The organism is Polymorphobacter sp. PAMC 29334, assembly GCF_019431245.1.
GTDB classification, from domain to species: domain Bacteria; phylum Pseudomonadota; class Alphaproteobacteria; order Sphingomonadales; family Sphingomonadaceae; genus Polymorphobacter_B; species Polymorphobacter_B megasporae.
Map to the genome: position 1 here is coordinate 1 of NZ_CP080245.1, position 115,343 is coordinate 115,343.

The 115,343-nt window shown below is 62.7% G+C and carries 102 protein-coding genes and 11 pseudogenes (1 of these 113 running past the window's edge); 58 read left to right on the plus strand and 55 right to left on the minus strand.

What is annotated here, in order from left to right:
- Positions 1–27: 27 nt before the first annotated feature.
- Both KZX46_RS21180 and KZX46_RS21185 read left to right on the plus strand, forming a co-directional pair.
- The gene (locus KZX46_RS21180; RefSeq protein ID WP_226896335.1) at positions 28–633 is read left to right on the plus strand and encodes an RNA polymerase sigma factor; all 606 of its coding nucleotides are present in this window, start codon (positions 28–30) and stop codon (positions 631–633) included.
- A gap of 254 nt (positions 634–887) precedes the next feature.
- Positions 888–1,379: pseudogene (locus KZX46_RS21185) on the plus strand (transposase); the annotation flags it as partial.
- An 18-nt stretch (positions 1,380–1,397) separates the two neighbouring features.
- Here the strand turns inward: KZX46_RS21185 and KZX46_RS21190 are convergent.
- Positions 1,398–2,343, minus strand: a pseudogene (locus tag KZX46_RS21190) (IS630 family transposase).
- A gap of 159 nt (positions 2,344–2,502) precedes the next feature.
- Here KZX46_RS21190 and KZX46_RS21195 point away from each other — a divergent pair.
- Positions 2,503–2,866: pseudogene (locus KZX46_RS21195) on the plus strand (transposase); the annotation flags it as partial.
- Between the two features lie 247 nt (positions 2,867–3,113).
- Here KZX46_RS21195 and ltrA read toward each other — a convergent pair.
- The 3 genes from ltrA to KZX46_RS21210 form a co-directional block, all read right to left on the minus strand.
- Complete coding sequence (ltrA, locus tag KZX46_RS21200; protein ID WP_219777265.1) at positions 3,114–4,436, minus strand: group II intron reverse transcriptase/maturase; 1,323 nt, start codon at positions 4,434–4,436, stop codon at positions 3,114–3,116.
- A gap of 184 nt (positions 4,437–4,620) precedes the next feature.
- Positions 4,621–4,764 carry a hypothetical protein gene (locus KZX46_RS21205; protein ID WP_219777264.1) on the minus strand — a complete coding sequence of 48 codons (144 nt, stop codon included), beginning with the start codon at positions 4,762–4,764 and terminating at the stop codon, positions 4,621–4,623.
- Positions 4,765–5,065: 301 nt separating this feature from the next.
- The gene (locus KZX46_RS21210; protein WP_219777288.1) at positions 5,066–6,214 is read right to left on the minus strand and encodes a GGDEF domain-containing protein; all 1,149 of its coding nucleotides are present in this window, start codon (positions 6,212–6,214) and stop codon (positions 5,066–5,068) included.
- 282 nt (positions 6,215–6,496) lie between these two features.
- Here KZX46_RS21210 and KZX46_RS21215 point away from each other — a divergent pair, with 282 nt between their 5' ends.
- Positions 6,497–6,808, plus strand: coding sequence for an SWIB/MDM2 domain-containing protein (locus KZX46_RS21215; protein WP_219777402.1), 312 nt, complete (start codon positions 6,497–6,499; stop codon positions 6,806–6,808).
- A gap of 191 nt (positions 6,809–6,999) precedes the next feature.
- Positions 7,000–7,404 (plus strand): annotated as a pseudogene (locus KZX46_RS21220) (MucR family transcriptional regulator); the annotation flags it as partial.
- A 467-nt stretch (positions 7,405–7,871) separates the two neighbouring features.
- Here KZX46_RS21220 and KZX46_RS23090 read toward each other — a convergent pair.
- Positions 7,872–8,042 carry a hypothetical protein gene (locus KZX46_RS23090; RefSeq protein ID WP_226896351.1) on the minus strand — a complete coding sequence of 57 codons (171 nt, stop codon included), beginning with the start codon at positions 8,040–8,042 and terminating at the stop codon, positions 7,872–7,874.
- Here KZX46_RS23090 and KZX46_RS21225 point away from each other — a divergent pair.
- Positions 7,962–9,684: pseudogene (locus tag KZX46_RS21225) on the plus strand (ATP-dependent RecD-like DNA helicase); the annotation flags it as partial. The gene KZX46_RS23090 and the pseudogene KZX46_RS21225 overlap by 81 nt on opposite strands.
- A gap of 553 nt (positions 9,685–10,237) precedes the next feature.
- Here the strand turns inward: KZX46_RS21225 and KZX46_RS21230 are convergent.
- Complete coding sequence (locus tag KZX46_RS21230; protein WP_219777290.1) at positions 10,238–10,822, minus strand: PEPxxWA-CTERM sorting domain-containing protein; 585 nt, start codon at positions 10,820–10,822, stop codon at positions 10,238–10,240.
- A 743-nt stretch (positions 10,823–11,565) separates the two neighbouring features.
- Here KZX46_RS21230 and KZX46_RS21235 point away from each other — a divergent pair.
- On the plus strand, positions 11,566–11,907 hold the full coding sequence (locus KZX46_RS21235) for a hypothetical protein (RefSeq protein WP_226896336.1): 342 nt from the start codon (positions 11,566–11,568) through the stop codon (positions 11,905–11,907).
- On the opposite strand, the gene KZX46_RS21240 is transcribed toward KZX46_RS21235, so the two are convergent.
- Together KZX46_RS21240 and KZX46_RS23540 are read right to left on the minus strand one after the other, a co-directional pair.
- Positions 11,902–12,384 carry a type II toxin-antitoxin system VapC family toxin gene (locus KZX46_RS21240; RefSeq protein ID WP_219777291.1) on the minus strand — a complete coding sequence of 161 codons (483 nt, stop codon included), beginning with the start codon at positions 12,382–12,384 and terminating at the stop codon, positions 11,902–11,904. The genes KZX46_RS21235 and KZX46_RS21240 overlap by 6 nt on opposite strands.
- Positions 12,384–12,647, minus strand: coding sequence for a type II toxin-antitoxin system VapB family antitoxin (locus KZX46_RS23540; protein WP_219777292.1), 264 nt, complete (start codon positions 12,645–12,647; stop codon positions 12,384–12,386). Before KZX46_RS23540 ends, KZX46_RS21240 begins: the two co-directional genes overlap by 1 nt.
- A 408-nt stretch (positions 12,648–13,055) precedes the next feature.
- Here KZX46_RS23540 and KZX46_RS21250 point away from each other — a divergent pair, with 408 nt between their 5' ends.
- Positions 13,056–13,361, plus strand: a complete 306-nt coding sequence (locus tag KZX46_RS21250) for an SWIB/MDM2 domain-containing protein (RefSeq protein WP_219777293.1) — start codon at positions 13,056–13,058, stop codon at positions 13,359–13,361.
- 42 nt (positions 13,362–13,403) lie between these two features.
- Here KZX46_RS21250 and KZX46_RS21255 read toward each other — a convergent pair whose 3' ends face one another.
- Together KZX46_RS21255 and KZX46_RS21260 are read right to left on the minus strand one after the other, a co-directional pair.
- Complete coding sequence (locus KZX46_RS21255) at positions 13,404–13,709, minus strand: hypothetical protein (RefSeq protein ID WP_219777294.1); 306 nt, start codon at positions 13,707–13,709, stop codon at positions 13,404–13,406.
- 3 nt (positions 13,710–13,712) lie between these two features.
- Positions 13,713–14,039, minus strand: a complete 327-nt coding sequence (locus tag KZX46_RS21260; RefSeq protein WP_219777404.1) for an autoinducer binding domain-containing protein — start codon at positions 14,037–14,039, stop codon at positions 13,713–13,715.
- A 571-nt stretch (positions 14,040–14,610) separates the two neighbouring features.
- Here KZX46_RS21260 and KZX46_RS21265 point away from each other — a divergent pair.
- Positions 14,611–15,123 carry a hypothetical protein gene (locus KZX46_RS21265; RefSeq protein WP_219777295.1) on the plus strand — a complete coding sequence of 171 codons (513 nt, stop codon included), beginning with the start codon at positions 14,611–14,613 and terminating at the stop codon, positions 15,121–15,123.
- Between the two features lie 341 nt (positions 15,124–15,464).
- Here the strand turns inward: KZX46_RS21265 and KZX46_RS21270 are convergent, their stop codons facing one another.
- Complete coding sequence (locus KZX46_RS21270; RefSeq protein ID WP_219777296.1) at positions 15,465–15,695, minus strand: hypothetical protein; 231 nt, start codon at positions 15,693–15,695, stop codon at positions 15,465–15,467.
- Positions 15,696–16,245: 550 nt separating this feature from the next.
- Here KZX46_RS21270 and KZX46_RS21275 point away from each other — a divergent pair.
- From KZX46_RS21275 to KZX46_RS21285, 3 genes are all read left to right on the plus strand, one after another.
- Positions 16,246–16,863, plus strand: coding sequence for a GntR family transcriptional regulator (locus KZX46_RS21275; RefSeq protein ID WP_219777297.1), 618 nt, complete (start codon positions 16,246–16,248; stop codon positions 16,861–16,863).
- A 299-nt stretch (positions 16,864–17,162) separates the two neighbouring features.
- Positions 17,163–17,867 (plus strand): lasso peptide biosynthesis B2 protein, encoded by a 705-nt coding sequence (locus KZX46_RS21280; RefSeq protein ID WP_219777298.1) that lies wholly within the window; start codon positions 17,163–17,165, stop codon positions 17,865–17,867.
- A complete protein-coding gene (locus tag KZX46_RS21285) occupies positions 17,867–19,618 on the plus strand; it encodes an asparagine synthase C-terminal domain-containing protein (protein WP_219777299.1) in 1,752 nt (583 codons plus the stop codon). Before KZX46_RS21280 ends, KZX46_RS21285 begins: the two co-directional genes overlap by 1 nt.
- Here the strand turns inward: KZX46_RS21285 and KZX46_RS21290 are convergent.
- The 6 genes from KZX46_RS21290 to KZX46_RS21310 all read right to left on the minus strand — a co-directional run bounded on the left by KZX46_RS21290 (position 19,581) and on the right by KZX46_RS21310 (position 28,090).
- On the minus strand, positions 19,581–22,103 hold the full coding sequence (locus KZX46_RS21290) for a prolyl oligopeptidase family serine peptidase (RefSeq protein ID WP_219777300.1): 2,523 nt from the start codon (positions 22,101–22,103) through the stop codon (positions 19,581–19,583). The two genes, KZX46_RS21285 and KZX46_RS21290, sit on opposite strands and share 38 nt — an antisense overlap.
- Entirely contained in the window at positions 22,097–23,650 is a 1,554-nt protein-coding gene (locus KZX46_RS21295; RefSeq protein WP_226896347.1) for a TonB-dependent receptor domain-containing protein, read from the minus strand. The genes KZX46_RS21290 and KZX46_RS21295 overlap by 7 nt, the downstream gene beginning before the upstream one ends.
- 386 nt (positions 23,651–24,036) lie before the next feature.
- Positions 24,037–25,071, minus strand: a complete 1,035-nt coding sequence (locus KZX46_RS23095) for a TonB-dependent receptor (RefSeq protein WP_226896337.1) — start codon at positions 25,069–25,071, stop codon at positions 24,037–24,039.
- A 144-nt stretch (positions 25,072–25,215) separates the two neighbouring features.
- Positions 25,216–26,193 carry a FecR domain-containing protein gene (locus KZX46_RS21300; protein WP_219777302.1) on the minus strand — a complete coding sequence of 326 codons (978 nt, stop codon included), beginning with the start codon at positions 26,191–26,193 and terminating at the stop codon, positions 25,216–25,218.
- A gap of 12 nt (positions 26,194–26,205) precedes the next feature.
- A complete protein-coding gene (locus KZX46_RS21305; protein WP_219777303.1) occupies positions 26,206–26,766 on the minus strand; it encodes an RNA polymerase sigma factor in 561 nt (186 codons plus the stop codon).
- 373 nt (positions 26,767–27,139) lie between these two features.
- Positions 27,140–28,090, minus strand: a complete 951-nt coding sequence (locus KZX46_RS21310) for a HEPN domain-containing protein (protein ID WP_219777304.1) — start codon at positions 28,088–28,090, stop codon at positions 27,140–27,142.
- Between the two features lie 584 nt (positions 28,091–28,674).
- Between KZX46_RS21310 and KZX46_RS21315 the strand changes: the two genes are divergently transcribed.
- The 26 genes from KZX46_RS21315 to KZX46_RS21440 all read left to right on the plus strand — a co-directional run bounded on the left by KZX46_RS21315 (position 28,675) and on the right by KZX46_RS21440 (position 50,864).
- A complete protein-coding gene (locus tag KZX46_RS21315; RefSeq protein ID WP_219777305.1) occupies positions 28,675–28,992 on the plus strand; it encodes a hypothetical protein in 318 nt (105 codons plus the stop codon).
- Positions 28,993–29,026: 34 nt separating this feature from the next.
- Positions 29,027–29,314: a type IV conjugative transfer system protein TraL gene (gene traL / locus KZX46_RS21320; RefSeq protein ID WP_219777306.1), complete on the plus strand. Its 288-nt coding sequence runs from the start codon at positions 29,027–29,029 to the stop codon at positions 29,312–29,314.
- Between the two features lie 6 nt (positions 29,315–29,320).
- Positions 29,321–29,890 carry a type IV conjugative transfer system protein TraE gene (locus KZX46_RS21325; protein WP_219777307.1) on the plus strand — a complete coding sequence of 190 codons (570 nt, stop codon included), beginning with the start codon at positions 29,321–29,323 and terminating at the stop codon, positions 29,888–29,890.
- Positions 29,887–30,696 (plus strand): type-F conjugative transfer system secretin TraK, encoded by an 810-nt coding sequence (locus KZX46_RS21330; protein WP_219777308.1) that lies wholly within the window; start codon positions 29,887–29,889, stop codon positions 30,694–30,696. Before KZX46_RS21325 ends, KZX46_RS21330 begins: the two co-directional genes overlap by 4 nt.
- A gap of 3 nt (positions 30,697–30,699) precedes the next feature.
- Positions 30,700–32,166, plus strand: a complete 1,467-nt coding sequence (locus tag KZX46_RS21335) for a TraB/VirB10 family protein (protein WP_226896338.1) — start codon at positions 30,700–30,702, stop codon at positions 32,164–32,166.
- Positions 32,163–32,996 (plus strand): DsbC family protein, encoded by an 834-nt coding sequence (locus KZX46_RS21340; protein WP_226896339.1) that lies wholly within the window; start codon positions 32,163–32,165, stop codon positions 32,994–32,996. The genes KZX46_RS21335 and KZX46_RS21340 overlap by 4 nt, the downstream gene beginning before the upstream one ends.
- Before the next feature lie 112 nt (positions 32,997–33,108).
- On the plus strand, positions 33,109–34,311 hold the full coding sequence (locus KZX46_RS21345) for a hypothetical protein (RefSeq protein ID WP_219777309.1): 1,203 nt from the start codon (positions 33,109–33,111) through the stop codon (positions 34,309–34,311).
- Between the two features lie 184 nt (positions 34,312–34,495).
- Positions 34,496–37,051: a type IV secretion system protein TraC gene (gene traC, locus KZX46_RS21350; RefSeq protein WP_219777310.1), complete on the plus strand. Its 2,556-nt coding sequence runs from the start codon at positions 34,496–34,498 to the stop codon at positions 37,049–37,051.
- Positions 37,032–37,400 carry a hypothetical protein gene (locus tag KZX46_RS21355; RefSeq protein ID WP_219777311.1) on the plus strand — a complete coding sequence of 123 codons (369 nt, stop codon included), beginning with the start codon at positions 37,032–37,034 and terminating at the stop codon, positions 37,398–37,400. Before traC ends, KZX46_RS21355 begins: the two co-directional genes overlap by 20 nt.
- The gene (locus tag KZX46_RS21360) at positions 37,397–37,885 is read left to right on the plus strand and encodes a TrbI F-type domain-containing protein (protein ID WP_219777312.1); all 489 of its coding nucleotides are present in this window, start codon (positions 37,397–37,399) and stop codon (positions 37,883–37,885) included. Before KZX46_RS21355 ends, KZX46_RS21360 begins: the two co-directional genes overlap by 4 nt.
- Positions 37,886–37,887: 2 nt before the next feature.
- Positions 37,888–38,094 (plus strand): hypothetical protein, encoded by a 207-nt coding sequence (locus KZX46_RS21365; protein ID WP_219777313.1) that lies wholly within the window; start codon positions 37,888–37,890, stop codon positions 38,092–38,094.
- Positions 38,084–38,644, plus strand: coding sequence for a S26 family signal peptidase (locus KZX46_RS21370; RefSeq protein WP_219777314.1), 561 nt, complete (start codon positions 38,084–38,086; stop codon positions 38,642–38,644). The genes KZX46_RS21365 and KZX46_RS21370 overlap by 11 nt, the downstream gene beginning before the upstream one ends.
- A complete protein-coding gene (locus KZX46_RS21375) occupies positions 38,641–38,835 on the plus strand; it encodes a hypothetical protein (protein WP_219777427.1) in 195 nt (64 codons plus the stop codon). The genes KZX46_RS21370 and KZX46_RS21375 overlap by 4 nt, the downstream gene beginning before the upstream one ends.
- Positions 38,820–39,506 (plus strand): type-F conjugative transfer system protein TraW, encoded by a 687-nt coding sequence (gene traW, locus KZX46_RS21380; protein WP_226896340.1) that lies wholly within the window; start codon positions 38,820–38,822, stop codon positions 39,504–39,506. The genes KZX46_RS21375 and traW overlap by 16 nt, the downstream gene beginning before the upstream one ends.
- The gene (locus KZX46_RS21385) at positions 39,503–39,754 is read left to right on the plus strand and encodes a hypothetical protein (RefSeq protein ID WP_219777315.1); all 252 of its coding nucleotides are present in this window, start codon (positions 39,503–39,505) and stop codon (positions 39,752–39,754) included. The genes traW and KZX46_RS21385 overlap by 4 nt, the downstream gene beginning before the upstream one ends.
- Entirely contained in the window at positions 39,751–40,176 is a 426-nt protein-coding gene (locus tag KZX46_RS21390; protein WP_219777316.1) for a hypothetical protein, read from the plus strand. The genes KZX46_RS21385 and KZX46_RS21390 overlap by 4 nt, the downstream gene beginning before the upstream one ends.
- On the plus strand, positions 40,173–41,207 hold the full coding sequence (gene traU / locus KZX46_RS21395; protein WP_219777317.1) for a conjugal transfer pilus assembly protein TraU: 1,035 nt from the start codon (positions 40,173–40,175) through the stop codon (positions 41,205–41,207). The genes KZX46_RS21390 and traU overlap by 4 nt, the downstream gene beginning before the upstream one ends.
- Entirely contained in the window at positions 41,207–41,995 is a 789-nt protein-coding gene (trbC, locus tag KZX46_RS21400; protein WP_219777318.1) for a type-F conjugative transfer system pilin assembly protein TrbC, read from the plus strand. Before traU ends, trbC begins: the two co-directional genes overlap by 1 nt.
- Before the next feature lie 89 nt (positions 41,996–42,084).
- Positions 42,085–42,501, plus strand: coding sequence for a hypothetical protein (locus KZX46_RS21405; RefSeq protein WP_219777319.1), 417 nt, complete (start codon positions 42,085–42,087; stop codon positions 42,499–42,501).
- Positions 42,498–43,055: a DUF2726 domain-containing protein gene (locus KZX46_RS21410; RefSeq protein ID WP_219777320.1), complete on the plus strand. Its 558-nt coding sequence runs from the start codon at positions 42,498–42,500 to the stop codon at positions 43,053–43,055. Before KZX46_RS21405 ends, KZX46_RS21410 begins: the two co-directional genes overlap by 4 nt.
- Positions 43,055–44,743, plus strand: coding sequence for a conjugal transfer protein TraN (locus KZX46_RS21415; RefSeq protein WP_219777321.1), 1,689 nt, complete (start codon positions 43,055–43,057; stop codon positions 44,741–44,743). The genes KZX46_RS21410 and KZX46_RS21415 overlap by 1 nt, the downstream gene beginning before the upstream one ends.
- Positions 44,744–44,759: 16 nt before the next feature.
- Complete coding sequence (locus KZX46_RS21420) at positions 44,760–45,125, plus strand: hypothetical protein (protein ID WP_219777322.1); 366 nt, start codon at positions 44,760–44,762, stop codon at positions 45,123–45,125.
- Positions 45,118–45,993, plus strand: coding sequence for a conjugal transfer protein TraF (gene traF, locus KZX46_RS21425; protein ID WP_226896341.1), 876 nt, complete (start codon positions 45,118–45,120; stop codon positions 45,991–45,993). Before KZX46_RS21420 ends, traF begins: the two co-directional genes overlap by 8 nt.
- A gap of 76 nt (positions 45,994–46,069) precedes the next feature.
- A complete protein-coding gene (locus KZX46_RS21430) occupies positions 46,070–46,318 on the plus strand; it encodes a hypothetical protein (protein WP_219777323.1) in 249 nt (82 codons plus the stop codon).
- Positions 46,319–46,494: 176 nt separating this feature from the next.
- Positions 46,495–47,931, plus strand: a complete 1,437-nt coding sequence (locus tag KZX46_RS21435) for a conjugal transfer protein TraH (RefSeq protein ID WP_219777409.1) — start codon at positions 46,495–46,497, stop codon at positions 47,929–47,931.
- 44 nt (positions 47,932–47,975) lie between these two features.
- Positions 47,976–50,864 (plus strand): conjugal transfer protein TraG N-terminal domain-containing protein, encoded by a 2,889-nt coding sequence (locus KZX46_RS21440; protein WP_219777324.1) that lies wholly within the window; start codon positions 47,976–47,978, stop codon positions 50,862–50,864.
- Here KZX46_RS21440 and KZX46_RS21445 read toward each other — a convergent pair.
- Positions 50,853–51,116, minus strand: coding sequence for a hypothetical protein (locus tag KZX46_RS21445; protein ID WP_219777325.1), 264 nt, complete (start codon positions 51,114–51,116; stop codon positions 50,853–50,855). The genes KZX46_RS21440 and KZX46_RS21445 overlap by 12 nt on opposite strands.
- 46 nt (positions 51,117–51,162) lie before the next feature.
- Here KZX46_RS21445 and KZX46_RS21450 point away from each other — a divergent pair, with 46 nt between their 5' ends.
- From KZX46_RS21450 to KZX46_RS21460, 3 genes and pseudogenes are all read left to right on the plus strand, one after another.
- Complete coding sequence (locus KZX46_RS21450) at positions 51,163–51,495, plus strand: WGR domain-containing protein (RefSeq protein WP_219777326.1); 333 nt, start codon at positions 51,163–51,165, stop codon at positions 51,493–51,495.
- Between the two features lie 20 nt (positions 51,496–51,515).
- Positions 51,516–52,333: pseudogene (locus tag KZX46_RS21455) on the plus strand (S1/P1 nuclease).
- 127 nt (positions 52,334–52,460) lie between these two features.
- A complete protein-coding gene (locus KZX46_RS21460; protein ID WP_219777328.1) occupies positions 52,461–52,937 on the plus strand; it encodes a hypothetical protein in 477 nt (158 codons plus the stop codon).
- Positions 52,938–53,307: 370 nt separating this feature from the next.
- Here the strand turns inward: KZX46_RS21460 and KZX46_RS21465 are convergent, their stop codons facing one another.
- On the minus strand, positions 53,308–54,732 hold the full coding sequence (locus KZX46_RS21465; protein ID WP_219777329.1) for a UvrD-helicase domain-containing protein: 1,425 nt from the start codon (positions 54,730–54,732) through the stop codon (positions 53,308–53,310).
- A gap of 422 nt (positions 54,733–55,154) precedes the next feature.
- On the minus strand, positions 55,155–55,466 hold the full coding sequence (locus KZX46_RS21470) for a hypothetical protein (RefSeq protein WP_219777330.1): 312 nt from the start codon (positions 55,464–55,466) through the stop codon (positions 55,155–55,157).
- Positions 55,467–56,146: 680 nt separating this feature from the next.
- Between KZX46_RS21470 and KZX46_RS21475 the strand changes: the two genes are divergently transcribed.
- Together KZX46_RS21475 and KZX46_RS21480 are read left to right on the plus strand one after the other, a co-directional pair.
- Positions 56,147–59,239: an efflux RND transporter permease subunit gene (locus KZX46_RS21475; RefSeq protein ID WP_219777331.1), complete on the plus strand. Its 3,093-nt coding sequence runs from the start codon at positions 56,147–56,149 to the stop codon at positions 59,237–59,239.
- Positions 59,240–59,555: 316 nt separating this feature from the next.
- Positions 59,556–62,060: a prolyl oligopeptidase family serine peptidase gene (locus KZX46_RS21480; protein WP_219777332.1), complete on the plus strand. Its 2,505-nt coding sequence runs from the start codon at positions 59,556–59,558 to the stop codon at positions 62,058–62,060.
- Between the two features lie 1,088 nt (positions 62,061–63,148).
- Here the strand turns inward: KZX46_RS21480 and KZX46_RS21485 are convergent.
- The 3 genes from KZX46_RS21485 to KZX46_RS21495 are packed head-to-tail and all read right to left on the minus strand — an operon-like array spanning position 63,149 to position 65,770.
- Positions 63,149–64,546 (minus strand): acyl-CoA thioesterase/bile acid-CoA:amino acid N-acyltransferase family protein, encoded by a 1,398-nt coding sequence (locus KZX46_RS21485; protein WP_219777333.1) that lies wholly within the window; start codon positions 64,544–64,546, stop codon positions 63,149–63,151.
- A gap of 40 nt (positions 64,547–64,586) precedes the next feature.
- On the minus strand, positions 64,587–65,156 hold the full coding sequence (locus KZX46_RS21490; protein ID WP_219777334.1) for a Uma2 family endonuclease: 570 nt from the start codon (positions 65,154–65,156) through the stop codon (positions 64,587–64,589).
- Positions 65,153–65,770 carry a recombinase family protein gene (locus tag KZX46_RS21495; RefSeq protein WP_219777335.1) on the minus strand — a complete coding sequence of 206 codons (618 nt, stop codon included), beginning with the start codon at positions 65,768–65,770 and terminating at the stop codon, positions 65,153–65,155. Before KZX46_RS21495 ends, KZX46_RS21490 begins: the two co-directional genes overlap by 4 nt.
- A 275-nt stretch (positions 65,771–66,045) precedes the next feature.
- On the opposite strand from KZX46_RS21495, the gene KZX46_RS21500 reads away from it, so the two are divergent.
- Positions 66,046–66,912 (plus strand): HEPN domain-containing protein, encoded by an 867-nt coding sequence (locus KZX46_RS21500; protein WP_219777336.1) that lies wholly within the window; start codon positions 66,046–66,048, stop codon positions 66,910–66,912.
- Between the two features lie 55 nt (positions 66,913–66,967).
- Here the strand turns inward: KZX46_RS21500 and KZX46_RS21505 are convergent, their stop codons facing one another.
- Together KZX46_RS21505 and KZX46_RS21510 are read right to left on the minus strand one after the other, a co-directional pair.
- Positions 66,968–68,392: a UvrD-helicase domain-containing protein gene (locus KZX46_RS21505; RefSeq protein ID WP_219777337.1), complete on the minus strand. Its 1,425-nt coding sequence runs from the start codon at positions 68,390–68,392 to the stop codon at positions 66,968–66,970.
- A gap of 64 nt (positions 68,393–68,456) precedes the next feature.
- Positions 68,457–69,674 (minus strand): DUF1173 family protein, encoded by a 1,218-nt coding sequence (locus KZX46_RS21510; protein ID WP_219777410.1) that lies wholly within the window; start codon positions 69,672–69,674, stop codon positions 68,457–68,459.
- 253 nt (positions 69,675–69,927) lie between these two features.
- Between KZX46_RS21510 and KZX46_RS23100 the strand changes: the two genes are divergently transcribed.
- Positions 69,928–70,101 (plus strand): hypothetical protein, encoded by a 174-nt coding sequence (locus KZX46_RS23100; RefSeq protein WP_226896352.1) that lies wholly within the window; start codon positions 69,928–69,930, stop codon positions 70,099–70,101.
- A gap of 45 nt (positions 70,102–70,146) precedes the next feature.
- On the opposite strand, the pseudogene KZX46_RS23545 reads toward KZX46_RS23100, so the two are convergent.
- The 9 genes and pseudogenes from KZX46_RS23545 to KZX46_RS21555 all read right to left on the minus strand — a co-directional run.
- Positions 70,147–70,302: pseudogene (locus tag KZX46_RS23545) on the minus strand (helix-turn-helix domain-containing protein); the annotation flags it as partial.
- On the minus strand, positions 70,299–70,805 hold the full coding sequence (locus KZX46_RS21520) for a DNA-binding transcriptional regulator (protein WP_219777339.1): 507 nt from the start codon (positions 70,803–70,805) through the stop codon (positions 70,299–70,301). The gene KZX46_RS21520 and the pseudogene KZX46_RS23545, both read right to left, overlap by 4 nt.
- Positions 70,802–71,614, minus strand: a complete 813-nt coding sequence (locus tag KZX46_RS21525) for a CsgG/HfaB family protein (RefSeq protein ID WP_219777340.1) — start codon at positions 71,612–71,614, stop codon at positions 70,802–70,804. Before KZX46_RS21525 ends, KZX46_RS21520 begins: the two co-directional genes overlap by 4 nt.
- A 16-nt stretch (positions 71,615–71,630) precedes the next feature.
- On the minus strand, positions 71,631–71,810 hold the full coding sequence (locus tag KZX46_RS21530; RefSeq protein WP_219777341.1) for a hypothetical protein: 180 nt from the start codon (positions 71,808–71,810) through the stop codon (positions 71,631–71,633).
- A 48-nt stretch (positions 71,811–71,858) separates the two neighbouring features.
- Positions 71,859–72,200, minus strand: a complete 342-nt coding sequence (locus tag KZX46_RS21535; RefSeq protein ID WP_219777342.1) for a hypothetical protein — start codon at positions 72,198–72,200, stop codon at positions 71,859–71,861.
- Positions 72,133–73,647: an AAA family ATPase gene (locus KZX46_RS21540; protein WP_226896349.1), complete on the minus strand. Its 1,515-nt coding sequence runs from the start codon at positions 73,645–73,647 to the stop codon at positions 72,133–72,135. Before KZX46_RS21540 ends, KZX46_RS21535 begins: the two co-directional genes overlap by 68 nt.
- Positions 73,648–74,118: 471 nt before the next feature.
- Positions 74,119–74,901: pseudogene (mobF, locus tag KZX46_RS21545) on the minus strand (MobF family relaxase); the annotation flags it as partial.
- Positions 74,898–77,747, minus strand: coding sequence for a type IV secretion system DNA-binding domain-containing protein (locus tag KZX46_RS21550; RefSeq protein WP_219777345.1), 2,850 nt, complete (start codon positions 77,745–77,747; stop codon positions 74,898–74,900). The gene KZX46_RS21550 and the pseudogene mobF, both read right to left, overlap by 4 nt.
- Positions 77,737–78,051, minus strand: a complete 315-nt coding sequence (locus tag KZX46_RS21555; protein ID WP_219777346.1) for a hypothetical protein — start codon at positions 78,049–78,051, stop codon at positions 77,737–77,739. Before KZX46_RS21555 ends, KZX46_RS21550 begins: the two co-directional genes overlap by 11 nt.
- Positions 78,052–78,654: 603 nt before the next feature.
- Between KZX46_RS21555 and KZX46_RS21560 the strand changes: the two genes are divergently transcribed.
- From KZX46_RS21560 to KZX46_RS21570, 3 genes are all read left to right on the plus strand, one after another.
- Positions 78,655–78,966 carry a DUF393 domain-containing protein gene (locus KZX46_RS21560; protein ID WP_226896343.1) on the plus strand — a complete coding sequence of 104 codons (312 nt, stop codon included), beginning with the start codon at positions 78,655–78,657 and terminating at the stop codon, positions 78,964–78,966.
- Between the two features lie 62 nt (positions 78,967–79,028).
- Positions 79,029–79,271 carry a DUF427 domain-containing protein gene (locus tag KZX46_RS23550; RefSeq protein WP_370647572.1) on the plus strand — a complete coding sequence of 81 codons (243 nt, stop codon included), beginning with the start codon at positions 79,029–79,031 and terminating at the stop codon, positions 79,269–79,271.
- A gap of 357 nt (positions 79,272–79,628) precedes the next feature.
- Positions 79,629–79,883, plus strand: coding sequence for a hypothetical protein (locus KZX46_RS21570; protein ID WP_219777348.1), 255 nt, complete (start codon positions 79,629–79,631; stop codon positions 79,881–79,883).
- Positions 79,884–79,919: 36 nt separating this feature from the next.
- Here the strand turns inward: KZX46_RS21570 and KZX46_RS21575 are convergent, their stop codons facing one another.
- Genes KZX46_RS21575 through KZX46_RS21585 form a run of 3 tightly spaced genes read right to left on the minus strand, consistent with a single transcriptional unit; the run spans position 79,920 to position 83,127 of the window.
- On the minus strand, positions 79,920–80,843 hold the full coding sequence (locus tag KZX46_RS21575; protein WP_219777349.1) for a hypothetical protein: 924 nt from the start codon (positions 80,841–80,843) through the stop codon (positions 79,920–79,922).
- Positions 80,844–80,887: 44 nt separating this feature from the next.
- On the minus strand, positions 80,888–82,021 hold the full coding sequence (locus tag KZX46_RS21580) for a DUF3696 domain-containing protein (RefSeq protein ID WP_219777350.1): 1,134 nt from the start codon (positions 82,019–82,021) through the stop codon (positions 80,888–80,890).
- Positions 82,018–83,127 carry a DUF262 domain-containing protein gene (locus KZX46_RS21585; protein WP_219777351.1) on the minus strand — a complete coding sequence of 370 codons (1,110 nt, stop codon included), beginning with the start codon at positions 83,125–83,127 and terminating at the stop codon, positions 82,018–82,020. Before KZX46_RS21585 ends, KZX46_RS21580 begins: the two co-directional genes overlap by 4 nt.
- 39 nt (positions 83,128–83,166) lie before the next feature.
- On the opposite strand from KZX46_RS21585, the pseudogene KZX46_RS21590 reads away from it, so the two are divergent.
- Positions 83,167–83,727, plus strand: a pseudogene (locus tag KZX46_RS21590) (IS630 family transposase); the annotation flags it as partial.
- Positions 83,728–84,001: 274 nt separating this feature from the next.
- On the opposite strand, the gene KZX46_RS21595 reads toward KZX46_RS21590, so the two are convergent.
- From KZX46_RS21595 to KZX46_RS21605, 3 genes are read right to left on the minus strand one after another with little or no spacing between them, the layout of a single operon-like run.
- Positions 84,002–85,453 (minus strand): class I SAM-dependent DNA methyltransferase, encoded by a 1,452-nt coding sequence (locus tag KZX46_RS21595; protein ID WP_219777352.1) that lies wholly within the window; start codon positions 85,451–85,453, stop codon positions 84,002–84,004.
- Positions 85,450–86,835 (minus strand): restriction endonuclease subunit S, encoded by a 1,386-nt coding sequence (locus tag KZX46_RS21600; protein WP_219777353.1) that lies wholly within the window; start codon positions 86,833–86,835, stop codon positions 85,450–85,452. Before KZX46_RS21600 ends, KZX46_RS21595 begins: the two co-directional genes overlap by 4 nt.
- Positions 86,836–86,862: 27 nt before the next feature.
- Positions 86,863–89,595, minus strand: a complete 2,733-nt coding sequence (locus KZX46_RS21605; RefSeq protein WP_219777354.1) for a DEAD/DEAH box helicase family protein — start codon at positions 89,593–89,595, stop codon at positions 86,863–86,865.
- Between the two features lie 565 nt (positions 89,596–90,160).
- On the opposite strand from KZX46_RS21605, the gene KZX46_RS21610 reads away from it, so the two are divergent.
- Genes KZX46_RS21610 through KZX46_RS21620 form a run of 3 tightly spaced genes read left to right on the plus strand, consistent with a single transcriptional unit; the run spans position 90,161 to position 93,301 of the window.
- Positions 90,161–90,928, plus strand: a complete 768-nt coding sequence (locus KZX46_RS21610; RefSeq protein WP_219777355.1) for an HD family hydrolase — start codon at positions 90,161–90,163, stop codon at positions 90,926–90,928.
- Positions 90,925–91,443, plus strand: coding sequence for an AAA family ATPase (locus KZX46_RS21615; RefSeq protein ID WP_219777356.1), 519 nt, complete (start codon positions 90,925–90,927; stop codon positions 91,441–91,443). Before KZX46_RS21610 ends, KZX46_RS21615 begins: the two co-directional genes overlap by 4 nt.
- Positions 91,436–93,301 carry a hypothetical protein gene (locus KZX46_RS21620; protein ID WP_219777357.1) on the plus strand — a complete coding sequence of 622 codons (1,866 nt, stop codon included), beginning with the start codon at positions 91,436–91,438 and terminating at the stop codon, positions 93,299–93,301. The genes KZX46_RS21615 and KZX46_RS21620 overlap by 8 nt, the downstream gene beginning before the upstream one ends.
- Here KZX46_RS21620 and KZX46_RS23110 read toward each other — a convergent pair.
- The 12 genes and pseudogenes from KZX46_RS23110 to nikR form a co-directional block, all read right to left on the minus strand.
- Positions 93,298–93,738 (minus strand): hypothetical protein, encoded by a 441-nt coding sequence (locus KZX46_RS23110; RefSeq protein ID WP_226896353.1) that lies wholly within the window; start codon positions 93,736–93,738, stop codon positions 93,298–93,300. The two genes, KZX46_RS21620 and KZX46_RS23110, sit on opposite strands and share 4 nt — an antisense overlap.
- A 318-nt stretch (positions 93,739–94,056) precedes the next feature.
- Positions 94,057–94,224, minus strand: a pseudogene (locus KZX46_RS23555) (hypothetical protein); the annotation flags it as partial.
- 578 nt (positions 94,225–94,802) lie between these two features.
- The gene (locus KZX46_RS21630; protein WP_219777359.1) at positions 94,803–96,011 is read right to left on the minus strand and encodes a type II toxin-antitoxin system HipA family toxin; all 1,209 of its coding nucleotides are present in this window, start codon (positions 96,009–96,011) and stop codon (positions 94,803–94,805) included.
- Positions 96,008–96,298: a helix-turn-helix domain-containing protein gene (locus tag KZX46_RS21635; RefSeq protein ID WP_219777360.1), complete on the minus strand. Its 291-nt coding sequence runs from the start codon at positions 96,296–96,298 to the stop codon at positions 96,008–96,010. The genes KZX46_RS21630 and KZX46_RS21635 overlap by 4 nt, the downstream gene beginning before the upstream one ends.
- 16 nt (positions 96,299–96,314) lie before the next feature.
- Positions 96,315–97,574, minus strand: coding sequence for a tyrosine-type recombinase/integrase (locus KZX46_RS21640; RefSeq protein WP_219777361.1), 1,260 nt, complete (start codon positions 97,572–97,574; stop codon positions 96,315–96,317).
- Complete coding sequence (locus tag KZX46_RS21645) at positions 97,571–98,950, minus strand: site-specific integrase (RefSeq protein ID WP_219777362.1); 1,380 nt, start codon at positions 98,948–98,950, stop codon at positions 97,571–97,573. The genes KZX46_RS21640 and KZX46_RS21645 overlap by 4 nt, the downstream gene beginning before the upstream one ends.
- Before the next feature lie 1,030 nt (positions 98,951–99,980).
- Complete coding sequence (locus KZX46_RS21650; protein ID WP_219777363.1) at positions 99,981–100,373, minus strand: hypothetical protein; 393 nt, start codon at positions 100,371–100,373, stop codon at positions 99,981–99,983.
- A gap of 228 nt (positions 100,374–100,601) precedes the next feature.
- A complete protein-coding gene (locus KZX46_RS21655) occupies positions 100,602–100,841 on the minus strand; it encodes a hypothetical protein (RefSeq protein WP_219777364.1) in 240 nt (79 codons plus the stop codon).
- A complete protein-coding gene (locus KZX46_RS21660; RefSeq protein ID WP_219777365.1) occupies positions 100,838–101,227 on the minus strand; it encodes a type II toxin-antitoxin system VapC family toxin in 390 nt (129 codons plus the stop codon). The genes KZX46_RS21655 and KZX46_RS21660 overlap by 4 nt, the downstream gene beginning before the upstream one ends.
- Positions 101,227–101,484 carry a type II toxin-antitoxin system VapB family antitoxin gene (locus KZX46_RS21665; protein WP_219777366.1) on the minus strand — a complete coding sequence of 86 codons (258 nt, stop codon included), beginning with the start codon at positions 101,482–101,484 and terminating at the stop codon, positions 101,227–101,229. The genes KZX46_RS21660 and KZX46_RS21665 overlap by 1 nt, the downstream gene beginning before the upstream one ends.
- A 378-nt stretch (positions 101,485–101,862) precedes the next feature.
- On the minus strand, positions 101,863–102,522 hold the full coding sequence (locus KZX46_RS21670; protein ID WP_219777367.1) for a neutral zinc metallopeptidase: 660 nt from the start codon (positions 102,520–102,522) through the stop codon (positions 101,863–101,865).
- Between the two features lie 236 nt (positions 102,523–102,758).
- Positions 102,759–103,205 (minus strand): nickel-responsive transcriptional regulator NikR, encoded by a 447-nt coding sequence (gene nikR, locus KZX46_RS21675; RefSeq protein ID WP_219777368.1) that lies wholly within the window; start codon positions 103,203–103,205, stop codon positions 102,759–102,761.
- A gap of 161 nt (positions 103,206–103,366) precedes the next feature.
- Here nikR and KZX46_RS23560 point away from each other — a divergent pair.
- The 4 genes and pseudogenes from KZX46_RS23560 to KZX46_RS21690 all read left to right on the plus strand — a co-directional run.
- Positions 103,367–103,777 (plus strand): annotated as a pseudogene (locus KZX46_RS23560) (TonB-dependent receptor plug domain-containing protein); the annotation flags it as partial.
- Positions 103,778–104,116: 339 nt separating this feature from the next.
- Positions 104,117–105,415, plus strand: coding sequence for a TonB-dependent receptor (locus KZX46_RS23290; protein WP_255615654.1), 1,299 nt, complete (start codon positions 104,117–104,119; stop codon positions 105,413–105,415).
- Between the two features lie 581 nt (positions 105,416–105,996).
- On the plus strand, positions 105,997–107,127 hold the full coding sequence (locus tag KZX46_RS21685) for a hypothetical protein (RefSeq protein ID WP_219777370.1): 1,131 nt from the start codon (positions 105,997–105,999) through the stop codon (positions 107,125–107,127).
- A 3-nt stretch (positions 107,128–107,130) separates the two neighbouring features.
- Complete coding sequence (locus KZX46_RS21690) at positions 107,131–109,383, plus strand: hypothetical protein (protein ID WP_219777371.1); 2,253 nt, start codon at positions 107,131–107,133, stop codon at positions 109,381–109,383.
- Positions 109,384–110,025: 642 nt separating this feature from the next.
- Here KZX46_RS21690 and KZX46_RS21695 read toward each other — a convergent pair.
- The 3 genes from KZX46_RS21695 to KZX46_RS21705 form a co-directional block, all read right to left on the minus strand.
- A complete protein-coding gene (locus tag KZX46_RS21695) occupies positions 110,026–111,591 on the minus strand; it encodes an IS66 family transposase (protein WP_219777372.1) in 1,566 nt (521 codons plus the stop codon).
- An 84-nt stretch (positions 111,592–111,675) separates the two neighbouring features.
- Positions 111,676–112,023 carry an IS66 family insertion sequence element accessory protein TnpB gene (tnpB, locus tag KZX46_RS21700; protein ID WP_219777373.1) on the minus strand — a complete coding sequence of 116 codons (348 nt, stop codon included), beginning with the start codon at positions 112,021–112,023 and terminating at the stop codon, positions 111,676–111,678.
- Complete coding sequence (locus tag KZX46_RS21705) at positions 112,020–112,457, minus strand: transposase (protein ID WP_219777374.1); 438 nt, start codon at positions 112,455–112,457, stop codon at positions 112,020–112,022. The genes tnpB and KZX46_RS21705 overlap by 4 nt, the downstream gene beginning before the upstream one ends.
- A gap of 474 nt (positions 112,458–112,931) precedes the next feature.
- Here KZX46_RS21705 and KZX46_RS21710 point away from each other — a divergent pair, with 474 nt between their 5' ends.
- Entirely contained in the window at positions 112,932–114,950 is a 2,019-nt protein-coding gene (locus KZX46_RS21710; protein ID WP_226896344.1) for an ATP-dependent endonuclease, read from the plus strand.
- Positions 114,947–115,343, plus strand: partial view of an ATP-dependent helicase gene (locus KZX46_RS21715; protein WP_219777376.1) — the beginning only. Its footprint extends 1,511 nt past the window's final position; 397 of the gene's 1,908 nt are visible here — the first part of the coding sequence; its start codon is at positions 114,947–114,949; the stop codon falls past the right edge of the window. The genes KZX46_RS21710 and KZX46_RS21715 overlap by 4 nt, the downstream gene beginning before the upstream one ends.

The window sequence follows — 115,343 nt, forward strand, 5'->3', positions numbered from 1 at the left end:
CGCCAGGGACGTTCAGGAGCGGAACCAATGCGACATATACTCGCCTCGATGAACGATCTTTGCCAAGTATCGTTCGATGACGATTTCGGCGTGGCGCTTGCGAAACAGGTGTCATCGCTCAGCAACTATGCCCGGCGGCTGACGGGGGGCGGCGCGGACGCCGACGACCTGTTGCAGGATACGATGCTGCGTTGCTGGTCCGCGCGGCACAGTTTTCGCCCGGACAGTAATCTTGGCGCATGGGCGCGGACAGTGATGCGCAACAGTTTTTTGTCCGGTCGGCGGCGCGCGCGCTTTCAGGTCGAACTTCCCGAGGAGGCATTTGACCGCCTGCTGAGCGTCGCGGAGAATCAAAGTAATGTGGTGGCGTTGCGCGATGCAGAGTGGGCTTTGAACAAGCTGACCATCGGGCAGCGAGAGGCGGTATTGCTGGCGAGCCAAGGCGTGAAAATCGAAGACGCAGCCGCGCAATTGGCTATTACTTCAGGCACGTTCAAAAGCCGGGTGTGGCGCGGACGGCTTCGGTTGCGACAGCTTACTGAGGAAGAAGTTACGCCTCACTTCCTTGCCGAACGAAAGCGAGAGAAGCCACCCCGCCAGCAACGGAACTGGAAGGGCGTGATAATCGGCTGATACCGAGAATCTCCATCGATCCCGATGTGCTGATTCCGGTGCTTCATTTAGCAGTGTCCTTCCCCGATCTTTCAAGATCAGGGCACCTTTCCGCTGAGTCGGGAAGCAGGCCTCCACGTCGGTCGTGACTAGCCCGGATTAAACATCAGGCGAGCGGCTTTGGTTTGGCGAGCGTGGTTTAACCTGCTGATTTGGTGTAGAGAATGGTTGTCTAGACGACCCTCTGACCCCGGACAGAAAGTGCCACGCCCGCCATGGCTGAAGATAGCGTTGCCGGTTTTGGATTCCCAGCCATTTGTCGCAAGAAAGTGACGGTGGCGTTCGATGGCGGGCGGCTGACATCGGATGGCGGCGTCCTGCTGCTGGCGCGGGCGGAGCGCGCGATGGGCATCGCCGGGCGCCTGGCCGGCTGCATCGCCGACCCCCGCGACCAAAGCCGTGTTGTCCATAGCCCTGTCGACATCCTGCGGGCGCGGATACTGGCGATCGCCTGTGGCTATGAGGATGCCGACGATCTCGATGATCTGCGCCACGATCCCGGCTTCAAGCTGGCGGCGGGCAAGTTGCCCCGCGGCGCCATCGTCCTGGCCAGCCAGCCGACGATGAGCCGCTGGGAGAACGCCCCGACAACCCGCGAGCTGGTGCGGATGATGGACGTCATGGTCGATATCTACTGTGCCAGCTATCCCGCTCCGCCGGCGACGGTGACGCTCGACATCGACGAGACGGTCGATGTCGTCCACGGCGGCTAGAGCGGTTTCCGATCAGTTTGCATCGTAGCCGGAGTTTGTGAAGTAATTGGCGCATTCCTGTGGCGGGTAGAGGTCGAGGATTCGACCGATGGCGTCCCAGAGTCCGTGGATGGTTCGTTCAGCGGCTTTGCGCAGGTGGGCCTTGAGCTTCGAGAACGCCTGCTCGATCGGGTTGAAGTCGGGGCTATACGGCGGGAGGAACAGCATTGTCGCGCCGGCGGCTTCGATCGCCTCGCGGGCGGCCGGCACTTTGTGGCTCGATAGATTGTCCATGATGACGATGTCGCCCGGCAAGAGGTTGGGCACGAGTACCTGGCGGACATAGGCGACGAAGGCATCGCGATTGATCGGGCCGTCGAGCACCATGGGCGCAACCATGCCGGAGCGGCGCAGGCCAGCAATGAACGTCGTGGTTTTCCAATGCCCGTGCGGCACGCTCGAGCGCAGGCGCTGACCCCGTTGGCAGCGCCCATGGCGACGCGCCATGTTGGTTGACGCCCAAGTCTCGTCGATAAAGACCAGTCGCTCAGGATCGAGGTCGAGCTGCCCTTCGAACCACTCCTCGCGACGCTTCAGGACGTCGGGACGTTCCTGTTCGGTGGCGTGCGCGGTCTTTTTTTACGCGTGATCCTGTGACGATCGAAGAACCGCCACAGCGTGCCGATGCCAACCGGCGTGCCGCGCTCGGCCAGGTGCGCCTGCAACTCGACCAGCGTGATGTCGTCCTTCGTCTCGATCGCGCCCAGGATGAAGTCGGCATGCGCCTCGATCCTCGCCGACCGCCGATCGCCACCCTGCACCTTGGCCGCCGGCGTACCATGGCAGCGCGACAACTGGCGCCACCGGATCGCGCTCGCTGCGCTCACGCCGAACCGGACCGCCGCACCCGGCACGACATCCCGCCGTCAATGGCGGCAACAACCCGATCACGAAGATCCTGTGAAAGTCCTCGACCCATCCATGCCGACCTCCTTCATCAGCATGAAGCCTGAATCAGAAAACCGAGCCCTTGGGAATCCCTCCCGATTCACGTCGGCTGGAAACCGCTCTAGCAGCTGTCGTTCTGGAACGGCCATTATGGCGAACGCTGCTTCCTGCCGCTCCATGTATACGACACTCGAGCAGCGCCCAGCATATCTACGACACGCTCTATTGCGCCCGTGGCCAGGCCGAGACCCTGATCAAGCTGCATAAGACCCAGCTGGAGAGCGACCGCACCTCGTGCCGGTCGGCCAATGCCAACCAGATGCGGCTGATCCTTCACACCGCCGCCTACTGGCTGATGTGGCGCCTACGCCTGGCGCTGCCGAAAACCTCAGCCCTGAGGTCCGCCGAGTTCGCCACCCTCCGCCTACGGCTCATCAAGGTCGCCGCGCGGATATCGAGACTGCCAGCCGCATCCGCGTCGCGCTGGCCAGCGCGACGCGGATGCCAAGCTGTTCCGCCACGTCGCCCTCAGCTTACGTGCCGCCAGCCCATAGCCGATGCGGCCGTGCCGCCGATCGAACCCAGCCCCGCAAACCTGCCAGCATACCGAAATCGCGCCGCTCCCGCGCCGCCGGAAACTGCGTCCCGCGTCCGTCGCGAAACCGCCAAGCCGAGGCAGAAAAGCCATGGCGTGAAGGCTCAGTAGAGTCGAGGACGGGCGCGGTGGCGTGAGCCCCGTCTCCCGTCCCCGCTCATCAAACCGGACGTGCCGATTTCCGGCATCCGGCTTTCCGACTGGCTTCACCGCACAGCTTTCGGTGGTGGCCCGATGTGAGCATTCCGAAGCCGCATTACCCCGCCATCCCCATAGACATAGTCATAGGAGAAGAGACGGTTGCCGCGCCCCGGCACATTGTGCCGCCGCACAAGGAAGTGTCGAACACTCTCGTAGACGTGGTGATCGACCGCCCGATACGCCTGCAAGCGGGTGCCATAGCCGAAGTAAGCCGACCAGCCGCGCAGAAGGCGGTTGAGCCGGTCTCGGACATCAGGCCATGTGCCCATATCGCCGGGTACCAGAAGATCGCCCACTTTGTCCTTCAATCGCTGGACACTCTTCCGAGACGGGCTTGCGCCCAGATACCAGTGGCCATCCTTACGGAAGTACTCGGGACCAAAGGTATATCCAAGGAAGTCGAAGTGGTCCTGACGGGCATCCCGCACCGAGGTTTTGGCCTCATTGAGGGTGAGCCCGAGCTTGGTCATCACCACCTTCGTCCACGCCAGTGCCTCATCCGCGAAGCCGCGACTGAGGATGACGAAATCGTCGGCATAGGCAACGACACGTGCTTTGAACACCTCGCCGCGCGCGGTCTGACGCCAATGCTTCAGGAAGCGGTTCATGTAGATATTGGCCAGTAGCGGACTTGCGACACCACCCTGAGGCGTGCCGCACGTTGCCTTTTGCCCTCCACTGATGCGCCGCTTGCCGCCGCTGTCCCGCTCTTCGACAGGCGATTTGAGCCACATCTTGATAAGACGCAGCACATGCCGGTCGACAACCCTGCGAGCCACGGACCTCAGGAGGTCCGTGTGCGGAATCGAGTCAAAATAGCCCGATAAATCGGCGTCTACCACGTCGGTGTAGCCCCGGCAGATAAGCCGGTGCACTTCCTTGACCGCCTGTCCACCACCCCGGTTGGGGCGATAGCCATAGGCGCTGTCCTCGAAATCCGCCTCGAAGATCGGTTCAAGCACCAGCTTGGCGGCAGTCTGAACAACGCGGTCCCGAATAGTCGGAATACCGAGCGGTCGTTGACCACCCCCAGGCTTGGGAAGCATGACCCGACGCACCGGCTGTGGCCGGTACGTCTCCGAGACGAGTTCCTCGCGCAATCCCGCCAGCCACTCCTGCGCGCCCGCCGCCTCGATCCGTGCGAAGGTCACCCCGTCCACACCTGGTGAACCCGCATTGCTGCGGGCAAGCCGATAAGCGTGGTGCAGAATATCGTCGCGACAGATCTTGTCGTAGAGCGCGTAGAAGCGAAAGCCAGGTTCCGCCTTCGCTTTACGATACAGCTTTCTCTGAAGAGTCCGGATATTATCAGGCGTTTGCAGGCTCATCGCCAATCACCTCCACCTCGTCATCGTCAAAAGCACACCAGAAGTCAGGGTCCTTCCTTCCGCCGGCATTACCCGGCCTCAGCAGTACTATGACCCTGTCCGACTCCCGCTCCGAACCGCCGCGCCAAGCACGACGTTGAGGCCGCTACCCTCGCCCGGGACGGGTCTCCCCCGATTACCCGCATCACCATTCCAGCGTGCCGTGCCCATTACCCCGGCGGATCGAGCGGGTGCGCTCGTCGATTTCTTCCCCGCTCATTCTGCCTTCCCCGTTATTCAGGCGGGTCGGCATCCGCATCATCACTTTCGAGGCCTGCTCAGGCTTCACACGTTACGGCCCGCTGGATCGCTCAACCGCCCAAGGCGGCCTTTGTCACGAGGCTTCAGCCCGACCGGTTACCCGGCAAAGCCGCTCGTCAGCTACCAGACCTATCGACAACTATCTGGGTGGAACCTCCCTCCACTGGTGTTACGCGCCTTCGGGGCGCACTGAATAAGACGGGCTAGTTCAGCCGGCCGCTTCTCGCAGCGGCATGAAACGCGCGGACGCTCCACTTCGCAATCGCACCGAGCGGTTCAGATGAACGAGCCACCTCTGACCGCTGCTGTGCTCGCCATCATAGAAACGATTAAGCTGCTAGGCTGATCAATGGATCGCATTTGGAGCCGTCGCTCGTGCCGTCATAGCGCCGAATGCCGCCGCCTGCACGCTTGACCGCACATAATGCTTCATCCGCACGTGCAACCAGATTGTCGATATCGGTCCCATATTCCGAAGACAAGACATAGCCGATGCTCGTTCCGATGCAGATATTAAACTCGCTAATTGGAAATGGGGCCGCAATCGCACAAATTAATAGCTCCGCGAGGGCATCGACCTCGTCGGCATGTCTGGCCTGAGTCTGCACGATCACAAATTCGTCGCCGCCGGTTCGAGCTGCGAAATCACTTTCCTGCAGGACTGCTTCGATGCGGACGGCAACGGCTTTCAAGAGTGCGTCGCCAACCGGGTGACCGTAGCGGTCATTGACCGGTTTGAAGCGGTCGAGGTCAAGACAATGCACGGCGATTATGTCGACCCCGCCTGCCGCCTGGGCAAACGCATCGAAGCGCTCACGCAATGACAGGCGATTGAGTAACCCGGTAAGGTGATCATGCCGGGCCAGCCGAGAGAACGATCGGCGCATCGCGATGTCGGCAGCAGTCGTTTGATGGCGTGCGAAAATCGAACGGACACCGCCGGCGAGAAATACGGCTAGTAGCCATCCGGCGGCCATTCGGGTTAGGTCAGTTGTCGACCAGGCGACCAATATAGTCGGGATTGTCGCAATGAGGATACTTGAGACGCCGATCCAGGGCCGGAGTGAAACTCCGGCAGCGACTCCAGCGCCATAGCCGAACAACAAGCCAATGATGACGGTGCGCGTGTCGGCGGGAGTGACTGCAAACGCCACCGCGCAGAACAATCCGAATGTCACCGCAAAAGTACAATAAGCAGCGGCGAAATACGTTTCGAGACGTTGGGCGGCCTGGATATCCAAAAACGGATCACCGGCTCGCTTCCGGTAGCGCAGCACTACCCCGATACGAACGAGTGCACATCCACTCCCCAGAAATGTCAGGATACTGAGGACGATGCTATGCGTACCGCTCAAGACCAATATGCCGACGCACGTGAAAGATACCGCCATTACCACCGTATTTAGCAGCGTGGTAAAAAGACTACGGACCAATTCAATCGTCGTATCGTTAGATATAGTAGTCTGCTGAACAGCCATAAGCGTACCTTTTTCTCGCTATCCACGTTTATGCCATTCGTATTAATATTTTGGGATGCCTGCGGGATGGTGGATCTGTCGATGCGCGCGTCGATCGCCTGCGCACGATCGTCCCGACGGAAACGACGCTTGCGGCAGGCCCAAGTCGATCTGACCGGGTGGCAACTTCCTGGACCAACGGATCATCGCAAGCTCGACGCACCTTAATGCCAGACGTCTATTGCTTGACCGCTACAGGGGATCGTCGGAGAGAGGTTTTTGAAGCAATTGAGGGTGATTGAGATGGCGGACGGCACGACGAAGACTTCGGCGAAAAAGGCGAAGTCTCCGGCAGGTGCGAGCAATGCTCCAAAGACCGGCGGCTTCAACACGCCGGTGACCCCGTCGCCGCAGCTCGCAGCCATCGTCGGCGACAAGCCGCTTCCGCGAAGCGAGATTGTCAGCCTGATGTGGGTCTACATCAAGGAGCACAAGCTCCAGGACGCCAAGGATGGTCGCCAGATCAATGCCGACGCCAAGCTCGAAGCGATCTTCGGCAAGAAGCAGGCCAGTATGTTCGAGTTGAGCAAATATATAGCCGCGCATGTGAAATAGAAACCACGCTGGCACGATTGATCGCGTCGCCTAACTCGGCAATCTGCTACCTCAGACTTGAATAGGATATGCGCATGGGCTTGCGCGCATTCGAAGCGGCCTTGAACAACGGCCAAGGCACGCTCTTTGCACGTAAAGCGGATCGATAAACCTGCATGATACGTTGAGGGGACCAGATAATCCGCCTCCAGATGGAAAACATGATGCCCGACGAAACGACGGAGCTTCTTACCTTGACCGCTGATATCGTCAGTGCACATGTGGCTAATAATTCAGTCGCATTTCCCGACGTGCCCGGCCTCATAAGGGGCGTCTATGCTGCGCTCTCAGGCCTTGGCAACGTGTCCGTTCCGGAAGTCGCGAAACAGGAACCTGCGGTGTCGGTCCGGGCTTCAGTCAAGCCGGAATATCTCGTCTGCCTTGAGGATGGGAACAAATTGAAGATGCTCAAGCGGCATCTGATGACGAGCTACGGCCTGACTCCGGATGCTTATCGCGCCAAGTGGAGCTTGCCTAACGACTACCCGATGGTTGCGCCAAACTACGCCGCGCAACGTCGTTCTTTGGCGTTAAAGAGCGGGCTGGGCGCAAAGCGGGATACCGCCCAGCCCGAAGCGTCGTCTGTTTCGGTACCTGTCGAGGCATCGGCGAAGCCGAAAGGTGGTCGTCTCAGCAAGGATGCGGAGGAGCCAACCACAGCCGTAGTTGCAGCTCAGCCCAAGCCCGCAAGGAGTCGCAAGCTCGGTATTGCCGCCGCAGAGTCCGTGGACGCAGAACCCGACGCCTGAGCGGACTGTCGATCGACAAAACGGATATTCACGTCATCGTGTCAGTCGGTGGCGGACGCGCGAAATCCGCGTCAGCTGCGAGGTCGGTTGGCAGCCGCTTTGCGCAACCGATCCGTTGATCGCACGGAGCAGTTGTGAGCAGACGTCCAAAGGCTCGACTCCGATGACCTCGCGCCTCTGCTCTGGTGAGCGCCTCAAACAACACGCATAGTCGGTCGATGCCAATCGGTGCCGCCGTCTCATCCCACCCGGTCAAGCGCACTGGCGCCGAACAGCTATCGGGTCCGGTTGAGCGTATTACCTTCCACAGCGCCGATAGCGGCTACTGCGTTCTGCGGGTCAAGGTTCGTGGACAGCGCGACCTCGTGACTGTAGTTGGGCATGTCCCTGCGATCGGCGCCGGTGAGCATGTCGAGGCGACTGGCATCTGGATCAACGACCGCCAACACGGGCTCCAATTCAAGGCGGAGACAATCCGCACAACCGTCCCGACGACGCTGGAGGGGCTCGAGAAGTACCTCGGCTCGGGAATGATCAAAGGCATCGGCCCGGTCTACGCCAAGAAGCTGGTGACGGCGTTCGGCCAGGACGTGTTCGACATCATAGAGCGCGAGCCAAATCGGCTGCGAGAGGTGATCGGCATTGGCCCCGGGCGCGAGGCGAAAATCATCCGGGGTGGAGCGATCAGCGGTCGATCCGCGAGATCATCGTCTGGCTTTATGGTCACGGCGTCAGCTCGGCGCGCGCGGTGCGGATCCACAAGACCACGGCGAAGCGGCGATCACAACGATCAAGGCAGATCCGTATCGCCTCGCACGCGACATCGTCGGCATCGGCTTCAAGACCGCCGACGCCATCGCCGCCAGCCTCGGTTATGGCAAGGACGATCCCCGCCGCGTCCGTGCCGGTGTCGCGCACGCGCTAACGACCGCAATGGACGATGGGCATTGCGGACTGCCGCGTAACGACCTGATCCGTTTGGGTGCCGAACTACTCGAGGTTGCCATCCCGCTGCTCGAAGCCGCGGTCGCGGCAGAGCTCATCGCCGGCGAGGTTATCGCCGGGGTAACCGACGAACGCGAGGTGATTTTCCTCGCCGGCCTATACCGCGCCGAGCAGGGCATCGCCGAACGCCTGCGGCGGTTGCGCGAGGGGACGTTGCCCTTGGTGGCGATCGATACCAGCAAGGCAATCCCGTGGGTCGAGCAGAAGACCGGGGTGACCCTGTCGGCTAGCCAGGCGAAAGCGCTGATCCTCGCTCTTATATCGAAGGTCTGCGTCATCACCGGCGGCCCAGGGGTCGGCAAGACGACGCTGGTCAACGCGGTACTCAAGGTGCTCGCGGCGCGCAAGCTCGACATCGCGCTTGCCGCCCCGACCGGACGCGCTGCCAAGCGGCTATCGGAGTCGACGGGGATGGACGGTATGACGCTTCATCGCCTGCTCGAGACCGATCCGAAGGAAGGCAGCTTCAAACGCAAGGAGGACAATCCGCTCGAATGCCAACTCCTTGTCGTTGACGAAACCAGCATGGTTGACGTGCCGCAGATGAACGCGATGCTGAAGGCACTGCCGCCCGAGAGCGCCCTGCTGCTCGTCGGCGATGTCGACCAGCTGCCCTCGGTCGGGCCCGGGCAGGTGCTCAAGGACGTTATCGCCAGCGGCGCCGTACCGGTCGTGCGGCTGACCGAGGTGTTCCGCCAGGCGGCGACCAGCCGGATCATCGTCAGCGCACACCGGATTAACGAGGGGCTGATGCCCGACCTCTCGGCGCGAGATGAAGGTGATTTCTTCTACGTCGGCGCCGACGATCCGGGCGAGGTCGCCGACAAAGTGGTGGATCTTGTCTCCCGCCACATCCCCCAGCGGTTCGGGTTCGACCCGGCACGTGATATCCAGGTGTTGAGCCCGATGCAGCGCGGCGGTGCCGGTGCCAGAGCGCTGAACACCTTGCTATAGCAGCAGCTAAACCCGCCGACCGAGCAGGCGAGCGAGAAGTTCGGCCACCGCTACGGTCCCGGAGACAAGGTTATGCACGTGGTCAACGACCGCGAACGCGATCTTTATAACGGGGAGCTCGGGGTCGTGTAGCGTTGAGCATCGCCGGGCAAAGCAACCAGAGCAGGCTGAAGCGTGAAGGGTGGCCACGATCTCAGCGGCATCATCAAATACGCCACGCGCGACGAGTGGAACCTGAACTAACCGCCGCGGTCGGCGATGACTTGCCAGCGGTCGCTGCCATCGACCTCGAGCGCAAAGCCGTGCCGGTCTGCGAACAGCAACACGGTTAGGCCGTGCTCGCTACCCACTGGCTTTAACGACAAATCTCCCCGTCACGTCGTTTGCTCCGTTCGCCGATAGGTGCAAGTATCGCCCGCTAGGCGCGATGGCTCTACAACGGCGGCTCGCCAACGCTCAGGCTGACACTGGCGAAGCCGCCATACACTGTCTTCTTTTGTAAGTTCGTCAAAAAGACGCGTCGATCAAAACGGCGATTGTCACCCGCTTTTGAAATGCGCGGATCTGGGGTGGTTCGCGCTAGTCTAAAAGAAGCAATTCGGATCAAAATGCAGCGAAGCCGCCCCGAGATTACTGAGGCGGCTTCGGTCGGCGGTGCCACGCGAGCGCGGCTGTAAACGATTCAGGCTGCTACGATCGTCCCAGCAGTGCGACGGCGACGCGCGGCAAAGCCGGTCAGCGAAAAACCGAAAATTAGCATCGCCCACGTCGCCGGCTCCGGAACGGCGGTAACATCGAGCGATATTCCGCCGCGGTTGTCGGGAAGATAGTCGTCGAAAATTGAGAAATTCACGGCCGATGCTTTCGACAAAGTGAAGGACGACTTTGTTGCGCCGTAAGCAAAGGCTTTGGCTGCGGTATCGTAATACCCATTGCCCGGGCTGATCGGCCCAATGCCCCCGTTGGCATTCCCGTCGCCATAGCCGGTTGAGACGCCATCGATGGTGATGACGTAGCTATGCTCATAGCCTTGCGAACAATTGAAGCCACCCTCATCGCAGCCCGATGTCGAGGCGAACCGCGAGAACGCAGTGTAAGTGCCAATAATCGGGTTTACTCGGTAAGTTCCAGCTGCGAACATCTCTGGTACGCCGCTCGTAGCCGGGGTCGTATTCGTCAGTGCGTTGATGTCGACGACCACGGCACCGGCGGCAGCCGACACGGCAAGCGCGACGACAGCAGCAGCTCGGTAAAACAAAATCTTCATGGATAAATCCCCAAAACCAGCAATGTCTGTAATTTATTACGCACGAAACGTGCCAAGTGCCTAACAGCTTGATAATTATGATCTGACTTCATAATTGAGTGATTGGATTGTAAAGGATTCCGTCACTTTTGTTATCGAGATTTAAGTCTGAGTGACCCGCCGCCTTACACCGCACGGCTCTGGCAATGGATGCGGTATCGCTGCGATGTCGCTTTCGGCACTGCGGCGGTGATCATGGCCATCGACTTCACGATGAAGTTCGCGCCGCTCTATCCGTCGCTGCGCCAACGGTTTTTCAATGTCGTGATGCCGAACTCAGCAATCGTCGTCAGCCCGACTTACTGATCGGCGTCGAGAAGCTCCGTATCTGACGGATCTTGGAGACTGCACGACAAGTATGTCGCGAACCTGCGTGTCGCCAGTGACACTTTACCAAAGGGCTCGGGTAAAGTGTCACTGGCGACAGATTGGACTCGGTTGGACGTAGATACGACTCGCTCCGACTCAAGCGGGATTCACATCCTGGCCTGTGTCGTCTTCGCTGCTGATTGGCAGCAAGGCGGGGCATCGACCATGATGACATCGGCATTTCACAACCGCTCGATCTTGGCACCATTCTTCGCCGGCTCGCTCACGTGTCGGCACGTCCGCGATACGCTTTCCTGGTGCTCAACCTCATTTCCGATGCCGCGGATGAGGCCAGTCGCGCCGGTCCCATAATTGTCGACGGAAACCGGACCTTTTTGCTCCGAGATTGGATCAGCGACGCGCTGTCGCCGCTCGCACGGGGCCGACGACGGGAGTCGCTAAAGCAGCGCATCGCCACCAGCCTCGCGGGCGAACTGCCCGCCGACCCCGACCTCGCCGAAGCCATCGTGAAGGCGGCCGTCGATGAGCGGGTCCGCGCGTCGAGCAAGACCAACGTCAGCCGCGCCGTTGGTGATCTCCTCCGTGCAGGCCTCGTGCGGCGCCATTATGCTGGCTGGCGGACCAACCATCAGCATCGCGGCGGCCAGCGCTCGGCTGTCTACACCGTTGAGCCAGACGCATTCGCAGCGTTGCGTCGGCGCTCGATGCTCCTATGAGCGATCACCTGCGTCACGAGCATGTTCCCAAGCCACCGCGGCCTTTGGATTATCCACACGAAGGCCCGGGAATAAGTCGCGCAGGTGACCGACATTCCACGTCACGATGCTGCCCAATCCATTCTGCACGGCAACCTGACCGATCAAGCGGTCGTAGAGCCGCGGACCGATGCCACCGGCAGCGGCATAACTGCGGATCGTGTCGAATGTTTGCGCCGGGGAAAGGCCGACGAGTGTGGTCGCCGCGGCAACGCTCTCGAGGGTCGCCCATGCCTCCTCTGCAGACCAGCGAAACAGCGCGTTCGCATGCCGACGCGTCAGCGTCGCATACGCCTCCGCATAACTATGTGCCGCCACCGCCAAGCGCCGGTCGGGTCCGTCGGCGAGCAATGCAGCCGAAGCGGCGTGATGTTCGTGTTCCTCGGCGACCATCGCGATCACCACATTGCTGTCGAGCAGCGCTGCGACCCTCGTCATTACCGCTGTTCGCTTCGAGTTTCGTCGAGTGCCGCGTTCGCGTCGTCGAGACTGATTTCGCGACCACGTCGCGGACGCACCAGAAGGGCTCCCTTGCGGACAAGCTTGCTGTGCGGTGTACCCCGAGACGGCGGCAGATAGGCCCGCAGCGCATCCTCGACGACCTGCGTCGTCGTCAGGCCCGTACTGCGGGCCAATTCGCTGGCACGCTCGCGAGCGAAACTCGATCGAATATTAAGCTGGGGAGCATCTGGACGAGACATGATGTCGACTGTCTAGCAGACGACCGGCAAACGGGCTAGCAGGATTTCGCAATTGCTAGCCCGGTCCACGAAATGCACCGTGTCCGCATAGCTAGCGGCCGATCGTGTGCCTATCGCCGAGCGCTTACGGCACGCGCCAACGCTCATGCGAATGGAAGCGCCACCTAACTAAAGCTGCGATGACGCCATTTGCCCTCCAGTTTCCAATTGCCCTCACAAGTGTTGCGCTGCGCAACTACCGTGCCGAAAGGCAATTCTCCCCAAGAATTTATCTCAGGCCGGTGGTCCCCCACCGGCCCTTTCCATCGCAGCACATAATGCGCGCCTATTCGCGCCCGCAGTTCGAAGCTTGACCGGTATGCGTGATCGGCGGACATACGGTGAGCGCGGCGACGACGAGGGACGGACATGGCGGACGATAAGACAAAGACTGCAACGAAGACGGCGAAGGCGGGCGCAGGTGACGCGCCAAAGACCGGGGGCCTGAGCAAGCCGGTAATGCCGTCGCCGCAATTGGCGGCAATCGTCGGCGACAAGCCGCTTGCGCGCAGTGAGATCGTCAGCTTGATGTGGGTCTACATCAAAGAACATAAGTTGCAGGATGCCGTCGACGGTCGCCAGATCAACGCCGACGCTACGCTCGAGCCGATTTTCGGCAAGAAGAGCGTCAGCATGTTCGAGTTGAGCAAGGTCATCGCCGCGCACGTGAAATAATCACACACCTGCTCCTGCACACCCGGAGCAGCCGCCAGCCGCTTACCCGACCAGGACCTCATTGAAATTGATCAGACCGAGCTGGAGGCCACGGACCGCGGCCAGGGTCCGGTTGCCGTAGCCGAGCTTGCGCAATAGTCCTTGCGTCAACTCGGCACATGCCGCGTTGGTCAGCCCCAGCCGGCGCGCGATAACATAGTTGCTCACGCCCTGCGCGAGCCCCGTCAAAACGCGAACCTCAAGTTCTAACAGTTTGATCTGCGGACTCTTGGCCGCCCGCGTCGAACGGACGATCATGACCGCGCGGTGATAGGCGGCCGTGGCCATATAGACGGTGAGCTGGAGCACTACCTAGTCGACCGCCGCCTTATCTACGGTGCCGAAAAAGATGGCCCCGGTCGGCTCGCCGGGCGCCTTGACCGGAACGGCGTAGCCGCGCGAGAATCCGAAGGTGCGCGCAGCGTCGAGATACTCGCGCTGGATTGGTGTCGGCTCGCGGTAGGCTCGAACCTCTTCCCAGAGGAATGGCGCTACAGCATCAGCGAGCGAGTCGATGATCGGATCCTGGCCGAACAGCAACCGCGAATAGACCGTCGGGCGCCATGCCTCGGGGTAATCGGTGATGATAAATTGGTGCCCGCGTAGTCGATGCTGGGCAGCTGGCCGAGGACGTAACAGGCAAAACCGAGCTCGGCCGTCATTTCGGTCATCGCTTGAGCGAGCGCGTCGAGATCATCGATGCGGCGGAGTCGTGCGGTAAACCGCTGTAAACGGGGGGTCCCAATAGGCGCCGATCGGGACCCAATCCACGAGAGGAAAGTAGCACAACTACAATTAGTAGGACCAAATAGTGCGGAGTCCCGCTTCAACGCCTATTTACAGCGCGGGGTCGGGAAGCACTTAAACAGCGAAGTCGCGTCGCCGTTTTCAAGCCGGTGAGGTGCGACGAGCGGTCGCTCATGTCGCTGGGGGCCCGAGCATCGAATATTGTCCAAGGCCGATTGGCAAGCGTCGCAACGCATCCACGTTCGCGGTTCCAAATGGTTCGCGGTTCCAAAATGTCAGCGAGAGCCTACCCCGATCGAAGATGTCACTGGTGACACTTTACCTCGAAACTCAGGTAAAGTGTCGCCAGTGACACAAGGGATTCGGCTGGCCGTAAATCCGACTCGCTCCGACTCAAGCGGGATTCACATCGACGCTCGACGCGCTTCTTCTTGCCGAGCAGCAAGAAGGCGGGACATGGCACATGAACGACATCAGCACGGCTCATCGTCTCGACGTCGGCGCCATCATGCGGAGGCTTGCCGGCGCCTCGGCGCGACCGCGCTACGCATTCCTCGTTCTCAACCTGCTCTCCGAGGCGGCGGACGCCGCCGGTCATGCCGGTCCGATGGTCGTCGATGGTCACCGGACTTTGCTGCTTCGGGACTGGCTCAGCGACGCGCTGTCGCCGTTAGCGCGAGGCCAGCGACGAATCTCGTTGCGGCACCGCGTCGCTGCCAGCCTCGCGGACAAATTACCGGACGACCCGACCCTCGCCGAAGCAATCTTGACCGCGGCCGTCGATGAGCGGATACGCGCGTCGGGCAAGACCAACGTCAGCCGCGCCGTCGGTGATCTACTCAGAGCCGGCCTTGTCCGCCGCCATTATGCGGGTTGGCGAACCGATCACAAAAATCGCGGTGGGCAGCGGTCGGCCGTCTACACTGTCGAGGCCGATGCCCTCGCGGCGCTTCGTCGGCGCTCGCTGCTCATCTAATCTACTACGGCCCTATTCGCGTCTTTCGATCGCCGCATGACTCACCGCAAGCAACGCCATCGGCCATTCGCCGCATCTGATCATGGCATCATCCCGGGTAGCGCCGACATCTCGCCGTGCCGTGCCGTGCCGTGCCGTGCCGGCGGCGCCGGCAGGGGATCGATGTCGGGTCAACGGATACCAGTTCGTTCGCCTAATGCCCGACATCACGCCGCCTGCGACTAAATTGCGCCGTTAGGACCCCGCGATAGGACAAGGGGCTTTCCAAAAGCTCGACTATGTTATCGAATGCGACCTCGCATCGGCGGCCTTTTTGAACGGTTGGCGATCTTCGCGCGGGGCTAACCGGCCTGCCGTCGCCGCAAGAGAGTCGACAGAGGAACCGATCCTGCCAGCCGTTCCGACCGCTGATTCAACCACGTCTCGGCGAAGATATCGCGCTTGCGAAAATGTTCGATCAGTTCGCGTGTTGCCCGGGTCAAGCTGGCAATCAGGACTCCGGATTCGAGAAATCCGATGTCGGCGCCCAGCTCATCAGCGAGTTCTTCGACGACCATTATCATGATCGTCATCAATTTATTGTCGGCGCACCAAATTGCGAACTCGGGCCGTCCGAGCGGCAAAACGGCAAGGAGGGCGACCGGGTCTGAATTCGTTGCCTTGGCGAAGCTTGCGATCCGTTCGAACGTAAGGGGCCCGTGTCCGGCCTCGAAGCGCTCGTAGGTCCGGAGCGGGAGCGCCATCGCCCGGGCCACCTCGCTCGCCCGCATCCGCCGACTAACGCGGATGGCGCGCATCGCCGCCGACAGAAGGATGGTGTGGTCGCGGTTGCTCGAGGATAAGTTCATCGGTTATCAATCTCTTTGGTGAGACCCCTATCGATATAGACGACATGATCGCGGCCGCTGCGCAAGCCAAAGTACGCGGCTCCGCCGCGCAGGGGATCCCACCCGTTGCAGGATGGCGGACGGCGCGTCATTTCGCGAGATGATCTGCGCACCCCGTGTCGCGGACGCGTCAGAATGTGGCGGGAGCGGCGTAGACGCGGAATATAGCTGGCGGATCATTGCCGCATGTCGCTCCCGTTGCCTGATGTGGCGATATTGGTCGAAGGAGGGTAACATGGCCAAATTCGAGGCTGAGGCGACGCCGCGGTCCCGGGCTTTTACCTTTCTCGCGCAAGCACTCGCAGAAGGGGTTTATCGTCCCGGGGATATCATCCGCATCGCCGACATCGCACGCGACCTTGGTTTAAGCAGCACCCCGGTTCGCGAAGCGCTGTGTCGGCTGGCCGGCACCCGGCTGGTCGAGGACCGCCAACGCGAAGGCTTTCGGCTCGCGCGGCTCACCAGCGACGAGGTCGCGGCGGCCTATGGTCTCGAGGTGCATGTCTACAACCGCATCGTCGACGGGCTCGACGGTGACCGGCTGTCCGGCGGCGGCACCACGACCCCAAGGGGCCGGACCTTCGTGGTGGTGGGGACGCCGGTCGCCTTCGGCATGCTGCAGCAGATGACGGCCAACGCTCTTTTGCGAACGCTGGCAATCGATCTTGGAGACAGCCTTGCCCCGTATAGACGGCATGAAGCCGAAGTCATCGCCGATGCCGCCGCCGATGCGGCCCGTCTCGATGTCGCCGTTGCGAGCTGCGACTGGCCACGGGTCCGGATCGCGCTAGCGCTTTACGTCGACCGGCGCTCCGCAGTGGCGCATCGGCTCCACGTCGCGGGATCGCGCTAAGATCCGGTATCCCTGTTCGAAATGATCGTAGGATATAGTTTGGATATAGGCTGGGACGGTTGCTTGCTGACCAGGCCGCGATGAGGCGGTTCAACGATAAGGATATCGCATATGACCAAAAAGGCAAAAGTCCGGCTGACCCGGATCGGCTCACTCAAGCGCGACACGCGAGCGAGCTTCGTCGGCGACCTCGCCGAGGGCGTGATCCGCTATCAGCAAGCGTGACGCGCCGGTGCCGGTCGCGCGCGGCCGGCACCGTTTTTCGCCATTTGCCACATACCATCCCGGAACAATCGAGCATGGCCTTGACCACCGCTGCTGGAACTTTCGCGGTCCGTATCGGCGACGATGTCGTCTTTCTCGACGTTGCGACCGATGCTTATTCATGCGTTCTCAGTGAGGTGGATGCCGGCAGCGGGAGCGGCCGATTCGAATCTCTCACGGCCGATCAGATCGCCGGGCTCCTCGCCGAAGGTGTGCTCACCGACGCTGTCGCTGTCGCCGAGCAGCCGTATCCGGCCGTCCCCGGCGCGTCAGACCCTCGGCGATGGCGCGACCTGCCCGAGCCCGCCGGGCGACGGCCCCTTCGCATCGGCGACTGGCTTGCCTTTGGACGTGCGCATCGCTCAACCGCGCGGCTTTTGCGCGGTGACAGCCTGGCACCCGCGCTTGCCGCTGCCACTCGGCTGGCGGGGGCGCCCTCCCGCGAACGAGGAATGCGCGGCGACACGAGCATTTCGACCATCAAAATCGCGTGCGCGGTCGCACGGTTCGACGAGATGGCAATCTGGTTGCCACGGCGTCGCGAATGTCTCGCGCATGCCCTCGCACTGATGCACTTCCTCTGGCTCTCGGGCATCGCGACCGAGTGGGTCTTCGGCGTCCACCTGTATCCTTTTCGAGCGCATTGCTGGCTGGCATCGGGCGAGCATATCGTCGGCGACGCGAGCCACCGGGTGCTCGCCTTCGCGACGATCATGACCGTCCCCGCCGGACGCGCGTGATGGACTTTGCGGCGGCATATTGGCCGGTGGATGACGCCGGTGGCGCGGCGGTCGGCGCGCGCTTGCGGAACGCGCGACCGCCAGCGTGGCGTACGGTCGTCGATCTCCCTGGTGCCTTTGTTGCGGTTCATGGCGAACCGGCGCGCGGCAGCATCGCCGTACCCCTCGACGACGGCCGGGGCGTGATCATCGGCCAATTGTTTAACCGTGCGGCCACCGAGGCTGGCACGGTCGCCACAGTCGATCCGCGCGCGTGGCGGGGCACCGACGCGGCCGCAATCGGGCAAAATCTCTTGGATCAGGCGTGGGGCGCCTATGTCGTAACCGTTCCCGGTCGCGGCCTCGCAGCGCTCGACATCATTCGCGACCCGCTTGGCGCGCAGGACTGCCTGACATGGCGGGCGGGGTGCGTCCGGCTCGTCGCCTCGGGAGCGGAGTACCCCGCCAGCATCGTGCCTCCGTCGCCGCTGGCGATCGACTGGGCGATCGTCGCGCTCCAGCTCGCGGTGCCGGTGCGCGTCAGCGAAGCGCTCGCGGTCACCGGAATGACTGCCGTCGAACCAGGCACGCTCTGTCGGGTCGTCGGCGACCAGATCGTGCAGCGGCCACTCTGGCACCCGGCGGACTATTGTCCGCCGCACCGGTCGCCCCGGTTTCCGTCGCCCGCTGCGCTCAAACGGATGATCGACGCCTGCGTCGCCGCGTGGGCGAGCTGCTATGCGTCGCCGGTCGCCGAGCTTTCGGGCGGGCTCGATTCGTCGATCGTCGCCAGTTCGCTCCAACAATGCCCGATAAAGCCGCGCCATTGGTTCACTTATTTTGGCGAGACGCCCGAGGCCGACGAACGGAGCTTCGCCCGGGCGACGGCGGCACGGCTCGGGCTCGCGCTGACCGAAGTCCCACGGGCATCGCGCGCCCTCGTTTCGTCCGACTTCGCTGCTTTGGCCGCGGGCTTCCGGCCCGGGATGACGGGAATGGATGTCCACCACGACCGCGACCTCGCCGAACGCGCGGACGATTGCGGCGCCGATGCAATCTTTACCGGGCAGGGCGGCGATGCCGTGTTTTTCCAGATGCCGACCGCAGCCGTCGCCGCCGATGCGCTTGCCGGCGGTGCCGCGCCAATTGCCTTTGCCCGCGCGGCGATCCGTGCCGCACATTGGACGCGGTCGACCGTGTGGTCAGTCGCGTCGCTGGCGCTCGCGCGACGCTCCAAAGCACCGCCGCCACGATTGGCGTCGTTCGTTCAGTCGACGCCGATCGACCACCATCGGTGGCTCGACGGCTGCGAGCGCGTGCTCCCGGCGAAACAACTGCAGATCTTCGGCCTAGCCAATAGCCGTGTGTATTTCGGCGAGAGCTTGCGCTCGCGGCGGTGCGATATGGTGCATCCATTGCTTTCGCAGCCGCTGGTCGAACTCGTCCTCGCGACCCCGGTCGCGCACCTGACCGGCGGCAACCGCGACCGCCGGCTTGCTCGCGAGGCGTTCGCCGGGCGGCTACCTGCGAGCGTCACCGGTCGGCACGGCAAGGGTGATCTCACCGCTTATTACGGCCGGCTGGTCGCGCGCAGTCATCGGTTCCTGCGAGAATTTTTGTGCGACGGGCGACTGGCCGCGGCGGGACTGATCGACCGCAGCCGGCTCGCGTCGACACTCGAGCCCGACAATCTCGCGGTCTGCGATGCCTATACCGAGATTTTGACCGCCGCGCTTATCGAATCGTGGCTTCGCCGCCATGGTCCTGACTAAACATGCCGGCGCGCCGCTCGGTACCGAGCGTGGCGTCGAACCAGGCAAAGACTCGCGTGTAGAGATCGCGCAGATTAGCAGGGCTGGCGACGACGTGGCCTTCACCCCAATAACTGGCCAGCACCGCGTCCTTGTTCTGCCGGAATAACGCCGAGAATAATTCTTCTGCCTGACCGAGCGCGGCGATATCCTGATCGCCCTGAAGCAAGAGGACCGGTGCATCTATCGTTTTGGCCGCGAATATCGGGCTGTTGGCGACATAGATCGAGGGATCGACCCACGGTGCCGCGCCGAGGTGCGCCTGGCCCGTTTCCGACCAGCCTGCCATCGTCGTTATCGAGAGGCCGTCTTCGGGATGAACCCGCCGTGACGGGAGGAAGGTGCCAAAGGCACTGATAAAGTCGTATAGGCCTCCTGACGCGACCACCGACCCAAACCGATCGGTCTGCGAGGCGATCACCACCGCCGCGGAAGCGCCGAAACTGTGACCCCACAGCGCGAGGCGCGACTGGTCGATATCCTCGCGCCTGTCGACCTGGTTGACGAGCGCGAGGACGGTCCGCGTCAAAGCCGCGGCCGCAAGCCCGCTGCCCTGACCACGGGGAAGGCTCGGTAACAGGACAGCATAGCCCCCGCCAGCCAGGACCTGGGCACTGATGCTGTCAAGCGGCGCGCCGGGAGCCTGATCGCGCGGCGGCAGCGGGCCGAATTCGCGCCCCGGATAAGGCACGACGACAAGCGGGTACCGTTGCCCGGGTCGTTGTTTGGCCGGCAGGACGAGCCAGCTGGTCAGCATTCGTCCGTCGGCACCGGCGCGGACGATCGGCACCATCCTCGCGCTCTCGACCGACGCGAGATGCGCATTGATCATGGCGAGCAATACGGGCGGATGGTCGCCGCGCGCGAGAAGGAGATGCGACGTTCCATGCGAGTCGATTTGTTCGACGATCACCATGGCACGATGCGGCACGGGACCGACCACCGAAGCTCCCTCGAGACCGGACACGAGGACCGCCGACAATCGCCCCGGAAAACGCATATTCAGGCCGTTCGGCGTTGTCCACCATCCGGCGATCGCCTCCACCGGCAGAGGATTGGCGCGTCCCCGCTCGCCGACCTCGCTTGCCGGCCAGGCGGCGACGCGAACGCCGGGGCGCGACCACAGGATGGTCGTGCGCCCGTTTCGTCCGATCCGGAGCAGCTGGTCGCCGTCACGCACAATGATCCCGCCGGGGTCCACTGCGGCGAGCGTTGGCGATACGCTGGCGAGCCCGGCGGTAAGCGGCGTCGCACGCCCGTGGTCGAGGGCGAACCAGTCTGCGCGCGGCTCGCTCCGAGCGGTCGTGGGACGAGCGTAGACGACCACCGTCTCGCCGCTCCAGCCGGCATGGACCAGCGGCGCGAAGTCGGGGGGACCAGCAACGACCGGGGCAACCATCAAACCCCCAACCCGAACCAATCTCCCCGTCGTTGCATCGATCGAGACCAGCGCACCCGTGTCCCATGCCGCCCCGTCGTGCCGCGAAAACGCAAGGAGCTGGCGGTCCGACGGCGACCAGCTCAGGAGCGACCCGGCAAAATCGCAGGAAGCGCACACCGGCACGACGTGCGACCCGTCGGCATCGACAAGGACCAGGCGCCGCCGCTGTGTCGCCGTGCCGACGCCGAGCGGCGCCGCGGTAGGTTCGATGTCACTGCCGGCAAGTATCACCGCGATCCGACCCGTGCTCGCGGCCTCGAAATCGACGATTGCACCTTCGACGATCGTCCGGGTGGTGCCGCGGTCGAGGTCGATCGCGACGAGGCGCACCGCCGGCGGACGGGGCGTGACCCCGCGAAAGCGACCGCTTCCGACGGTGGTGGCCGTGACCGCGCTGCCGGTCGCAGCCTGCTCCCAGAGCAACGGCAGATCATGCTTCGTTTGCCACCCGGCGCGAAGGTAGACCGGCAAATCTCCAGGCAGGTAAGCGCGCACTGTGAGACGCGACTCCGACAACCATTGTACCGCGCGGCCGTCGCCGGGCAGGCCCGGCGTCACCCCCAGCCACCGGGTTGTCGTCGTCGCCAAATCGACCACGCCGAGTTCCCAGGCACGTCCGCTGAGCCGAGCGACCGCGAGGTGGCGACCGCGCGGCGAAAAGGCGAGCGCGACATAGCCCGTCGCCGCGTCAGCGGTCAGCAGTGGCCGCGCTGCCGCGGGCGCATTGAGATCGACGACGAGAAGTGAGCCGAGGGTCAGTCCCTTGTGCGTCTCAAGGTCGAACCGGGGTGCGGTCCCGGCGGCCCGGCGGCGCTCAATCACAAGCCAGCGCCCGGCCGGATCCGGCAGAATTTGGGAAAACTGCTCGACGCGGAGCAGATCGTCGACCGCGAAGGGTCTCGCCGGGGCGGCTGAGGCCGAGAAAATCGTGATGAGCCCCCATGCCCAAACGGCATCGAGATGACGCCAGCCGCGCGCGGCCCGGCCCGTCGACGCGCTTACCATTTCTTGGTGATCTGGAACGATACGAACCGACCGAGCGCATCGGCGTTGGCGGCGTCATAGCCGACCCCTGCAGCGGTGTTGACGAAGGGCGGGTTCTGATCGGTAAGGTTCTGCACGTTGAATGCGACGGCGATACCGTGCAACGCACCCGTCGCGCGCTGCGGCGCGTAGCGCAACTGCAGGTCAAGCGTTGCCCAGGCAGCTACCGGGTGACCGCCAAGGTCGTGATAGGCGTTGGCGAAGTTGACGCCGAGGCCCGCACCAACATCCCCTCGCGTCCAGTCGCTGTTGACCCGACCGCGAAGTGCCAGTGGTTTGCCGGCGAGGTTGACGTCGTTGCGACGTGGCGCGGTCGGCGTCAGCTGCTCGCGATAATCAAACAGGTTCGTGCCGGTTGCCGCGAGATCGAACTGGCTCAGTCCGGACGAGACGGTGTACGCGATCGTCCAGTCGATGCCGTCGACGAGTGTGCTGGCGGTATTGACATAGCGGGCATCGACGATGGCGCCGATCGTCGCTGGGACATAACTGCCGTGGATGATCGACGCGGGATCGTTGACGAGTGCGGTAACGCGCGTGAGATCGACCGCGCTCGTGGCGGGTGACACGACTGTGACGAATGGTGCCAGCGCCGGATTGGTCAGCGCGTCGGCAAGGTCGTCGAGTGCGGGCCGACCGATGCGCGCGCGGAAGCTGGTCCGGAACCACGTCGCACTTATCCGGACGCCGGGCAACGTGGGCGGCGTCAAGTCGACCCCGGCGGTCCATGAATCGGCTTGTTCCGGTTTGAGCTGCGGATTGCCACCGGCGAGGAGGACGACCGCTGCCTGCCCCGTCGCGGTCGTCAGCACCGTCGCGCTGATTCGCTCGGCAGTCGTCGTCTGGCGAAGATTTGGTGCCCGAAACGAGGTACCGAAACTCGCGCGGACCCGCGCCCCCGGTGCGGGCGTCCAGTTAATCCCGATTTTCGGGTTCGCCGTCGAACCGAAGTCACTATAATTCTCAATGCGTCCGGCGAGCGTCAGGTCGAGCCGGGTCAGTCCCGGGAGAGCCATGCTCGGGCCGACCAACGGAACCTCGAGCTCGGCGAACGCGGCTTCGACTGTGCGTGCCGACCGGTTCGGCAGGGTAATCGACGGGCTATCGGTGAAAAGCAAAACCGCGCCACTGGTGGTAAAGGCTTCGCGTCGAACATTGACCCCGAGCGCGAGCTTGACGGTGCCACCCGGCAGGTCGACGAGCGGGCCGTCGGCATCGGCGTTGTAGGTCGTCACCTGGCTCAGACTGTCGAACTTCTGATAGCCGCTGCCCACGAACGAAAGAATGGCGGGGCTGTTGACTGCGCCGTCACCGAACGGATTGAAGAACCCGTCACTTGTGGTGCTGTACGACGCGCCGGCCGGAACGGGTGCCGAACCAAGCGCTTCGGCGAGCGACTGGGTGTTGATGATATTGGCGACTTGATTGCGCTCGAGCTGCTGGGCGAAGGCAACATAAGGGCGCAGCTTCCAGCGATGACCCAAGCTGACGTCGGCACCGCCGGTCAAGCCGATGGTCGCCGCGCTGCCCGTCGTCCGCGACGCGCCGAGTTCGCGGGCAAAGGAGTATGCGATGAGGTCGTACGGCTGGCCATTGGGCGAAACGAAGAAGGGAGTGGCGGGCGTGGCGACGATGACCGCGGGCGACCCTGTCCCGCGAACCGCGAAGCTGCGATACGAATAACGGCCATCGAGCGACAGGGTGACGGAATCGCCTATTATCTGAACGACGCGGGCGTAAAGGCTGTGGCGGTCCTGGCTCGGCAGGAGGTCGGTATTGAGCCGCTGGTTCTCGAGGTTGACAGTGCCGGCAACAAACGATCCCGGAGCGAGCCTCGTCCCGTTCTGGCCGGAGGGAATGGCATAGGCCGGCCCAAAGCTGCGTGTGCCCGGGTCTAAGGCGAGGATATTGCCCGGCTGGCTGTAGAACTGCCGATGATCGGTTCCACCGAGCGGGCGCAGATCTGCACTCTGCGCATGGTCGCGGGCCGACGAGGCGAGCGCGTCGCGATGATAATATTCATAGGCGACGAGCGCCGAGCCCGTGGCCCATGTCGTTCCCAACGTCTGGCCTGCCTGAACCTCACGGCTGCCGCCGTGCGTGACCATCCCGGCCTCGAGGCGGGTTTCGGCACCCTGTAGCGATCCTTGAGAATGATGTTGACGACGCCACCGACCGCATCGGACCCATAGATCGCCGATGCCCCGTCGAGCAGGATTTCGACCCGGTCGACCACCGACGACGGTATGCTGGAGATGTCGCCGAATTCGCCGAGCGTTCCAGAGCCCGCGAGGCGGCGGCCGTTGACGAGCACAAGCGTCGCGCCGGCGCCCAGGCCCCTGAGATTAACGCCAGTCGCGAGGCTCGCGTTGGTTCCCGAACCGTCCGCGAGCGTCAGCGCGCTCTGTTCACTTGCGGCCCCGGTGAAATTCGCGGGCAACGTGGCGAACGCCTCGGCGAGGGTCGCCCGGCCGAGCCGGTCGAGGTCGGTCCGCGTAATTACTGTGACCGGCATTCCACCGGCATCGCGGCCACGAATATGCGAGCCCGTGACAATGATGTCGGCGGCGGTCGGATTGCCGGGCGGCGGCACCTGGATCCGGTCTGGCGCTTGTTTCGGCGGCGCCACCGAGGGCGAGTGGTGGGGTTCCAGGGGCGGAGCGCGATCGAGGACGACGACATTACCGCGCGTACTGTGAAATACGATCGCGGTGCCTGCGAGCAAGCGCCGCAGCGCATCATCGGGAGTGAAGGTTCCGCTCAGGGCATTGACGCTTTCGCCCGCGACGAGAGTGCTGCGGTAGAGTAACTGGCGGTGCGTCTGCCGGGCGTAATCCTGCAGCGCGCGGTCGAGGGACCCGGCGGCGATGCGCACCGCTTTCGGCGCGGCAGGCTCCGCGGCGTTGGCGGTGCATGCCGCCGCCGTCATCAAGACAGCACAAAGACTGGCGCCGATTGATCCTGTTATGCCCACGTTGTTCCCCCGGCGTCTGTCGCGGGCACTTTTTGTGCTGGCGATAGTCAGGAAACGCATCAGCCCCCGGCCAACCCTAAGTCGTCGTGAACGGTTGCGTCAGGTGGGGGAAGTCAAGGTGATGCCACCGTCTGTGTCCTTCACGGCGCGCAGCGGAAAAAGCGCGGTCACGGCACCAAGAAATCCATCGACATCGCCGATCTCGAAGCGACCGTCGACCTCGGCATCCCTGAGTCCTGACACATCAAGCCGGATTTTGCGATTGGTGTACCGGTTCATCTCGGCGACGGCGACGGCAAGCGGTGTCTGGTGGAATACGAGGTGTCCGCTGAGCCAACTCATTGACACCTCGGTGTCGACCGGCCGCGGCCTGTCGTGCGGCGTCTGGCCGAGATTGATCGCTTCGCCAGGGCGCAGAAAGACTGCAGGCCGAGCCTCGGCGTCCGGGCCATCATAGATACGAACTCGGCCATCGGTAAGGGTGACACGTGTTTCATTGTCCCGGCGATCGACGTCGAACCGGGTCCCTGTGGCGACAATGCGGCCGCGGTTGGTCTCGACGATAAAGGGAAGCGACGGATCATGTGCGACCTCGAAATAAGCCTCACCGCGCTCGAGCTCGAGCTCGCGACGTTTCGTATCGACCCGCGCGCTTAAGCTGCTGTCGGAGTTGATGTGGACCCGCGATCCGTCGGCCAGCCGGATAAGTTTCTGCTCACCGACTGCGGTCACGTATGTTGTTGGGCGGCCGAGGAAGATGAGGACCGCGGCGACCGCTAGCGACGCGACGAGCGCGCCGGCCAAGGCATGGATCCTCACTGTATCGGTAATGCCACGCTTGCCGCCCCGTGCTAGCACCGCACGGGTCGCCTCCGCAATATCCCGGTCGGCACCGATGGTCGCCGCCCGGCTCCACGCCGACTCGACTTGGTGATATGCTTGAGCATTTTGCGGGTCGCGCCGCCAACGGGCGAACGTCTCGATGGTTTCGGTGTCTATCGCGCGGCCGTTGAGCCGCACGACCCAGTCGGCGGCTTCGCGCGCGATGCGCTCTGGATCATCCGGGCGGTCAGTCATGGCGACAGTCGCCTAGTCCTTGAGGTGCTGGGCGCAAAGAGCCAATGCCTTGCTCAGACGCCATTCTACAGTTTTTACCGATATCGCGAAATGGGCGGCGATCTCGTCGTTACTCATCCGGGTGAAGCGGCTGAGCATGAAGACGTCGCGATAGGCCTGGGGCAGGGCGAGCACGATCCTCTTCAGTTGCAAATCCGCCTCTTGTGTCGCGGCGGTCGCGAGCCGAACGTCGACGTCATCCCCATCGCTATCGAGCGGCGCCAACCAACCGCGCACCACAGTACGACGCATGTGATCACGGGCAAGGTTCACAGCAATCTGACGCAGCAGGGCGCGCGGATGGCGGGCGACGTCGTCGGGAGTATAGCGACCGATGCGGACATAAGTATCCTGAACCAAGTCCTCGGCATCCGCAGCCAAGGTGCCGAGTGTCCGGCGCAGCACGCCGGTCAACCACACGGCGTGACGTCGGTACAGTGTATCGAGCGACCTGCTGGCCAGATCGGGGGCCGATTCCAGGCTAAGCGTTGTATCGGCGTGGGGCATTCTTGGCAGATTTGGTGCGATTGGCATCTTGTCTCCCTCGGGCGACGCAGCTGGGCTCCACCGTTTGGGCGGATATGCTAATGTCAGGGGATGCGCGGCCATCGAACGGCAACCGCTCAAAAGGCGGGCACTTCGGTAGTGCGCGGCCACCCGGCCAGAAGGACGGATGCGTGTGACGCCTGGCTTCGGGATCGCTCCCTGCAGAAAACCCGGTAGGGCTGGCTGGTCGTTGGATTCTGCGGCGACACTGGCAAGTTGGCAAGAGACAAATAGCCTGTTCGTACGCGGGGGACGGACTAGCGTGGGTGGAATCATCCAAAATTAGAGCTTAAGCCTCGTCTGCAATCCACAAAGGGTTTGCAGCCAAACCAAGCCTAAAGCTCTGTGTGTTGAGTTTTCGTCAGGCAGCGTCTCGGGTGGTGCCTTTCGACGGCGACGAGACTGCGGCTTCAAGCGCCGCGATGCGGTCGGAACAGACGGCATGAACCGCCTGGCCGAGCGTTTCGACGCACTGGCCGAGCCAGGTCAGTTCGGCAGCATCGATCTGGTAGTGCTTCGAGTAACGCGCCTTGACGTAGGCGTCCTTGAGTTTTTCAAACATGGACCGATGCTCGCGGCTGTCGCGCGGCCATGCGTCTATCAGGCGAGCGTCGAGCCGCTCGGCCTGCGAGCGGAGGAAAGCGATGTTGTGGACGTGCGGCGTGTAGAAGGTCAGCACCAGCAAAACGCAGTGGTAGAGGCGCTCGGTGGATTGGTGAAGCTGGAAAGCTGCGTTGTTGTACCGATGCTGTTCCAGATTGAAGCGGTAGTTATCAAAAAATTCACTCCCGCTCGGCAGCCACTCCTCGAGATACTCCTTAGCCATGCACAGCGCCTGCTCGGGCGTCTTGGGCTTGGGCGTATGCAGCTCGCTGTCGTCGGACTGGTAAAGGGCGATGCCATCCTTCGCTACATCCATGAAGAAGTAGCGGCCGTGCGCCAGCCCGTCGTTCACCTCCTGCAAGGTGTGGACGATGAAATTGACCGGGGTCCTGAGCGTCCGGGTGATCGACAGCTCGCGGATCAACCGCTCCTCGGCATCGGCCCAGTAAGCGACCCGGTCGGTTAGCTCGCCCTGGTTGACGATGATCAGCAGGTCGTAGTCTGACTGATAGCCCTTGGCCGTATGCGGCTCGTCGACCCAGCCGCCGCGGGCATAGCTGCCGTAGAGCACCACCTTGAGAATCTTTCCCGCGGCCCGCTTGCCGGTCGCATGTTGGGCAGCCGCCTCAAATTCCTCGAACAGGATCGCGACAACGCGTTCGAGCTCGCGCTGCTTCGCTGCCGGCAGATGATCCAGGCTGGTCTTCATCGCCTTCACGATATCAGCGGGGCAGGGAAGCTTGGCAAGGATGATCGCGGTGCCGTCGTACTTTCACCGTGACAGGAAGAGGCACTCCGGATGCTTCTTGGCGCACCCTGGTACGTCTGCTGGCAAGACAAACGACTTCGAGCTTTGCCCCGATGCCAGCGACGGGGTGTCCAGCTGCTCTCGATGAGCAACCTACGGACGCGCGCGCGCATTTGCCAGAGCGTTGGCAAGATGCCAGATCAAGCGGCGGCGTGTGCCACCGTGCAAAGGGTGCAGACACGACCGTCGGCAGATTTTGCCAGACCCCCGCACTATCGACAGTTCCAAATTCGACGCAGACCGCTCTCGAATCGTCATCACGACGAATCGTAGTTCATCTTCCGACAGAATAAGGCGGACCGCCGGTCAAGCGGTGGCACCAATCATTCGCAGCAGATCCAGATCGAATAATAATCTGATCAATTTTTTAATAGATCGCCCGACTATTACTGCGATACGCGCAGTTTGCTTGAACACTTCGCTCGTTCCAGCCGATCTTCTCCATGCAGCCAACGTGGCTGCGTTGACGGGAAAGGAATGCGAGAATGAATTTGAAATCGTTCGCTCTACCGACGAGAGGCCGGCTTGCCGATCTCGCCGTCGGCGTGGCGGTATGTGCGGTCGCTGCCGTCGCTGCTCATGCAGGTGCCGATACCACGTTCGCACCTGCGCTGACCAAGTTCACCGACTTCCTCGAGGGCTCGGGCGGTAAGATCATCACCGTCATGAGCCTTGCGGGCGGTGTCATCGGCATGGCTTCGGGGCGTTTCAGCCTCGGCCAGATCGCTGTCCCGGTCGGTGTCGGTGTCGGCGTCGGTACCGGCGTGCCGATCGTCACCGCCGCCGTCACCGCGCTGATCTAGCCGGGTTTTGCAACTCTGAGGGCGGGGTCAGCGCGTGACAGACAAATATCAGGTGCCCCAGCGGCTCGACGATCCGGAGCTCATCGGTCTGTGGACCGTCGATGAGTTCTTGGCGATGGTTGTGCCGTTTGGCTGGGGCATTCTTTCCCGGCATATCTTCATCGGTCTCTTAATTGCAGGGGTGGCGTGGTTCGGCCTGAGGAAAGCAAAAGCCGGCCGAGCTTCATCGTGGCTGTTGCACGCCGCATATTGGTATCTGCCGGGATCGTTCGTCCGTCTCAAGCTGACTCCGCCCTCTCATTGCCGCCTGTTGGCGGGGTAGGGGCTCATGCTCGCCGAGATCGCTCATGGCCGTTCGCAGTCGCTGCTCAAGCAGCGCAACATGCTGGCGGTCTTCGCCCTCGCCCTGATCGGCGTTGTCCTGATGCTGGTTCTCGCATTGTCGACCAAGGACCGCGAGATGGTTTTGCAGCCGGTGCTGTCGAAGCCGCTGACGCTTAGCTCGGCCGGTGTCAGCCCGGAATATTTCGAGCTGGTCACACGCGACACCGCGGTGATGGTGCTCAACCGCACGCCGTCGGGTCTCGATTACTGGATGGAGCAGGTGCTCAAGGTCGTCCACCCCGCCGCCTATGGCCGGGTCAAGGCGGCTCTGGTCAAGATCGTCAATGAGCAGAAGGGGTCAGACGTCGCGCAGGCGTTCGCCATGACGCGGATGACCGTCGACCCCAAAGAGGTGATCTCCGAGGTCACGGGTACGGTCACGACCTATGTCGGCAGCAAGGTGATCGCCAGCGATAATCGCACCTTCCGCTTCCGCTGGTCCTACTCCGGGCTGTCGCTCAGCCTGATCGAGTTCGGCGAATTGGTCGCCGACAAGCCGGGAGCATCGTCATGAACATTCCCGATGCCGGGATCGTCGGCTTCATCACCGGCGGCGTCAGTTACGTCGCTGGCACGATCGCGCGGGTTGAGCCGCGCCTCAAAGGCGCGGGGCTCGGGCTGCTCGCGGTCGGGGTGATGTTCACCGGGCGGCCAGCGTTCGCGGACCAGTACCGCATGGCGGGCGACAACGCCCGGGTGGAGTGCGTCGCTTCGAAAAAGGATCTGACGCGGATCAGCCTCGTCGGTGACCAGTTCGCCAGCCTCAACAAGGTCGCGACTGGCGTGCCGTACAACGACTTTTCGGTCGTCAACGAGCCGGTTCGCGGCGACATCTATTTGTCGGTCCCCGAAACCTATGCCGCCAAGACGATCAACTTTTTCGCCACGTCGAAGAAGGGCTACGTCTACAAGTTCGCCTGCACCGTCGCGCCCGTCGAGGCGCAGCAGGTGTTTGTCACCAACCCGGGTCTTGCCGAGGCGAAGGCGCGGGAGTGGGAAGCGCAGACGCCGGTCGAGGAGACCGCGGTTCGTCTGATCAAGGCGATGGCGACCTCGGCAACGGTCGAGGGCTACGAGGTTCGCCAGCCAAATTCGAGCCCGGCGATGGTCGGCACGCTCTCGGTTCGCCTGATCGCCGAGTACCGCGGCGCGAACATGCTCGGCAAGGTCCTACGGGTCGAGAACAAAGGTACGACTGCGGTCACGCTGCATGAGGCCGATCTCGCACCGCAAGGCACCTACGCCGTAACTATCGCCACGCCCGAGATCGGCCCCGGTCAGTCGACCGTCGCCTATCTTGTCGGCCAGAACGGGAACTGAGCGATGGCTTTTTTCAAGCGCCCGGAGCCCGCTGCCGACGACAACGCTGCCGGGCCGCAGAAGCGCGCCGGAGCGGGCGGCACCAAGGAACCCCGCGTCGATGTTCGCGATCCGCTCGGCGGGGTCAACTCGCGCACCAAGAGGCGCCAGACGATGTGGCTCGCCGGCGGTGCCGGCGTTGCGTTGGTGGCGGGATCGACGTGGATCTTCTCTGGCTCGGACCCGAAGGCTGCAAAGAGCGATCCGACGCAGCCGGTAACGATGAAGATCGCGACCGATGATATGGTCGGCAAGAATATGGCCGACAAGGCGTGGCGCGCCCAGGCCGAGGTTCTGCAGTCGGAGCAGTCGCAGCGTCTTAAGACGGTCGAGGGCGAGGTTCCCAAGGTCCAGTCGATGCAGCAGCAGATCGCCGACCTGCAGCAGCAGAACGCGGCGATGAAGGCCAACGGCGAGAAGGTGATCCAGGTCATGGACGCCGACAGCAAGGCCAAGTCGGCGCAGATCGCTGCGATGAGCAAGGGCGGCGGTGCTGGCGCGGGCGGTCAGGGCGGCGCTGGCGGAGAGCCCTTCCGTGTCGCGGGTAGCTCGGTTCCGCCGTACGGCGCGGCCGGCGGCTATGACGCGCAGGGTCATCCGCTGGCATCGGGTTACGGTACCGGACCGGGCGGACCCGTCGGCGGCATGCCGATGATCGCCGAGGTCAAGACGATCAGCTTCGGTGCTGCCGGAGCTGCCGGCACCGCCGCGTCGGCGAAGGACCTCGGCGTTGCTGGCGGTCGCTTCGAGCATCCCGACGCACCGCCAACGGTCGTCGAGGACTCGGTCGATTATTTACCGCCCAACTCCTACGCCACCGCGAAGGTGATCGTCGGCGTCGATGCGTCCGCTGGGGTCCAGTCGCAGACCGATCCGTTACCCGTCGTGCTCCGGATCACCGGGCCAGCGCGATCGGTCGTCCAGAACGGCCGCGTCCTGACGACCAAGCTCGAAGGCTGTATCGTCAACGGTGCGGCGCGTGGCGACCTCTCGGCCGAGAAGATCTATGTCAAGCTCGCCAAGATGACCTGCGATCAGCCGGGTGGTCGCGTCGCGGTCAGCGAGGTCAAGGGTTTCATCAGCTTCGGCGGCAAGACCGGTGTGCGGGGCAGGGTGGTCACGCGCGAGGGCGGGCTGATCGGTCAGGCATTCCTTGCCGGTATCGCCGGCGGGTTCGGCCGTGCCTTCACCGCCAACACCGACTCCGTCCTCCAGGGCTCGAATGTCACGGTAAACGGCCAGCGCCAGTTGCTCGGACCGGGTGCGATCGCCGCCGGCGGCCTCGGCGAGGGCGTGTCGAAGGCGGGCGATATGGTCAGCAAGTACCTGATCGAGCGCGCCGAACAATACCAGCCCGTGATCGAGATGCCGACCGGCATCGATGTCGAAATCGTCTTTCTTGACGGCGTCTACGTGAGGAGCAGCAAGTGAGCGGTTCATCGTTTGGGCGGCTTGTTCGCTCGCCATCCGGCGTCGCTGCCGCGGTTCTGGCAGGCGCTACTGTCATCGGTCTCCTGACCGGCATGGTCCCAGCGCTTGCCGCTGGAAGGGCGGATACCTCGCTCCGGGTGGCACTCGCAAAGCGACTGCCGAAGACGAAGATCACGGCGGTCGATTGCAACAAGCTGACCGGACTGTGCGAGGTGAGTGCGGGCAACACGCTGTTCTACACTGACAAGAACGCCCGGTATCTGGTCATCGGTCGCGTCTACGACATGGAAACGCGGACCGATCTGACGGCAGCCAAGCTGCTCGAGCTCAACCCGGACACCTTGCTCGGTGCCGCTGCGCACAATGAACCGGCTGCGGGTGATGGGGGTGTCCGCGCCGCGCCGACCAAGATTTCCCTCGCCGAGCTTCCCGCTGGCGGCGCTATCCGCTGGGGTCCGGCTGCAGGTCCCAAGGTCGTTGTCTTCACCGACTTTCATTGCCCGTACTGCATGAAGCTGTCGGAGACTCTCGCGACGATCGGCGTTCGCGTCGAGGAGCGCCCGATCTCGGTCCTCGGCACGCGCGCGCTGAGTGAGAAGGTCTATTGCTCGAAGAACCCGGTGGCGTCGCTCCATGACGCCTATCGCCATGAGGAGCCGACGACCGATGTCGCCAAGTGCGACACCTCGGGGCTCGACGCCAACGAGGCGTTCGCACGACGGCATATGTTTGCCGGCACGCCGATCATCGTTCGCGCCGATGGCAGCGTAATCGAGGGCTACCGCCCAGCGGCCGAGCTTGCGGCCTGGGTCAAGGGCGGTGCCGCGTGAACCAGCTGGCGCTGCTCTTCGGTGCGCTCGGCTTCGTCGTCCGCCCCTTTTGGGTGCTCACCGCGGCATCGGTCGCCGCCGTCCTCGACGTGCTTTTTTCAGGGAGATGGTAATGCGTGTTGTTGTCCGACTGGCACTGCTCGGATCGCTGGTGCCGCTCGCCGGGTGCATGACCAGCGGTACCAATATGCACGGCGACTTCTCGTGCCGCGCACCTAACGGGACCTGCGCGCCGATGACGTCGATCGACGCCAAGGCGGTTGCCGGGTTGGGCGCGACCGCTCAGCCGATTGGCGGGATCGTCGATCCGGCGATGCCGCGCGAGGGCAGGGCGGTCACTGCGTCGGCCGATGGCTCGCCTCCGGGACGTACCGCTGACCGGGTCTTGCGCGTCGTCTTCCCCGCGCACATCGACGCGAGCGGGATCTATCACGACGAGGCGAGCGCCCATGCGGTCGTCGAGCGCGGCGCCTGGACCGATGGTCTGACCGGCGGCGCGCGTCGTTCGGGCGTCGGCACTCAGGTCGCGACCTCGCAGCCCATCGCCGCTGACAGCGTACAACCCAGCAAGCTCGCGACGCTCGACGAGATCGTCGCCGGGCGGGCAGCGCAAGCGCGGAGAAACGAAGGCGATGTAGCAGTCGTGGCTACAGCGGTGACGCCGACGGCGACGTCGGCGGCGACGGTCGCGCTGGTGACGCGCCTCTCGATGATGCGCTCGCCCGGCGCGATCGACCTGCGCGAGGCAGCCGCAGCCGCGTCGGCGGGTCCGGTCAGCGGGCTCGATCCCAACTTCGATACCCCCGACGTGACGCCAGCTTCGGTCGATGAGCCTGGCGCACCAGCCAGTCATTGCACTGGCTACCGCCCGGTCTGGTGGCATGGCCACGCCTATCGGCGACTGCGTCCTTTACCGTGCCCGGTGGTCACGGCCTCGACCGCCGCTCCAGGTGTGTCCGCCGCCCCGGCACCGGTGCCAGGAACGACGGCCGCTCTCAACCGCGCTGCGATCGAGCGGACCGCGACCCCGCTTGCGACCGCCGCTGCCGCAGCACCCCTTTCCGCGCCTGTCGCGCCAGCGGCGACGACTGCTGTTGTCACGGCTGCCGGGCCGGCGGTCGTGCCGTCGAGCTTCGCGCCTACCACCGATCCGAAGGTCGCTGCCGGACGGGTGTCGGCGATGGCCGCGCCGATCGTAGCCGAGCAGGTCAGGCTCGGTCGGGTCGATGCCAAGGCGGCGACGCCGTCTGGTCTCGGGTCGCTGTTCGCGGGGGTCGGCATTGCCGCGTCGTCGAGCGAAGGCGCACCGCGATGAAGGTGAGACGCAAGCTCGTGCCTGAGGGATGTCATTCAATGCCGTTCGGCAAAACCGGATCGGGAAAGTCAGCGCTGGTTAAGCACATTCTCGCTGCTCAGGTCACGCCGACCGGGACGGTAATCGGCAGTGTTTCCGGTAGCCGTGAAGGTCGCGCTGATCCTTCCGTCGACGGTGCACCGATATGACGTTTGTCAGCAAGGTTGCCGGCGCGGTGTTCGGCGAGAATGCCGAAGTCGACTCCGTGCGGCCGATCATCCATCTCGACATGCTGTCGAGCTTTCTGCCGTATCGCTCGTTCGACGCCAAGGAAGGGTTGTTCCTCAACACCCGGTCGAACGGCTTTGCCATCGAGATTCCACCGTTTGTCGGCTCGGACGAGCGGACCGGCGAGGTCCTCGCGCAGTTCTTTCAGGAGGCCATGCCGCAAGGCGCTGACGTTCAGGTCCTGTCGTGGTCGAGCCCGCGGATCGCCCGCAACATGGGTGCATGGTTTCTGCCACGCTACCAGGCGGGCGCGTTCTACCGCCGCATGGCGCGTCATCGCGCTGATCATTTTTTCGCGGGGGTGTGGCAGTCGCTCTCGGTCGATGCGCCGTTCCATCTGCGTAATCACCGCGTCGTCATCTCGGTCTCGGTCGATCACAAGGCCAACGCGACGCGCGACGAGCTGGTTCAGTGCCGCGAAGGCCTGATCAGCGTTCTGCGCAGCCTCGACGCCAATGCGACCGTCGTCGATCCGGTTCGGCTGATCGCGCTGGTCGATGACCTCACATCGCCGACGACGGCGAGCGAGGACGAGGCGGTCGACTACAACGAGCTCGATCCGATCGCCGAGCAGGCGATCCGGCGCGACATCGAGATTCATGTACACGAGGACCGGTTGATCCTTCGGACCGAGCGGTTTCGTCCGACCGGCGAGGATGACGACGGCGTTGCCGAGATCGGCGAGGTCTACCCCGATACCTTCGATATCCGTCACTTCGGCGTCCGCAACTTCCCGGCGCGGTGGACGCCGTGGGAGTGCGCCCGGCTGATCGGCGATCTGTTCTCCGACAAGCTGCGGCTGCCGTGTCCGACGGCGACGGTGCTATGCCTGCGCTACCCCGATGAGCAGAAGTCGAGCGGCAAGGCCGGTTACAAGGTCCTGCGGACGACCGGTCTAGCCGAGAGCCGCGGTGCCAAATACATGCCGAAGATCCGCGAACAGTCGGCGGAGTGGAAGCACGTCCAGGACCAGCTCACGCAAGGGCGCAAGGTCGTCAAGCTCCACTACGGCATCACCACGTATTCGGCGGACGGCGACGGCGATCGCAACGAGCGGACGCTGAAGTCGATCTATCGCTCCGCCGGGTGGGACCTGATGGACGAGCGCTTCCTCCAGATCCAGGGGCTGCTTGCGGCATTGCCGATGACCCTCGGCGACGGCCTCGGCGCCGACATGGAACGCCTCAAGCGGTTCAAGACGATGCTGACCTCGACGGCGGCGAACATGGCCCCGATGCAGGGCGAGTATCTCGGCGGGTCGGTGCCGCACCTGCTCCTCGTTGGCCGCCGCGGGCAGCCGTTCTTCTGGTCGCCGTTCGAGAACGGTGCCGGCAACCATAATGTCACGATCATGGGCAAGTCCGGCTCGGGCAAGTCGGTGCTGCTCCAGGAGCTGTGCGCTGCGCTGTGCGGAGCCGGGGCCAAGGTCGTCGTAATTGACGACGGCCGCAGCTTCATGAACTCGGTCAAGCTCCAGGGCGGCGCGTTCATCGAGTTTACGATGTCGTCGGGGTTCTGCCTCAACCCGTTCTCGATGGTCGATGCCGACCGTGTCGTGGAGGACGAGGACTACAAGCTCGACTGCCTGTCGATGCTCAAGTCGATCGTCGGTCAGATGGCGCGGTTTATCGACAAGCTCAACGACACCGAGCGCGGGTTGATCGACACTGCCGTCAATCACGTCTGGGAGACGCTCGGCACCGCCGGCTCGGTCCACGACGTTGCTGCCGCTCTCACCGAGACGAAGAACCGCGATGCGAGGAACCTCGCGCTGGCGATGTCGCCGTTTTGCAAGGGCGGCACCTATGGCGGTTTCTTCGTCGGTCAGTCGACGCTGAAGCTCGAGTCAGACTTCACCGTGTTTGAGCTCAGCGATCTGTCGACGCGCGAGGAGCTCCGCGCCGTCGTCCTGACGACGATCATGTTCATGACGACCCAGATGATGACGCGGACGCCGCGCAGCGTGAAGAAGATGCTGCTGATCGATGAAGCGTGGCAGATGCTCAAGGGCGGCAGCACCGCCGATTTTGTCGAGGCCTATGCCCGGACCTGCCGCAAGTACGGCGGCTCGCTGTGCACCGCGACCCAGTCGGTCAACGACTATTACAAGTCGTCCGGCGCGCAGGCCGCCCTCGAAAACTCGGACTGGATGCTGGTTCTCCAGCAGAAGCCGGAGACGATTGCCGACTTCAAGAAGCACGAGCGGCTTGAGATGGACGCCGCGACCGAGACGTTGATCCGGAGCCTCAAGCGCAACGGCACCGAGTATTCCGAGGTGTTCATCAAGGGTCCCGAAACCCAGGCGGTCGGTCGTCTCGTGCTCGATCCGTTTTCGGCCACTGCCTACTCGAGCAGCCCGGGGACGTACGCCCAGATCGAGGCGCTGATGGCGCAGGGCATGACCGTCGACGAGGCGATCGAGCGTGTCGCCTACCCGCAAGAGGAGGTGTCCTATGCTATCGCTGCGGAGTAAGGCCAGAGCAGTCGCCGGGGTCGTACCAAAGCGCCGCTATGGTGTCGGTGCCGATGTTGCGTACATCGCGCTAACCACTGCCGGGTGGCTGGCGGGCAATCTGCTCGGCATCCTCGGCTGTGTCGTGGCGATGTTCATCGTCATCAGCCATGGGCACGTCGACACCTTCTTCCTCCATCTCGACAACCTCGCGTCGCGCTACAACGCCGCCGATCTCGGCCGTCGCGCGACGTTCGAGCATCAGCTCGTCCAGGTCTTCGCCGTCGTCCTCAGGCTGACGCTCGCCGTTCGCGGCCCCGTCTTTGTCAGCCGCTTGCGTCGGACGCTGCGCGAAGGGCAGGGGGCATGAGCGCGACCGAACCCCTCTTCCTGCCGGGCTTCGACGCGCCGCCGCGCGATGACGCGCACCCGTTGGGCGAAACCCCGACAGCGCTGGCGACTTTGCCGCGCACCTTTGCCGGCTTGCCGATCGCGACGATCGTCCTTGGCGGTCTGATCCTCCTGCTGGCGCTGCTGTCGGCGTGGCAGACGCGCGAGATCCTCGCGCTGCGGTCCCACCGCATCGTCTCGGTCAGCCTGTCGTCGCTGCTCCACGACTACATCGCCACCGAATCGCACAACGCCGGGTCGCCGGAGATCACGGCGCTCCGCACCAAGCTCTATGTTGGCGCGACCCAGGCGGCGGTCCGTGGACTCTCCGAGCAGGGTTACACCGTTCTCGTCACTGAGGCGGTCGCCGGCGGGTCGGTTCCCGATGTGACACCGGCGGTAAAGGCCGACATCGAGGCGAAGCTGAAGGCGGTCCAGGTGTCAGCCGCCATGGGTGGGAAGTAGCGATGTCGCCGGCTTTCCTCCTGCTGCTGGTCATCAGCACGATCGTCGCTTCGGGCGTGGCGTGGATGATCGTCGGCTTGACCCCGGCGACGGCGATCGGCGTCGCCGGTGCCATCGTGGGCGTGCTGCTTTACATCCGCCCCCTCGATTACGTCGACGCCTCTGCGGCTGAACCCGGCGATCATATCGGAGGCACCGATGTCGGTTGATCCCCCGGGCGGTTCTGTTGTGGCGGCGTCTGACCATGAGCCGCGTTTCTGGACCGGCAGACGGCGTCGCCTCTATAGCCTCATCGCTAGCGCGGCTGCAATTTACGCCGCGTCTTCATCGCTTGGCGACTGGCGCGACAGCCACACGATCCTGATCAACACGACCACCTCGCTGCCGAACTGGGCGTTTGTCCTCGACAAGAGCCATGAGCCTGCCCGTGGCGCGCTGGTCTTCTTCGATCCGCCGTCGTCGCCGTTGCTGACCGCGCATTTTGGATTGCACCCGACGTTCGGTAAGCGCGTCTACGGGGTTGGGGGCGATGTCGTCACCCGCGTCGGCCGGACCTTCTTCGTCAACGGCCGCGAAGTGTCGGTGGCAAAACCTGTCTCGAGCCGCGGAGAGCCGCTCGCGCTCGGTCCGACCGGGGTCATTCCGCGCGGCTGTTTTTACGTCGGCTCGGGCCACAAGGACGGGTTCGACAGCCGTTACGCGGCGATCGGCTGGATCTGCATGAAGCGCGTGTTCGGCACGGGTACGGCGATCCTGTGACCGTCGCCGTCGCCTGGGTCCGGTCTGGCGTCCCGATGTGGGAAGCATGGGACCTTGAGGTCAGCCGCGATGAGGCGCTTGCCGAGATCGATAAGCACGACGTCGAGGGCGGCCGTGACGCCTTCCTCGCCGAGGTCGGTGACCGCCCGACTTATCGTGGCGCGGAGGTGCTGGAATGGCTCGTCTACTGACCTTGCCTTTCATCGCCCCGCGTCCGTCGTCGGTCGTCGTCGCAACCATGTTGGCATGCTTGGCTGCAAGCACGGTAGCCGCTCGCGACTATGGCCAGCTCGGGCCGACCTCACCGGTGATCGAGCCCGATCTTTTGGCGGCGATCGAGGCGCGGCTGATGGCGGCGCAGGCGTCGGGCAAGATCGCGGCGATGAACAAGACGCTTGCCGCGCGGACCGAGGCCAAGGTCAAGCGTCCGCCGCCGGTCGAGGGGCTGACCGCAACGACGACGATGCGAACGTGGACCTACGACCCGACGATCACGGTCGGCAGCGATATCTTCGACAATCGCGGTAATCTGATCATCGCCAAGGGACGCAAGGTCAATCCGCTCGACACTGTCGGTCTTCGTCAGAGTCTCGTGTTCATCGACGCTGACGACGCGGCGCAGCTGCGCTGGGCGATCAAGTCGACGACGATCCTCAATGCCAAGCTGATCCTGACCAGTGGCTCGCCTTTCACCGTGATGAAGGCCGAACAACGCCGCGTCTATTTCGACCAGGGCGGCAAGCTGACGTCCAAGTTCGGCATCCGGCATACACCCGCCGTCGTCGAGCAGGCGGGCAGGGTGCTCAAGATCACCGAACTGGTCCCACCGCGGGTGTCCGCGCACCGTGAGGCGGCATCATGACTGTCGACGTGCTCACCCGCGATCATGGTTTCCGGCGGTGGCTCGCCATGCATCCCGGGCTGTGGCTCGAGGTCGGTGTGTTCGATGACGCCGGCCAGCTTGTTACGCTCGAGGCCGAGCGCCGCCGTCTGTGTCTGCCGCCGATCGCAGCAAGTTGCGCGCCCCACGCACGCCGCAAGTTGCGTCGCGGTCACTCGGTGCCGGCGCGGGCGTCGGTATTTAACGCGACGACCGGAGGCCGGCCATGAACATGATCGACCATAGCCGCATGGCGACGCCGCCGGCACCGCAACCGCCATACCTCCGTCGTCTGCGGATCGTCAGTGCGGCGCTGTGCGTGGCAAGCGCGCTCGGGGTAATCGGGATTGAGCCGATCCGGCAGCTCAGCATTTACGCTGTCGCGCTCGTCGCGTTGGCGATGCTCGGCGCGATCGTGACGGTCGCGCTGTACTGGGTTCTGCGCCGCAGGGTCGAGGCAGCGTATTGGACGCCGGCGCGCGAGGCGGCGCACATCGACGGGGTCGTGCGCGGCATCGATCTGCGTCGCCGGCAGGGTAGGGGCGGGATCGTCCTCGACCGACGTACCGCCGAACCGGTCGGCGTGTTCACGCAGCTGTGGCGCAGCGCCGTCAGCCTCGGCCGGCGCGCGGCCGGGTGGATGCCACGATGATCCGGCGCTCGAAGCTCTTTCGCGCCGTGTCGCGTCTGCTGATCGGTGTCGCTGCCCTTGGTGGCCTTGGTTTGACGCCGGCGGCGGTAGCCGCGCCCGGGGTCTGTACCGGACACTTCGTCAACCCGATCACCGACATTTGCTGGGGTTGCCTGTTCCCGTTGTCGGTCGGCGCATTGCCGATCTGGCCATCGCCCGACGCCGACACGTCGAATCCGGCATTGCCGGTCTGTGCATGCTCGACGCCGTTTCCACGGATCGGCATTGCCATGGGGTTCTGGGAGCCGGTTCGGCTTGCCGATGTGACGATGAAGCCGTGGTGCTTCGTCAATCTCGGCGGGATGAAGCTCGATCCGGGTTTTGACATCGGTCACAAGACGCTCGCCGGTCCGAGCGCTGTCGGCGGCGGCCAGCAGAATAACGGTAGCTGGCAGATCCACTGGTACATGTACCCGTTGATCTATTGGCTCGAGCTCATCGGCGACTGGATCTGCCTCGAGAAGGGCTCGATCGACATTCTCTACCTGACCGAGATCGACCCGCTGTGGCAGGACAGCGAGCTCACCCTGATCATCAACCCCGAAGCGGTCATCTTCGCGAACCCGCTCGCAGTCGCGGCGTGTGCCGCCGACTGTGCCCTGTCATCGACCCATCTTCCTAATGACTCGCTGTTTTGGTGCGCCGGGTGTCAGGGGACGATGTACCCGCTCAACGGCAACAACTCGGCGCAGTACGGCCACGTCCAAGGCAGCCGCCTCGCGCTCGAGCGGTTCGCATTCAAGCTTCACCGCGAGGCGATTGCTCTGGGCACGGCGGGCGAGAAGGCGCTTTGCGCGCCGTACGTGCAGCCGATCATGCAGAAGTCTCAGTACCGCTTCCAAATGACGAACCCGGTGCCGTCGACGTTCGGCCCCGGGACCTGCCCGCCGATCGGCGCGACGACGGCGGTCGGTTCGGGTCAGATGCTTCCCGTCATCGGCGAGGACATGGGCTACCTCGTCTGGCGCAAGCGCAACTGCTGCGTGTTGTGATGCGCCGCCGCTCTCCCCTGCCGCCGTCACTGGCCTTCCTCCTTCCCGCGCTCGCGGCGCTCGTCGTCGACGCTGCATTGCTGCCATGGGCGTCGCCGGCTGACGGACAGGTCGTCGAGGGCGTCGACATCGGCGCGGCGCGGGCGCGGGCGAAAGCCCAGGCCCACGACCTCGACGCGTTCTCATCCGAGGTCGGCAAGCGCGGTGAGGCGCTGCGTCAGCAGGCGGTCGACACCCGGACAGCCGCCCAGGCCAATCGCGCCCGCGTCGGGTCGGTCAAGACTGGTGGAGCCAAAGGCGCGTTCGACTTCGACGCAATGATCGCCGGTGCCGATGCGGCAGCAGCGGGCAGCAAGCTCGAGCGGCCGAAGCTGATCGTGTTCGCCTCGCTGTCGATGCCGGTGCCGTCGCTCAAGACGTTGTTCCGTGATGTCACCAAGGCTGGCGGCGTCGTCGTGTTCCGCGGGTTTAAGAACGGTTCGGTCAGGGACTTCATGGCCGGACTCGCCCCGGCGTTCGACAAGGGTGAGAAGATCGACGGCATCGGCATCGATCCACGCCTGTTCCGAGCGTTCAACGTCGAGGCAGTGCCGACCTACGTCGTCACGGCCGGCGATATCGAGCCGTGCGCCGGGTTCCATTGTACGACGCCGCTGCCGCCGTACGATCGCCTCGCCGGTAACGTCACCACCGATTATGCGCTGACGACGATTGCCGATGGCCGCGGTCCGGGCTCGGCGGCCGCCAAGGTCTATCTCGCGCGGCTGAAGCGCGGAGGCCGCTCGTGACATTGGTGGAGCTCCTTTCGGTGGGATCGGTCGCGTGGGTTGTCGCGGCGGTACCATGGTATCGTCAGAGGCGCGTGTGGAAGTCGCAGGTGGCGATGTTCCAGAGAATGCGTGAGCTGACGACGGTCGAAACCGCGATCCACGAAACGCTTCAGGAAGCCCTGGCGGACTTTGACGTCGTTGCTAAGGTTCCGGTTATCGCGCTGGGCGGGCCGCTTGATTTCAAACGCATCGACGAGTGGATTTGGTCGCCGCTGCTTTTTGCTATAATTATTGACAGAAGCTCGGCCGCCATTCTCGGCGCCATCCAGCTGATCGACGCTCACGACGAGCACGTTGCCCAAGCCGAAGCCCTCCGCGTCAAACCGCTCGCTGCGAACGGTCATCTGGTCTTTGTTGTCGGATCGGCGACGGTCCCTGACGTCGGCAGTATTCGCCGACGGCTCGGTCCGCCGATTACCCGGCGCGCGGCGGAACTTGCCGCGCCGGGAGGGCCGTGGGCATGACTGATCTTCACAGTGTGGGTTCGATCATCGCAAGGTCGATGCTCAACTTGCTGCAGCCGGTCATTGTTATCGCTGTCGTTGTGCTGGTCATCCTCGTAGTCGTCCGGATAGCGAGTAATTCGCACGACCACCTTCGTATCGAGCGCAAGCGGCTGCTCACACCCACCGAGGTCCGGTTCTGGCGGCTGCTGGTCGCCGCCGTGCCCGACCATGCCGTGTTCAGCCAGGTCGCGATGGGCGCGATGCTCAAGCCGGTCTCGGGCCTGTCGCGCAGCGACTGGTGGTCGAACTACGGTCGCTATTCGCAGAAGGTCGTCGATTTTGTCGTGGTCGACCCGCAGACCGGCGAGGTCGTCGCCGTAGTCGAGCTCGACGACCGGTCGCACAACGTGGACAAGGACGCCGCGCGCGACGCGCTGATGGCGTGCGGCGGCTATGACGTCGTTCGGATCTCGGTCAACGACCGGTTCGATGCGCGGTCGCTTCGGGCGCGGCTGTTCGGGGACGTCACGTCCAATGTTCGGGCCATCGGCCCGGCGCGGCTTGCCCGGTGATGCGGGGAAGGTCCCTCGCGCTGGTCGTCGCTGCGTTGACGGCGTTCGGTGGCGGCATGGCTCTTGGGCAGACGGCGCACGACGACGGCAAGGCGTTCGGTGCGCTGCTGCGGCCGCGCGCGGCGTCGTCGGCGAAGACGACACCCACCCCGGCGACTGTCCCGGGCTACACGGCCGCGGCCCCGCCTGAGATGAGTTACTACACGTCGCCGTCGACCCTTGCGCCGGCGGCCGCCGCAGCTGCGCCGGGTACTACCGGCTACCAGGTTGTCACCTCGTCGGTCACCAATCGCCCGAAGTTCGCCAAGGTCGACCTCGACGCGACTGTGGCACGCGGCAAGACAGTCGCCGCCGATCCGATGAAGTACGTCTCGGGTTTCGGCGTCTCGGGGACGGAGGGGGCGTGCGTACCGCTGCCGCCGAGTGTTCCGTCCGGCGCGACGTATGAAGCAACTTGCAACGCCGGTTATACCGTCACCGCGTCGGTCGATCATCTGTGCGCGATCCCGGTCACGCCGCAGTTCAAGACCGATAACCGCTACGAGTGCACCGACGGCGACTATAAGCACAACAAGACCGACGACTGCGCGCTGCCGGGGTTTTCGTCGTGCAGCATCATCGGCACGCGTCCGGGCAAGTGCCTGCAGGGCGTTCCGGGCAACTGTACCGAGCCCGGCGATCCGATCGAACGGCTGTCGTGTCCGGTTCTCGTGCCGGGCGGCAAGCTCCTCGGCACCAGCTCGGTCTATACCGGGTCGATCACCGACACCTCGGCGTGCGCGAGCTGGGCCGGTGATGGCACGTGCAAGGCGGCACCCGACATCTGCACCGACAGCACGCCGGTTACCCGCGTTGTCAACGGGGTCGCGGTCACGCAGCCGTGCTGGGCGTTCAGCCGGACCTACACCTGCGGTGGCGGGCTCTCGTCGTCGCCGAGTAGCGACTGCAGCAATCTCGAGGCGCTCGAGTGCACCTTCGTCCGCGAGGACTGCCTGTCGCCGCCGGGCTTGCCGTGCACGACGACCGACCGGGTCTACAAATGCCCGGTGCCGCCGGGTCCGGCCGATAAGACCCAGGCGATCTGCAATGGCGACGTCTATTGCCTCGACGGCAAGTGCGACACGATCGTCCGCACCCCAAATGCCGACTTCGGCAACGCCGTCGTCGCGCTCAACGCGGCGAGCCAGGCGGGCAAGGAGTTCGACCCCAACAGCCTGAGCCTGTTCAAGGGCTCGCGTGAGACCTGCCAGAAGGCAATTTTTGGGCTGATCAACTGTTGTGTGCCACGCGGGCTGCCGCTGCTCGGCGGGTGCAACGCGGCCGACCAAACGCTCAAGACAAAGCAGGACAAGGGCCTGTGCAGCCTCGTCGGCAGCTACTGCGCCAAGCATACCTTGTTCGGCATCTGCCTCCAGAAGAAGGAGGCGCACTGCTGCTACCTGTCGAAGATCAGCCGCATCCTCCAGGAGCAGGGCCGTCCACAGATCGGCAAGCCCTACGGCGATCCCGCGAAGGAAACCTGCCCCGGGTTTACGCTTGCCGAGTTCCAGCAGCTCGATCTGTCGAAGATGGATTTTCGCGAGGTCTACGCCGAGTTCACCGACGCAGCGAAGCTGCCCGATGAGATGGCCACGACGACGGCGCTCCAGACCAAGATCACCGACTATTTTGCAACACACCATCCATGAAGGGGGCGGACAATACATGGCCGACGTGGCGTTCAATGACAGCGCGGGGATGACGATCATGGAGATCGGCATGGCGATGCTGCTTATGCGGGCTGGAACAGCGGAGCTTGATGACTTCGCCGCCGAGTTCGCACGTCGGTTCCGCGTGCCGGTCGAACCGTTCGACCTGCGTCCCTGTTACAACCGGATGATCGAGCGGGGCTGGCTCGAGCCGCACCCGACGGAAGCGCCGCGGGTCCTCGTTACCTTGGCCGGCGAGCAGGTGACCTACGCCGCCTTCAGCGGCTTCATCCGGCTCGTCGACCCCACGGGTCAGTATTTCAAGGCGTCGATGGTCTTCGCGCTGACGACGCGCCGACATGAGGAGGATGATGATGATTGACCGTGTTGGAGCTGGCCGCAGCCGGTTGCGCGTGGCGCTGATCGCTGCGGCGCTCGCGATGTTGGCGTCGGGTCCGGCGATGGCGCAGTCGGTGGCTGTGTCGACGGCGCCGGCGGCAACGACCGGCGGGCTGATCGAGGAGCCAACCGGCGGCAGCGATTTCTACTGCGCGGAGCGCAAGCTCGGGACGTGGTTCTACTGCACCAAGCCCAAGCCGAAGGTCGCCGAGGCCGTTCCAGCAGCGCCGGCGGCCCCGTCCGAGACCGCGGCGCAACGCCTCGAGAAGGTCACCGCCGAGTTGCGTGAGTTGAAGGCGAAGGCGATCCTCGAGCCGTCGACCGAGAATATCACGGCGTTCATCCAGTTTCAGCGGCAGCAGCTCGACCGCGCCAGCATGTTCTCCGACGTCTGGCAGCGCGCGGTGTGGCAGAACCCTGACCTCGACTACACCCTCCAGCGCCCGGTCGGCACCGTCGCCAAGGCGCAGTGGCTGTCGACGCGGAAGGCCGACGAGGACCGCTCGCTCAATCGCCTCGGCGAGCGCTATGGCATCTTCTACTTTTTCGCCCAGTCATGCGGCGCGTGCAATGTGTTCTCGCCGATCCTGAAGTCGGTTGCCGACAGTCACGGGCTGCACGTCATGGCGATCTCGACCGACGGTGGTCCGTCGGACGTGTTCACCCGTTACTCGGTCGATAGCGGCCAGCGCGAGCGCATGGGACTGACCTCCAAAGCCACGCCGGCGGTGGTCTTGTTCGACACTGTCACGCACCGTGCGGTGCCGATCGGCTACGGCGTCATCGCCGCCGACGAGCTGATGGACCGGATCTACACCCTCACCCAGACGAAGCCCGGCAGTGATTATTAAGCCTGCCCATCTTCCGTGGCGGCAAGCGCCACGTCTGACCGAGCTCTTGGCTCGGCCCGTACCGTTCTGGAAGCAGATGCTGTTCGGTATTCCGGCAGCACTGATCGCGTTCGCCATCGTGCTCGCTGTGCTCGACCACAATGCGCCGAAGACTTGTGAAACGGCGGTGTCGGTCAGCGCCGACGGCACAATCAGCCGAGGCCCGATGGTGCTCGGCAGACTCACGAAACGCGGCGACATCGAGTGGAGCCACGACCCGAAGGTCGTTGCCGCTGAAGAATCCTTGGAGAGAGTACAATGGCGACTTCCCCTCGTTGGTTCATGATCGCGCTCGCGGCGCTGCCGGGGATGGCGGTGAGGGGCCTCGTCGCGCTCTATATGGCGCTGTGCCCGATCTGTAACCTTGCACGCTTGCTGATTTGGCTGCGTACCAAGATCAGCCCTTCGTCGCTCCCGCGCCTCGTCGCGCGTGCCGCGGGTCATGCCGCGCCGGTGCTGCTCATGTTCGCCGTCGCCAACCTCGTGCTGTACCCGCTGGCGACGACGGCGGCACGCGCCGACGTCGCCGGCGCGATGGACGGCTACTTCAACGACATGGGCGCGGCGGCCAACGTCACCGGACCGAGCGCGTACCAGGGCCAGGAAGCAGGCTATTACTCGGGAGGCAACGTCTGGACGCGTTTCCCGCAGAAGAACGTCAGCCTCGCCAACATCCAGCTGCCGAAGGTCACCGCCGGTTGCGGCGGCATCGACGTGTTCGCCGGGTCGTTCTCGTTCATCAACTCGGCGCAGATGATCTCGCTGCTGAAGTCGATCGCCAACAACTCGCTCGGGTTCGCCTTCAAGCTGGCGATCGATACCGTCTGCCCTGAGTGCTCGAAGGTCATGGAGGAAATCAGCCAGAAGCTTCAGCTGATGAACAACCTTCAGATCAACAGCTGTCAGGCGGCGGCTGCGCTGGTCGGCTCGGTCTGGCCGAAGTCCGAGACTGCGGATCGCGAGATCTGCCAGCAGTTCGGCAACTCGAGCGGCAAGTTTTCGGACATGGCCGCGTCGATGGCCGGCTGCGGTAATGGTGGCAGTCGCAAGCCGACACTGGCGGCAGCGGCTGCCGACCCAAACATGAAAGACGTCGCCGCGATGAGCGTGCCGATCAACTTCACCTGGCACATGATGGAGAAGTCCGACTTCTTCGCACCCGGCGGCACGATGGACACGAGTCTGGCGCAATACGTCATGACGATGGTCGGGACGATCATCTACGTGCCGCCGGGCGACGACGATCCCGGTGTTTACAACACGATCGCGGGTGACGTCTCGTCGACCCTGGTGACGGCGCTGCTCGACGGCACCGACACGACCGGCGCGATCAAGGTGTGGACCTGCGACACGCCGGATCCGTGTGTGGCACCGACGCTGCAGCCGATCGCGTTCGCGGCGAACAAGGCGATCCGCTTTCGGGTTAAGACACTGATCGAGGACATGGCGTCGAAGATGCAGACCGACACGGCGTTGACCGCGCCCGAGATCGCCTTGCTGCAGGTGGCGTCGTTGCCACTTTACAAGATTCTTGCCGTGCAGGCGGCGGCGGGGCGCGGGGCGTCGATCGGCAGTGACTCGGATACGCTGGCCGAGATCACCTCGATCGACCTGCTCACGTCGGTTCTCGACCAGCTGATGTCCGAGATCGGCAAGACCCGTTCGTCGTTGTCGGCGGCCGACGGGGTCAAGGCGGAAGCGTGGCAGACAAATTTCGTCGCGACGCGGACCGCGCTCGCGCAGCGGCAGGCGAACACCCAGGCCAAGGTCTCGGCGCTGATGCAGATCATCCAGAAGACCGCGTTCCTCGAGTCGACGTTGGCGGCGCAGATGACGCCGGCGATGTCGGCCTCGGTCGACTGGTCACGTCAGGTCGGCGCGCACGGGATCGTCAACTAATCATACGGACGGGCTGAGCAGGACGCGGGAGAGGGACGGAGACGATGGCCACAGTCGAAGTGTTCACGGTCGGCGGCGGCGAGTACATCGGCAACGTCTTCAATGCCGTCGCGGCATGGACCGGGGAGGGTGGCTATAAGAGCCTCCTCCAGGTCGTCCTCGTCATGGGCTTCACGATGTCGTGCCTCGTGCTGGCGTTCAACAGCGACTGGCGCGCGTGGATCAACTGGTTCCTCCAGGGGACGTTGATGTACATGTGCCTGATGGTGCCGAGGGTCGATGTCCAGGTCATCGACCGGATCAACCCGAGCCTTGCGCCGTCGTATGTCGGCAACGTCCCGCTCGGTCTCGGCCTCGTCGCCAGCTTCACCAGCCAGGTCGGCGACTACCTCACCCGCGAGGCTGAGGTTGTTTTCGGCATGCCCGACGACATGCGTTACGCCAACAATGGCATGGTCTACGGCGCGCGGCTGATCGAGGCGTCGCAGGGCATGCGGCTGAACAACCCCGAGTTCGCCACCAACCTCGACGAGCATATTCGCAACTGCGTGTTCTATGATGTGCTGCTCGGCCACAAGTCGATGTCGGCGCTCGCCAACAACGGCGATGTCTGGGGCTTCATGGGTCCCGGCAGTCCGGCACGGGCGCAGAAGTATATCACCGACACCGGCGGCGCAACGACGACCGAGATCATCACCTGCAGGGTCGCTTATCAGCGGTTATCCGATGCATGGTCCGAGGCGCAGTCGCGCGCCGCGTCGGGCCTCGGTCACAACCTCTTCAAGGGCACCGACGCGATCGTCAGTGCCAAGCTCTACGCCGATCTCGGCAGCGCCTACAGCTATCTCACCGGCGTGTCGCAGGACGGTGCGGCGACGATGAAGCAGACGCTGCTGTTGAACGCGTTCAACCAGTCGATGCACACGATGTCTTCGACCGGTGGCGGGAGCGCGGTTGACGTCTATGCCCAGACCCGGGCCGACATCCAGACCAAGAACACCTACACGTCGATTGGCGCGGCGGCTGAGAAGTGGGTGCCGTTGTTGCAGATCGTTTTGACAGTGATTTTCTATGCGCTGTTCCCGGTGCTTTTTCCGTTGTTTTTGCTGCCCTCCGGGGGCGTGACTGCGCTCAAGGGTTACATCACCGGATTCTTCTATCTCGCCGCGTGGGGACCCTTGTTCGCGATCCTTCACATGATGCTGATGTTCAAGGGGGTCCACGATCTCAGTGGTGCTGCTGGCATGCCCGAGCACGGCAACATGCCGACCTTGATCAGTGCCAACTCGATCTCCGATGCGGCCGCCGACATCGGCTTGCTGGCGGGCTACATGATGGCGAGCATCCCCTTCCTTGCCGGCGGCATCGCGCGTGGAGCGATGGCGATCTCGAGCAACGCCACGAGCTTCTTGCAGCCGTCGCAGAACGCTGCGGAAGTCGCGGCCAATGAGGCGTCGACCGGCAACATCTCGCTGGGTAACTCGAGCTTCGACAACCAGAATATGAACAATCGTCAGGCGAACAACTGGAGCGACGCCGCATCGTACACCTCGGGCGCGTCGGCGTTCAACACTCGAGGATCTGATGGCTTTATGTCGCATAGCTATCCTGACGCCGAGGTCGGGGATGCCAGCGGCGCGATTTCACGGCTCGCTGTCTCTCCGAGCCTGACACAGGATTACCAGTCGTCCCTGACCAAGAGCGCGAGCGAGGCGAAGGCGAGGTCGGAGACCCTGTCGAACACCGCCGCGTCATCGGTGTCATCGGCCAACACACAGGCGGCCGAGTTTCGCAACGCCGTGTCTGGCGGCACGACCCTCGACCATAGCCTCGGCAGCGACGACCGCAGCACCGTTGGCGAGACCTACAGCCAGATCGATAACGCCGCGACGGCGCTGCAGAACCGCTACGGCTTCGACCGGCAGAAGGCGGTATCGGTTGCTACCGAGAAGATGATGAGCGGCCGGATCAGCTCGAGCACGCTTGGCTTGGGCGGAGGAGGCGGCGGCGGAGGCGGCGGCGGAGGCGGCGGCGGTCGCGGCGGATCGTTCCCGATCAGTGCCGGCGCCGAGACGGGGATCTCCAAGCGCGTGACCGACAGCGGTCATCTCCAGGGGACCGACAGCCTGAGCGAAGCCCAGGACTTCATGAGCTCGTATGCGCGGTCGCACAGCTGGGGCAATCAGAAGGACTCGTTCGACCGGGTGACGCAGGGCTCGTCGAACAGCACGATCGCGTCGAAGGCGAGCAGCGTCAGTGCGGCCTACACCCGCGCGAACTCGGCGAGCGAAGAGGCGAGGACGTCTTACGAACAGTCGCGGCGGTTCGAGGAGGCGGCGTCGCTGCGGGACAGCAGCGGCGTGTCGGTCGGCGAGAACCTTAGCCAGCGGTTCGTCGAATACGTTCACGGCGAGCAGCGCAAGCTCGCTGCCGGCGGCGTCGCCTCGACGTGGAACCCGACACGCGGCCTCGCCAAGACCCCCGATCAGCAGAACGAACAGGCGTTCTATGAGAAGGGGTTTATTTCGTCCGAGCGTGAGCGGATCTCTGCCGGCGTCGAGCCGAGCCTTTCCGCGCCTACCGCCGCCGGGCTCAGCCGTCCGTCAGCCAACACGCAGACCAAGGTTCACGCGGTTGCTGAGGGCGGGATCGCGGCGCTTCAGGCACGTGGGCTGCCGTTCGATGCCAGCGTGCCGACTCCCGAGACTGTTCGCGAGGGGCGCAACGCCGTCGGCTCGACGCTGCAGTACGAGGCGAACCGCGTCGGCGGCGCCGTCAACGATCGTGCGACCGAGTTCAACCGGGTCAAGAAGAGCATCTCGCCGAACCCACAGGAGACGCTTGATCGGGTTGCTGGACCTCAGCCTACAATCGGTGAAGCACTTCGAGACGGAGCATGGGAGGCTTTCGCTCCGAGCTTTCTAAAGAAATAAGTGGTACGCGAAAGAGTAGCCGAAGACCGCTATGAATACGAACACCAGCGCTAATACGCCTCCCCAGAACCACCGGTCAGGAATGCCGCGATCGAGAAGGAACGCATCGAGGTTCTTGGTTTCGATGGCGTGGCTGAGCTGGCGCAGTCCCTCGAAGCCTTCGACCGCCACGGGGCGAGCGCGATCAGCTTCGAGCCGCGCGACCTGCTCGCGGAGCGCTTCGACTTCGTGGCGCAGTGTGTCATCACTCATCGGTCTGCCTAACCAGAACAATTGTAGTACACTTATACCACGACGGATGGTAAAGTTCCAGCCTCATCCCGCCGGACTTTCTGTCATCGCCGCTCCACCTCTTCCCGCGCCCTACGCGCTTAATCTCGGCCGTATCGAGTTGGTTGCCGTTGACCATTCCCGCAACGTCAACCGGCGCTATTCGGTCGAAGCCAGCGAGGATCTGTTCGGTGCTTTGATTGTGGAAACAGCATGGGGCCGTATCGGCGGTTGGACGGCGGGGAAGCGGGTGTCGTTTACCGACAGGGCAGGAGCCGATCGCGTCGTCGCTGGCCATCTACGACGTCGTGCGACGGCCGCCAGGCGCATCGGTGTCGCCTACACGCCGGTTCTGCTGTGAGGCATCTTCTCGGCGTCGCTGTGTGCCTTGCGCTCGCGGCGCCGGCATCGGCGTGGGGAGATCGGGGTCATCGTGCTATTGCCGATATCGCGTGGACCCAGCTGACCCCGGTCGCGCGTCACCAGGTTGCCGAATTGCTCGCTGTAGTACCGGCGCTGGCGACGCCGGCGTGTCCGGTAGGATCGTTCGAGGACGGCGCGACATGGGCGGATTGCGTTCGGTCGACCTATCACGACCGGTTCGGCGCGACATCGACGTGGCATTATATCGATGTTTCGGTCTGCCGTCCGTTCGCACTTCCGGCCGATCCCGACGGGCGTTTTATCGTCGAGCGGTATCGCCGGGAGCTTGCGGTGCTGCGCGATCGAGGTCGTACCGTGGAGGAGCGCCTCGAAGCGCTCCTCTGGGTCGAGCATCTCGTCGGCGACCTGCATCAACCGCTTCACGTCGGCGACGCCGGCGACCGCGGTGGCAACGAGGTCAGGGGCTATCCGCAGTCGGGGCGCTACCCACTCAACCTCCACGCCGAATGGGATCGGGTCCTGGTTGATGAAGCCGTTCATGCTACGTCCGGTGGCGTGCCGGACTCGCCGCCGCCGCGCGAGCCGGCGATGGCGGATCTCGCGAACAATCTCCGGCGACGTGGGCGCGGGAGAGTTGGGAGATCGCCCGGAGCGCGGCTTATGGGCGTTCGGGGCTGGTTGAGCATTGCGGCGGCGACAACCACTCGGTCGACGTCGGTGACGGCTATCTGCAGATGGCGGGGCCGATCGCGGCGGTGCAGCTCGAACGCGCCGGCGTGAGGCTGGCCGCGGTTCTCAACGACGTGCTGAGATAAGCGAGATAACATGGGCATAGCTGACCGAGACTATATGTACGATCGCACGAGGGCAGCGGATCGTCCGTCGCGTGTCATGCAATCCGAGATTCGGAGACCGCAGAGACGTGCTATTGCCGTTTCGGTCTTGGTCGCGCTGCTCTCCATCGCGGTGCCGCTTATCAACCAATACGGCATTCCGTCATTTGCTGGGCCATCGGGGCCGATCCTGAGTTTCCCGTCATCTGGCGATGTGTTCATCACCGCGAGTGCCGATCTGCGGCGTGGTCAGTCACGATTCCGGGTTGCCGTCCCTGCCGCCGATCGGCGTAATTATGTCGTGCTGCTCACTGCGGCCGACACGGGCGAACGGATCATGGCGATCTATTGCCGCTCTGGTGATGATGTCGTGGTGCCGGTCCCGATCGGCCGATATCGTGTTCTCGCCGCCAGTGGCCTCGACTGGTACGGACTGCACGATTTGTTTGGGCGATCGACGCACGTCGAGGAGGTCATCCCAGAAATGGTCGCGACAGTCCTGAATGGACCGGGAATCGTATTTAGGCGGCGGCCCGACGGCAATTTGCCGACGCAAACTATGCCGAAGTCGCATTTCTTTGGTTGAACGGAAAAGTCGTAACTTTCATTCACTATGATAAGCCTCGCGACTGTGGCTTAAAAGAGACTTAGTTCGGCTGCGTTCAGGCTACGGCTACCAAACGCGACATAGTGGCGCGCCATTGTGTCGAGCCCCGTTTGGAATTTTCTATGTCGAATGATCGTCCGTCGCTACATTTGATCGAGTGTAAATGTGCAACCTGTGGTTATGTCGCCATGGTCGAAAGATATTGGATCGAGCGATCGGGTTCGCCACATTGTCCCGTGGGGCATGCTCCGATCTGGTGTGACGATCCCGCGCTGATTGTCGGGCCGGTGCCACATCGGTGATGCCGTGTTCTCATCACTGACGTCCAGACCCGGGATACAGTCCTCTTTCAACAAAGCTCGTCAAAGAGCTTGGGAGCCAGGCAGAGACGATAGGTGGCGCGAGAGCAAGCCACGTAGAGCAGATTGATGAGCTGATCGGTCTCTTCAGTCTTGGTCGCGTCCTTAGCCCGTCGCGCCATCAGTTCGCGCGGGGTATCGAAGTCGTCGAGGACGAACACCGTTCGAAACTCCCGTCCTTTCACCTTGTGAGCGGTCGATACGGTGATCTGCGCGTCACGCTCGTTGTCCAGGTGCAGGCCGGCAAGCCTCTGCAATAACGACGGCAGCGCCGCCCCGTGCTTTTCGACGATGTCGCGTAACCGTCGCGCGTCGACGTCGCCGCGCTCGGCTGCGTCGTTGAACTGCCCCCACGATGTAAACCGGGCGACCTCAGCGTCGGTCACTTGGGCGAGATGGTTTTGACGCAGCGCGTAGGCTGACGAAAGCTGCCGCTCGAGTCCGGTAAATCCGCCGAGGAGGTGGAATGGCCGATCGATCAGCGACAGGCCCTCGAACAGCCGCGCGTTGGTCCGTGCGAGGATTGCGGTGCCGGCGCCGGCGCTCGCAGCGCCACCGTAGCGGATGATCTCGTTTTCGATAGCGGGATTGCCGTGCAACAGTCTCCGCGGCGGTCGCGAGTGATGTTTCAGGATGCGAATGCACAGCGTCGCGATCTTCGGGCCGAAGCGCCAGCTGTGCGTCAGCGGCAACTCGTCGGCCGGGAATTGCTGCATCGCATCGACCGCACCCCTGAAGCGGTAGATCGACTGATAGGTGTCGCCGACCACAACCGTGGGCAACGCCGCCTTGCGCGCCACGGAGATCAGTACCGGATTCAGATCCTGAGCCTCGTCGAGGAGGAGATAGGCAAAATCGCCTTCGATCCGGTGCCAAAGCTCGAACGCCTTGAGGTAGGTGTCGTGGGTGATGGGCAAGTCGTGTCGGTCGAACCTGAGAAGCTTGACGGCGATCGCCTTGACCATGTGCCTGATCGCGGATCGCTGCTTGATATCCGCCAGTTGGCAGTGATCGGCGCGCAGCTTGCTTCCGGCATCGATCAGGAAGCTGTCGAGTGTGCTCAGGATTGCGGCGCGGACCTGGCCGTAAGTCATTCCGTCGACCGGGCGGATAAACTCGTCGTAGGGCCGTAGGTGCTCGAACCGGAACTTTTTGATCGGATCGCCGCGCTTGCCGATCTGCAGGGCGCGGTGCGCAAAGCTATGGGCGGTTCGCGTCTCGATCGAGCTTGGGAACTTGCGGCTTGCTTCGTCCGCGATTGATCGATTGAACGCGAGGTAAAGGCCTTTCGCGGGCCAGCGCCTGGCATATTCGACGAGGGTCGAGGTTTTGCCACACCCGGCACCGGCAGCAACCTTGACGATGCCCTGCGGTGGGTGGGCGAGGATCTCCATCTGCTCGGGCGTTGGTGTCATGATGTCTCGCCGCCGGGTGAGGCGTAGTTTGTTGGCGACCTGCAGGTCGGTCAGGGCATCTGGTTACATGACAAGGGCCGGTCGGGCGAACTGATCGAACGACGCGGGGTCGAAAGGTTCGGTGATGGTCTCGGTTTGCCGCTCGGTCGTTCGTGGACCAGGCAAAGGCATGCCCGGCCCCCATGAACAGTGATCGACACCGGCGGTGGCTATAAGAACGGCTCGCGCCGCTTGTCAAAATTCATCTAAAATGAGACTCGGTTCACTTATTTGAGACTGGTCTCAAGGTAAATGAACTAAAACTGATGATAACCCCTTGCAATGCATCGCTATTTTCCGAAAATCAAATCCTGTCACACAGGCCGACACCGGATGAGTTTACCACCGCAGTGTCTCAAGGATTGTCGAGTGGCTTAGCCGCTTCAAAGACGTAGCGTAAGAGTCGGCCGCTTCGGCGGTGCCGGCGTCTCCACCGGCCTCGCCACCGGCTCTTTGCAGGCGCGGTGTACCGGGCGGCAGCGCTCGAGCGCTGCCGCGAACTTGGCGGCGGTGGCGTGAGTGAACAAATATTTGATGTTGGGGTCGTCGCCACCGTCGACCGGTATCCACGCTAGGTTCCCAGCGCTGTCTCGGTTGATCGCCTCGTGGCACACGTGGCATCGCCCTTCGTGCACATAGAACGCTGCAGTGAGGATCTCGCGCAGGCGGAGCTTGGCAGTGGCCGAGAGCGTCATTCTTTCTGTGATTACTCCTGTAAGCTCACGACAGGCGCGTCGAGCCCGCCGGTATGTAGTCGGCACGCTCGGGAGATGACTGACTGGCTTCGAGGCCAACGACGTCCACCAGCTTTCGTACGCTGCAGCAAGAAAGTACGCGCGGGAGTATTGTGAAAATTCACATGCAACCGTCGCGAATCAGCGAGGCTGTAGGCACGGGCGCGAGTGTCGCAATAGGCGCGTTCGTTACAAGGCCAGTCCGCGCGGTGCCCACCATTGAGGTTGCAGCGACTAATGCGCTGATAATGCGTGTGAACACTTCATGCGCCCCTGCCGTGGATAGGTGTCGAAAGTGGACCCTCAGCTAAATGGTGCCGAGTCATTGTAGGGGAACACAGAATCGAGAATCTCAGGGTTTCGATCGGCGCCGACCGGGACCCCCTTGATCTTCATAATACCGAGCCTTTCCAGTGACTTTTCTGCCAAAAGACGGTTCCCGTTTCGACGCCAATCTACAGTTCTTGCGAGAGAGTGGCAGCGGAGCAACTTAACGAACGTGTAGGCAAGGCCTAATCGACCTTAAAGAGCCCTCAGCTCAAATATCGACGCAACAAAAAGTCCAAGCTATAAACGTCCGCAACGACGGTTTGGAACGATGGCGACATCCATTGCCGGCGATTAACAGGGGGAAAGCTGGCATGCGCAACCTCTCGAGCTGGGCAATCAAGAACCCGACCTTTCCGATTGTCCTGTTCCTCGTCCTGTCATTCCTCGGCGTCGTTAGCTTCAGCCGGATGGCTGTCAACGCACTGCCCGACCTCAGCTTTCCGCTCGTGTCGGTCAACGTCAGCCAGCCCGGGGCCGCCCCGACCGAGATGGAAAAGCAGATCACGCAGAAGATCGAGGGTGCAGTCGCCTCGGTCAGCGGTGTCGAGCACATCACCTCCTACGCCGTCGAAGGCGTGTCGGGGACCAATATCGAGTTCGCCATCGGCACCCCGACCGACCGCGCGACCAACGACGTCCGCGACGCCGTCGCCAAGATCAGGTCCGACCTGCCCGACGGCATCCTTGAGCCGGTCGTCTCGCGCATCGACAATTTTGGCCCGCCGTACGGCACGTGGTCGGTGACCACGACCGATATGACGCTCGAGCAGCTTAGCTGGTTCGTCGACAACGTTGTGACCAAGCGGCTGCTTGGCATTCCCGGTGTCAGCGCGGTCAACCGCTTGGGTGGGGTCAACCGCGAAATCAATGTCGATCTCGATCCGGTGAAGCTGCAGGCATACGGCGTCACCGCAGCACAGATCAACAACACGCTGCGCGCCCTCAACATCGACGCGACCGGCGGTCGCACCGAGATCGCAGGGGCCGAGCAGGCGGTGCGCGTCCTTGGCGGCGCGCAGTCGGCGGCGTCGCTGGGCAACACCCAGATCTCGATCTCGGCAAACCGCACGGTCCGCCTTGGCGATGTCGCGACGGTCAGCGATGGCAGCGCCGAACAGCGGATCATGACGCGTAACAACGGCCGCGAGACGACGCTGTTCACCATCCAGAAGGCGCGCGGCGCTTCCGAAGTCCAGACGATGGATCGGATCGAGGCCGAACTGAAGAAGATCGCGGCCGAAAACCCGAAGGCGCATATCGAGTTGATCGACGATCAGGTCAAGCATACTCGCGAAGACTATCGGGCGTCGATCCGGTCGCTGTTCGAAGGTGCATTTCTTGCTGTCGTCGTCGTCTTCTTCTTCTTGCGCGACTGGCGGGCGACGCTAATCTCGGCAATCGCGATTCCACTGTCGTGCATCCCGGCGTTCTTCTTCATGGACGCGCTCGGCTTCACGCTGAACAATATCAGCCTGCTGGCGCTCAGCCTCGTCGCTGGCATCCTCGTCGACGATGCCATCGTCGAGATCGAGAACATCGTCCGCCACATGCGGATGGGCAAGACGCCGTGGCGCGCCGCGATGGACGCGGCTGACGAGATCGGCCTTGCTGTCGTCGCGACGACCTTCGCGATCGTCGCGGTGTTTCTCCCCGTTGCGCTTATGCCAGGGATTTCGGGTCAGTATTTCAAGCAGTTCGGCCTGACGGTGGTCATCGCCGTACTGATGAGCCTGCTCGTGGCGCGGCTGATCACGCCGCTGTGCGCCGCCTATTTCCTCAAGCCGCACGGCGAGCAGCCGCAGGGGCAGGGGCCGGTTATGCAGCGGTACATCGCCTTCCTGCGCTGGTCGATCCGCCGCCGCTGGTGGACAGTCGGCGGCGGCGTAGCGGCGTTTGCTCTGACGATCTTTCTCGGGATGCAGCTGCCGGTCGAGTTCGCCCCGGCGGAGGACACCGGCCAGTCGAGCGTCAGCATCGAACTAGCCCCCGGCGTCCGCCTGGCCGACGTCAAGCGCGTCTCGGCGCAGGCGAGCGCAATGCTCCGCGCCCGTCCCGAGGTCGCGCAGGTGCTGGAGACGATCGGCGGCGACGAGGAGGTTCGCTTCGCCACACTCCAGGTAACCCTCGTGCCGCTTGCCAAGCGGACACTGTCGACGGTCGACTTCGAACGCGACATGGCCCCGGCGTTACGCCAGCTGCCCGACGCGCGGGTCAACTTCCAGTCGCAGACCGGCGGCTACGGCGGCTATGATATCAACGTCGTCCTCGTCGGCGACGACCCGTTGGCGCTGCACCGCGCCGCCACTGCAATCGTCGCCGGCATGAAGCGCCTGCCGTCGTTGCGTGACGCGCACATCGACGCCGACCTGCAACGGCCCGAGATCGTCATCAAGCCGCATTTCGACATAGCGGCGCAAATGGGCGTGTCGGTTCAGGCGCTCAGCCAGACGATCCGTATCGCGACGATTGGCGACGTACCGCAGAATCTCGCCAAGTTCTCGCTGTCGGACCGTCAGATCCCGATCCGGGTCCAGCTGCGCAACAGCGCGCGCAGCGACCTCGACACGATCCGCAACCTGCCGGTGCCGACGTCGGTGGAGCAGCTGACCGGGCCGTCGGTGCCGTTGAAGGTCCTCGCCGATATCGATTTCGGCGCCGGCGCGGTCAAAATCCGCCGCTACAACCAGGGCCGCCGCATCGCGCTGGTCGCCAGCCTTGCACCGGGGGCCAAGAGTGGCACCGCCCAGTCGGCGATCCACGCGCTGCCCGAATTCACGGCGATGCCGGCAGGGGTAAAGCAGGTTGCGGTCGGCGAGGACGAGTGGATCGGCGAGCTGGTCCTCAACTTCGTCTATGCGCTGGTCGCAGGCGTGCTTCTGGTGTTCGCCGTGCTGGTCCTACTTTACCGCCGCATCCTGCCGCCATTCGTCAACATGGCGTCGCTGTTTCTCGCGCCGCTCGGCGCGATCATCGCGCTGATGATCACGGGCTTTGCGCTTTCGATGCCGGTGTTCATCGGGCTGCTGATGCTGCTCGGCGTCGTCGCCAAGAACTCGATCCTGCTGATCGACTTTGCCATCGAGGAGATGCGGATGGGGATCGACCGGGTCGAGGCGATCCTCGACGCGGGGCGCAAGCGCGCCCAGCCGATTGTCATGACCTCGGTCGCGATGGTTGCAGGCATGATGCCGGTCGCGCTGTCGATCGGCACCGACGGCTCGTTCCGCCAGCCGATGGGCGTCGCCGTGATCGGCGGCATCACGTTGTCGACGGTGTTGACGCTGATCATCGTGCCCGCGGCCTTCACCATTGCCGACGATATCGAGAAGTGGATCAGCCAGCGCATCGGCGGCGCGTTTAATAGCGCGGAGGCGGGGCCATCGATTGCCGAACCTGCGGAGTGATGAGGGCATGCGACTCTAGCTTCGGTCCATTGCAGAGCCCATCTGCCATCAGCGCGACGTCGTTGCTGAACGGGGATCGCCAGCTATCGGTCGGGGAAACAGACAGGCCGCCTGCGCCCAATATATGCCGTGCAGCGCAACCGTTGCGCTTGCCCAAAGCGGAAATAGGGAAAGTTAATTTATCGTGCGCCGAGGTTGACATAACGAGTGAGGCAAAATGCGAAGGCTATTAAAAAAGTGCCTGATCTTCGCACTTTTTGCACTTACGCTTCCTGGGTCTCTGACCGCTGATCCATTGCCTTCCGCCAAGCATGCCATGACGATAGACGACGTGCTCGGAATGGAGCATCTCGATCAAGTTACGGTCTCGTCTGATGGCGAGTGGGTTTCTGCTTCTGTGCAGCGACCCGCCAAGGCCGGCGAAGTCTTTGGCCGCACTGCTTATGAGATTGATCCTTCGCGCAACGACGTCTGGGTAATTTCTCGTCGGACGCACGAGCGCCGGAACATCACTCAAGGTGCACCTGAGGCCGCAGGTTTCTGGTGCGCGAGCTGGTCTCCAGACGGCCGTCGACTGGCGATGCTCTCGACCCGACCAGAAAACAGCGAGCCGCGTGGCGGGGACAATGTGCGGCTTTATCTCTGGGAGCGCGACACCGACAAGCTCACCCGCCTCGGCGATGTCGCGATGATCACGCAGACCCGCTATGGCGGCGCTATCCACCGGCTCGATCTGAGGGGAGGCGCTGATCACAGCACCGTGCCGCACTCATGTGCAGGTGAAGGCGAAAATGCGCCGTTTTTATGGCTCGATAATAACCGTCTGCTCGCGGCAACCTTGCCTGACGGGCAGATATCGGGATTGATCGACGAGGCGTCGCGCCCTTTTCGGATCGACGCCCGTGACGCCCGGCGCCTGCGCGACGGCGTCACACCGACCGGCGAGGCGATGGGCAGCGGAGCCGCACGAACACTCCCGCCCGCAGAGGGCACCGCGGTCATTCAGATTGTAGATGTCAAGACCCGTCAGTGGCATCTTGTAACCTCGGTGCCATCCTACCCTTTCCGCGGTGACCTCAGCCTATCTGTGTCTCCGGATGGTCGACAGTTAGCCGTGCTCACTCCCGTTGCGGCGTTTCCTCAGGCTGCAGGCCGACGCCCTCCTCACGCGGATTATGATGACTGGTTGGTCGAGAAGCGCCTCGGGGTCACCGATCTTCGTCCCGGAGCGACGATGCACTGGATTGGGTTACCCGCCGCCACGCCTTACCCGCTCGAACTCTATGGCTGGTCGCCAGATAGCAAACGTCTCGCGTTGCGTGCTCGCCGGGACGCCTTCGAGAATAAGCCGGTCCTGCTTGTCGCCAGCGCCGCAACCAGCCGGGCGACGCAGATTGGCACGGTCGTTCTCGATCAGGAAGCCGCCGGCACCAACTCACGTCATGAGCCGCAGCTGATCTGGATCGACAACCAACGCATGCTGGCCCGTTTGCATGCTCCTGCCGATGAGCGACTAGACTGGTGGAGGATCGGCGGTGATGGAACCGTCGCAAACCTGAGCGCGACGTGGAAATTTGCGCCCTCCGCGCTTCGGCGCCTGTCCGGCGGCCGATTTGTCACTATCGCCGGCCAGACCCTCATTACTTTTGATCCTCGCAGCGGGCGCTCGTCCATCATGGCCGATCTCGGAGCCGATGGAGGCGCGTTCATCGGAGCTGGGGATCCGGCATCCAGCCCGACTTCGCTATTTGTCGGGACGACTGATGCAGAGGAAAACCAAGTCATTCGTGTTGTTATATCGTCGGGACCGGGGCCGGCCGCAATCACGCTTCCGGCCACGGCAACACCTCTCCTTGTCGTGCAAGGCCGCGTGCTCTGGCAGGACGGAGGCGAAACCGGCACTTTCCTAAACGAAAGCGATCCCGCCACGGGAGAGACGCACAAGCTGCTTTCGCTCAACACTTCCTTCGCGTCGATTGCTTGGGGGAAAAATGTCTTTTTTGATTATCGCACGATGGACGGTCAGGCGGTCAAGGGAGCCGCGATCCTACCTCCCGACTATCAGCCCGGTCGCCGCTATCCAACGCTGGTTTGGGTATATGAGGGCTACTGGGTCCACCAGCATGGCGACTATTTCCTCGATCCGCAGATGCCCGGCATCTACAACCTGCAGCTGTACGCAGCGAAGGGTTATGTGGTCCTCCTGCCGTCCATGCCGCTGCCGACCGTGCGCAAGGATGTCTATGCGGCGGTTACCCACGGCGTAATGCCAGCGATAGACAAGCTAGCCGAGATGGGCATCGCCGATCCCGATCGTCTCGGTGTCTTTGGTCAAAGCTATGGAGGCTATAGTGTCTATGCGCTGCTCTCTCAAAGCGGGCGCTTCAAGGCAGGCGTCGCTTTGGCCGGCATCACGGATCTTGCAGGATATGTCGACCAGTTCGACCCGTTAGCCCGCGGCTATCCAGATATTGCGCATGAGAAGAGCTCGAACTGGGTCATCGCCGATCAATTCGGGCTTCATGTTTTACCAACAAGTGACCGCGAGACCTACGAGCGAAATTCTCCCCTAACCCATCTCGACCAGGTCCACACGCCTCTTCTCATGATCCACGGTACAGATGACGGTCGCGGTGCCGTGACCCAAGCGGAGCAGTTCTTTCACGGCCTCTATATGCAAGGTAAAACGGCGCGCCTCGTGCGCTACAACGGCGAAGGCCATAGCCTTGCGCAATCTCCCGCCAACGTTCGAGACATTCTGCGGGAGACGTTGATGTGGTTCGACCGGTACGTGATGGGGCACGGATACGACAGATTCTGAGACCATCAGGTTTCGCGCTGAACCGCTACAACTGGGTCGGCGCTGTCGGCCGCTATTCTGGCGGTTACTAGGCCTCGTGGACTGTAGATAGGCGCGGAAGCTGGATCCCACCAATTCGAGGCAAGCTATTGCAACTGCGGACTGTTCTTCCAGCGGAGGGGGTCCCGATCGGCGGCGATCGGGACCCCTGTTGATAGCGATATACGGCCTAACTGCAACGGGTTACGTAGTGAAACAGCGGGGTCCCCGCTTCCGCGCCTATCTACAGTCATGACGTCCCTAACACCTCCACCTTGGCTTGCGCTCGGCCAATGATGATATTCCACAACGGCCCTCTGCATCAGCCAAGCCTTAATCTCACGTTGGCTCGCATCCGTGTGAAAGAAATACCTAAAGCTAGAATGGCGGCGGAGGCGCGGGCATCATGCGGCATTCGCTTGCATCCGCCTCCTTTATATATCGTCGCCAGCGCTCTTTAGCTTTCCGAATAGCGGCCTGGAGCGGCACCTGACCTTGCAAGGTCAATGACGGATCCATTCTTCCAGAGCGGAAAAAAGTGAGTGTGAAGTGCCCCGATTTTTCCAAAGCGTTTATGCAAGACGGGGCGTTGGCTCGGTCCGCAAAGAAAGGGTCATCGAAGCTATTGGGCGCAGGGGGCTGGTTTGGTGGGTAGCTGCCGGAGAAAGTGGCTGAAAGGCCGACCCCATTACCGCAGTTGAGGTGTATCGCCCCAGTCTCAAACCTCTGACCCTGTGGCTCGCGTAAATCTAGATGCGCATATCCAATTCGGGGGTTTCCGGCTGCGTTTGCCGCGAAGCCGGCGAATGTCAGTTTAATCGGCTTGACCGCAACGACAGCGTCTTGTGCGCGGACATCGCCGTCAGGAACCTCATATTCCAGATCGAAGGCGGAAGACCGATCGAACATGTACATAGTGAGACTGAACCCACCACCAATGTTGATCTGGCTACCCCCGCAATACGGAGTGATTGCTAAAGCTGTTCCGCTAGGCAGCAGGAATGCGAAAGCCAACGCCAAGGCTGGTCTTCGCCTTCCCATCTGTCGTCTCGACCGCGGTCTAACCACAGTCACGGGCGCGCCTGTTTGAGCCGATTGAGAAACCTGAGCATGTCATTGAAGGCGTCGAACGAAGCCTCGCAATTCCCGTTGGGCGTTCCGCCGATCGACATGTAGCCTTTGAGGCTCAAACTGTAGCTGAGGTTTGACAGCGCGTTGCCCCGCCCGACGTTAACAAGTCCGTGGCCTGCGTCGGGATAGACGTGGATCTCCACGTGGCCGCTTTCCCCGAGGGCTTCCATTCGACGCCGGATGTGTTCTGCGCTGACGTTTGAGGGCCAGATATCATCCGAGCCGCCGGCCAAGACCAGAAATGGCACCTTGATCCGTTCGTAGGGGATGCCGTTCGCAGCCTCGACAGCCGGGTCGTTCCATATTGGCAGAAGGTCGGACGAGCCTCGATAACCAGGCGGCGTTTTGATAGCCTCATTGATCTTCGCAAGGTCGATCTTGGCCGGGAACGGCTGGAGGGGACGTCCGCCAACGCTCCAGGCCGGGTCGCCCGGCGAGGTACCCGGTCCGAGCGCGCCCCCGATAAGGTGCGAGGGGACCTCAGCAATTACTCCTGAAAATGCTTCGGGGAAGAACGCCGCCGCGAGTTGCGCCGCCTCAGACCCACGGGAGATGCCCATGACCGCCGCCCTTGCGGTACCGGACCTGCGGGCAAGCCAGACCGTACCTTCTTGGATGTGTTCCAGCGGACGATTCAACAAGGCCTTCGGAAGGTCCTTGTAGTTGTAGATCGCCAGCGCGAGGGCTGGGTGGCCGTTGCTTGCGAGAAGAGCCGCCGTTGAAGAAGCGACACCTCCGCCCGAGCCAGTAAGCACAACCACGGGCTCGCCGATGGGAGTACCTGCGGCAGGCGGGTAGTACAGGCCCCGCCAGCCAGAAGGTCCGGAAACCTCCTGCCCGTCCGTGCCTATGGCGAAACCGCGCCCAATTGTGGCGGAGCCGATTTCCTTGCCGTCAATCGCAGCCCTTACGGTTATCGGCGAGCGAGTCATGGGCGATATGATTGACATCTCTTGATTGGGCTGAGCGAAAAATGAGGCAACGAATTTCTCCGGGCTTTCACCTTCCTTAGGCAAAACAGAGCAGTACAGGCCGTGTGGGCTAACCCCGCGATAGGTGCCGCCGACTGATGGGGCTGTCGCTGAATTGACGATGCCGAGCCTGTCCGCTGTGAACACGGCCGAGGCTGTCCACGTATCGCCAGTCTCACCGATGCGGACGGCAGTGACCGTGACCTGGGCGCCTGGAGGGACGCCCCGCACGATCACGTCAAGAGGTGCGTTGGTTGACCCTTCCGCTGGTGACACCTCAAGCACTGGCGCAGGGGCCGATTGAGCCGACACAGCAAGCACGCTCAAACGAAAGGCGGCTATCAACCCGGCGGTGATCCCAGTCATATCGTTCCTCGGTCAACAAATCATACTGGGTGTAGCCCAATCAGGTGCCGCCGAAAATCTCCTCGGCTGTGATCGTTACGGCAGGGTCGCGAAGCACCAGGGGCTGGCCGGGCAGGTGCAGAACCGTTCGCCATTCGGTCGGCGAGATCCGCTCATAGGTCGTGAACGCGTTGCGCGATGGGTGGACGTAGACGATGGTGTCAACGCTGATGATGCGTTGGTACTCGTCCAGCTTGACGCCGTAGTCAGTCGACTCTGTCGACTGTGAGATGATCTCAAAAATCACCTTCGGGTGGTGAAGCGTCACTGGCTCGACCGCACGTGGACCGAGATCGCTGGGATCGCAGTAAATCGCCACGTCCGGAAGGCGGTAGGTGAACTCGCTGACCCCAAGCCCCATATCCGCAGCCAGCGCCTCGCATGGGCTGCCCTGAAGTCTCTCGTTTAACCGCCAGAGCAGATTGCCCATGATACGAACGTGCCGACGATTGGCGCGCGCCATCATGCGCGGGACACCGTCGACGAGCTCGTACTTCTCGCCGCGTCCGGAGTAGGCCGCGAAGAATTCGTCGATCGTGAGCCGTCGTGGCAAAGTCGCTGGTGAGGTCATGCCGCCATCTCCTGCGTGGATGATACCACATCGCCCTCTGCGCGTCCTCCCCTCCCGGCCGCTTCGGGACCGCTTAGCAGGCGGTAGACCGAGGCGCGGCCGATTTTGAGCTGCTTGGCGATCGCGGCCGGACCGATGCCCTCGCTATGCAATCGACGTACCTCGAGCGAGTCGATCGTCGGCAGTCGTCCCTTGCCGGCATATACACCCTTCGCCTTCGCCGCAGCGATGCCCTCGAGCTGGCGTTCCTTGCGCAGGTTCGTCTCGAATTCGGCAAAGACACCAAGCATGTCGAGGAACGCCTTGCCGGCCGCGGTCGAGGTGTCGATCGGTTGCGCGGTGGCGCGCAGCATGGCGCCCGTGGCGGCGACGGCGCGAACGATGTCCTGCAGGTCGCCGATCGATCGCGCGAGCCGATCTATCCGGGTGACGATCAGAGTATCCCCCGGGCGGAGGAAATCGAGCAGGATCGTCAGCTCGGTGCGGCCCTTGCGCGACGTCCCCGACTTCTTCTCGGTCCGGATGATCGCGCAGCCGGCCGCGGTCAGCGCTGCTTCCTGAACGGCGACGTCCTGGTCGGTCGTGCTGACGCGAGCATAGCCGTAGAGTGCCATTTTCGTCTTACCTGTCTCGCAACGGTCTTAGAAGATGGTAATCTAACGTCCCGCTGAGGGCGCGGCAACCGTTGTGAGACTACTGAGAGTGTCTCACGCGATCTGTCCCGCAACGGTATACCTTCGAGATTCATTGCTGTGGTCACCGATATCGTCGACGACGCAGTTTTGCTCGGTCGTCGATGACATCACCTGATCGTAGTTCGGTCCGAAGTCGCGTTGTAAGGTTCGGCAAACTTAGTTTAGTTACATACGAACAACCCCTGGAGTAAAACGTGAGCCTCAGAATCTTAAAAACGAACCTGGTTCATGAGTTGTTTGTAAGGACTGCCGATGAGAATTATATCACGGCTCGGTGGTGCGTAATCAATGATCTTAATACCGACTTCTTGTGGTTATCAGTCCATGCGCTAGAAAAATACCTAAAAAGCGTTCTGCTAGTAAATGGTAAGTCCTCAAAGTCTTATGGTCATGATATTGTGAAACTTTATGCAGAGGTCAAAACTCTTGCAGGTGACCTTTTACCCGATAAGTTAGAGAAACCTGTAAATCTTAATATTCATCATTGGTTTGAGCGAACACCTGACGAATTCATGGATCATCTCTTGCGGAACGGCAATGCCGATAATCGTTATCTTATCTATGGATACGTCATACATGACTCTGATCTCCACATGCTCGATCAAATGATCTTCGCAGTTCGTCGTCTTATTTGTCCGATCAACGATCGGATGTTTCCGCGTGATGATCCCGGTGCTCCGAAGGTGACGCATCGAGATATTCTCAAACGACAGCCGGAATATTATGGGAGTATGGGCATGCCGCTTGACACGCTTATTACGGAGAAAAAAAAGTCGGATCGTCGCGTTGCGGCACTTAACCTGAACATGGCTTTCGCGCCGTCGGATTTCCTGCACAAGTCCATGCAGGGAGGCAGTTCTTCTCGGAACCCAGTTATTATTCGTCGTATCCTGGATCCTTTAGCGAGCGATGATCGAGATTGGGCTGCTGAAGGTGTCGAACTGGCGGAGTGGTTTATGGCGAACGTACAGCTTCCGAGTGGATCAGTGGCGAGCCCGGGCGTGATCCAGCAAATCAATGCGGCGATTGATAAGGCTAAGATCAGGCATAACCTACAGTGAATCACTTGCTTTATCGTGTCGGACTATTCAGCGAGACTCTAGACAAAGGCCTCCTTTAACAAAGCTCGTCGTATAGCTTTGGCGCGAGGCAAACGCGATAAGTCGCTCGTGAGCAAGCTACGTAAAGAAGATTGATCAGTTGATCGGTCTCGTCAGTCTTGTTCGCGTCCTTGGCCCGCCGCGCCATCAGCTCGCGCGGGGAATCGAAGTCGTCGAGAACAAACACTGTGCGGAACTCGCGTCCTTTCACCTTGTGCGCGGTCGATACCGTGATCTGCGCGTCACGCTCGTTGTCCTGGTGCAGTCCGGCAAGCCTCTGCAATAACGAGGGCAGGGATGCCCCATGCTTTTCGACGATGTCGCGTAACCGTCGCGCGTCGACGTCGCCGCGCTCGGCTGCGTCGATGAACTGCCCCCACGATGTAAACCGGGCGACCTCAGCGTCGGTCACTTGTGCGAGCTGGTTGTGACGCAGCGCGTAGGCTGACGAAAGCTGCCGCTCGAGTCCGGTAAATCCGCCAAGGAGGTGGAATGGCCGATCGATCAGCGACAGGCCCTCGAACAGGCGCGCATTGGTGCGTGCGAGGATTGCGGTGCCGGCGCCGGCGCTCGCAGCGCCACCGTAGCGGATGATCTTATTGTCGATAGCAGGATTGCCGTGCAACAGTCGGCGCGGCGGTCGCGAGTGATGCTTCAGGATGCGATTGCACAGCGTCGCGATCTTCGGGCCGAAGCGCCAGCTGTGCGTCAGCGGCAATTCGTCGGCCGGAAATTGCTGCATCGCATCGACCGCGCCCCTGAAGCGGTAGATCGACTGATAGGTGTCGCCGACCACGACCGTGGGTAACGTCGCCTTGCGCGCCACGGAGATTAGTACCGGATTAAGATCCTGAGCCTCGTCGAGCAGGAGATAGGCAAAATCGCCTTCGATCCGGTGCCACAGCTCGAACGCCTTCAGGTAGGTGTCGTGGGTGATGGGCAGGTCGTGCCGGTCGAACCTGAGCAGCTTGACGGCGATCGCCTTGACCATGTGCCTGATCGCGGATCGCTGCTTGATATCCGCCAGCTGGCAGTGGTCGGCGCGCAGCTTGCTTCCGGCATCGATCAGGAAGCTGTCGAGCGTGTTCAGGATCGCGGCGCGGACCTGGCCATAGGTCATGCCGTCGACCGGGCGGATAAACTCGTCGTAGGGCCGTAGGTGCTCGAACCGGAACTTGTTGATCGGATCGCCGCGCTTGCCGATCTGCAGCGCGCGGTGTGCAAAGCTATGGGCGGTTCGCGTCTCGATCGAGCCCGGGAACTTACGTCTTGCTTCGTCCGCGATTGATCGATTGAACGCGAGGTAAAGGCCTTTCGCCGGCCAGCGCCTGGCATATTCGACGAGGGTCGAGGTCTTGCCACACCCGGCACCGGCAGCAACCTTGTCGATGCCGTGCGGGGGGCGCGCGAGGATCTCCGTCTGTTCGGGCGTTGGGGTCATTGATGTCTCGCCGCCGGGTGAGGCGTATTTTGTTGGCGACCTGCAGGTCGGTCAGGGAATCTGGTTACATGACAAGGGCCGGTCGCGCGAACTGATCGAACGACGCGGGGTCGAAAGGTTCGGTGATGGTCGCGGTTTGCCGCTCGGTCGTTCGTGGGCCGGGAAGGGGCATACCCGGCCGCCATGAGCAGTGATCGACCCCGGCGGTGGCTATAAGAACGGCTCGCGCCGCTTCCGCAGCGTCGGTGTCGTCCTCTGTCACAAGATTCACCGCGACAGCCTGCGGGTCGGTGTCGGTCAGGGTGATGTTAGCGATCGGCCGCGAAGCGTTGAGGTCGACCCGCAGTCCCTTGACGAACGACCGCCGATCGCTGACCGCGACGCGCAGGAGCTCACGTTCGATCGCGTTTTCGTAGGGCAGCCACTCGCGTGTCACCGGCATCAGGGCAATGTCGAACATCTCGGCCGCGCCCGACTGCCGAAGCGAAAAGCTGGCTGCGAGGATCAAGTGCCCTTCGTCTTCGGCTGATGACCGCCACAGATGCTCTTCGGCCGCGAACCGCCGATGAAAACGCTTCGCGGTGTCGATATCCATGTACAACGGCCAGTCGGCGAGATGCTTCAGGCCGATCGCTTCGCCGTAACGTGACTCGCCGATCGTCTTCACTTCGCCGACGACGATCATCATCGTATCCGGTGATAGCCGGGCAGGGGTCAGAGCGGTGTGCCGCCGGCCGGCAATGCCGGTGCGATCGTCGAAGCGGAACTTCTCGGGCACGAACAATCTTGGTCCAAGCGCTGCGCCCTTGGCGAAGCAGTTCTCGGCCGCTTCGAGGAGCTCGCGCCGGACGATGAACCAGTTCCGCTTGCCGCTCATGCGCGGATACCAGTGGGTCAGCTCGGCCTTGTTCCACAGGATGTGGAGGAGGCCGCGCATCGATAGCTTGCGGCCGTTGTGTTTCAGCGCCGGCGTGTCGTTGGTGATCGCCGCGGGCGCGGCGCGTGCAGCTCCTCGCTTCAGCGGGAACGCCAACTTCAGATGGACGTCGCCGGTCTCCGGATCGTCCTTGACGGCATTGCCCTGAACCTGGCCGAGTCCTGTCAGGTCGTCGGGTGCATCGTAATGGTCGCACCTGGTGTCATGCTGCGCGCCTGACCCTGGCCACCGGGCGAGCACGAAGCCGCTCTGCCGCTTTGTCACGTAGAGCGGCAGCTCGCGATCGGAGCGGCAAAGGCAGTGGGCGGGAGAGTGGCTAGCATGTGCACGTGCAAGCACTTCCATAAATCCAGGATCAGCGGCGGCAATCTGGTGATCGAGAATACGATAGTGCTGCACCTCGTCCTCCGCGTTCTGGCATTAAATGCCGGTGGCTGAAAGTTTGATAACTTCCATTATGTTAAGTGATTACAATGGGTTGTCCGGCGGACGAGCGTTAGCACGCTGTCACGTCCGCGTCAGGTTCGTTTTTTGAACAATGGTCACGAGATCGATACGATATTGCGCTCAGGACTTTTCGCAGCTGGCTTGAGGCCGCTTGACCGGCGTCATTTCCTTGGTCGTACAACATGCGCGCAAGGTGCTGCTGTTTGGCGTGGTCTATGTCCGCTCCAACCTCAGCGCACATGCTGGCGACCTCAGCGGCCAGACGGTCGAGACGGTGCCAATCTGGCGCGACGTAGGTCGACGTCGGCGTTTCGTTCTCGCCTGATAAAACCCATTCGGGGTCAACATCGTATAGCCGCCTCAGCGTCGGTAAGACGCCGATCGGAGGTGCGGCGTTGTTTTGTTCCCAGTTGATGACAGCGCGACGTGAGTAACCAACAGCTGACGCAAAGGCATCGAGACTTAATCCGGCAGAATGTCGGACTGCTCTGATGCGTCGGCCCACGGTGGACGGAGGTTCGCTCACAGCCGATCCCCTTCCAAGCCGATGACTGACTCCGTAGCTGGGACCACAGGTTCGGTGGCGGCCAAATTGTTGGCTTCCCGGATCTCAGACGTCAGCACGCTTAGGATGCCTTTTGTCTGTTTTCGCGTTCTCTCTGTGTCGTCCGCTCCGGCCTCGTACAAAGTTCGCGCTATCAGTTTTCGCTTTGCATTCGACAGCGAGAGATCGAGGTCGAGACAAATGGTTTGGGCAACGCCGTGAAGTCGGTCGAAGCGAGCCCAGTCAGCGGGACCAAAATGGCTTTGTGGGGTCGTGTCGCCACCCATCACAACCCATTCCGGATCTACGTCGTATGTCGATCGCAGCGTTTTCAAGATAGCGACCGGGGGCTCGGCAGTGCCTGTTTCCCAAGCGACAAGTGAGCGCTTGGAATAGCCAAGCGTGTCCGCGAATGCTTGCTGCCCGAGGTCAGAACGTAGTCGGACAGACTTAATCCGTTCGCCGATTGTTGAAGGGATCGTCACGGCCGTTGCGACAAGGTGGGCGTGGTCACAGGTCCCCCTGCAGGCACTGTCGCTGCCGCCTGGGACTGTGCCGCCGGCATCGACGGAATGAGCTTCTCGTAGCCATCGACGAGCGCGGCCGCGGTCATCTTCTCGAGGTTTGTCGATTGGTGCCCGGACAGGCCGCCGATCGCGACTCCAGCGAGTCCCGCAGCGGCCCAGTTAATGTCCTTCTTGCGTGCGGAGCCGGTGGCGATCGCGGTTTGCACGCCGGTCTTGACGTTGGTCACGGCGAGCAGGACCTGAACTTCGCGGGTGCGCGTCGTCGCTCCGCCAAACCCGCCAAATCCGCCGCCGAGACCACCGAGCCCGCCACCGGTGCCGCTCGCGTTGCCGTTGGCGTACACGATCTGCGCGGTCAGCACGTAATCTGCAGGCGTGATCGTAGCGGCGTTGCGCGTGGCTGTTTGCCCGGCGTTGGCGAGCTCGCGCTCGCGCTGAACGGCGTTGAACCCCTCGCCCCGGTCGAGGACGCCGAAGCATCCGGATCGCGCGACGAGCAGCTTGAGCAGCGGGATCGGGTCGACATCGCCACCCTGCTGGGACCTCGCCAGTGCCAGGTAAGCGGCGATCTGGGGTGGCAGCCCCGCGTCGGGGGTTGCCGCCTGCTTGGTCTCGACCAGGCTGACGGTCCCGTAGGGGCTGGCGCAGTGCGGGATCGAAGCATTGTCGTCGATCATCGTGCCGCCGGCGCCGAGGCGCTGCGCGGATGATGGGGTGGCGGCCGTGGCGGCGGCGGCGATCAGAAGAGCGGTCGTCAATCGGTTCATTGTCATTTTCCTCCTGTTACCAGCGAGCGCCGTCGGGACGCTCGTCGTCGTTTGTGCCGGATCGGATTCGTAATTCGTAGCCCTCACCGCTCGGCTTGATGTCACGGTCACGCCGGTCGACGTTCTGTCTGTCGCACCAAGTTTCGGCTTCGTTCGCGGTGGCGAAGGTGCCGATCCGATCCCAGTCAAAACTCATTCTCTGACTCCGTCGTTAAAGGTTGGGGGGTTAGTTGTTGCATCGCGGCTACAGGCCGTGATCTGGTTGGATTTCTGGCGCGCGTGCCGGGACGCGCTCGAGGACCCGCTCTGGTGGCGTCCGCGTAGGTTCGGCAGTCTTCGTTGCAGCTGCAGTGCGCGCGGCAATTCCGGCTGCCACCGCTTCGCGTTCGCCGGGTCGCACCGGCGGAGACAGCGCACGGAGGCCGTTGATCACCTCGAGCGCGCTGAACTTGTCACCGCTGTTGCCCTCGAGGCGGCTCGCGACGCGGTCGTGGTTGTCGATGACGAGGGTCAGGGCATCACGAGGGCGCGTCGCGTTGACGAGGAACAGCTTGGCGCTGGTCAGCTGGCTCTCGCTGCTGTCCATCACCGCGATCGCGCGGTCCTCGGTCGCCCTGGACTTTGTGGGTGTTGAGGGCATAGCCGAGGTCGAGGTTCTTGAGCATGCGGTCGCCGGTGGGCAGCGTCACGTCGATGCCGGCGGCGTTGCGGACGGTTATGCCGGCGGCGTCGATCTTCAGGATTTGCGCCGTTGCCGCGTTGAGCAAGCCTTTATCTTTGTCGTTGGCGGTCCAGCGGACCTTATCGTTCTCGCGGACTTCGACCTCCTTGATCGTGCCGATGCGGAAGCTGTTGGCGGTGCGGTTCTTCGCAAGCTTCTGGGGATCGAGGCGGTCAATGGTGCCGTCGGGCCGGGTCAGTTCAACGATGTCTTTGTTGACCCACGTGATCGTCGCGGTGCCGATCTTGATCCTCTGATCCTTTATCTCGCGGCCGATCTCGACGACGGCGCCGACAGGATAAAATTGTGCGAACCGCTCCTGCTCGCGTGTGATGCTGAGTGTGTCGAAGACCTCAAGGTGCGTCGCGGTGGCCCCGACCCTGCCCTCGCTGACCAGACCCGCCTGGACCGCCTTGTTGAGGCCGTCTCCAAGAGCCCGGCTCGACGAGATCAGCAAGGTCGCTTCCCGCTGTTCGGGCGTCAGCGCGAGGTACTCGGCAGTGGCCGTCGTCACGAGCCATTCCCGGCGGGCATCGCGCGTGCGAAGCTCCGGTGCCTCCACGGCGGCTTCACGGGTCCACGGACGGAGCGTTTCGAGCGCCTGGACCGGTCGATCGTTGTTGAGATGCTCGGCCGCCTCCCTGACCAGCGAATGGCGGGCGCGCAGGTTCTCGGTCAGCTCGGCGGTTTCGACGCGGTCCTGTGCCTGGATGAACGGTTTGCCCGCCTCGATCGCGGCGAGCTGCCTCTTGTCGCCGATCAGCGCGAGTTTATTGACGCCGAGCAGATTGGCGAGGCCGACCAGTTTGGTCGCCTGTCCGGTGCCGAGCATCGAGGACTCGTCGACGACGATCAGACTGTCACGGAAGGCCTTTTGAGCGACCAGAAGTCTGTTCGGATCGACGGTGGGTTTGAGCAGCGATCGGTTTTCGGCGATGAATTTCGCCGTCGTCATCGACTCGATGCCCGAACTGCGGCCGAGATCGTCGACGAGCTTATGAGTGGGGACAAGCGCCAGCACTTTTCGACCCTCGTCCCGCGCAACATCGGCGACGGCACCGAGCGCCGCGCTCTTTCCTGCGCCGGCGATGCCCTGCACGGCGACGACACGGTCGCGGGACGTCAGGAGCAGCCGCCCAGCTCCTTCCTGGCCTGGATTGAGGGTCTGGAGCCCGCGTGCCTTGGCAGCGTCCTGCAGGCGCGTGCCGGCCTCGTTACGCTCGGCGACGATCGGTGTTATCCTGCCGTGGTCGCGGACAATCGCAGTAAGGAGCGAGCGCTCGAATCCGATCGCCGCCGGCGTCGTCAGCATATGGGCCTGGTCGCCGCTGCCCGGGACCAGCTTGTTTTCACGAACGAGGGCTTTGATGGTCCGCTCGACGTCATCGATGGTGATTGGCAGCCCGAGGTCGAGCGCGGCCTTGACGACGTCGGTGTTGGTAAACGCCGCTTCGCGCTCATGGAGGTGACGGATTGCTGAGGCGACACCGATCGCAGCGCCGACCTCGGCCGGCGTACCTTGGCTAATGTCCTTCGGTAGCAGGCGCGCGTCGGTCTCGCGTGGATCGAGGCCGAGCTTGTCGCGGACATAGTCGATGACCCTGGCAGCGCGCTCCGTGATAACCTTCGCGTTGCCGACGACCTGACTCCAGGCGGAAGGTTTGGCGGTTGAAGCGGCTGCAGCGCGGGCAGCCTCAACAACCGGCGATAAATCGATGCCATGGTCGGCGGCGCGCGCTTGCCAGGATTGCAGCAGCTCGCCGCGATCGGCGATATCTGCCTTGGCGGCTCGTGTCCGCAGTGCGACCTGCTCGAGTCCGGCGGGGCTCTGATAGTCGAGCACTTCAGCGGCGGCCGTGAGGATCTCGCCGCGTCGCGTACTGAATGTCTCGACGGCTTTGCGGTCGACGCCGGCGATCTCGAAGCTGCCATGTTTTCCGACGCTGCCGATCGCTCAGCCCAGTTTGGTTACGCCCTCGCGGAGGTAGGCGTGGTATATCGAGCCGAGCAGCGTGTTGTTCGACCAGAGCTTGTCGTTGTGGAGCGCATGCCATTTGCCGTCGGCGGTCTGGGTGGCATTGGCGATGACGGCATGGATATGGGCTTGGGGGTCGAGGTTGCGGCTTGTATCGTGCTGAAACAGCGCGACGACTAGGTTGCCGGTCTTGACGACCTTCTCTCCCCCCGCGCCGGTTCTCGCTTCGGCGAGGTTGGCTTCTGCCCATTTGAGTGTTGCCTTGACGGCTGCCATGTTGGCATCGAGTAGCCTTTCGTCGCCGGCGACATAGGCGAGCAGCGATAGCGATTTTGGAGCGGAGAACGTCAGGTCCATCCCCGGTCGGTGACTGCCTGTTTGCCCGACACCGATGACAGTGCCGTCCGGCATTTTACCTTCAAGAATGGCGGTGAAGGTGTCGAGCGCGACACCGCCAGAGAGGCCAGCGGCCTCGGCACCCGCACCCAGCCACAGCGAGCTCTGTTCAAGGTCCTCGGCGCTGTAGTAGTTGTCCTTGCCGTAGTACGAGGCTGCCGCGCCTGCTCCTCCCACGCTCGCCGCCGAGATCATCGGCTGAGCTCGTCATCATCGCCGCGGCCGACGATCTCGTCAGCAATATCCGCTTCAATTCGCTGTGCAGCTGCATGAGCTGCTTCGGCGATTGCGGGTGCGTGGTAAGCCCGTTGGAGTGCGATTTCATTAGGGCGAACGCTGTGTATTTCGTGCGCCCTCTCGCGAGAGACGAGGCTTGCGCGAAGCTCCTGGACGCCGAGGTTGACCGTCGTTGTTTCGCGAGGTTTTGGCTCAATCCGCCAACGGGCCAATTCTCCCTGATCGGGCTTATCAGTGGCGCGGGGGTCGGTAGCTGTCGCTCCGCCGGCTCCCTGATTATTCCCAGCAGCGGACGCGGGTAAACGGTCGAGGTTGGCGAGCGCCATGGGTAAAACCGTAGGGGTTGACGCAGTAGGTAGCGTTGCCAGTTTGGTGAGCGTTGGCAGCCTCTGTGGCGGGTCGCTGGCGACCGCTGTCTGGAAGCCCTCGCCCCCATCGGATGGCTTTAGCGGCGGCGCTGCGGCACTTTCGTCCGCTGTTTCGCTTGCCTGAAGTGGAGGCGCAACAGCAGCGATGGTGATTGGTGCGTGATGTTGGTCGTCGGGCTTCGCTGAGGGCCGTGCGGCCTCGTTCTTAGTGACGGCGACAGTGGGTTCTTCCGGCTCATCACCAAATCCGGGGAGCGCCAACGGCGCGATCAACCGTTCGATGAATCCGGGAGCCTGACGGCGATATTTTACATAGGTCAGCTTGACCTGGGCGGCCGGCAGTCCCTGCGGAAACTTGAGGTAGCCGTGGAGGTCGGGCAGTTCGCCAAACTCGGTCGGCAAGACCAGCGGCTCGAGCTTGATCTTGCGCTGCAGGGTGGCTGCGTCGCGGACGTTGTCGACGCCGTAGGACCAGTTTTCCTCTAGCTCGGACCACTCGCCTTCGCCGATCTGTTCCGACTCCCAGTCCTGGGTTCCGCGATCGCGCGTGTTCATCAGCAGCTTGGTCTTGGCGAGGCTCGAAATCGTCTCGGCGTGGTTGTCGCCGTACGTCTCGCGGAGCTGCGCCATCGTATGCACACCGAGGACGAACGCGCCGCCATAGTTTCGGCTCGTCTGCATTCCGGCGACGATAGCCGGGATGTTATGCAGCGCACCGATCTCGTCGATCAGGAACCACAGTCGGATGTCGCGCTGGTCTCCGCGCATGGACATCAGCGTATTGATCGCGGTCGTAATCCACATTGTCAGAAGGACACGGACGCTGGTCATGTTGACGTGCTGTGCGGCGACAAACATGATCGAGCCGGGCGGCGTTTCCGGTATGTCTTCATCGGAAGCAAGGCTGACATTGGCGACACTGTCACCGTCTTCTTCGCTATCGTTTTCGGAGGCGCTACCATTCTCTTTACGCCACTCGGCGCGGCGCTCTTCGGCGGGCGAAAGCGTTGCCTTGCGCGGGATGTAATCGACCTTCTGCGTTCTCCTGCTTGCGACGACCGTATCGGCGTCCTTGTCATCAAATATCTCGCCCGTCACGGCGTCGACGATGAAAGGCTTGTGAGGCGTCTCGTCTGTAGCTTCGGCGTCATTCTTCACGGCATTTGGTCCGAGTCCTGCGAGGATATCGAGGCCGTCGTCACCGCCGTTGCGGCCATCGAGATCGATGCCGAGAACCCAGTCGCGGATAGAGAACACTGTGCCTTCATCTGGCAGCGTCAGGAGGGCCTGGGCATAGGTGTTGAAGGTCGCTCGGATCGACTCCGCCATACGCTTCGCCTCGGGGTCGGTCAGCGGTGCGGCGATGGTCTTGGCCACGTGATCGTGGAGGTCCTTGAGCTTCGAGGTCATCAGGACCTCGGCGAGCGCCTTGTTGTTGCCCCTGCCCTGTTGAACGAGGCGGACGCATGTTTCGACAAAGAGCATTCGGGCGGTTTCCTGCCAGAAGCTGTCGCCGCTTTCCGTCATCGGAATCAGCGCCTGGCTGACCTCCTTAAAATGCTCGCGCGTCCGGGCATCGGCGAATGGCGACCATGCCGGGCAGCGAACGTCGAAAGGGTTGAGCAGGACGTCGGTTTTCTTGTTGTAGAAGCCCTCGACATAGGTGCCGGTGAGATCGAAGACGACGGCTCGATCCCCCCGCGCCTTGATCTGTCGAAGCAGGTCTTTCATCGCCGTCGACTTGCCGGTTCCCGTCGTTCCGACGATCATCGTATGGGACTGTTCAGCGCGCCACGGGTAGGGCACGCCGGCGACGCTATAGGGCTGGTGAACGAGTGCCTGAACGTATGCCCGGTTAGACGCCTTGACGAGCTTGAGTGGCGCGCTCTTGCCGAATACGTCGGCGGCGATCTTGCGGCTGTCGGCGGCGCTCGCGGCGCTGTTGAGCGTGCCAACTTCGGTCTTCAATTCCGATACGCTCGCGATCATTGCGCCGCGGGTATGCTTTCGCTCGGTGAGGTCGTGGCCGAACCGTCGCAACGCGATTGCGGCAATGATCGAAATAGGGATCCCGAAGCCAAGCCCAAACTCCGTTCCCGTGGTCAGCGCGTGGGTCAGCCGCTCCCATGCGGCGATCAATGGCGGGTAGGAATTGATCACTGAGATCGGGACGCGGGCCACGTCGCCGGCGGCCATTTTCAGGCCGATCAGGTGGCTCGGGTTGAACTCGAAATAATGCCAGACGGACGCATAGCTGTGCATCATCCAGAAATAGTTGTCGCCGTGCAGTGTCTGGGTCCACAGCTGATAGCCGATGGCCATGATGAGCAGTCCGGCGATGGTCCAGAACATCGGCCGCAGCGCCGTGCTGAACATCATTCCGACGGTTTCTGCGACCTGGCTGCCGCGGGTGAAATCGAGGAAGCTACCGCGCATTGGGGGCGCTCCCGGTCTCGGCCAGGTAAAGTTTCTCGACCTCTTCCATAAGGCCTGGGCTCAGTCGCTCGGCCGTAGCGTTCTGAACGACCATGATGTAGCGGGAGAACTGTAGGACCTCGTCGAGGCGCTTATTCAGGAGTTTGATTTCTCCCCTGACTGGATCGCCCTTCAGGTTCTGATCTTGGTCGATCAGCCCTTGAAGATAACCGCTGACCGATTTGTTATCTCGGGTCGCTCGGCCTCGAATAGCCGCACACCTCGCCTCGGGGAGGTACACCGTCAACTTGGTCAATTTGCCCATTTCCCGCTTTCAAATAGCAGGAGGGCATGGAACGGCTTACGAAAGGCTCATGTATAATAGCGCGTGTGCGCGTCGTTGCAACATGTGTTTTATCGCGCTTTTTCAACGGGTTAGCGGGGGTAGCCGACGCGCGTCACATATGACGCGCGGGTTTCTAGGCGCGCGTCGTGGCGCGTCACTACATGAATATGACGCGTCGCGCTGGCTAAGTCCCTGCAATCCCATAGGAAAGATACGCGTCACTGCTCCCGCAAGGGTGCGTAGGGTGTGGTGATCCTAAACACCCAATTCGACTGCGCAGAGCCGAGGTCGTGATACCGGGTAAGGGACTGATTTTCAATAGGGTCGCGGAAGCCGGCGGGTGTTTGACGCCGATTATCTGGTCAGGCTCGACCGAGTTTGTACGCAGTCCGTTCTGTCTCGGAAGCACATAGGTAGCATTTTCGGTGTTGCACGATGGGACGGCAACTTAAGGTGGCGGCAATGTTGCGGCGACGTCTGCTGCCTACATAGGCGGGAACACGACCGTCGTCATCGTGCTTACCCACAATGACACTGCCAGCTGACGTCGTTCCTGCCCACGAATCACCGCTGCCCCGACGCGTGGTACACGTCACGGTCTGGTATGACGGCGGCTGCCCGCTTTGCGCACGAGAGATCGCGCTGATGCGCCGCCTCGACCGCCGCGGCGCGATCGCGTTCGTCGACGTGAACGAAACTTCCGCCGTCTGTCCGCGCGATCAGTGGGAGCTTCTGGCGCGGTTTCACGCGCGTGAGGAAGGGCCGCTCGCCGGTGGCCCGATGCTGTCCGGCGGCGCCGCTTTCGCCGCCATGTGGCGTGCGATCCCGCTGCTGCGACCGATCGGTTTGCTGGCGCGCAATGCCGTCATGCTCGGCCTGCTCGAACGGCTCTAGATCGGTTTCCTCGTCGTGCGTCCGAGACTGCAGCACTGGCTGGCAGACCGTCAGGTGCTGGCATGAGGCCGCGGCCCAATCCCGCCGCGCCCGGACAGGAGAACGTGTGGTACTACCCTCGCCCCGCCGTGGCGGAGCAGAGTTTCCGCCACGTCCGGATCGAGCATCACGATGTCGTCGTCGCCGACACGCGCTCCGCGTTCCGCGTGTTCGAAACCTGCCATACGACAAGCTGGTATCTGCCGCTCGACGGCATCGCCTCTGGGCTGCTGCGACCGTCGTCCCGCCGCTCGTTCTGCGAGTAGAAAGGTGTCGCCGTGTACTGGCATCTGGCGATCGGGGACGAGCTGCTGCTGCTCGACGTCGGCTTGAGCTACCCAGACCCCAGCCCTGCCGTTGCCGCGATGCGCGATTAGGTCGCGTTTTACCCCTTCCGGCTTGACCGTCGCTCGGGCGACGGCGAGCCGGTTATCCCGCAGCCCGGCGGGTTCTACGGCGGCTGAACCACCCCCCGATGTCGTGGGGCTGTTCAAGGGTGTCCCAGGTAGTGCCGAGTGGCGCGAAGCGCCACGTGGGCGGGCGCTAACGACCGCGCCATTAATCCAGAAGGTGACTAAGTCCTCTGTTGGTTGCAGCAAGCGCTGAGGGCGCACGACGATCCTGTGATCGACGCTGCGGTGCGCCTCGGCAACGCGTTGCATCTGCCGGTTCTCGTCTATCACGGCGTCCACGAAGACTACCCCTACGCCTCGGATCGGCTGTACCGTTTCATTCTCGGCGCCAGCCGCGATCTCGGCCGCGACTGCCGTGCGCGCGGGCTGGAATGCGTCCAGCATGTCGATCGCGGTCGCGTTCGTAAGAAGGGGTTAGTCCACCGCTTCGGCAAGAATATCACGAGCGAGAGCGGTCGGCGGTGAACGGGCTGGTCATCTCATTTCATGCAAGCAATCCGTTCAACTTTTGCTAATTTTTGGCCCAATATAGGCAATAAGGAGCTTGTTTCGAAGGGTAGAAACCGGCCATTGGAAGTGAATGCGGTATTGAGGCCATTTTATTTTCCCGTGCCAGAAGCAGGTAATCGGCTCGCCCGCTTCCGGATTCGGGAATGTCATCTCGTTCCTAAAATGAGCTTTTTCCTCGTCCCCTGCATCGCTGAACCAGGCCTTCTGACCTACGAAATACTGCTGCTGCAACTCGCGTCCGACCGCGCTTAGCGCACCAGTTGCCGGATCGATCTCGTCGACGAGATGCTGCAGCACGCCGAGCAGTTCGACGGTTCTGCGAGCCACAGTTGCCTCAAACGGATAGCGTGAAAGAACGGTCTCGCAATGCGGGCTGATTGTCAGGCTGGCGAACCTTTCCCGGCACTGCGCGAGCAGGTCGGCCCAGCGGGTCGGCTCGGGCAGTGCGCCGAAGATAAGCTGGACGGCGTCGGCAGGATCGAGGCAATTCAAAATGTCGAGCCAGCGAATCGGATTGTCGGCAAAGCCCTGGAGAACCGAGAGGGGCGAACCGCTGAAACGGTTGCCGGCTAACGCGGCCAAACTAATTACCCCGGCGTCGCAATTTAGCAGCATTTGCCTCGCCGCTTCGCCTATGCCGCCGTCCGTCACCTCGTCGTGCCCGCAAAAGAACAGATCATCGTCAAACGCCGCGCGTGCATCGTCTAAGAACGGGCCTTGGCTGGTCACCCAGCGCAGGAAAGCAGTCCGGATCTCTGGCCGCATGCCCTTCGCCGCGTCACGTAGAAATTGCCCGTCTCCGAGCACAGTACCGGGTAGCGCCCGGCCGCACCAAACCGCGCGCGTTAGCGCCGGATGGCGGGCACGCGCCCGCAGAAAATCTTCGATCGCGTGACTAGCGACGGCCGCCGACACGTGTGGCTCCGTGAATGCACGTTCATTTAGAAAGAGCCGCATGCTCAATCCCAGCCAGCAAGCACGGCAAGATCGCGCTCTGCCTGATCGAAGAATCCGTCGGGCCAGTCGCTGATCGCGCCATGGCGATCAATTCTCAGCGTCGAGATGTCAGGGTTGCCGTTTGGTCCAACGGCATCGCGGAAGAAATGAACGATTGCATGATCGGCACTTAGCGTTTCTTCGCGGACGCTCAGCCGAATGCCAGAGAGAAGATGATCGCTGTGCGTTTCGACGAAGATCTGTAGTCCCGCCGCAGCCATTCGCGCGATGATCTGCCCCATCATTGACTGGGCGCGCGGATGTAGATGGGCTTCGGGACTATCAATTACGAGCACAGCGCCCGGGCGAGCAGTAAGAAACGCCACAAGTAACGGAAACGCGTAGCTAAGGCCGTAGCCTACATTTGCAGGACGCACCTCACCACTCCGGCCCATACTAAAACGAAGCGGATAAAGAGATGCGTCTGGAAGGGCCTTCGCCGAGCCGGTTGCGCCCGGAAACAAGGTGCCAAGCCAAGCGTCGACCTGACCGCGGACCGTCTGCGTTTCATCGCCGGGGCAGCGCCTACTTAGCTCAACCTCGTCGTCGGCGCAGCGAACATACCAGAACGGCGCGAACTCGCCGTATAGGCCAACATCGCCGACCGGCAGGTCGGGATCCTCCGGTTCCGGATAAGCCTCGAGCAGCCCGGTTCGTGTCGCGCCGACTACTATCGTGTCCCTAAGCGCATCGAGTTCGGGCGGCCTTGGCATATACGACGGCCAGAGCGAGCTTTCCCAAGTCTCCGCCCCTCGCGAACCGGACCGCAAGCGGAGCTCCCGCCCCGGAGAGCTAATGTGCGGCGCAAAAGTCCAAGCCAGAATCTGGCCCTCCAAGCGGATCCCGAGCCGGATTTCGGCTCTGCCGTCCATCCGGTTGAGAACGTCGCCAGTGCTGCCTAGCCTAGCCAGCGGCCCGTTCAGTACTAGTATGTCACCCTCCAGACCGCGTCGGAGAGTCTGGCTCATCAGCAGAATGGACTGTAAGGCGGTCGATTTGCCTGCGGCATTGAACCCAGTCAGAACCGTGAGGGGTGCGACCGGTAGCTCGTAGGAAGTAAAGCATTTGAGCTGCTGCAGGATCAGGCTTTTCATCATTGGATAAGGTCCATCAGGACATATTCGGCCATCTTGAAACGTGTCCGAACGCGTGCGGTGCTGTTAGTAGAGTTCGTAATGCTATATTCGAACGAGTTATCGTAAGTCAGGTTCATGATGGCGAGGGCCAATTCGTCCTTTTGCGCCAGCGCTTGCTCCGGTGTTAGCCTGGCAAGGAGTACGGACATCGTGTCGAACAGCGCGATGTTAATTACACTTCGATAAGCGGCGCCGCTCTTGTCGCGAAGAGTTTTGCGAAATGAGTGACGACCAAACAGGAGATAGTTGATCTGCATCGACCGCACGAATTCTGATGTGAGCTCGTCAAGCTGCCGGACTGACATTCGGTTCATCTCCTTAAGAGCCCGGCCGAGAAACTCGTCCATATCGCCATTTTCATACTGTTCGTAGCCGAGCAGCCGGAAGGCGGCAAAGCGATTGATCGCTTCCCGGTCGCGCATCGTCTTCGGATTCAGGGAGCCTTCCGTGGCTTTTTGAAAATCGACAGTTTTCGCCATTTGCGCCAGCCAGCGGGTCGCCTCTCCGTTATAGATGGCGTTGCGCATTTGCTGGCGCGTAAGGGGCTCGCCGCCATTGACGCGCTCAAAGATGTCGAGCCGCGCGACCTCCGGCGCCTCCTTGTCAAGGATATACAACGTAAGTTGCGTGTCCTCGATCCGTTCCTGCAGATGAATGGGCAGTTCATCGAACTTCTTGCCGTCAAGCGAATCTTTGCCAAGCCCAGCAAGCCTCAGTTCGTTGGCGAGAAATCGGCGGAAGGTGCTAAGTCGCTGCAGGCCGTCCACGACCGCCACGCGCCCATCCTGCGCCTCGGCAACATAAAAAACTGGCAGCGGAATCCGCATCACGCAGCTTTCGATTAGCTTCGACTGCTTTTCGGGCAGCCAGACGAAGTCGCGCTGGAAATCCGGATCCATAATATATCGGCCGGTGTTTATTCGTTTAATCACTTCGGAGACCGTGCGCGTCTCGCTGCGCACCATGACATGATCAAGCGGATAGGCAGACGGCTCGTCGAGCGTGGGCTCGATATCGAGGCCTTCCGGATCCTCATTAGGTTCAGCGGTGGGTTCTGGTTGGGTCATGCGCCCTTCCTGCCCAACAATCTCAGACGAGGCAACGCGCCCGCCCAGCTGGCGGCGTTCCGGGCGGCGCTCCCCCGGGGCACAGCTATAGAACTGTGGTGGCAGGACGAAGCGCGGGTCGGCCAGAAGAACGGCATCACCCGGCGATGGGCGCGGCGGGGAACACGACCGTCGGCACCCAAGGACCAGCGCACGACATCGGCGTACATCTACGGTGCCATCTGTCCAGCCGAGGGCAAGGGCGCGGCGCTCGTTCTGCCCCGTTGCAACACCGAAGGGATGACGCTCCACCTCGCCGAGATCGCCGCGGCGGTCGCACCAGGGGCGCATGCCGTGCTGCTGCTCGATCAAGCCGGTTGGCATCTCTCGGCGGGCCTCGTCGCCCCCGGCAACATCACCCTGCTGCCGCTGCCGGCGAAATGCGCCGAGCTCAACCCGGTCGAGAACGTCTGGCAGTTCATGCGCGACAACTGGCTGTCCAACCGCATCTTCAAATCCTACGACGATATCCTCGACCATTGCTGCTTCGCTTGGAACCGCCGCGGCGATCAGCCGTGGCGCATCATGTCCATCGGACTGCGCCAATGGGCGCGTGGGTGACGGTCAATGAGACTTGGTATTATCCCCCACAAAGCTACCAGCGCGCCTCTTGGATCCGAGCCTCGGCCGCCGGATATTCTCGAAACGCCGTCTCTCCTAAGGTCAAAGCGTTTAGCGCCGGTCCATGGTCAATGAATAATCGTGTACTACACACTCGGCCCGCCCGATTGCGGACCGACCGCTTCCGGGACCGAATGTGGCATAGCCGCCATTCGCGTGCACGCCACCAGTACCACTATCTGATGATATCCTTCATCTTTCCAAGCAAACCCGCCTACCCGGCTAGCTTCACTGCCACGCTCCGAAACTTCTCCAACGCCAGCTCGAGGCTCTCGACGATCTCCGCTGCGATCTCCGCCGGTGGGGGCAGGCTGTCGGGGTCGGTGGCGCTCGCATCCTTCAGCCAGAAGATGTCGAGGTTGAGCTTGTCGCGCTTGGCAAGGTCCTCGTAGGAGAAGCGGCGGAAGCGTTCGCCCTCGACCCGCTCGTGCCCCTTATGCTTGGCGCGATAGGCGGCGACGAAGTCGTCGAGGTCGGCGCGGCGCAGGGGGCGTTCCCGCAGGGTGAAGCGCTGGTTGGTGCGGAGGTCGTACACCCACAGCGCCTCGGTCGCGACGCCGCTGCCGGGTGCGGCGCGGTCGAAGAACAGGACGTTCGCCTTGACCCCCTGGCTGTAGAAGATGCCGGTCGGCAGGCGCAGCAGGGTGTGGAAGTCAAAATCCTTGAGCAGCTTCCGCCGCAGCGTCTCGCCCGCCCCGCCCTCGAACAGCACGTTGTCGGGCATGACGACCGCGGCGGTGCCGTTGACCTTCAGGACCGACATGATGTGCTGGAGGAAATTGAGCTGCTTGTTGCCCGTGGTGACGGTGAAGTCCTCGCGGACATAGTCCTGCCGCTCACTGTCGATGCCACCGTCGTCGCGGACGATGCGGAACGACTGGCGCTTGCCGAACGGCGGGTTGGTCAGGATGACATCGTAGCTGCCCGTCCCCCGATCGGCGAGCGCGTCGGTCTGGGTCACCGGTGACTTCGCCCCGCCGATGCCGTGGAGGTAGAGGTTCATCGCGCACAGGCGGACGACCTCGGGAACGATGTCGTTGCCCGACAGCCGGTCCTCCCGCAGTCGCTGGGCGACGCGCTTGTCCTGCGCGGACGCCTTGCGCTTCATGTGCTCGTACGCCGACAGCAAAAAGCCGCCCGTGCCGACGGCGGGGTCGTGGACGGTCTGCTCGGGCTCGGGGTCGACGACCTGCGTGATCGCGTCGATCAGCGGGCGCGGCGTGAAATACTGGCCGGCGCCGGACTTGACCTCGCCGGCGTTGCGCTCGAGCAGGCCCTCGTAGATCGTGCCCTTCACGTCGATGCTCTCGCCCATCCACTGGGTGCCGCCGATCAGCGTGACGAGCCGCTGCAGCTTGGCCGGGTCGGTAATCTTGCTCTCGGCCTTGAGGAACAGCGTGCCGACGATGTCGTCGCGCTTGCTCAGCCGTTCGAGGATCGATTTGTAGCGGGTCTCGAGGTCCTCGCCCGCAGTGGTGGCGATTGCGTCCCACTGGCAGTCCGCGGGCAGCGCCGACGGCTCGCCGAGCGCCTCGGTCCGCTCCTTGTCCATCTTAAGGAACAGCAGGAAGCTGATCTGCCCGAGATAGTCGCCGTACGACACGCCGTCGTCGCGCAGCACGTGCGCATAGTTCCAGACCTTCGCGACCAGCGCCTGTTCGTTCATGCGACGAGGTCTCCACGGAAAGCGGCGGCGAGGATGGATTGGCGAAGCACAGCGGATCCAGCCGCGAACTCGTTGATGTCAACTTCGGTCGCACTCGTAGCTGCCAGTGCGCGGTCAACTCGGCGCGCAATCTCTACGGCCTCAGAAACCGATGGAAATAAAACCACCAGTTGCGCAACATCGTCATAGTTTATCTGAGGAACGTTCGAGCCATCCGAGATGCCGCGCAAACTAAGGTTCTGGAAAAATGTCCAGAGGTGCTCCGCTGTTTCAGCCAACGGAACTACCGCCATCACGTTTAGGTCTACCGCGCCGCCACGGGCCAATCGTCGCTTCTTTTCGGTGAAAATTGATCCACCCCGCTTGGGGAAAACAATGCTGCCTGCAGGATGTATCCGTAGTCCCAGCGCATCTGCATTGGACCGTGACAGCCACCACTGCGATGTTTGAAGGCGGTCTTGGTTTTCAGCTAAGTTCATCGAACTGACCTTAAACCAAGGGATTTCACCTGCATCCATGATAAGCGCCTCAATTCCTTTCGGCGTTTGGCCATTCTCGACAAAAGCCACCTGTTCAACGGTTGCTTGTACCCAACCGGCTGGCAATTCAGTTCCGATTTTATCAAGCGGGCCTATTGGCTCAGAATATTGCTTCTTTCGGTTGCGGGTCGCAGATGCCCAATGTTTGCGGCGGTCGGCGAGGATGCGGTGGAGGAGGTCGGCGCCGGTCTCGGCGGGCGGGTTGGCAGCGCGCCAGTCGGCGGTCAGTTCGCCGGTGACGGCAGCCTTCAGAAGCGCCTGACGCCAGAGGCCGAGCTCGGCCTTCGCGCGGGCCAGCGCCGCCTCGCCGTCGTCGAGTTCGGTGAAGAGTTCGTCGATGCGAGCGGCAACCTTGCGCTGAGTCTCGCGGGGCGGAAGCGGCACAGGATGCGCTAAGAACGGTCCACGATTGATGTGCATCATCGTCGACCCATGAAGGTGCTCTCCCTTTCTGAGCGTCTCGATCTCGTTCTTGAGCAGAAAAAACAGATAGTCGCGGTCGACGAATGCCTCGTCCGGCAACACGCGGAAAATGTGCTGGTTGAGCCAGGCATCTTCTCGCTTCCAGACAAACGCGTCGAGCGTCGCGGACCAGCTGACGAGGATGTCGCCCTCTTTCACTCGGAGACGCTCGTCTACGACGCGAGTGGTGCGATTCATCGACTTCGAAGGGTTTATCAGGTTCTGGATACGGATAATTGGCATACCCTCACCGTCCCAATCGGTAGGCTTAAAGGCCGCCCCATTCAAAAACTCGCCAAGGTGGCCAAGCCGTACCCACTGCCACCCGTCCGGCAGTGGCCACGGGCCTTCGACAGGCTCCGCTGCAGCGGCTGCCGCCATTGTCCGTCCCCTCGCCACCGGTCCCCCTTACGCCACCAAAGCGTCCTGCAGCTCGTCAAGTAGCGCATCGAGGCGGGGGCCGAAAGCGCGGCGGGCACCGAGGATGCCGCCACGATCGGCGAAGCTGTCTTGGACGTCGCGCACCGACAGCTCGACGTTCGCCGCGAGATGGTCGCGGATCGCCTCGAGCCAGCCGAGCTGCGCCTGATCATAGCTGCGCCCGGCGCGCCCCTCGCGGCCGAGCCACAGGTTGAACTTTCCGGCGATGTCCGACGACAGCGGGGCGAGCGTGTCGGCGCTGCCGGTCGCGAACCGCACCAGCGCGACGATGTCGGTTAGCGTCCGCGCCGGGTTGGCGCGAACCTTGTCACCCTGCAGCCGGCGATACGCCGCCCACAGGCTGAGGGGCTGCAGCAGCCACGGGGGCTTGAGCATCGCGTCGCGCAGCTCCTCGAGGCTGGCATAGGTCAGGCGCTTCGTCGCCGCCGGCAGGCCGTAGAGGATACGCAGCGCGGTCAGTTGGTCGCGGTTCTCGTCGAGGAAGGTGCGGAAGTCGGTGGTCAGCTTCGTCGCGGCCTCGGGCGAGTAGGCCGACGAGATGACGACGTCGCGGCTGATGTCGTCGATGATGACCTCGGACTCGCGTTTGAGTTCGATCAGGACGGTGCGCAGCTGCGGATCGTCGAACACGGCGAGCGCCGCCTCGCGCACCTCGGTGGCGACCGCTTCGTACTGGTCGTCGGTGGGTGGCGCGCCGTGCCGCGCGCGCGCGATGGCCTCGATCCGCTCGACGTCGATCGCGTCGGCGAGGCGCGAGGCGAAGTCGGACAGCGACTGGCCCGCGATGGCCTCGACCTTCGCGCGCGCGGCGTCGTCGAGCTTGCGATCGAGGGTCGCAAGGCGGACGGCGAGCGTGGCGACGACATCCTCGTCGTTGCGCCCGCTCGCGACCTGCTCTAGCAATTTGTCGAACGACACCGTCCGTTCGCGCTCGAGCGGGACGGGCTGGCCCTTGTCGTGGTCCATGACGCCGACCGCATCGACGAGGACGAAGCGCTCCTTGGTTCCCGCGTCGGGGGTGACCTTGGCGAGGTCGGCCGGGTCGATCGTGCGGACGCCGCGGCCGCACATCTGGATGAAGTAGGTTGACGACTGGACGTCGCGCAGGAAGATCAGCGCCTCGATCGCCTTCACGTCGGTGCCGGTAGCGATCATGTCGACAGTGACGGCGATGCGCAGGTCGTAGCCGTTGCGGAACTCGGCGATTAGCAGCTCGGCTTCCCTGGCGCCGACGCGGTAGGTGATCTTCTTGGCGAAGGCATTGCCCCGGCCGAACACCTCACGGACGATCGTGACGATCTCCTCGGCGTGGTGGTCGTCCTTGGCGAAGATGAGCGTCTTCGGCACCTCGGTGCGGCCGGGGAACAGCTCGGTGAACAGCGTGTCGCGGTACGTCTCGATGCAGGTCCGGATCTGGTTGCGGGCGATGACGCTGCGGTCGAGCTGCTCGGGGCCGTAGACGAGATCCTCGTCGAGAGTGCGGAAGTGCTGCCGCCGGGTGTGCCGGTCACGGACGGGGAGCGTGTAGCCGGCGTCGACCTTGCTGCCGAACTCGCCGATCTGGGTGCGGATGCGGAACACCTCGAACGGCACGTTGACCTTGTCGATGACCGACTTCTCGTACGGGTATTCGGCGACGAGGTTCTCGCCGAAGAACGCCATCGTCTGCACCGTCGGCGTCGCGGTCAGGCCGATGATCTGCGCATCGAAATAGTCGAGCACCTGGCGCCACGTGCCGTAAATCGAGCGATGACACTCGTCGACGACGATGAAGTCGAACGTCTCCGGCGGCAGCGTCGCTCTGTAGGCGATCTGCTTCGGCGGCGCGACCCAGCGTTTCTCGAACTCGCTCACCTCTTCTTCCTCCTCCGACAGCTCGGCACCGGTCAGCTGCGCGAATACCCGCTGGATGGTCGAGATGACGACCTTCGCGGGTGCGTCGAGCCCGGCCGCCCCGAGGCGCTGGACGTTGTAGAGTTCGGTGAACAGCCGTCCGGTGCCGGGTGGGCGGTAGGTCTGGAACTCCTTGAGCGTCTGCCGCCCGAGGTTATTGCGGTCGACGAGGAACAGGATGCGCCGCGCGCCGGCATGGGCGAGTAGGCGGTACGAGAGGGTGGCGGCGGTGAAGGTTTTACCCGCGCCGGTCGCCATCTGAACAAGCGCGCGCGGGCGGTCGTCCTTCAGTGAGTCCTCGATGCCGGTGATCGCTTCGACCTGGCAATCCCGCAACCCTTCGGCAATCAGCGGCGGCAGGTTGGCGAGCCGGGCACGCAGCGACGAGGACGACTTGAGCCACTCGTGCAGCGTCTCGGGTCGATGAAAGCCGAACATGCGGCGCGACCGCTGCTGCGGGTCGACCCGGTCCGAAAACAGCATCTCGGTGCCAGACGCCTCGTAGTCGAAGCGTAGCGGGCTGCCCCAGCTCGCCAGCGCGGCCGGGGGGGTGCCCTGATACCCCCGCGCCTGCTCGGCGACGCCGGACAGGGTAACGCCCGCTGGCTTGGCCTCGACGACTCCACATGCCTTTCCGGCAACAAACAGGAGGTAGTCGCAAGGGCCGGTTGCCAGCTGATACTCGCGAACCGCTACGCCGAGGCCCGCGTTGCGGTTCATGTCGGCGCGGTCCTGCACCAGCCAGCCCGCCATCGCGAGCTGAACGTCGATGACCGCCCGCGCTTTCGCTTCCGGTGTCGCCCCCATCACTCTAGTATGCGAGCAAACGTAATCCGGTGCTACCCACCTTGGCGTCGCTTCAATTCGCTTTGGCGCCCACTGTTTCCTCGCATATATTGAGGAAAGTCAGCTGTTTCGGCGGCTGTCTGATGAGATTCGGAACGCGCGAGGACCTCAGTTTCTAGTCCCTCGCGGGCGAACGGTGGTGGAACGAAGGCAATCATCTGGCTAGCTCATCCTGCAGCAAAGACCCGCTCGCAGACACAAATGGTTCTCAAGTGTTTCTGGATGCAGACTTTTATGGATGCGATTTTTGCGGCTGCCGAAGGCCGTCCGCAATTGACTGCTTGGCAGAGCTTGCCGGCATCGGCATTGTCAAACGCGGCGAGCGCCACTCAGCCTAGATCAGGGCACGCATTATCCCATCGTACGGGCGATGAGACGTGCGGTACGTCTAATCCGTGGTGGTGAGAGATAAGGCAGGGGGAACGTGAATCTTACGTCAGATTGGAACATAGCCTGTGAGCCACGCGGTGACCTGGACTTCAGCCGCAGCGAGCCGTGGCGGCCGCTGGCTCGTTCGGAGCTGGTGATGTCCTTCAGGTCGAGCGAAGAAAGCCTACCGCTCCTTGCTGATGCAGAGCAAGATGTCGACGCGCTCCTCTCTTCGATCAATTTGCAACTGATCCGCCGCTACATGGACCAGCGCCACTGGAAAGAGGAGTCGGCGGCGGCACGGGCGGCAGATCGTGCCGAGCCCGGCCTCAAGCTTGAGAACGTGGCCGCGCATAGTTGGCATGTGGCCGACGCTGTAATGTTGCTAGCGCCTTTGTTTCCGGACGTCGATCAGAGTCATGCGGTCGAGTTGGCTATCGTGCACGATAAACTCGAGCTGCTCACCGGCGATTTTGACCCGGTGGGACCTGATGGGCAGGGCACGACCTCCCACGCGTTTGATCCGTGCGCGCGGGCGGAGAAGACCCGGCTGGAGCTGCAGGCTCTAGAAAAATACCTCGCCCGCCTTCGCGGACGTGCGCGAGAGCTACAGCGGCAGCTTCTTCTGGAGACGATCCAAGGCGAGTCCGCCGAGGCTCGTCTCGTCAAGGCCGTCGACAAGCTACAGGCGCTCGCTTTCGTGGTGGCGAAAAAGGCAGGGAATATGACAGACGAGCATCTGTCCTTCAGCCTCCGCTACAGTTTCAAGGCAGTAGAATACTTTCCCGGCATAGCCAACCACTACGCTGCCTTGGTCAAACGATTGATGATCGCGGTCGCCGACCGGCGCAACATCAGCCCTACCGCCCTCTTCGCCCTATTCCCAGCCGCGGCCAAGACGCAAAACGTTGGAACCAAATCTTGATTCCTCCGGTCAGGATCGCCTTGGTTGGCAAGAGTGGCTCTGGAAAATCGACTGCTGGTCTTCGCCTGAGCGGGCTTACCGGAGTCGACCACGTAAGGACAGGTTTGATTTGTCGACAGATTGCGCGCTCCCTGTTCGGTAACGAAGACAAGCGCTCCACGCAGACTCTCGACGACGCGTTGACGGCCGTCGATCCCAGCATCTTCGTTCGCGCCGCTCTGCGATCATATAGCGAAGACGCAGGCTTTGTGCTCGACGCCCTCCGCTTCGAGAGCGATGCGCTGCTCGCCCGCAAACTGGGTTGCCGCATAGTCCGGGTGGTAGCGCCTGCCGAGCTGCGCCACGAGCGACTTCGCGTTCGCGGGCAGTCCTTCGATCCTAGAACTGACGGGCTGCACCGATCCGAAGTGGAACTGGATGCGATCCAAGTCCACCACGAGATCGTCAATGACGGCGACATCGCTCGTCTAGATCAGGCTCTGGCGACAATGCTGGCGAAGGAAAAGCTTGCGTAAAGACATTTTCCTTCACCAGCTGAACCGGGATACTCGCGAAGTTTTCGGACTCTTTGAGACGCTGACGACCGAAAAGCACGCCCGGCTTATGCGCCGGATGCTTAACGCGGCAGCAATCGTCTGCGAAGCGCACTGCTATGCCCCTCCGGGCTTCTTCGTTGAGGAGCAGATTGCGTTCGACTTGGCGGAGAACCAGCAGGCTTACTTGCGCGAAGGGCTCATCCAGTTACCGATGCGAGAGAATAACCTCGCGGATTTTGCAGAAAAGAAGCGCATCGGCTACGAGCTAATGCGCAACCGCTACTCCGGCCTATTCGACGACACACGCATCGGCTTCCTTGGCAATCACGCCACCGGGATGGTAAATCGAAAGACACAAATCACGAAGGGCATACTCGATCAATGGGAACGCGGCGCCGAGGAGCAAAGGCGCATCTGGACGCCGGTAAAGAGAAAGCTCGGCGCGGGGATCATTGGTCTTGTGGCGAAGATTCCACTCGCACTCGATCAACGCGGAACAGCCGTGACGTGGTCCGCGATCGGACCCGAGCTGCCGCCCGAGGCGCGAACTGCTTCCATCGAACTGCGCGAAACGTTGCAACACGTCTATTTCGGCCAGTATTGCAGGGAGTTCGATCTGGTCGCCCTCAAGCACGTCCCGCACGTCCTCCACGATTTCAGGTTACCCACTGGTCCACCGTACGACTATCAGCTGCTTGGCACCTTCCTAGAAAGCTTCGACCTGCGCGACCTACTATTCGACGCGCCTGCCGATCTCGTTGTCGCCCTCCGAAAGCAGCCCGGCTTCATCGCGTTAATCGACGCATACGCCGGGCTCGCCGCGGTCGCAAATACATCGACGGACGTCGCCTTCCACGCGGGTCGCGCTCGGGCGTCGATTAGATACGATTGGGCATCCTTTTCAAAAAGACGCCTCAGCCTCTACGAAGGAAGTCTCGTCGAAATTCGCGAGCTGGCGAGCGTGCTCAATGAGGTAGCCCGTCATATCACGAAAGCCGTCAGCCTTCCGGTCCGTCAAATCGGCACGCACGTTACTAAGGTCGTCAAGCAGGAACTGATAATGCCGAAGGAAGCCGAGCTCGTTATCTTCGTCGCTCTTGAGGAGGAGTTAGAGATCCTCGCCAAGAGCTTGAGCCTTAGAAAGGGTGCCCGCACCCCAGAAGCGCAGGGCCAGCTCGACGGCCTCGATGTCGACGTGATCTGCCCACGAAACATGGGTCGGGTCGCCGCGGCCGTGGCGATGAGCAGTTATCTTGCCAAGCGGGCACGCAAGCCAAAACTTGTGCTAGTGGTTGGTCTCGCTGGCGGTTTTGAAGAGAACAATACGACTCCAGGGCATATCGTTATCGTTACGAAGGTGGTGGATCTCGCGCTCAGGAAGGTAGACGACGAGGCGGATCGGCCTTCTCCGCACTTCCGCCGCGAGGACTACACGCTTCAAGATCAGCTGATGAAACAGCTTTTGTCGGACGAATTCGACAAACACGCTTGGTCGGCGAAAGCAGCGAAGGATTTTGACTGGCCACCGGATCGCCGACCGTCACTTCACTGCGGTTTGATGGCCAGCGCCGACGAGGTAGTGGCAAGCAAAAAGTGGCGCGAGCAGATTCTCGACGGCAAGGGAGGCGAGCCGAAGCTGCTCGGCGTGGAGATGGAGGCGGGCGGGGTATGCGCTGCAGCGCAAAAGGAAGGCACGCCAGTGAGTATGCTGCGGGTTGTCTCCGACCAAGCGGACCCAGCAAAGGCCGACGACGTATGGCGAAAGCGGGGCATGCGGACACTTGCTGACCTGCTGCTGCAGGCTTCAATCGGTAAGGTGGTGGCTGCGCTTGGCTAGGCTCCAAGCGCCGCCTGCAGGCCGGTGTCGCTGAGAAAGCGCGATGACCAGCGATCAAACCGTTCCAGATCGTTAGGCCGCGACGCTAAAGGCAGCCAGCTACTGGTTGACCTTGCGCTGACCGCGTCTGCTATCTCAGGGAGGCTAGTACATTTGAAAGCAATGAAGATCATAACCTCGGCTTTGCCTGCGCCCTCGGCACCGCCGTCGATAAGGGCCCTGGCTTCGGACCAGCGGGTCAGGTCCCGCAGGCCGGGCAGTGTGCGGCTGGAGACATCAAAACACTCGCGCAACGTCCTACTCGCGGCTTCAACGAGCCCAAAATCGTCTGACGAAAACAGGGAACGGTCGCTTTGCTTCACCACGCCGGGCAAGCCGACGACAGTGCGGCGCGCCATTTCGCCGTCATCGGTCGGCCTATGGTCGTCGACGAGCATCCCTCCCTCAGCAAATAGGAGGAGGTGGAATCGTAAAGGGACGTAGTCGGAGTGCTCTCTCAGATCCCAAAGGCGCATGCACTGCCATGGCAGCGCCGCGAGCAGTGCGACCGGATATGAAGACTGCTTTCCCGAAGTGAGCCTGGCTAGCGAGTCACGCGGGAGCGCAACGACATCGAACCTTCCAAGCTGGGCCGCCCGTAATGGCGCGTGATACTCACGGCGATAACGAAATGGCGTTGAACGGTCAGACTGTAGCGTGCGCAGGAAGAAGCGCCCTGCCTCTGTGCGGTAGAACTCGCTTCTGGAACGATTTCTCAATATATCCGAAGCTAGCCGAGCCTGCAGCGTCTTCTGCTGCGTCCGCCCATAGAGCCCGCTCGGCATTAGCTGAAGGTGATGGGCGGTACGCAGTATTTGGCGCGCGCTGAGGGGCTGCCTCGAATGCCTGAGGACATCTCGAGCGATATCGAGGTAACGGTCCATTAGGCCACGTCACGCGCACTCCGCCCGAACATAATGTTCCTCTAGACGATTGCCGACAAGGCTGCAATGTAGATATCCTCCCGTGACAGGGATAGATAGTCGACGTCTACCATGTACAACTCCTATCTTACCGGAGCGCTAATAAGCGGTCGTTCCGCCTTCAACAGCAAATCTGAGCGCTTTAAGGCATGATCGGCGGCGATGCGAGACGGTAGGAACGACAACGTCAGTCTGTGAAGGGCGCAGGAGCCTCGAGTGCTGCAAGATGGACGAGTTATCGTACGAGGCTTATGTGAAAGTCACAATTTATCGCAAAACGGCCCAATGTCGGTTGCAAGCTAACCGGAGCGAACGACAGCAGTTGGGCTGATCAACAGCGCCGCCGATACGTGGCGATTGTGCGCGAAGCTCCCAGACTAACTAGCTGGAAGGCGACAGGAAGGCGCGCATCTCCTACCGAAAGTGGACAGGCAGAGTTTCCCTTCCTTGGGCTGTGCAATCATCCTTGGCAAACCAGTCTATGTCAGGAAGGGCATTACAGATTGATATCATCAGTGATCGCCGGTCTGCCGTCATTTTCAGTCAATAACTGCTTTGATCTCTGCGATTCGAGCCGATGTCATGCCGACCGCCGCGGCCAGCTTCGGCCACTGATCGACAGCTGCGGCCACTTCTTCGAGGATCGTCTCTAGCCGCTTTGCCGGCAGTCCTGCCGACTCACCTTCGGCCAACACATGCACCCTGGTGGGCCTGCGGCCCTCACCGCCGACCGCGAGGTAATGCTCGCCGCTTGGACCGGGCGAAAACGTCAAGTCGAACGCCGGCGCCAGTCGCCACTCGCCGTCGGCGTTCATCAAAAACGCGTGATTGCGGGCGTGGTCATCGCGGTTATGCGCGATTACGTTGAACGCCATCCGGCGGAACGTAGCTTCGACCTCGCGGACGTCGCGGGTCAGATACTGGGTGGCGCGGAGGTACTCACGGTAGCTCACCGACGCGCCGTCTGGATCGGCCTCGAGCAAGCCGGCCAGCGAGTGCAGGTGAAGCGGTCCGTCGACATCCCGGTCGAATCGCTGGCTGGCGAAGTGTCCGGGCCCTGTGCGTGACGGCAGCAGTCGCCAGGGTGCGACCTCGATGCCGGCGGCGCTGGCCATCGCGTTGTAGGCCGCTTCGAGCGCGCCGATGTCTTCGGGATCGCCGGGCGCACGGAACTTGACCAACCAAGGCGCCAGCCCGGGGGCATGCGCTGTGGCTAGGCTGGCGTCGTCTTTACCCAGCCATACCTGCGCCTTGGGCCGAGCGCCGCCGGCGCTACCGCCGAGACGCTGCAGGGCGCCAAGCATATCGGATGGCTCGCCAGCGATCACCGCTAGAGCCTCAGCCTGAAGGCGGTCAAGGTCCGGCATCGACAACTCATCGTCGGCCATGTCATCGGCTGGCACAAAGCGGAGCGCGCCGAACCCGCCCTCGCCGACCAGCGCCAGCCGATCGAGCGGTGTCAGCGCCCCGGGATCGCGCCCGACGCTTCGCAGACGGCGGTCGAGCATTAAGCGGCCGTAACTCTCGGGCAAGCTGTCGGCGAACACGCCGAACATCCCGGCGAACGGGTCACGCGGTGCGGTTTGGACCCCGGGCTTCAGCGGCAGGCGAAGCGGCGACAGCGGTAGCCCTGCGGCGAGGAACTCAGGCGCATACTCGAACAGCGCCCGCCGGTCGCGCCAAGCGAGACGACCGACCTTCAATTGGCGCGCGCCGATGTCGAGACGAACGTCGAGCAGCGCGGTCATAAGCGGCGACCACGCTGACGCGGCTTGCCGGAGGTGATTAGTTCGTCGAGGCTCGCCACCGGCGGCGGCGCAAACAGCGTTGCGATGTCCGCGTCGCGCCCGAGCGCCTGCGCCAGTCTGATCAGGCTCTCAAGCGCGATCTGTCCAGTCGTCTCGAACCGCCGTAGCGAGGCGAGCGTGACACCGGACCGAGCGGCAAGCCCGGCCTGAGTCAGATCGGCATCGAGCCGAACCGATCGAAGCCGGGCCGCCACCCCGTCAGCAAGCTCTTGAATAGTCTCAATCATGCTGACTTCTTAGCAGTTATCGGGCGGACTGGCACCCTGCTGCTGTTATTTTGGCAGTTATTGGAGTTGCAGTGCTGGTGCCTTGCACAAGGCTGTCCCATAGTACGCTGCTGACCAGCTCCGCCGCGTCGAGCGCCGGTTGGTCAGCAAGGTGCATATAGCGCTGCACATTGTCGGTGCCGCTATGCCCAAGCATCTTGCCAATCATCGCGGCGTTTTCCTTTTCGATCGCCGCGTGACTGGCGAACGTATGCCGGAGATCGTGCAGCCGCAGCGGCGTGATCCGGGCATGCGGCAGGACAATCTTGTGCCAGAACGTCAGCAGATCGCTGATCGGCACTCGTCGTCGGCTGGGGCTCGGGAACACGTACGGATGACCGGGCTGTCGCGGGATCAGCGCGAGCGCATCCCTTGCCGCCTGACCTAGCTCGACGACGCGAGGCCCGGTCTTACTGTCGCGCAAGGTCATCAGCCGCCCGGTGATGTCGTTGCAGCGCAGCTTGAGGATCTCCTGCTTGCGACAGCCGGTGTAGATCAGCATCCGGACCGCCCCGACCTGGATCGGATACTCCGCCTGAAGCTGGTCGAGCGAGCGTCCGAGCCGGGCCAACTCCTCGTCGGGCAAGTAGCGCCGGTAGACTTTCCCGGCGTTACGCTTGATCGCGAGACACGGGTTGGAATGATGCGGAACCGTGCCCCATTCCTCCGCCGTGGCGAACATGCTGCGCAGAATGTCGAGGGCACGGTTCGCGGCTCCGGGTCGCTTTCGGCTTAACCCCGAGAACCACTCGAAGACGCTCGCCTCGTCGATCTGATCGAGGAAGCGCCGCCCGAACGTCGGACCAAGATGGGTCCGCCAGTAGCTGTCGTACGCCTTGATCGTCCCCGGCTTCCAGCGGAGCACACCGACGCGCCGATAGAGGTCGGCGAACGCCGTACACATCGGTGCGGCCAGCGCGTCGCGCTTGCGCGCGAGCGGATCGCGGCGGACCTTCGCTTCGAGGATGAGAAGCTGAGCCGCGCCGCGCGCCTGATGCTCGGTGACGACCGCGCGGTTGCCGAGGCTGATCCTCCGCACCACCCCCTTGATGCGGGTAAAGACGATCCACGTCTGCCGCCCGCTGGGCAGGCAGCGCAGTCCGAACCCGGGCAGCGTCATGTCCCACTCGACACGGTCGTGCCCGATAAGCGGGACTAGCTCGCGATCGGCGAACTGCGGGCCACCGGCACGCTTGCGCGGCGCGCTACCGGCCGTTGGGGTTGCGAGCCCGTTCACTGGGCGTCCCCCTCGGTGACAAAACCGGTGGCGCGGGCAAGGTGGGCCGATACACGTCCCACCGCCTCCCGGACGCTGCTGTCGCTCAGGTGCGTATAGCGGTCGGTCGTCTCGAACAGCGAGTGGCCGAGCATCTTGGCGATGGCCGGCTGCGACACGCGCATCATGGCGGCATGACTGGCGAAGGTATGTCGGAGATCGTGGAGGCGGACGTCAGCCAGCCCGGCGGAAATGCGGATACGATTCCAGGTATAATAATCGACTACAGCGTGCGCTCTGACGTGCTGATGGGGGAAGACGAAGTCGTCGTCCCCTCGCGGCAACGTCGCCAGAAGCTCCCTGACGGGTCGACCGAGGTAGACCGTCCGCGGCCCGGTCTTGGACTCAGCCAAATGAGCAAAACTGTCGTCGAGATACGACCACCGCAGCGACTCGATCTCGCGCTTGCGCGCGCCGGTCAGCAACAACAACCGAATGATCGCGCACTGCTGCGGATACTTGCCTTCCGCTCGTCGCAGCGCCGCACCAAGGGCGCGGACCTCGGCAAGGCTGAGATACCGCTCCATCCGCTGTGTGCGGAAGCGGGTAAACCGCGTGCACGGGTTCGATTGCCGTGGCCGTAGTCCCATCATCTCCGCCGTCGCCATCATCACCGAAAGTACCGGCAGCGTGCGGTTGGCCGTGCCGGGCCGGTCGCCCATGGCTGCATGCCATTTTCGCACCATCGCCCGGGTAATCTCGGCGAGGTCGATCTTGCCGAACTCGGGCAGGATGACCCGGTCGATTGCCTTCCGATTTGACGCCTGTGTCGTTGGCGCCCAGCGATGGGCGTGCGCCTCCCAGAAGCGATCGGCGAAGACCGCGAAGGTCATCGTCGGCGCCGGCTGTGGCAGGTTGAACGGATCGACCACGCCGAGCCCGACCTTGACTGTGCTCAGGATCTGCCGCGCCTTGCGTCGTGCCGTCCGCGGATCGAGGTCCGCGACCGAGCCGATGACCCGGCGCCGGGTCTGGCCACGCTCGCGATACTGGACGAAATAAACTTGGCGTCCGGTAGCCGAGGCTCGTATCCCGAAGCCCTTCAGGATCGGGTCCCAGTGGAACGTATCAGCTGACTTTTCCGACCGCGCGGTGGGTTGTCTCGCATCCACCACGTGATCGCGTTTGACAGTCAGCTTGCCGAGCCTCAGCGGTGGGCGATCAGGTCCAAAATCCGGGCTGCGATCGGAAGCGGATTGGTCGCCTGCCGTAACGCGAATCGGCCTCTGCAGCCGGTTGCGTAAGTCGTCCACCAACTTGCGCTTATGCGATTGATTTCCTTGATTGTTTCCGTCTTTGCCATTATTCCGTGACATGCTAGTTCTCCCATAAGGCATTGATCTTATGGCTCTTTGCAGCCGCAGGTTGCGTAGGGTGTGCTGTCAATATAGAACAAAATCCGCCTGTTTTCGGCCCACGGGGCCGTCACTAGATAGCGAAGAAATACTTCCAGATGAGTGACTTAGCCTAGCGCAGCGGCGGACCCTCCCTCAATCCTCTAAACGTAGCTCAGTCGCTTGATCCTGTTGCGTTCCTACTCTGTACCGAAACGGGTACCAAATAGCCAGCAAGATGGCGCATATTGCGCAGTCGCGATCACAGCCGTTGAGCGCTTATTGGCGTCTATCGATAAGCTTCGCTCCCAGCGATGCATTCATGTATTCGCGCGCATTTCGTCGGGTTCGATGCGGTTCTAAAGCCGCGTTCGGAGCCCCGTCCCGGATACGCGCTGACGGTCAAAAATCTGTTTGGCGACAGGAGCCGGTGCCGCCAGATTCGAGCACGCGAAAGGCAGCAATCCGCGACCGCAAGTCCGCTCTCCACGGCCGCTCCTCAGCCAGGGGTTATCTGCTTCGCCCAAGCCAAAGGGCAGCTTCTGCAAGCCTTCGCGAGACACGCTATTCCGGCGTCTTGTCGCCACTTCGACTCGTCCGATCCGCATCGTCTCGAGCGGGGCATCTTCGGGCCTGAGGACGGCTCCGCGCGGGCTCCGCGGCGGTCAGAAACGGTCGACGAAACTTGGCACGTTGAGTCCAGTTTGGCTGCTTCCTGCGGATCACTCGGCGATGGAAATGCATTTGTCACAGGCCGCTTAGACGCCGGTGCTGGACAGGCCTCGAACGGGCCGCATTCCGGCCGCCGATGCGAGTTACGAGGCGCCACGACACACAGCAAATGGATCGACTCAGCCGACCACTTTCGGTGTCGGAAATGCGTGCCAGGAGCAAGCGGGAGCACGCCTAAATAGGCGGGTCTCGGAACCACCTCAGATGCCTCCACCAGCACGCATCGATACAGCAAAAGCTGCCGCAAAAAAGCGAAGGCTTGCACGCCGCGCGGCGAGGCTTAACCGTCGAAACGCTCGGCCTATTCGAAGGCGAGAACCTGAGCCTTTGCTGCGGCCTGCTCGGCTTTCGAAGGCGGCAAGGTGGCGCGGATTTGGGCAGCCGCTTCGCCCTCCCAGCGCAGGATCATGGCGAGCGTAATCGGGAGCTTTGGACGGCTGCGCCGCCAGCCGTCGGCCGCGCTCCGGACAAGCGGCCAGGTGCCGGGTCGGGAGTAGAGTCGCAGCGCTGCGATCTCCTCCGGCAGGGCTGCACGCGTATGCATCCGGTACATGATCCGGTCGATGATCGGTCCCGACAGCAGGATCATCAGCGAGGCCATGATCATCACAGCCGCGACCACAAGCGAGGTAGCGACGCCGGCCGATATTGCAGCGAGTGAGGCGACGGTCACCGTCCCCGCGAAGGCGGTCATCCAGCGTGGTGGCGAAGCCCACGGAGACCTCCGTTCGACGGCAACGTCTAAGGCGATCCGCAGCCGCGTGGGCCAGTTCACCTTGGGCCGCTGAGACGAGGATTTCGTCATAGTGTGGCACCTGTTCCAAGCGCAGTTTCGGGCTTTATCATGATCGCAATCTTGCCAACATCCACCTCTTCAAACAAGGCCGCGGGCGGCGACGCGCGCGACGCGATACGCCGATGTTTACTGGTCCAACCGCGCCAGCATCGCCGAGACGGCATCTGGCTCCATAACGCCGATAGGGATGTGGTTGGTCTGCAATACGCCGCCAATATCCGACCGGTTCGATGCGTCGGCTCGCAGGCACTTAATCGTCGTCGCCTTTTTGCCTAACGCTTCGAGGAACGCGAACGAGGACTCTGCCCGCGTCGCAGGAAGTTTGGCGAGCGCCGACACGGCTTCCTCGATCTCGACGGCGTTCAAACGGCCCGCTCGATGTCGGTTTGCGAGAAGTCCTGGCCTTTGAACAGCAGCGGCTCGCCCGTGGCCTTGGCGAGCGCATAGGAGAAGCAATCGCCGAAGTTGAGCCCGGCGGGATGCCGTCCCTTGCCGAAGCGCCGGAAGGCGTCGATCGCAAGGTCGGCATGGTCGGCCGAGACAGGCACGGTCTCGACCCTGAGTGTGTCCAGCAGGGCCTGCAATTGTTCGAGCCCGGCCTCTCCCGCCCGCCCGAGCGCGACGATACCGACCTCGACGCGAGTCGATGCGCTGAGTAAGCGGCTCGCCGCCAGTTTGATCGCCTTCCGGAAGTCCTGCTCCTCCGGCTCGCGGCGAAGGATCGCCATCAGCGCTGAACTGTCGATGACCATCAGGACGGCAGGCCATGTTCGTCGTAGCCAAGGATATCGTCGTCGGTTCGGTGATCGAGCACCGGCAGCGCGTTGAACCGCTCGATGATCGCGTCGATTGCCGCATCGTCCCACGGCCGTTCACCGCGTTTGAGCTGCTCGTCACGCAGCCGCAGCCGGAGCGCACCACGCACCGCCTCGGTCAGCGTTTCGCCGGTCAAGCTCGCTACCTGCCGCGCGAGACTATCGGTCTCTCGATCCTTCAGGCTCAACGCCATCACCGCCTCACAATCTAGAAATAAGCCCTCGTTATATACTCTTGTCTGATGATCGTGCCTACTGCCCTTTTCGGGGCCGGAAGCCGCCTGTCCGCTTCCTGGCACGAAACACAGCATAGCTGCCGTTCGACAAATCAAGGATCCGATGCCGGCTACCGCCCCAAATGCGGCCGTTGCGCGGAACGCTCGCACCTAACTGCGATAGTTCAGCCGTTGAGAAGCAGTCCGGATAGCACACCTTATTTCAGGCAGCCCAGATCGAAGTTTGGTCGAATCTAGACCGATCGCTTCGGAGTTGCAGCGCGCGACAGGCGGCCGTTCGTTCACACCTGCACATTTCGTGCCCCTGCTCCGGAGCTGTCGAGGCGCAGGCAAAATTTAGTTGCCTAACGGCGTGACGCTAGCACCGCAAACGCTGACATCCGCCGATGCCAGCCCGCGCCGCATCGCGACCGTTCGCGCCGCGCTCAGACCATGGCCAGTCGAATATTGGGCTTCGTCGTTTGCGAGGTGGCCCGTCTTCAGCGTATCCAATGCCTGAAGCACCCGCGGCAATTGCCGGTCGATATCTGGCACCGTGAAAAGAGGGCCGCCGCCTCCGGCTATCCGGCGAGCGTTGGCTCGTCCCAGCCACCAGCCAGCGGCACAATCGGCCTGCTGCTCACGATCCGACCCAAGAGGTTGGGCGATCCCGCGTCGCTTCTCGTTCAAATACTGAACGTGGTGAGCGACTTCGTGGGCAATAATCAATGCGATCACGGCGTCGGCGTCCCTACCGAGGAAGCGTTCGATGTCTGTCAACTCGCCGAGGTCGATCGCGACGCCAATACCGCGAAGATAGCTGAAGCCACGGGCCGGATGGTGGCGAGGTGGCTGCAGATAAATGGTACGCGGCGCGGCGTAGGCGTGGCCGGTCGTGGCGAAGACGGCGGACCATTCCTCGGACGTCGAATTTATGATTGTCGATGCGAGGATCGACCCTTGTTCGGCTTCGGGCTGCGGCGGATCGGCCGTGACGTGCATCGCCACGACAAGCATAAGCGCCGCCAGTCCAGACGGGCGCGCAGCAGGGATCTCAAGCTTTAGCATAGCTATAGAGCCTCACCTTGACCGACGGCAGTTGTTAAACTGCGCACGACACGCGCTACTTGCCTGCGACATCGATCCCATACCCTACACCACGCCGGTCGAAAGCCCGCAGTTGAACGGCAAGGCTAGGCGTTCGTCAGCGCACTTAAGCGCGACTATGCCTGTGTCAACCTAGCTGTTCGGAATTAGTGATTGTGACTCGGCATACTATCGTGAGGATGTCCTGCGCTGCCTGAGTCACTTATGAGATTCAGTGTCGTATACCTTACGCCGTTCGTCGCTTCGATTGCGTCGGCAAGTGCTCGTACCGCTGCAACGGTTCCTTTAAGCATTGTCGATTCAAGGCAGTTGTCGTGATCGAGATGGACATGTGTCGTTGCGACGACCAGGTCATGGTGTGCGTGCTGCAGTTCGGTGAGGCGTCGCGACAGCGTTGCTCGATGATGGTCGTAGACATAACTGAGGTTTGCCACGCAGGAGCCGTCGACCGTCGCGTTCAGACGCCGAGTGTCCACCGCCCGACGAACAAGATCGCGAATGGCCTCCGACCGGCTCGCGTAACCCTGTTCAACAACAATTGCATCGAATGCGGCTGTCTCATTTTCGTCGAGCGAAACCGTCACACGCTGCATTTTGTGTTCCCGGGTAAATTGCAAAATTAACACTAGCCGATTGTTTTCGCGCTGTCTCAGCGACCAAGCCGCATCCCTAACAGATCGCCATGCGTAAAGCGTGTAAGCAGATCGTCGGTCTGTTTCCTACCGGAAGGGCTACGATGGTCTGTCTGCGCGCGATGCTTCTTGGCACGACGCTCCTTGCCGCTGCCGCTCAAGCTAGTGCCGAAGCTGTCGACGTGCCGGTCGATGCGGCGGCCGCGACGCCGGGGCCCGAGATCATCGTTACCGGGCGCGCGGCAAACCTTATTGGGATTGCCGATTCTGCATCCGAGGGGACAATCGGAAAGATCGACCTCGAAAATCGTCCTATTCAGCGGATCGGCGAACTGCTCGAAGTCATCCCAGGTTTCATCGCTACGCAGCATTCGGGCGGCGGCAAGGCCAACCAATATTTCCTGCGCGGCTTCAACCTCGATCACGGCACCGACTTCGCCCAGTTCATCGACGGTGTGCCTGTCAACATGCGGACGCACGCGCACGGACAGGGCTTCACTGACATCAATTTCATCATCCCGGAATTCGTTGATTCTATCGACTACGCCAAGGGGCCCTACCGGGCGGATGTCGGCGATTTTCTTACTGCAGGTTCGGCGAAGTTTAAGACGATCGATACCGCTGCTCCGTTCGTGACAGGCACCGGCAGCGTCGACGGCGACTATCTTCGACTGCTCGCTGGAGGATCGCGCAAGCTCGGCGCAGGCGATCTCTTCCTTGGAGGTGAGTTCCGCTATGATAACGGGCCGTACGATATTCCCGGCAATCTTAAAGCGTTCAACATTCTGACGAAGTGGACGGGGCCGGTCGGCGATGGCGTTCTGCGGGCGAGCTTCGACGCGTACCACGTCGACTTCCGGTCGGCCGAGCAGGTGCCGGAGCGCGCGATCGATTCCGGGCTAATCGACCGGCTCGGTTTTCTCGACCCGTATCTCGGCGGCAAGACCACCCGGATCGGCGCATCGGTTAACTGGACGCAGGACGGCGCAACGCCGATTACAGCGTTGGCCTACGCGCATTATTATAAATTCAAGCTAATCTCGAACTTCACGTATTTCCTCGATGATCCAGTCCACGGCGACGAGTTCGAACAGCGCGACAGCCGCTTCGTGCTTGGCGGCAAGGTCGATAAGCGGTTTGCCTTTGATTTGGGCGTGCCGGTTGAATTACTCGTTGGCGCAGAAACTCGAAATGATTTGATCGCACCTGTCGGGCTGTACCACAGCGAATTTGGTCAGATCACCTCGACCGTTCGACAGGATCGGGTGGACGAGGAGTCCGTCGGCGCATTCGCCGAAGCGACGATCCATCCGCTATCAAATGTCCGCGTGATCCTTGGTCTGCGCGGCGACGGATACGCCTTCCAGGTCCGATCGAGCATCGCGGCGAACTCGGGACATGCCACGGCCGGCATTGTTAGCCCGAAGGCCGCGATCGCCTGGACACCGATCAAGCAGGTCGAGGTCTATGCCAACTACGGCGAAGGCTTCCATTCGAATGATGGACGCGGCACGACGATCACAATCAATCCGCAGGATGGCTCGCCGGCGGGGAAAGTTGATGCGTTGGTCAAAGCGCGTGGCTACGAGGTTGGCGTTCGTACGCGCCCGATCGACGGCCTTACTCTGACCGCGACTTACTGGTCATTACATCTCAACTCCGAACTGCAATATGACGGCGATCAGGGCGAAACCAGTCCGAATGGGCCGTCGCAGCGTCACGGCTACGAACTCAGCTCCTTCTACAAGCCAGCTGACTGGCTGACGGTCGACGCTCAATATACTCGTTCGTTTGCACGTTCGACCGATCTGCCGCCCGGTCAGGACCACATTGTAAACGCGCTCGAAAGCGTCGTTTCGGCTGGCGTAGTCGCTAAGTATCAACGTGCGTCGGCGGCGATCCGTGTTCGCCACTTCGGTCCCTATCCGATCATCGAGGATAACAGCGTCCGCGCCCGTCCATTGACCGTGGTAAATGCGCGAGTAGGCTATGACTTGGGTCGGATCGAGCTAGCGGCGGATTTACTCAATGCGTTCGACGCGCATGATTACGAGATTGAATATTATTACGTTTCGCGGCTTGCCGGTGAACCGCTCGCCGGGGTCGCCGACCGCCACGTCAAGCCAATCGAGCCTCGGCAGCTGCGCCTTTCAGCGACCGTTCACCTTTAGCTCTGATGCGACCAATACCTTTGCTAGGCGGTCGGACCTGGTTCAACCCCTCAATCGCCGCTGCCGCAGCTCCGATCCCGGGGCGGCCTAGGGCCGGTAGCTGCCTGTCTGCTGTCGGGGGAGTTTCTCCGGTGAGCCGACATTCGTTGATCTTGGTGATTGGACAAGTAGACCCAATCTCGGACGTGCAGGAACTCCCCGCGCTTTCTCAGAACCAGACATTCGTTCATGCGCTCACAGCATCTGGAACGCGCGTCGTTCCGCGGACGTGTTCGACCATCCCCGCCTTCGGGATCGCAATCATCTTATCGCGGCGCATGGTTCAACGTCCTCGTCCGCGCCCATTATCTGCCGGCGTCCTCCCGCCGCGGCCCGTACGACCGGACGCTGATCGACCGCATCGCCTGGGGCCGAATACGCTTGTATTTGGCGCGTAGCGAAAGTTCTGCAGGAAAATGCGATTTGGTTCGTCCGGCTTCTGGCGGGAGCCGCTGCGATCCACTCTGCCGCATCCACCATCTAGGGCATAAGCGATTGAGCGCTCTTCCTCATTTACCGTATTGGAGCTAAGGAAGCACCCGATGCAGGTCGAGAGCTCGTTCAGCATATCCGAGGCAGAGCGGGTTATCCGCGAGTTGGAGGGGCGTCGCACCGACACGGTACTGACGCTGCCGACCAGAAGCCGCGCAAACGTCGGAGGAGGCGAGCCGGCAGTGCTTCAAGCCGTTCTCACTTGGGCGTCGGCCCAATCGGTTGCAAGGATCCGAACGTACGCTAGAGATTCGGTTGACCAGCAGCTCGAAACCCTGACCAGCCACCTCGTGGGCACCTGTGCGGCCCTGTTATGCGACCGCGCTGACGGACTGGACCATCGAGATGTCACGGCAGAGGTACGCGAGCTAGCACTCGAACGACTTCACGGGCTTCAGGGCTCCACGCCGCGGAATTGGTCGCGCGGATCGCAGATCGAGATCCTGTGTGCCGATCACCTGGGCTGGTCGTCGCCGGAGACGCTCTACGCGACCTCGGACGCAGGCAATCGCCTTCTGTCACGCAAGGAGTTCGACCGGGTCGCGGAACTGATCCTCCAGCACACCGTACCAGACTACTTCCCCGCGCGTGAGGACCATGACCTGCGGATCGGCATAGCAGACGCACTCTATGAGCTATTCCGCAATACCGATGAATACGGCCGGGCCGACGAACACGGCAACAGTATCGGCCGCTCGATCCGCGGTTTGCACGCGCGCAGGCAGGCGATATCCCGCACGGGCCTCGCGAAGATGGTGGAGGCGTCGCGGCCGCTCGCGGACTACTGCGACCGGCTAGAGCCAAGGGGCAAGCGACGCGACATCCAGTTACTAGAGTTATCGGTATTTGACAGCGGTCCCGGCTACGCGCCGCATTGGCTTGGAAGACCGCTCGCGGACATCACGCGCGAAGAGGAACTCGAAGCAATCGAGACCTGCTTCGACAAGCATGCGACGCGTAAGGCTAACTCCACCGCGGGAATGGGACTGTCGACGGTGGTTGACATCCTCCGTCGGAGGAACGGCTTCATGCGCCTGCGCACCGGCCGCCAGTCGCTCTATGCCGACCTTGGACTCCAAGTGGACCAGACATATGGGGCGCCGCCGAAGCTCAGCCCGTGGCAAGATTTCCGCTTGGCGCCCGCCGCGGGTACACTGTTCACCTTCCTACTTCCGCTCTGAGCGATGTCGCCGATCCTCCTTGAGCGTTTCGACAAGGCGACGGACGCATTGACCGTCGACGTCTTGGTCGCATTCTGCTCGACCGCGGAACTCGACGTAAGGGCGCTCGCCGACACGGTCGAGGAGGAAATTGCCCGGGCGCTCGCTCCGGATGAGCTATTGGTCATTGTGCGCGCAACCTCCTTCGACGACGCTGTCGTCGCCATGCGTTCAGCGACACAAGGCGAAGCGCTGATCGAACGTCTGGCCGGTCGCTGCCGGATTGAGTTAATTGGCTACGACGCCGATGCCCAAGTGACCCGGCGGGAGGCGCTGGCTGAGGGCGGGCTGAAAAGCGGTGTCGCGCTCGACGAGATTTTGCGGCGCGGCGTCACCTCGATCTTCGCGCGTCGCGGCGGCTTCGTCGAAGCCAGCGAGAGTTACCACTTTGCGAATCCCTCCGGCGCGCACACAGACCGGTTCATTCGGCTGTCCAACATTCTGGTGCGGCAGGCGGAGATCGCCTTCGTCGCGGTCGCGGTGATGGCGCAAGTGGCAGCTGACGCCAGACACGCATACATTGACACCCCTGCACTGTATGCGGTCGTGTCGGCCTTGAACGAGCAATGGCGCACACTCGCCCCCGAACGGTCCCACTTGGTAGCCGACAATTTCAGCTCATACTTCGGCTTCGAAAACCACCGCTTCACCGACCCGGCGCGCTCCGTCGCGATCATATCCGCCTCGTCGAGCGGGAGCTTGGGTCGCAAGTTGGTCGAGCACAAGGGCTTCGATCCGAAGCGGATTGTGCACGTTCTCTACCTCGGGTCCAAGAAGGCGGATCCCGGCGTCGCGGTCGACCTCGGGCGCGACGAGACGACGAACCCCAACGGCTATTCAACCGAGCGCCGGACCTTCCTTGCGGACGACTGTGCCCTTTGCCGAGCCGATTCGATACCGATAACGCTAAAGGGTGACCAGTTCGACATCGCTGGACCGCAGCACAAGCCGCTGGTGATCACGAAGACCGACGCGCCAAAGACCTTGGAAATGGCAATGGTCCGGCTAGCCGGCAGCAAGGCTCTGCGCGTCTCGGCCGGCGCACGATTGTTCGATATTGATCCAGCAGCGCTCCTTGCGTCTGAGGCCTACCAAAAACGTCTAGAATACCTCCTGCGAAGGCAGGTGCCGGCCAGCGTGGCTACGGTAGTTCTCGTGGACTCCGGAGCACGTGCGATCGTTGAAACCATCGCTGCGGCCATAGGCACGCTGCCCGTTCCGGTTGACCGCGTGGACCTAGCGACGATGGCTGAAGCGCCCAATAAGCGGCACACGGGCGCCGTGTTGGTCGTAGCGTCCATAGTTGGCAGCGGTCGACTGCTCCTGGACGTCAGCAGAGACCTCAGAAACTTAGCGCCTGACGCGCCCATCGTTTACTTGGTCGGATTTGCAAAGGTTCAGGATCCCGAACGCAAGCGCATCTTCAACGCTTCGCTCGTGCAGTCGGGCAAGGCCGTCAACCACGTAATTGAGTACGTAGACGAACTGTTGCTTCCGGCGAACGTGGCCCGAAACTCCTGGGCGGAGGAACTCGGCTTCCTCCAGCGGAATAGGTCAAGCTGGGGCGCATCGTCCGCGCTGCTTACGGCTAGGCTGGAGCGACTTCGCGAGACGTCCAGACCGCTCCTCGACGATCTATTCCTGCCGGACGCCAAAGGAGCCGCTCTTCCGCTCCGCGAGGGGTTTGTGTTCTGGCCCCAAACTCTCCCAAGCCGCGGCACGCATAGTCAGGCCGATGTCTTTCTCACTATCTCGTCAGTCCTGCAGCAGCTAAGGACAGCACCTGTCTCCTCCGGAGCACAAGCAATCCGCACCAACTGGATGCAGCAGACGATCCTGTCGCCGGAGAACTTCGCCCGCTTCAACGACGGCATAATCCAGGCTAGCCTACTTCGCGCAGCTCGGCCGGCCGAGTTGGACTTCCGTGACGACGTCGTGGCCAGCGCGGATGCTGCGCGCATGATCAGGAGGATTGTCGAGAGTGCGGGGCGTCCGCGAGGCGAGGCCGCCGCAGAGTTCCTGCTTGCGATCGGCACGGGTCGCCTTCGGCTCTGCCCCGGAGATACCGAGCAGGTTCTCGCCGAGGTTCCCGACGCGCCCGACCTCGTCGCCGCCATGGTCACGATGTGTCGCGCCGAACGAGCGAGGCAGGCAACTCCAGCTCGCAGCCCGCGGCAAGCTGCGCGCTCGCGGCAGAGAACTCGAGCAGCGGCTTAGCCGGCCACTTGGCTTGATCGAGGCCGCTCTCCTACTGACCGCGAGGCGCTGGCGATCGACGTAGACTAGGGCATCAAGGGCGAGCAAGTCGTCGAGGCCATGACGCGGATCGCCGCCACGCGCGGGTCAGGCTGTCTAAAGCTGTGATGGTAGACGTTCACGCGAGGACGCAGCTGAGCCCCGTTAAAGTCAATCGGATCCATATTCCCGGTCCGGTTACCGCGCCGACAGGCGGCTCGGCAATTGCTGTCTCGTTCCTGTTTCAGACCAAAGAATAGGGACGTAACCAACGGTGCAGTCCTGTAGGCAGCTGCCTAGTGGCTGTTTGGCAGCGCAGACCCGCTTCCGGCCATTCAGCGCCGTCCGGGCGGCACCGGAATCCCTCCGCCCGTTCAGGTGAGAGCGTTGCCCGAACTGGAAGCGAGTACCAGAATCGCCAGCGCCAAGCTGAGATTACGCTCTTGCGAAAACGAGCTGGAAAGCGCGGGCTCGTGCAAGTCACTTCGTGCATGAGGCCTTCAGTCATTGACTACCCTGCCGCGTATTGTGGATCCTTGACGCTGGCGGCACTGTCAAAATGATCGATCGGAAGCGCGGCGATCAGTTTCAGTGCCTGAGCACCATAAGTAAGCGTCAGCTGATCTACGCAGCGATGGCGAGGGGCGCAGGCTTCCGCCAGTTCCACGGCATGAGCGGGTCGAGGTCGAGCTGGCTTCGGCCGCGGGTGAGCTGGTTGAGAACGTCGGTGAGCCAGGCTTCGGGATCGATGCCGTTGAGCCGGGCGGTCTCGAGGGCAGTGTAGATGATGGCGGCGCGGTCGCCGCCCTTGTCGGAGCCGAGGAACAGGAAGTTCTTGCGGGTGACGGCGATGCCGCGGAGCGCCCGCTCGGCGACATTGTTGTCGATGGCAAGGCGGCCGTCGGCGGTGAACCGGGCGAGCGCGTCCCAGCGTCCGAGGGCGTATTGCAGCGCTTTGGCAAGGTCATTCTTGCTAGACAGCCGCCGGCGCTCGGTCTCCATCCAGACCCGCAGATCGGCGAGCAGCGGCACCGTGCGCTCGGCGCGGATGGCATGGCGACGCGCGGGTGGCAGGCCGTTGATGTCGCGCTCGATGTCGTAGAGCGCGCCGATGCGGCGCAGCCCCTCGAACGCGATCGGCGACTGCGTCTTCTGATGGACGTCGTAGAGCTTGCGCCGGGCATGCGCCCAGCAGGCGGCATGGACGATCCGCTGAGCCCGTTGTCCAGGCGGCGCCTTCGACCGGGTCAGCGCCTCGTAGCCGGCATAGCCGTCGGCGTGGATATAGCCGGCAAAGTCGCTCAGGTGTCCGGCGGGCCGCTCGCCCTTGCGGTCCTGGCTGTACCGGTAGAGCGCTGCCGGCGGCCGATCGCCCGCCCATGGTCGTTCGTCGACGACATAGGTCCAGATGCGGCCGGTCTTGGTGCGTCGGTTGCCGGGTGCGAGGACGCCGATCGGAGTGCCGTCGGTAAAGATCACCGGTGCGGCCATGACCTGGCGGCCGATGGCCTCTGCGACCGGAGCCAGCCACCAGGCGGCGCGACCGACCCAGTCGCACAGAGTCGCCCGGTCGATATCGACGCCGCCGCGCGCGATGATCCCGGCCTGGCGGTAGAGCGGCAGGCCGTCGATATATTTACCGACGACGACGTTGGCGATCAGCGCCGGACCCGGGCGACCCTTCTCGATCGGCAGGTCGGGTGCCGGTGCCTGGATGATCGTCTCGCAACGTCGGCAGCTGAGGCGCGGCCGGATATGGCGGATGACCTTCAGCTGCGCCGGGATGCGTTCGAGGACCTCGGTCACATCCTCGCCGAGCCTCGACAGGCTGGTGCCGCCGCAGCACGGGCAGGCGTCGCCGGGATGGTGCAGGATCTCCTCGCGCGGCAGATGCGGCGGCAACGGCCGGCGCACCGGATGGCGGCGCTCACGTTCGCTTGCAGGCGTCACTGCTTCCGTTGCGATCCGCTCGGCTTCACCCTCCTCGAGGTCTTCGAGCAGCAGTTCGAACTGGGTGATCTCGGCGTTCAGCTTCTCTGAGGACCGCCCGAAGCTCATCCGGCGCAGGACGGCGAGCTGGGCCTTGAGCTGTTCAATGATCAGCTTGGCACCGGTCAGCTCACCCCGCGCGACCGCCAGCTCGGCCTTCAACCGGGCGACCTCGTCGGGGTCGGATACGGCGCTCGTCACGGGTCGATACTACACGGTCGCCGCTGCCGCTGCGACGACGATCAACCTCGGCGATGCTGTCCGAGTCACTATGCCGCGTCGGCGTCAGGCGGCGACTTCGGGTCGCCAACTCCGCTCGACGTTGCGCCAGTCGAAGCCCTCGAGCAGCATCGACAGCTCGGCCGCCGACAGCCGCACCGAGCCATCCTTCGCCGCCGGCCACAGGAAGCGGCCGCGCTCGAGGCGCTTGGCGAACAGGCACATGCCCTGTCCGTCCCACCAGATCGCCTTGACGAGGTCGCCGCGCTTGCCACGGAAGACGAACAGCGCACCGTCGTGTGGATCGCGGGCAAGTACCGTCTGCACCTGCGCCGCCAGCCCGTCGAAGCCGCGCCGCATATCGGTCCGCCCGCAAGCGAGATAGACCCGCGTCCCCGCCGGCAGCGCGATCACCGGCGAAGCACGTCGAGCACCCGCGCCAGCGCACCAGCATCGACGTCGCCGCCGAGGCGCAGCTTGGTGCCGCTGGGCAACTCGACCTCGATCGTGCCGGACAGCGTTCGATCAGGGACCGGCAACGCCGGCGGCGATCTTACGTCCGGAGCGGGCAACGCCACCGCTGCTGACTCGGCGACGACCTCGCACCGGATGAACCCGTCGGTGGCCGCGGTCAGCAGCTGCTTGCGCCACGTATACAGCAGACCCGTCGAGATGCCGTAGCGGCGCGCCACCTGGGTCGGCACCGCACCGGGCGCGCAGCTCTCCTGGACGATCGCCATCTTCTGTTGCGGATGCCAGCTGCGCCGCCGTTCCGGGCGCGGAGGGAGAGCCAGCCCCTCGCTGAGAGACGTCTTAAGGGTCTCGTACGACGTCTCATCATCCGCCACGCCAGTCTCCGCCAACCACAGCAGCGAAGACTCCCGCGGCAGCGCGATCACGACAAGGCGGGGATCAGCTGACGCTTACCACCATAACCGCATCTGGCGAGAAGCAAGCTAGCTGGGAAGGAGGGTCGTCCCGCAGCGCACGACCTGCATCATGCCGGCATGCATGTGGTAGTGGAATGCCCAGTCCCTTTGGCTGTGGACCTGCCACGTTGGCTAGACGCGCGGCCGCTCGCAAATGATGGTTGTTGTATGAGCGGACGCGAAAAACGGGTCTAAGATTAACCATCGGCTGATGCCGCAGGACTTATAGTCGGCCACTCCAGCGGCGGTTATCAGCGTCTTGGGAACGGCCGTTCATTCAGATGTGGTTGGCTACCCTTCGCCGGGCACGGTCTGATGGCACTTGCTGGACGAAATGACGTTGTATCCGTACGATCATGCTGTAACCTGGGTGTCCCCGTCGCTCCTTCGCCCATGGCTCTTTCGCCAACCCTGAGTGCCTGGCGGTTTTTATCAAACGGCTGTTGCCGCCGCCAGCACGGAAGCGGTACGAAGCTCCAAAGAGCGGGGCAAAATTCTTTGCAGATCAGACGCGTCACTATAGCGAATTTCCGGTCGATTAAGCGGGCCGAAATAGAGCTTGGGGCGACGACCGTGCTGATCGGCCCGAACAACGCGGGCAAAACGGCCATCCTCGAAGCTATCCGCATTGCGCTGACGCGCCGGTGGGGACAGCGCGGCACCGGGTTTACCGAGTACGACGTGCATCTGTGTGCAGCACGCACCGACCCCAAGGTCGGCGACCCGGTCGTTATAGAAATCGAAATTCAAGAGTCGGCGGTCGGCGAGTGGCCTGAGGAGCTGCACGAAACACTGGCCGACATCATCCAGCTCAATCCCATATCCGGACAGGCATCGATCATCATGCGCGTAAGTTGCGCATGGGATGACGGAGAACAAAGCTACATTCCTAAATGGGAATTTCTCAACACCGACCGTAACCCACTGGCCGGAAAGGGCGCTCGGGCCACGAACTTTCAGGAGTTTTTCTCCTTCCTGCCCGTCTTTTATCTTGACGCGCTGCGCGACGCCGGCGACGAATTCGCCGCGCGCAGTCAGTTCTGGGGACGATTGCTACGGACCGTTCAAATCCCCGACCCGCTTGAGCAAAAGTCGGTTCGCATTTTCAATCTCCTAAATGCCAAGCTGCTCGCTGCCGACCCGTTGCTGGGGAATCTAGCAACGTCCCTCTCCGACATAGGCCGCGTCGCGACGACGGGCACACCCGGACAGGCGAACCTTCGCGTGCTCCCGTTGAACACATGGGATTTGTTATCGAAGGCCGAGGTCATCTATCAGAATGACGGGACGAAGCCGTGGCTGCCACTTATGCGGCATGGGCAAGGCGTGCAAAGCCTATCCGTGATGTTCTTGTTCCGCTCGTTCGTCGAGCTGTTGCTTGGCGAGCTTTATCGTGCCGAGAGCACACCCGTGCTGGCCTTGGAGGAGCCGGAAACTCACCTTCACCCACAGGCCGCCCGCACGCTTTTTAGCCAAGTTGCACAGTTTCAGGGCCAGAAGATCGTCTCGACGCACTCTCCCTATTTCCTCCAGCACGTACCGTTTCGCGACCTGCGTATGGTCCGCGCTGGTTCTGACGGCACTGTCGTCAAATCGCTGCCGCGCGAGTTTCGCTGCAGGGTACCGAGCCTGCCCGCTTTCGCGCCCGTCATAGCCGCATCCGGCGGGCTCCTCGAATATGATGGCGGCCTGTCCGAGCTTGTCATTAAGGGAAGCCTGCCGACACCCACCTACAACAGTTTGCTGATCGCCTGTCATGGTCAGGCCGACATGGCTGCAATGCACGCCCGGTTGAGGGCGGCGCGAGACGCATCGCTTGAGTTCTTACCCGATGTGGATTTGCAGAAGCTTGAAACGTTTGCACGAAGAATTCGTGGCGAGATATTCTTTGCCAACAAGTGGCTATTGGTCGAGGGTCAATCAGAGTATCACTTGGTTCATGGCATGGCCAAGGCGATGAACTTTGATCTTGACGAGCACGGTGTCGCCGTGATTGACTTCGCCAATAACGGCAATTGCGGCATGTTTACTGCACTGGCGCGCGCACTCGGGTTTCCATGGACTATGGTCGTCGACGGCGACATGGCTGGCAGCCAGTATATTGCATCTGTTCAAAGCCGTAACTTCTCGCCTGCCGAAGTGATGCAACTCACGCGTCAGATCGCCGAGCAGACGTTGGAGCATCAGCTTGTCGCGGATGGCCTGCAACCGGAGCTGAAGGCTATCCTGACAGCCCAAGGTGTGCCGGGGGTCGCAGCGATGGACGATGCGGCGCTAATCGCCACATTGTCGGGAGACAAATGCGGCTACGCCGCCGAGCTGGCCGCCCAATGCGCAGCCAGCCTGCCGCTGACGCAGCGGATGCCGTTGGCAATCTGGGAAGCGATCGAAACGCTCAGAGGACTGCCATGACCGAACTGGAAAAGGCGCTGAGCGAGCTGACGCCCGCGCAAGCCGCAGCGACAAACTGGGTCGATGGCCCGCTCTTCGTGCTGGCCGGCCCGGGATCGGGCAAGACGCGCGTCCTGACCACGCGCGTCGCGAAGCTCCTCGCCGAAACGCCAGACAAGTCGTACCGCGTCATGGCGCTGACCTTCACGAATAAAGCGGCTGACGAAATGACCAGTCGAATCGAGGCAGTCGTGCCCGACCAGCGCCAGCGGGCGATCATTGGCACGTTTCACTCCTTCTGCATGCAGATGTTGCAGCAGCACGGCTCGCATATCGGCATAGATCCGGACTTCGCGATTTATTCGCTGGAGTCGGATCGGGCCGACCTTCTCAAGGAAGCAATTCGGGCGAACG

Coding starts and splice junctions, on each gene's coding strand:
- KZX46_RS21180 (WP_226896335.1), top strand. CDS start 28: ATGCGACATATACTCGCCTCGATGAACGATCTTTGCCAAGTATCGTTC.
- ltrA (WP_219777265.1), bottom strand. CDS start 4,436: ATGAGCCTGCAAACGCCTGATAATATCCGGACTCTTCAGAGAAAGCTG.
- KZX46_RS21210 (WP_219777288.1), bottom strand. CDS start 6,214: ATGGCTGTTCAGCAGACTACTATATCTAACGATACGACGATTGAATTG.
- KZX46_RS21215 (WP_219777402.1), top strand. CDS start 6,497: ATGGCGGACGGCACGACGAAGACTTCGGCGAAAAAGGCGAAGTCTCCG.
- KZX46_RS21230 (WP_219777290.1), bottom strand. CDS start 10,822: ATGAAGATTTTGTTTTACCGAGCTGCTGCTGTCGTCGCGCTTGCCGTG.
- KZX46_RS21240 (WP_219777291.1), bottom strand. CDS start 12,384: ATGACGAGGGTCGCAGCGCTGCTCGACAGCAATGTGGTGATCGCGATG.
- KZX46_RS23540 (WP_219777292.1), bottom strand. CDS start 12,647: ATGTCTCGTCCAGATGCTCCCCAGCTTAATATTCGATCGAGTTTCGCT.
- KZX46_RS21250 (WP_219777293.1), top strand. CDS start 13,056: ATGGCGGACGATAAGACAAAGACTGCAACGAAGACGGCGAAGGCGGGC.
- KZX46_RS21265 (WP_219777295.1), top strand. CDS start 14,611: ATGAACGACATCAGCACGGCTCATCGTCTCGACGTCGGCGCCATCATG.
- KZX46_RS21270 (WP_219777296.1), bottom strand. CDS start 15,695: ATGACGATCATGATAATGGTCGTCGAAGAACTCGCTGATGAGCTGGGC.
- KZX46_RS21275 (WP_219777297.1), top strand. CDS start 16,246: ATGGCCAAATTCGAGGCTGAGGCGACGCCGCGGTCCCGGGCTTTTACC.
- KZX46_RS21280 (WP_219777298.1), top strand. CDS start 17,163: ATGGCCTTGACCACCGCTGCTGGAACTTTCGCGGTCCGTATCGGCGAC.
- KZX46_RS21285 (WP_219777299.1), top strand. CDS start 17,867: ATGGACTTTGCGGCGGCATATTGGCCGGTGGATGACGCCGGTGGCGCG.
- KZX46_RS21290 (WP_219777300.1), bottom strand. CDS start 22,103: ATGGTAAGCGCGTCGACGGGCCGGGCCGCGCGCGGCTGGCGTCATCTC.
- KZX46_RS23095 (WP_226896337.1), bottom strand. CDS start 25,071: ATGACGGCGGCGGCATGCACCGCCAACGCCGCGGAGCCTGCCGCGCCG.
- KZX46_RS21300 (WP_219777302.1), bottom strand. CDS start 26,193: ATGACTGACCGCCCGGATGATCCAGAGCGCATCGCGCGCGAAGCCGCC.
- KZX46_RS21305 (WP_219777303.1), bottom strand. CDS start 26,766: ATGCCAATCGCACCAAATCTGCCAAGAATGCCCCACGCCGATACAACG.
- KZX46_RS21310 (WP_219777304.1), bottom strand. CDS start 28,090: ATGAAGACCAGCCTGGATCATCTGCCGGCAGCGAAGCAGCGCGAGCTC.
- KZX46_RS21315 (WP_219777305.1), top strand. CDS start 28,675: ATGAATTTGAAATCGTTCGCTCTACCGACGAGAGGCCGGCTTGCCGAT.
- KZX46_RS21325 (WP_219777307.1), top strand. CDS start 29,321: ATGCTCGCCGAGATCGCTCATGGCCGTTCGCAGTCGCTGCTCAAGCAG.
- KZX46_RS21330 (WP_219777308.1), top strand. CDS start 29,887: ATGAACATTCCCGATGCCGGGATCGTCGGCTTCATCACCGGCGGCGTC.
- KZX46_RS21335 (WP_226896338.1), top strand. CDS start 30,700: ATGGCTTTTTTCAAGCGCCCGGAGCCCGCTGCCGACGACAACGCTGCC.
- KZX46_RS21345 (WP_219777309.1), top strand. CDS start 33,109: ATGCGTGTTGTTGTCCGACTGGCACTGCTCGGATCGCTGGTGCCGCTC.
- traC (WP_219777310.1), top strand. CDS start 34,496: ATGACGTTTGTCAGCAAGGTTGCCGGCGCGGTGTTCGGCGAGAATGCC.
- KZX46_RS21355 (WP_219777311.1), top strand. CDS start 37,032: ATGCTATCGCTGCGGAGTAAGGCCAGAGCAGTCGCCGGGGTCGTACCA.
- KZX46_RS21360 (WP_219777312.1), top strand. CDS start 37,397: ATGAGCGCGACCGAACCCCTCTTCCTGCCGGGCTTCGACGCGCCGCCG.
- KZX46_RS21365 (WP_219777313.1), top strand. CDS start 37,888: ATGTCGCCGGCTTTCCTCCTGCTGCTGGTCATCAGCACGATCGTCGCT.
- KZX46_RS21370 (WP_219777314.1), top strand. CDS start 38,084: ATGTCGGTTGATCCCCCGGGCGGTTCTGTTGTGGCGGCGTCTGACCAT.
- traW (WP_226896340.1), top strand. CDS start 38,820: ATGGCTCGTCTACTGACCTTGCCTTTCATCGCCCCGCGTCCGTCGTCG.
- KZX46_RS21385 (WP_219777315.1), top strand. CDS start 39,503: ATGACTGTCGACGTGCTCACCCGCGATCATGGTTTCCGGCGGTGGCTC.
- KZX46_RS21390 (WP_219777316.1), top strand. CDS start 39,751: ATGAACATGATCGACCATAGCCGCATGGCGACGCCGCCGGCACCGCAA.
- traU (WP_219777317.1), top strand. CDS start 40,173: ATGATCCGGCGCTCGAAGCTCTTTCGCGCCGTGTCGCGTCTGCTGATC.
- trbC (WP_219777318.1), top strand. CDS start 41,207: ATGCGCCGCCGCTCTCCCCTGCCGCCGTCACTGGCCTTCCTCCTTCCC.
- KZX46_RS21410 (WP_219777320.1), top strand. CDS start 42,498: ATGACTGATCTTCACAGTGTGGGTTCGATCATCGCAAGGTCGATGCTC.
- KZX46_RS21415 (WP_219777321.1), top strand. CDS start 43,055: ATGCGGGGAAGGTCCCTCGCGCTGGTCGTCGCTGCGTTGACGGCGTTC.
- KZX46_RS21420 (WP_219777322.1), top strand. CDS start 44,760: ATGGCCGACGTGGCGTTCAATGACAGCGCGGGGATGACGATCATGGAG.
- traF (WP_226896341.1), top strand. CDS start 45,118: ATGATTGACCGTGTTGGAGCTGGCCGCAGCCGGTTGCGCGTGGCGCTG.
- KZX46_RS21430 (WP_219777323.1), top strand. CDS start 46,070: ATGCTGTTCGGTATTCCGGCAGCACTGATCGCGTTCGCCATCGTGCTC.
- KZX46_RS21435 (WP_219777409.1), top strand. CDS start 46,495: ATGTTCGCCGTCGCCAACCTCGTGCTGTACCCGCTGGCGACGACGGCG.
- KZX46_RS21440 (WP_219777324.1), top strand. CDS start 47,976: ATGGCCACAGTCGAAGTGTTCACGGTCGGCGGCGGCGAGTACATCGGC.
- KZX46_RS21445 (WP_219777325.1), bottom strand. CDS start 51,116: ATGAGTGATGACACACTGCGCCACGAAGTCGAAGCGCTCCGCGAGCAG.
- KZX46_RS21450 (WP_219777326.1), top strand. CDS start 51,163: ATGGTAAAGTTCCAGCCTCATCCCGCCGGACTTTCTGTCATCGCCGCT.
- KZX46_RS21465 (WP_219777329.1), bottom strand. CDS start 54,732: ATGACACCAACGCCCGAGCAGATGGAGATCCTCGCCCACCCACCGCAG.
- KZX46_RS21470 (WP_219777330.1), bottom strand. CDS start 55,466: ATGACGCTCTCGGCCACTGCCAAGCTCCGCCTGCGCGAGATCCTCACT.
- KZX46_RS21475 (WP_219777331.1), top strand. CDS start 56,147: ATGCGCAACCTCTCGAGCTGGGCAATCAAGAACCCGACCTTTCCGATT.
- KZX46_RS21480 (WP_219777332.1), top strand. CDS start 59,556: ATGACGATAGACGACGTGCTCGGAATGGAGCATCTCGATCAAGTTACG.
- KZX46_RS21485 (WP_219777333.1), bottom strand. CDS start 64,546: ATGACTGGGATCACCGCCGGGTTGATAGCCGCCTTTCGTTTGAGCGTG.
- KZX46_RS21490 (WP_219777334.1), bottom strand. CDS start 65,156: ATGACCTCACCAGCGACTTTGCCACGACGGCTCACGATCGACGAATTC.
- KZX46_RS21495 (WP_219777335.1), bottom strand. CDS start 65,770: ATGGCACTCTACGGCTATGCTCGCGTCAGCACGACCGACCAGGACGTC.
- KZX46_RS21505 (WP_219777337.1), bottom strand. CDS start 68,392: ATGACCCCAACGCCCGAACAGACGGAGATCCTCGCGCGCCCCCCGCAC.
- KZX46_RS21510 (WP_219777410.1), bottom strand. CDS start 69,674: ATGGAAGTGCTTGCACGTGCACATGCTAGCCACTCTCCCGCCCACTGC.
- KZX46_RS21525 (WP_219777340.1), bottom strand. CDS start 71,614: ATGAACCGATTGACGACCGCTCTTCTGATCGCCGCCGCCGCCACGGCC.
- KZX46_RS21530 (WP_219777341.1), bottom strand. CDS start 71,810: ATGAGTTTTGACTGGGATCGGATCGGCACCTTCGCCACCGCGAACGAA.
- KZX46_RS21535 (WP_219777342.1), bottom strand. CDS start 72,200: ATGGACAGCAGCGAGAGCCAGCTGACCAGCGCCAAGCTGTTCCTCGTC.
- KZX46_RS21540 (WP_226896349.1), bottom strand. CDS start 73,647: ATGCTGACGACGCCGGCGGCGATCGGATTCGAGCGCTCGCTCCTTACT.
- KZX46_RS21550 (WP_219777345.1), bottom strand. CDS start 77,747: ATGCGCGGTAGCTTCCTCGATTTCACCCGCGGCAGCCAGGTCGCAGAA.
- KZX46_RS21555 (WP_219777346.1), bottom strand. CDS start 78,051: ATGGGCAAATTGACCAAGTTGACGGTGTACCTCCCCGAGGCGAGGTGT.
- KZX46_RS23550 (WP_370647572.1), top strand. CDS start 79,029: ATGAGGCCGCGGCCCAATCCCGCCGCGCCCGGACAGGAGAACGTGTGG.
- KZX46_RS21580 (WP_219777350.1), bottom strand. CDS start 82,021: ATGATGAAAAGCCTGATCCTGCAGCAGCTCAAATGCTTTACTTCCTAC.
- KZX46_RS21585 (WP_219777351.1), bottom strand. CDS start 83,127: ATGACCCAACCAGAACCCACCGCTGAACCTAATGAGGATCCGGAAGGC.
- KZX46_RS21595 (WP_219777352.1), bottom strand. CDS start 85,453: ATGAACGAACAGGCGCTGGTCGCGAAGGTCTGGAACTATGCGCACGTG.
- KZX46_RS21600 (WP_219777353.1), bottom strand. CDS start 86,835: ATGGCGGCAGCCGCTGCAGCGGAGCCTGTCGAAGGCCCGTGGCCACTG.
- KZX46_RS21605 (WP_219777354.1), bottom strand. CDS start 89,595: ATGGGGGCGACACCGGAAGCGAAAGCGCGGGCGGTCATCGACGTTCAG.
- KZX46_RS21610 (WP_219777355.1), top strand. CDS start 90,161: ATGTCCTTCAGGTCGAGCGAAGAAAGCCTACCGCTCCTTGCTGATGCA.
- KZX46_RS23110 (WP_226896353.1), bottom strand. CDS start 93,738: ATGCTCGTCGACGACCATAGGCCGACCGATGACGGCGAAATGGCGCGC.
- KZX46_RS21630 (WP_219777359.1), bottom strand. CDS start 96,011: ATGACCGCGCTGCTCGACGTTCGTCTCGACATCGGCGCGCGCCAATTG.
- KZX46_RS21635 (WP_219777360.1), bottom strand. CDS start 96,298: ATGATTGAGACTATTCAAGAGCTTGCTGACGGGGTGGCGGCCCGGCTT.
- KZX46_RS21645 (WP_219777362.1), bottom strand. CDS start 98,950: ATGCCTTATGGGAGAACTAGCATGTCACGGAATAATGGCAAAGACGGA.
- KZX46_RS21650 (WP_219777363.1), bottom strand. CDS start 100,373: ATGACCGCCTTCGCGGGGACGGTGACCGTCGCCTCACTCGCTGCAATA.
- KZX46_RS21660 (WP_219777365.1), bottom strand. CDS start 101,227: ATGGTCATCGACAGTTCAGCGCTGATGGCGATCCTTCGCCGCGAGCCG.
- KZX46_RS21665 (WP_219777366.1), bottom strand. CDS start 101,484: ATGGCGTTGAGCCTGAAGGATCGAGAGACCGATAGTCTCGCGCGGCAG.
- KZX46_RS21670 (WP_219777367.1), bottom strand. CDS start 102,522: ATGCTTGTCGTGGCGATGCACGTCACGGCCGATCCGCCGCAGCCCGAA.
- nikR (WP_219777368.1), bottom strand. CDS start 103,205: ATGCAGCGTGTGACGGTTTCGCTCGACGAAAATGAGACAGCCGCATTC.
- KZX46_RS21685 (WP_219777370.1), top strand. CDS start 105,997: ATGCAGGTCGAGAGCTCGTTCAGCATATCCGAGGCAGAGCGGGTTATC.
- KZX46_RS21690 (WP_219777371.1), top strand. CDS start 107,131: ATGTCGCCGATCCTCCTTGAGCGTTTCGACAAGGCGACGGACGCATTG.
- KZX46_RS21710 (WP_226896344.1), top strand. CDS start 112,932: ATGGCTCTTTCGCCAACCCTGAGTGCCTGGCGGTTTTTATCAAACGGC.